The sequence below is a fragment of the Bradyrhizobium tropiciagri genome, from assembly GCF_001189845.1.
Classification (GTDB): domain Bacteria; phylum Pseudomonadota; class Alphaproteobacteria; order Rhizobiales; family Xanthobacteraceae; genus Bradyrhizobium; species Bradyrhizobium tropiciagri.
Map to the genome: position 1 here is coordinate 285987 of NZ_LFLZ01000001.1, position 105865 is coordinate 391851.

Genomic DNA, 105865 nt, shown 5'->3' on the forward strand with positions numbered 1-105865 from the left:
GAGCTGGCGGGCGAGGGCACTCTCGTTGCTTTTTTCGAAAAACAGACCGGCCTGATGTGCCGCACGACTACGAAGATCAGCAGCGTAGTCCGTCGCGCAAGCGGGTCCCCCGAGCACCTCAACGGCAGCTTGCCGATAAACTGCTTCAGATTTTATATCGAGGCGATCCAGGAGCTGACTGTAGTAGAACGACGCCGTTGCCTCATCGCCGTCAGTGAACCGTGCGTTGAAGGACGTCTCACGGTTGGTGCGGAGAATGCCGAGGTCGCGCAGCGCAAAGTTCTTGAGGTCGATCTCGGTCTTGCCGAAGTAGAGGTAGAGAAGGAATTCGATGGGGCGCGTTCCGTCGAGCGCGATGAATTTGTGCCCGCCGCAGTGCTGCGTAGCAACCGAAAAGGGAATTTGCGCGAGATAGTACTCGACGAATTTTGGCTTCGACCATGACTTCCGGACGTCTCCGCGTCCGGCCGCTTGCGCTCCTGTCATCAGGATATCCCTGGGAAGACAGGTAACGAACGTCGGGTAGTCGGATTCCGTGAGCGTGCGAGCGTGGCCGGCTGCCATCAATTCAGCGGCTGCAAGTTCAAGATCGGTGATCTCCGGATAACTGAAGAGCGATCGGTTGAAGATCGCGCCGCGCCTGTTCACCATTCGAATGAGCAGGCACCGCGCATCTCGCGAAAGGCTGCCGAAGCGCGTGATGAACGCGCGGTGCTCGTCGCCGAGGATCGAACCGTAGGTCTTTTGCACGAACTCCAGCATCTCGACGAAGTGGTCGAGATAGTAGTAAGCGGGCAGCATCGGCAGCTTCATCCGCGCTCGCTCCGCCGGGCGGACCCGTGTCTCGACAGGGTCTCGTGAGCCGCATGAGGTCCGGGCACAACGAAAAGTCCCCGGAGCGCTGAGGTGGCGGTTTTGGCAAGCCGACTCATGTTCCAGTTTTGTTCTTGTTGTCGCGATTTGTCAATAGCGCCGGCGGAAGGCGGCGCGCTCATTAGTGGTGATGACGGAAAATCGGGAAAGAGGGAGAGCCGTCGTGCATCTCAGCTCTGTGGTGGTGGTTCCGCCTCAGCCGTCTCGTCTTTCGCTGGAGGGGCATCGCTTGCCGTCAGAAGTCCAGCCTGGATCGCCCACTCCAGCATGCCTGTTGACTTCGCGACCTCGTTCTCCTCGTCGATCGACCAGAGTTGCAGGCGAGGGGGCGACGAGTAAGCGTAGTAGCCGCCTCCGTATTCGTTGTCGGAGTCCTTTGGAGGTTCGACGAAACCAAGCTTTGCGGATCTCGCCGAAAGATCGAGAAACTCCGGGCTGGTGAGAGCATCGATCTGCCGGATACGTCGTCGAATCCATACTGAAATGCTCCCTGTGAGACTCTCCATCTCCGCGGTGGGGTGCTCCAGATGCGCAAGCACCGCGGTGAGCTTTGATCGCTCGAGAAGTTGCTCATGAATTGCATCGACGAACTCGAGGCGTCGCTTTTCGCGGGCATTGAAGGCCTCCTCTCGTCTGCGGCGGTCTTCCGCTTCACGTCGCCGGCGCTCGCTCTCTTCGGCGGCTCGCCGGCGTTCCCTGAGCAGCGCTCCGTGTTCGGCAAGGCCAGCGACAATCTCGGGCAGCATGGCTTCGACTTTTTGCGTCTTGCCGTCTGACCAGGTGCGGCGAAGTCCTGACCACAAATTGGCTTGAATGACGATGGCCAGCCGGCCGGACGGAGAATGATCGTATTTCGGCCAGGGATCCCTCGAATTGCCCCAACGAAGACTATCTTCCTTCCGCTTCAGCTCGGCTGTAGTCGGTTCGTGCGGTGTCTTGCGCGGCCGCTCTTCAATTCCAAAGACGATCGACACGTCATCGATCGCGAGCTCGAGTGCGGTCTCACTGGCAGCGGGGCGAAATCCTTCGGTTTCGGCGAGGGCGAAAAGCCGGGCCAGAAGCTGAAGAGCCCGGTCGACTGAGCCAGGCGCGATCTTCAGCGAGACTATGCCGCGCCCCTGGGCGTTCGTGAAACCCTCCGCGTCGGGGCGGGCCCTGGAAATTGCCCGCCGCGTCGCTGCCAGGATAGGGGGCTCCTTCACCGCAGAGCCGGTCGCGCCTTCTGCAACAGCAGGTTCAGCCTTCATCAGCCTCTCCCGGGCTTCCGTCCCTGCCTTGCTCACCTGTTCCGGCAGGTCTGGTGCGCTGGCGCCCGAGATGCGCACCTGGTCAAGTCTTGCGTCGGTCAGCTTCGGCAAGGACACCCGGCGAACGGGTTTCTTATGCTCGAGCTTCGCCCAGTATCCTCGTTCGGGAGTAGGAATCTTGTGGCGGTTGCATGTCTTCTTGAGAGCAGTGCTGGTCACGCCATACTCGACGGATACCTTTGTCATCGGCCTTGACCAGACTTGTTCATATAGCTCTGCACGAGAAATCGTACGCACCCACACCTCATAAAGCCTGCGGAAATTACGCGCTGAGGATTAGCACAGCCCTTGTGACTGAGTACACCTTGACGGCGAGTAGCATTTGAATTTCAATCTGATAACAACTGGAGGGCAAATGATCAATTTGAAGCGCACTCTGGCAATTTCGGTCATCGCTGCGTTGCTGGCTGCGCTGATGTGTGCTTGTGCACCGGCCAATGCAGCCACTATCAGCGCTCCCGGATTTCATGTCTCGGCATACAACAAGAACAACAAGGTGGACGCGTACTGGCCGAGCGATCCGGTAAAGTGCGATCTGGTGCTTGATGGCGAAATCGTCGAGGGAGATGCCGCCTCGCTGAAGCGAGATTTTGAAAAAATTGTTGGCACGTTCAATTCGTTCAGCTTTTTTCTCTGCCTTCGCAGTGGCGGGGGAAGTACGAGCGAGGCTCTCAAAATTGCCGAGTTTGTCCTGGAAACTCAGCGTCCTTCGATAGCAACCGTTGTCGAGGATGGGCAGACTTGTGCTTCAGCTTGCGCGCTGGTCTTTCTGGCTGGGAATGCTCCCGCCAGGAAGGGCGCATGGCCGCAGCGATTCCTTCATCCTCGCGCCAGGCTTTTATTTCATTCCTCGCGCGTCAATCTGGACAAATATTCTGACGACGCATTGCTACTCTATTTAACGGCGGCCGCTTCCCAGAAGAACCTGAAAGAGACGGTGACCGGCCTTTACAAGAGCGGACTGCGAGACGTTCAATCAATTATGAGCACCTTTAAAAAGGAGGTCTATGAGACGGAAAATTTGAGCGGACCCTGGGTGCCACCAAGTCTGTTTCTCGAAATGTTTTCACAGGATCCCGAGGAGTGGGTTTGTGTGGATACCATTGACGCGATTGGTAGATGGAACATCCAGGCATTTGGATATTCGCCGCCAAAAGCGTTATCGAGCCAGAACTACTTGAACGTTTGCCATAGCGCGTACAATTGGCGGTTGGACAGATTTGTTGCAGACGACGATAGCAACGACAACGATGCTGGCAAGATCGCAGTCAAGACCGTCAAACCAAAAAAGCAAAAAAATCAGGATCCGGAATTTGACGTTCAGTATCGTCTGCCCTACCAGGCTCCGCTTCTGCCCTTGACCTGTTCGATCAAAGTCAGATACGGCGACAGTGGTGTACTCGATCAGGAGGCGGATTTAGAAGTATCATTTGAAGGCGGAACAGCGCTCGTCTCCAGGCTGAATTCTACCGCATTTTTCAGTGCAGAAAAACTTCTGTGGGACTTTGGAAACGAGGAGCCAGCCAAAGCCGATGCAGGCGCAGAGAAGTCCTTCGCGAGCTATCCGAACAGTCAGATGAATGGTTGCACGTTCAAAAACATCAAAGGCGTAGATGAAAAAGCCTGTCAGTCGGCATGTTCGCGGGACGCCATGTGTGCCGCCTATAGCCACAGCAAGCTGACATCGCTCTGCGAGCTTAAGCATACGCTCACCGCTCGGCGGCTTGATCCAACGCGGACTTCCGGAGTGCCGTCCGAGGTAAAGTCGATTGAATCCTCACGGGAAGTCCGGATGAAATTCAAAACCCTTGAAGATGGCAAGCGCCTGCGCGGCAGCGTAATCAGTTCGGTAAAGATCAATGACGATAGCGGAAACCAAGGTGAATTGTGTTCCAGCAGCTGCCAGCTTGATAGCTCCTGCCTTGCGGCCGATATCGAGTCGGGCTCCAGCCTTTGCCGGAAGTTGTCGTCCGTGGATGGACTGACAGCGGCGCCCGCCAACCAGGCAGTGGACACCTACGTCAAATCACAGCAATGATTTGATTGGCATCAGCTTCCTGAAAGGAGCGCGCCCTAAAGCAGGCAGATCGCGATGAGCGTACGGCGAAGCTACGGTCGCCAAGTCAGGGTGGTACTCAAGCTATCCACATTAGAGTAGGTTGCTACTGCGGCGATCACGACGACCATAGCCCCCTACAACTGGCCCGCCGCCCTTGGTCGAGTTTAGGGTCGGGAGAATTGATCGTCGGCAAGCCGGGCAGCTCCAGAGGTGTCGTTCGAGTAAACCGGACCGTCATCCTTAAGTCGGAACCTTGGCATCGCGTTCTCGATTGCGCTTTAGATATTTCCGAGATCGCGGAGCAGTCCTGCAGAAAATTATACATGTATCGCTAGAAATAGAATAAATGGCACCTATTGGGCCAATGCCCATGCGCCGCTGTCGAAAGTGACAAGTGTCCAGGTGCGCTCTTTATGCAAAGATCTAGCCACTGCAACCTCCGTTGCTTCGCGGAGCGCTTTCCGAAAGGAAATACTTCCTGGTTGCTCCTTCTGAAGTATCGAGGGAATCAATTGCTCGAGCATCCTGCCGGCATCGAGGGCATTTGGCCCCAGTTGATTGGGTAAAGTATGCTTCGCGAAGATCGTGAAAATGATATCCGGAGTTGCTGGAAAAATCGCATTTGCAGCATCCTGCGCGGGGATATCGACGACGTGGTCGGCGGCTGATCCATGTGTATGATAAATCAGGCCGTTATATCCAAGCTGGCGCAGCATTCGTTGTACGGTTACGGCAGAAGCGCCGGTTGCAGCGATGAGCAAAGCATCAGTCTCGGCATTGATAAACCTTCCGACGGGAATATCGACGGATGAACCGCCACGAGTGAAACGTTGCACCGCGCTTAGCTGAAGACCATACTTCACCTCAGCATCTTGAAGTGCATTAAGCCATAAATCTCCCCACGCATCAGAATAGCCCAGGAATCCGATGCGCTTAATCGCATGCGATTTCATGTGCTCAAACACTGCATCGGGCAGCGAATGCGGTGCATCAGAAGTAGTGGGTGAGTCGAAGCCTGCCGAAGTAACTGCGCCGATGACCAGATGGGCGACGTTATTCTCGCGAGCAACGCCGTCGATAGCGAGCCGCTCATTCGGCGATAATGAGCCTGATACAAGCGCATCCACATTATGCTCAGCAACAAGGCGCTTGGCCTGGATAGCAGCTTTCCCGGGATCGCCCTGATCGTCGTATCGAATCAAGGTGATTTTCTCGCCGCCTATCGTCTTGGGCCAGTCTTCGAGGCCGTATGTGGAGCTCCAGATCGCCGACGGACCCGTGGAAGACAAGATCACTCCAATCAATACGTCGCCTCGCGCCGGTGACGTTGCGACTGATGTCAAAGCCAGCAGCATGCCCATCCGGAAAACCAGACGTATTTTCTTTATCAGAAATATGTGGCTCACTGCTGCCGCTTCACTTCGCTATACCCGTAACCGGGGTGAACATCACTGATATCAGAAAACAACTGACATTGGCCGCTATCTCGAGATGCATTCTGCTCGAAATACGAATAGCCAAGACAGTCGTTATCGTAGTTGCATGCGCTTGCGCATTGATCCCGGGACGAGAGTGACAAGACTTGCCTCTGTTCACCAATGAGGTCTCGGCCAAAGTGCATTCCGCGCGGCTCCGGTAGCGGCGATGTGAGGACCAGGCCTCGTTTCGAGGTTGGAATGTCTGTTGAATTTGAAGCGCGGACACCGGTGCTCCAAAGCGGATCAATTCGGACCGCGGTCAACGTATGTTTCAGTTCGCAAATACGCTCAACTTTATTGAAGCTGTAGGCGGAACATTCAGAATTGGCCCCGCAGGCCTTCTCACAACTGTTTCTGTCGTACTTGCTTAGTCGGCTTAAGTTGCATCCCGACATTGCTTGATTTTGATAGATACGAAAATCAGCCATCGACGGCTCCCCCTTTGAACTGGGGGCAATGGGTAATGTGTCCAGCGCGTTCTGATCGGCGTCAAGATCCGACAAAACCGTATTCGGGGAAAAAAATGCACTCGCCGCCGCACTCTCGATGTTTGACACCCGACGATCCGACGAATCTGTGTAAAGGACTTTTGCCCGATCGTTTGCGGTCATCTCAACTACACATTGAGCGTAATTTCTTCCGATGACGGTGGCTCGAAAATCGAAGCCCTCAGACCAGACATTGCGATCCCCAATATTCTGATCGAGAGGAGGAAAGAAGACCGGTAACTCGTCCTCAAATGGACCTTTTGGTTGCAAGGCAGAACTGTCTTGTCGCCAATAGAACGTATTTTCGCAAACGTTGCGGAGCATTGGTTTGTTTACTTGCTTGGGAACAGAAATACCGAGGAGCTGGATATTCCATCGCCCGACCTGATCGACATTATCGATGCAAAGTAGCTCTGCTGGATCCTGTGCGAAAGACTCGAGGAAAAGGCTTGGCCTCACCCAGGGCGCGATCAGGTCGCCGCGCCTCGTTGGCGCACTATTAAACAGTTCGATTATTTGCCGAAAGTCCTCCAATCCTTCTCCGTATAACTGGTCCAGGTCCCGCTTCAAACGATCGCGGTCGAGATCGAAAAGGCGTTGCAAAACATCGGGGTCAAAAGAAAGGAAGGATGCATGAAGTATCAGTCTTCCTTGTGGGTGCAGGAAACGTGCTGGCGAAGTCAATGCGCTTCCGGCTAAAAAGATAAATGTGCAGGCTGATGCGCAGGTCGAGTGTGCGTCGACAATGGTTGCAATTACTGAGTCAAATCCGGCAGCGAAAGTGAGATTTCGTGTAGTATCGGGCCCTAGCCACCTAATGTAGCGCGCGATTGCCAATGCCTCCCTGACATCTCCACCCTTGCTATCGAGGCACACAAAAATAGTCCGTCCTCTGTGGTCTTGCTTCAACCTGCTGACTATCGTCGCAAATCTGTCCGCGTCACCTGGTCTGATCGCGCCGGTCAACTGAACGTCGCATTTGACCGGGCTCGATGGCACGGCATTCGAAGCAGTGCCGAACTCGGGATCTGGTCGATCCAAGGCAACAATCTCAGCACCCAGCGTCGCGGTAGTGAAGGTCGCAACTAGTCCTGCTGCTGCGACACCGCGCAACGTTGGGCGAACGAGCTTCAGCATCGATCGTTTGAGGCGTCCGGGCGATAAGAGCATCGTTGGATAATTCCCGACGCATTGGCTTCTGATGATGCAACTTGAATCTGAGGAAACGGTGAGAGACGCATGCGCTGGAAATGCATGCTTAAGTCGAGGCTGCCACCGACATATGCAGCCAGCTACTCCAATCGACGGATTTGACGTCCGTCACCGAAAATCAGGCGGCCGAGACTTGCGCCAAATCCTGACTGTGTTGAAGAATGTGGCAGCCATCCGGGGATCGGGGCTTGTTTGAGGTGGTTCGCTCGGAATGGGGTCACTGACTGTCATCGAACGAACTGCCCTGACTTTCGAGCCATGCTCTGATCGGAGGCGCGCCAAGCAGAACATAGATGCCGCCGGGACCGCATTTTCCGCTTGGGTCCACTGCGCGTGAGGTAATCCCCACCAGATAGAGCTTTGTATTCTGTGCGGATACGTAAACCGGTCCACCACTATCGCCTCCGCAGGTATCCCTGTTGAGCCTGCGGCAACCAGCTCGTATGGAGTTTTACATCTGAAAACCTGGCTGTCTGGAATGTTCAGCGCTGACGTTCCACCGCATTGATAGGACGCGATGACGATATTTACCTGATACTTGATGCCGATCACGCCGCCCGCGCCAGCGCTGTTGTTTTTTCCGAATCCTACGGCTCGTACTGAAGCTGAGTTTAGAACCATCGCCAGTCCACCGATTGCACGCGGGGGCGCGGTCGCGGGCTTCTCAAGCTTCATAAGAGCCAAGTCTCCCAGGCTGAGATCTTGTTTGATCTGCGCGCACCTTTGAGCTGCCTGATCCGGCGTCGCGCTGAAGAGTAATGATTTCTCTTTTACAATGTTTATTCGATCAGTCGGAGCAAACGCCGAAACACCGAAGACCACCTGGTCCATGACCCCGTCGCAATAGCAATGCGCGGCTGTGACAACAAGATCTGGTGATATCAGCGTTCCAGAACAGAGCTGGTTATTCCCGACGATGGCGACGCTATCCTGAAACAGATCCGTCGATGCAATCGGAACGCCCGTCCAGACGCGGCCATTATCGGTATCGAGCCCCGCTGGCGCAATGGGCGGAAGGGGCGCCGATCTTGCCTTGTCGACTACAAGCTCGTCGCTCGAAGAGAAAATCGAGCGGGGGAACAGAGAGGCTAGGCTAATATCGCCCCGATCGAGAATCTTCTTCACGTTCGTCCCGAAGGCGGAGGTGAACTCTACATCTCGTACCACATATCCCTTCTTGATCGCCTGAAGCTGTGCTTGGGGATCGAGCGATGGAGTTGAGGTGCCTTGTGCGTTGTTAGCAGTATTGGGCTGCAGCGTAGAGATGATTGAATTTGAAGAGGCTTTTGTAACTAGGTCCGTGACCACCGTTGCAAGGGGCACGTTTGACGAACTGGAGATCTGCTTGCTCAGATCAGAAGCTGTTTGCGAAAATGCCAGGTTCGTCTGAGCCAGAAGTCCTGTCCACCCAAGAAAAATTGCCAAAAGGGTGCGCATAAATAGTCTCCTCTCAAAGAAAGGGTCCCGCTGAGTTTTGCAACAAATCTTCCCGACGGCTAGTCCTGTCGTCGAATGCCCAGGTCGGGCAGCGACGTCGGCACAGGCGTCTCACAAGGTTTTCAGAAATTCGAGCAAAGCTCTTTTGTCCTCATCGCTCAAAGCCGTCCCATATTCATGGCCGCATCGGCTGTTTCCGGAATTGAGGTCCGCACAGTCCGTCAGGTGTCGTGCTTCACTCGACTGGGCCTGAGTCGTGGCAAGGCCAACGTTATTGATGTCGTATTCTGGTCCCACGCTGAACTGCGGGTTGCGCTGGGCGGATGGCTTGAGCAAGTCCGCAAGAGTAGCAACTGAGCCATTGTGCAGGTACGGCGCAGCGGCCCATATGCCCTGTAAAACTCGCGCTTCGTAAGCGCCCCTCGGCGGGATCGGGCTCGGGGCAGCGCGTTCTGTCCCTTGCTGCTTCGCCAGCTGCGATGCCTCAAACGTATTAGGCGTGTTAAAGGCTAAAGGCAGATCTTGTAGAGTCGGTGGCAGTTGCGTCACGCCTGACAGGTCCGCTGATCTAGCCGATCCAGGTTCGGAAAAAGCGGCTACACGGGCGTTCGTGGAAGCGCCGCCACCGGTCAATATGTGCTCCGCAATTGAGCCAATGACCGATGTTGCCAGAATATTGAGAGCCAGATCCTCTTCCTGCAACGGGCTGGTCGCCAGCGGGATGAATACGCCCTTCAGGACGCCCGATCGTGCCTTCCTGGATAGGATATCGTACTGGCGCGTGTCTGTGCCAGCCACTTTTATGGGAGTGCTCCACGTCTTGCGTCGTATGCCATCCGCGATTCCATGGCAGTCGGCGCATCCGCCTTCTGGAGTATGTCGTTCAAAGACCAGCTTTCCCTTGCCGGCAAGCTCGGCATCCACTTTCCACGGCCACCGCGGTGGACCGATCTTCCTGACAGTCTTCTCCAGCTCGGACAGCCCGTCAAAATTGGCGGAATTGTTATTGAGGAAATTGACTATCAGGAGTTCACGCTTCGGCTCAAACGTTGCGAACACGCCTAGCACTTCGCCCACATTTCGGGCCAATCCCAGCAGATCACTTCCGTTGCCGGCAAATCCAGCCCACTGAGTAAAGTCCTGTATCGGAGCGTTCCAGAGGAACGGGTATCTGACCGGCGCGTCTGCTCGCTTGATATTCTCCGGAATCATGAAATCAGGGGGAGGGCCGATATCAAGCCCTGACACACGGTTGAAAATCATCCCGACTGCATCAAGTCGACCGGTTCCCCAGGTGGTCGACGGCAATGCACCCGCTATCAGTGTGTGAAAGCGCCGATACCAGGCGTCGACCCGCAGTCGAAGTGCTGCAACATCGGGAGCAGCAGGGGCGGGAGATTGCAGGACAGCGGCTGCGAATGGCGCAAACGATGCGTCGCTGGCGACGACGGCGCCGACCGCCTTATCCAGATCGCTCAGGAAGGCATGGAAGTCCACGAGGGCCGGTCCGCCGTCAATGCGATAGGCTTTGCCGTCAACTTTGATCTGGCGCGTGTGACAGGCGGAGCAGGTCATTCCCACGGTCTGAAAGCCTTGCGGGCCGGAGGCGTGAAATCCCACGGGTAGACTGTCGGTATTGTCCTGGTTAGGCAGGTAGCCGTAACGGGACAGGCCATCGGCGAGGAATGGTTGGCCATTCTCTTGTTTAAGGGCCTGTAACCAGGACAACGCGATCAGCCGTGATCCCTGGTCGCGTGAATAGAAGTCGGTTCGCGCTGCCGTCGTCCAGCTCTGACCTTGATCGACATAGACAGGATTGGGATCAATCCCCTGGGCACTCGAATTTGTTGCTGCGAGAGCCGTCACGCCAACAATCAAAAGAATGCGAAGCATTATCTGTCCAATCGAGTTTGCAGTCTTGTCCTGTTGACCTGCGTTCGTGCAATGGTCCACGTCCTGAGCGAATACAGCGGCTTGTTTCTACCTAGTGGAGCTCAGGTCTGGCCGGCAAATGGTCTGGTTGAGCTTGCAGAGCTCGCGCTGTGAGTCGAACATCTGATTGGTTAGTTGCAGTTCGCGTTGCAGCGCAAGGACGCGCGTTTGAAGACTGCTGTCATCCGGCACAGCGGGCGCGGGCGTCGGCGCTCCAGTAAGGTCTGCGACCTTGCGCTGCAGGTCTGCGATCCGCAAATTGGCGAGCTGCAGCTTCTGGTCACGGTCACTCAGTCCCTGCTGCAGCTCGGCCATGCGCGCTGCCAGCTCCTTGATCTGTTGCTTCGCCTGGTCCAGCGAGGCTACTTCACCTGCAGACGTTCCCGGGCCAACCGCTGTGCCAGAGCTGGCGCAGTTGACATAGGATGACAGGTTCTTGAACGCGGCGAAGTTCACTTGGCCTGTTGTGCTGGTCTCGACGTTGGCACTTTTGAAGTCGGCAAGAACGTCGTTGCCGAGCTGAATGCCGCAGTCAAACTGCTTGCGGGTGACGACCGGTGTTCTGCCTGACTCCAGACGAAACATGGTGCGCGCTAGATTCCAGCGCACGTCCGCGCTGGACAGGTCGAGCAGATCGGTCTCGGTGATCGTCCGGCCAAAGAATTCGCTGGCAAAGTTGAGATAGGGGCTAAGATACGTCTCGCGGACGAAGTCTTCGCTGCGATCCGCTCCTGCAATCCCGCGCGCGACAGCGCTCATCGTCGGCTTGCCGCTTACGCCAAATCCGCGCGTCCCTAGATCAGGCCCGTTGACCGCACGCTGCGTCAGCCAGTACCACCACGCGCCAACGCCTGTTTCTGCCGTCTGGAAGGTGATAATCTGGTCCGCATTCTTGTCGGTCAGGATATCCTTGCGGACTCCCGGCCATTCGCGAATATAGCGCGGCATTTGCGCAAAGGAGAGGCCGCCTGGCACAGTGATTGCCGTAAAGTTACACGAACGCTCGCTCTTTGGAGGAATTTCCTTGCCACCGACAATGATGGGCTGTTGTCCGGCGGGTAGCGAAAATGGGCAGTTCACATCTACCGGAGGGAGATCGGGCTTGGTTGGCGTGTTCACAATCGCTGCGAAACGCAAAGTCTCGTGTCGCGATGATCCAGAGGGATTGCATCCTGAGTCAAGTGGCTGACGGTCGCCCTCGAGGATGATCTCGGAGTCGCTGAAGTTGACTTTGCCCGTCACGCCGAATTTGGGGTCACCGCAAGCCGAATTGAAGTTGATGGCTTGACCCGTCAAATCTCCGTTGGCGGCCAGTTTCCCCGTCACCAGAACAGGAGTTCTCTGGGCAGATTGTTGCAGTGATTGCTTTGGCCGAACATAGACGATCTCTGCGTTTTGCGTTGCCGCGTCCAGCGTCAGGCCCATCTCCGAGCAATTGTGGGTGTAGCGTGCCTTGAAGGAGCGATCCTTGGTGGCCGCAAGGGGAGCAGCCAAAGGCTCGCTACAGCCCGTGCCAGCACCGGACACGTTTCCGGGATCGACCTCCCGCTCTGGATCACGTAGCAGCACACCGCTTTCGACCATGTCGGGAAGTCGCCACTCGCGGCGATAGGCGGCTATCAGCGACGTATAAACCGGCATCTTCACCTTGGCGCGGAGATCCGGGTGTGTCGCCTTGCATTCGAAATGAAGATGGATCGAGGTCCCTCCGCCTGTCATCAGGTTGGAAACCTTGCCGATCACGTCGCCTTTCTTGACGGTTTGTCCCACTTTCAGAGCAGGTGCCGGACGCAGGTGCAGATAAACGCATTCGTTACCGTTGTTGTCCGCATCGCGGATATTGACTTCGGACGTACCGGTGCCGGAGACGAACGTTACGATGCCGTCGGCCCAGGCGACGATGTCAAAAACGGCGTTGCTGGGTGCGTTCGGGCGGATATCGACGCCCTGATGTCCGCGATGCGACGTATTGGGGCAGAGTGGCATGTCACCGCCGACATGCTTGGATTCGCAGAGAGTATCGGTCCAGGGATAGATGTAGAGCCGGGAATCGTTGGTCTCGAAGCCGCCTGGAATGAAAACTTGGCTGTTGGCAAAGGCACGAAGCGGCTTGCCATCGCCAGCCGCTTCCGGACCAACCCTGATAGGGAATTTCATCTGAGGAAAGAATGCGCGTCTGTCCTTGACACCAGCATCGCCCGCAAACGTCATGACGCCAGGGGAGTGGTAGGTGAAGTTCTCGTTCAACTGCTGGGCGCGCGCGAGTTGGGCCATATTGACGTAAGGTGCGGCTGTCGCGCAGAGAAGTGCGCAATAGAAGATCGACCGGAGCCGGCTCATTGTGGGCTCCCTCCGCGCAGGATCAGTCGCCCGGCGAGAGCGCAGCGCGCTGCGCGATTTCGGCAGAAGGTTTCCGCTTCCTCCGTGCAGCGCCCGACGATTTCGTATGGGATCCGGTTGAGGCTGAGCTGCATGTCGAAACGGCCTCGGGTGTCCGTCTCGGTGCTGTCGAGACCGCTCTGGTCGGAGCACTCGTCCGGTGTCCTGACATCTGTCGGAAAGTCCTGATCCGGCTTGGCTGACCTATCTCCACTGATGGAGATGACAACGCAGCCGTAATCGTAAGTGTCCGTGTACCAAAGTCCGCTGCCGTCGGTAACGGGTTTGGGCTCAGCCAAAGTTTTGGCACAGGACGGCCAGGCGGGAATCGATCCGGACAGTTCGCCGGAGCGGGCGCGCGATTGCTCGTTAGAAGTGGGTTGATCGATCCTTCCGCTCAGACCCCAGCGAGGGAGCGAAAGCGGCAACTCCGCATCCCGGCTTACACTCTCGCTGGATCTTGCCGAACGCTGAGACTCGAGGGCGTTTTTGGCTTTCGCCAGTTCAGGGCTGTTCCAGTCGGGGTCGAGCAAAACTCGTTCAGCGGCAAGGCCGGGTGAAAGTGTCAGTGCAAGCCCGAAACACAACCCGATAGAGTTGCGAAAAATTGCCATTCAAATGCTCCAGCCCTGAAAAAGCGACATCGGTAGAGGCGGTCAGAAGGCAAGACAATATCGTAACGGCTTAAGGAGACGTGCAACGGTTGGCCCAATCCTGAGCTCCGTTGTCATCGCTGCGTCGCAAAAATCTGATGCGAACTCACATCGCGCCAGCGGTCTCATTGGCGAACGGACGGGAGTTGGCAAATAGTTCGATCTTTGATTGAATATACCCGGGGGGAGCGAAATTGCAAACGATCACCTTGAGATTGTGACAATAATTGCGACCGTCGATTCATTGGGCAATTGATAATGGAGGTTGGAATGCCACGCGTAGCGAAACTCCTGCTCCTTGGAATTGCTGCGACCACGTTTTGCCGCTCGACGGCTGAAGCGCAGGATGCAGACAAGCCGAACAACTATGCCGCTTTCACTACGGCGCTGTCGGCGCTTGCCGTATCGAACCAGGACGCAATTCAGAACGAGCGCAACGCAGCGCGCCTCGAATTTGTAAGGCAGCAGGTCGCGAACAAGGTGTTGGCGGCGTTTCCGGCGGATTCCTCGAAAGCCCCTGTCACTGATCCCAACAATACATTGTCCATAGCTGGCGTTGTGGACGAGAGTTCCCTGCTATGCGGATTTCGCAGCGACAAGCAAGAGATCGTCAAGAGCATTTCCGGTCGGGACAGTACGGCGTCTATAACCGTCGATCACCTGACTACGCTGGCGCAGCAAAATTATCTGACCGCTGTTGCGGGCAAGCTCCAGGCGCTGGCTGCGCCCAGCAAGGCCGATGATATCTTTTCTGCTTTCAAGTCATTGTTCGCGACCTATCAAATCACGGTTTCGGCGCAGCCCAAAGTGGATGAAAAAGATCGCACAAATATAAGGAAGAGCTGCGAGGCGGATCTGAAAGAATTCGATGCCGCCTTCTTCGGCGCCAGAATTCCAGAGGCGCCATCCCCAGGGGGGCGATCAGCGTCCGCCGTCATCGGGGCGGACCAACTAAGTCTATTCGGACCGGTTGGCGCTTTTGCCGGTACGATCATGGGTATTATCCAGCCGGTCCTGGTAGATTTCGCTAATCTGGCTTCCGATTTCGAGAAGAAGAAGGCGATCAAAACTTTTCTCAGCGATACTTCCAATCAAGGCAAGCTTCGTGACTCCGGTCTTGGTCTCGGCCGCACGGGCTCTGATTACCTGTTTTCGAAGCGGCTATCGCTGGCAGGGACCTTTGCCGAGCAAATCGCGGTCTTAACCGGCGATTCCCTGGATCTGGGCTCGAAGCCGGTGCAAGCGGCCTGTCCTGCACCATATGACGCGATGTACCGTCGTGGCTCGGACGGTCTGCCAAGTGCCCAGTTCAGGCGTTGCTATCGTGCGGTGTGGAGCCATTTTGAAGACGGGATTACAGCAGCGCTCAAGACGGCGGCCGCGTATGACCAGCTCGCAGACGCCGGCGATACCTCGACCCAGCTGAACGGCTATAAGGCGCTCACAAATGACTTTTCGAAGGTCGCTGATGAGAGCGGCGCAGTCGACTTCTGGGATACCGTATCGAAGATGTTGACCTTTGCCGGCGCAGTCGAGACAGCAGTTTCGCAAGATAATCTGAAGAAATTGCAGCAATCGCTGGATGCGATCTCAAAGGGAAAATAGGGGCGGCCCCACGGGAGAAAAATCGGGCATCTTCCAGACGGAGAATGCGCCAGGACGAGCCGCTGACGGCGTTGTTGCCGTCGGCGAGCCGTCGGTTGAGGGTGGGAGGCATGCGATCGCGCTCCATCGCTACACGTGATCCGCAAACGTTTACAGCGCTGCCATGGCGAGCCAGTGTTTGGCCCACCTTGAGAGAACTCAAGCGGCTGCAAGCCTCCAGAGCCTTGACTCGACGTTCGTCCGTTTCATCATGCCGACAAAACATTCGTGATTTCAAAGTCATCTTGATCAGGGACGGGCAATGCAGAGACATTCCAGATTTCGATCGACAATCGAGATGTTGGCGTTGATCTGCATTCTTCTGGTCTGCGAAACCTGCAACGGGTTGGCTCAGGGTCTGGCCGTTGTTCCGACTCCAAACATTGGGCATAGCGGGGAAGTAGGACTGCTCGCGATATCGCTGGATGGCCGATATCTCGTCTCAAGTGATGAAGCCACAATAAGGCTCTGGCAGCTCTCTAGCGGTCGCCTCATTCGTACGCTCGCTCCTATTCCGGCGCCGCCACCTTCAAGGGATGCGCCCCGAGAGTCAGAAGAGGAGGAAGTGTCTGAAGCGGTTCAAACGTATGTCACGGACGTTGCGATTTCCCGAGATGGCAGAATTGTCATAGCGAGCGATAATATTGGACGCCTGCATCAGTGGGATGCGGTGACCGGTAAATTGCTCAAGACCGTCGATTATCAAGAATGGCTGTCATCGATCGCAATAACCCCGGACGGCAACACCGTGGTGTCGACGTGTGGGGTGCATTTGAAAGACAAGTGCGGCACCGTTGCGTGGGAGATTTCGACTCTCGAACAGCGCGCCACGAGAGAAGGCCAGGCCGATCGGATTATCATGAATGCGAGCGGCACGGAGGTGATTGTAACCAGCCAAGACAGTGCAGCGCTGTTGTCGCTACCGAGCCTCGAGATCAGGAAATCGTTGCCCACGGCAAAAGGAGCTCGTCTTGGGCGTATCAGCGATTCCGGAAGCGAAGTTGCTACGGCGCAATATTCGGATGGCGCGATCACGTGGCGTTTCACGGATCTTGGATCTGGTGGCGTGACGCGCGAGTTCAAGCTCTCCCGCGCTGAAGGATATCTGGATCAGTTGGCGCTTGGGTTTGGCTCGCGGCTCCTGGTCAAAAAGACCTCAGAGTCTGCTTCGGCGGATAGCGAATTCGTCGAAATATTGTCGCCGGGGCCAGGCGGCCTTGAGAAGGTGCGCCTTGAGAAGGACTTCCGGCCAGCCGCGGCCGTGTTCAGTAGCGATGGATCACTGGTAGTAACCTCAAGGGGTAATCTGATTGAGATTTGGGATACGCGAACGGGTGTCTTGCAGAAGACATTGATGGGTCCCCAGACTATCAAGGAAATTTCGCCGTCTGCCGACGGAAAGCGCCTCGTCGCTCTCGATGCGTTTGGCGCGGAATTCGTTTGGCAGCCATTTGAAGCCGAGTTGATCGAGATTCCCAAGCTCAATATCGGGGAAGCCGAGACCGCCGATAGTCGGCATGACGGAACAGTTCGGACGTCCCCTGCCGCGGGTGGGCTGACTGCCAAAGCTGCAAACGACGTGAGATCATCGATACCGAAAGGTTGGCGGCTCCCCGACGACAAGTTTGGGCCTCTGTCGAGCTTGCCGGCGGACTTGCTGGTGATAGTGAGAGACGACAAGCGTGAGTTCGGACTTTGGAACGCCGGGAAGGGTGCGTTCAAAAGCCGACTGAAGCTTCCCAAGGATGCGGGCTCCCCGAGTTTAATGGCTTCGTCGGAAGACGGTCGCTGGGCGATTCTGATGACAATATCCAGCTCTTCTTTGTTTTTGTGGAATCTCGACAAGAATGCAACGGAGCTTCGAATGTCGAGCATCCGCGGAAAGCCAATCGTTGATGCAGGCTTCTCTCCGGATAGCAAGTTTGTCGCAATAGTTGCCAGCAATTCAACATTGCGGCCAGAGGACGCCGGGGAGGGAGGCGTTGTTCAGATACGCCGTCTCAGCGACCAAAAAGTCATGAGGGAAATACGGATCAAGGACGGTCCGGGCCTGGAGTCCGCCGAGTTCTCACCGAACGGCAAATATCTGATCGTTCACACGGTACAGTTTGAGCGGTTCGGCCGTTACGTTTACAGGACGCTGGACTGGACCCAAGTTGACCAGGAAGAGCACATACATTGGGTTGAACGGAACGAAACGTTTTTTCTCAAGGACGAGCGAATTTTCGAGACTGAAGTCTCGGGAAATCAGCTTGCACGGTTCAGACTCAGGACGGGCTGGGGGGCGGGGAGTCAAAAGTTAGTAGATCAGGCGTTCGCCACCAGAGACTCCGTCCCCGGGTTACCTCCAAGCGCGTTTGACGCAAAGAGTGAGCGTATCGCTCTCGCGGATGGAGGCGAAGTTGTGATCATCCAGACTATCGACGGAGCGCTTACGCGCCTTGAGGGCGAGCATCTAGGCAATATTTCTGCGATCAAGTTCCTGCCCAATAACGATTGGCTGGCTACCGGAGGAAGCGACGGAACTGTACGGTTGTGGGACCTTCGCCGCAAAGCGCTAGCTGCAACGTTTGTTGCCAGCCGGGATGGGCAGTGGCTGGTATTTACACCCGCAGGATTTTTCGCCGGTTCCGACCGGCCTGGTCAGCTTATGTCGGTCGTACAAGGACAGGACGTATATTCCGTCGAGCAATTCTTCGGACCACTGTACCGCCCTGATCTCGTCAAGGAACAGCTGTCGGGCGACCTTATGGGACTGCACGCTGATGCAGCAAAAAAGCTGAATCTTTCGGCTGTTCTCGAAAAAGGCGCCGCTCCAACGCTCAGCTCCTGGACAAGAACAAAGCTGGTGATTCGATGATGCTCAAGGTCAGGATCGTGAACAACGGCGGAGGAGGTATCGGAAAGCGGCTGATCTGGCGCGTCAACGGCGCCGCCGCAGGACGAACCGAGCCGGATGAACTCGGAAGCCGTAGTGATCGCAACGCACCAGTAGAAGTGACAGAAGGATTGAAGCTGGACTTTGGCCGGAAGGGAGGCAACGTCATTACGGTTGTTGCGTTCAACGATAACGAAGACGCCCGACTTGCCCTGGCGAGCAGGCCTTTGGAGATCCGGATCAGCGAAGATGGGGTGTCGACGGCTGCCGCCCCGCAACCTCGCATGCATATCCTGGCCATCGGTGTGAACAGCTACGACACCCGCCTGAAACCAACTGACTACCCGACTCTGAACCCGCTCACGCTGGCGGTAGCAGATGTCCTTTCTCTAGAGCAAGCAATCGCCGACGTTAGCGCGAATGGTGGTTACGCTAGGGGCTTGAGCCTGGAGCGTACCGAAGCTGAAGCTACACGGGACAAGATCGCTAATGCATTCAATCAGCTTGCAGGTAGCGTCAATCCACAGGATGCGTTCGTTCTTCTGATCGCTGGTCACGGCCAGAGCGTCGACGGACGCTACTACTACTATCCGGTCACGACAAAGATCGGCGGTGGGCGGAATTATGAGACTGAGGGTATCCCCACGGAGACCTGGCAGACGTGGCTCGCCAAAGTTCGGGTCGACAAGAAGCTCGTGATTATCGACACCTGCAAGAGCAGCGACTTCCTGTCGCGAGGCGACGCCCAAGCGGAGACTGCTATCGACAGACTTCGTCAGGCTATAGGACGAAGCGTGTTTACCGCGGCCCGGGACTCTGCCCTTGAAAGCCGGTATTTGAACCACGGTATTCTCACCTATGCAATTCTGAAGGCGTTGTCCACGCCGCTACCAGACGGCAAGGACATCTATGTGTCCACCCTCAAGGATCGTATTCCTCCTGACGTTGAGAAGCTCAGCACGGATCTGGGGGAACCACCGCAAAAAACCCGCATACTCGTCGAAGACGACTTTCCGCTGGGACTTCCATTGGCGTCTGTTGCACCGCTGCCAATCAGCTCAGCCAAGACAATGCCAGGCGACTGGGTTTTGAGAGGGACGACTAAGGCACGAAGGCGCGCCACACCGGACGCCGAAGTCAACGAAACGCTCGACGAAGGGACGAGGGTAGCGATTTCCCAGTATCAGGGGGATTGGGCGCTGATTGTGCAGAAAGGTACGGAAGTCGGCTGGGTGCCGGTCGCGAGCTTACTCAAGATCAGAAACTAGTATCGGAATGAGGGCTGCAATGAATACTCCGGATATTTTTCGAGTTTCGTCCGTGGTTGTGGCCACGCTGGTCTTAGTCTCGTGGCCTTTCTCGGCAGTTTCCCAGACAGCTGACAAGGAGATCGAGAAGCGGACCGATCGGCGCATCGTTGGTGGAAAGGATACTTCCATCGATCTTCATCCGTTTCAGGTCGCCATTGCGCTCAAGGATGATGTCGCTCGTGGGGATAACGAAGTGTGGTGTGGCGGGTCGATCATTTCGGGTCGATGGGTTCTTTCGGCTGCGCATTGTTTTGTAAAGTCTGACCAGACGCAACGTCCGGACAACCAGATTCTCATCAAGATCGGTGCCACAAATATCGCCAAGGAAGGAAGCTGGCTTCCCATTGAGCGAGCAGTGGTTCATCGCTGCTACAAAAGAACCGGCGGTGAAGATCCCTATGATCTCGCGCTTGTAAAGCTGTCGGATGCCACGGACGAATCGCGCGTGATCCCACTGGCTGGTATCAGCACGCCCTTGCCCGCCGGAGACGATGTCGTTGTGACCGGCTGGGGACGGACAACCGAAACTGGTCAACTTTCAGAGATTTTGCAGGAAGTGACAGTCCAGCTCATTGATAACGAGACGTGCAACAAGAATGAGTCGTACGGAGGCAAAGTCACGACAGGTATGCTGTGTGCGGGGCGAGCCGGCGAGGGCAAAAGGGATTCCTGCAGTGGCGATAGCGGAGGCCCATTGGTCTTGGGTGGTGGAAGCAACAAGACTCTGGTGGGGGTCGTTTCCTGGGGGACGGGCTGCGCACGTGCCCTGAAATACGGTGTTTACACGCGTGTAGGCGTTTACCGTGACTGGATTTCGAGAGTGATGCAGGGTACCGTTCCGGAGTGCTCGGGCGAATAGACTTAGGTCGGGTTGTCTCGTTTGCACAGACCTCCAGACGCCTTCGTCAAGCCAATGCGACGCTCTCGGCCTCGCAAGCGTCGCCTTGAGTTTGATTTCGCGCGTGCAACGTAGCTTATCTCGATAGCTCTGCGTGGCCGAGCGGCTCTCAAACGGACTGCAGCAACAATCCCCAATTATACGGGTCATGGCGAACCGTGTATTGGTCTTGGCGACCAGGCGTTCGCGTTGAATTCGACTGCCTCACGTGAACGGAGGCAGCTTATCTGACTATCGCCTGATCGGCATGCCGCGCCGATGGCGGCGTATCTTTCGTATCTCAAGTTGGACCAGTATTTGCGTGCTCACGGCTACCGCGCCGCGAGCACGGCCAGTGCGAACGGTCAAAGCTGAACAATCCTTCGCCGTCGCATCGAGCATCGGAAACGCAACCGAACTGACGAAGGCGACGGCCGAACGGAGGTCGATTTTGCGAGTCCTATGAGGAGAGCCCGTTGATTGCAACGTCAAGTTGGTCTTGAATGTAGCTCGTTGTTCAGAGGATTAGAGGGGACATCCCATGGTCCGCAGCCTTGTTTATTTCATCGTATTCATAGTGAGCACAACCGGATTTCTCGCTACGCAGGCGAAAGCTACTCCCGCGGAGTGGACGGTAATGATTTTCATGAACGCAAAGAACAACCTTGAACCTGACGCCATCGAAAATTTCAATGAGATTGCGAGCCGGGGGAGCACACCTGACGTTAACGTCGTCGTCGAGATGGGGAGACCAGCCGTCAACATTACCGAGGCGGCCGAGAAGTGGTCGGGCGTGCTGCGATTTTACGTTAGGCAGAACCAGGAGCCCGTACCGTCGCAGGCCGTCGTAGATCTCCGCGGAAAGCCCGAATTGTCTGATCTCGGTTCGCCGCGCGCCCTCCAGGACTTTGTCGATTGGGCCGTGGAGACCTATCCCGCAAAGCGCTACATGTTGGTCATATGGAACCATGGACAGGGCTGGCGCTTCCAGTTGGCAGGCGATGCCGATGTTCGGGCTGCTTCGGCTTCCAGAAATCAGGCGGTCCCCGCGATGCCCGCCGCGGCCCTGCAGAAGGCGGCGGAGAACACTCCTCCTCTCGGTGGCTTCCGCGCGGTTTCATTCGATCAGGATACCGGCAACTTTCTCTTCAACAGCGATATCCAGTCCGTCACCGAGGTCCTGTCGTCGCGCCTCAGTCGGCCGATTGACGTGATCGGCTTCGACGCCTGCCTGATGTCGATGTTGGAGACCGCGTATGCATTCCAAAATTCATCGTCCGTGTTATTGGCCAGCGAAGAGCTGGAACCGGGTGCTGGTTGGGATTACGACTACTTCCTCAAAAGACTGAGCGCGAAGCCGTCAGCTACCGGACTCGAACTCTCCCAGATGGTCGTGGACGGTTATCGGGCTCGCTATGGCGATTCTCATTCGACCACCTTGTCCGTACTCGATCTATCGAAGGCCAACGCGACGGCGGCAGCGATATCGAAGTTCGCTGATGTCCTTCTCGCAAAGTACGACACGGAGAAATCCAACGTCGCGCAAGCGAGAGCGGGGATGAAAACGTACGGATCTGGGGCGGGCTTGAAGACGTCCGTCGACCTGATCGGCTTCGCACAGCGATACGCGGCGATAACCAACGACGAGGCGGCAAAGACGGCGGCTCAGGCAGTGGCGGCGAGTGCCTCAGAGAGCGTTCTGTACAATTACGCTTCTGCCCGAAGCAAGAGGGATACGATGTCGAACGGTGTTGCGATATACTTTCCTGCCTCGAACGCAGATTTTGAAGCGGATCCGTACCATGACGGTTATTTGAAAGAAAACACCGCTCACGTCGTCGATTTCGTGTCGAAGGAGCGGTGGGCCGACTTTCTGAAGCACAATCTTCAGTGATCGGAACGTCCGGCCTGCCGCGTCGTTTGATTGGCGCTGCCAATATCCTGCTCATAGGGCAACTGTTTCTGCTCTGGATGAGCGTTGAATGCAACGCTGTGCAGCGGGTTCCCATGGAGTTTCGGGGCGCCATATATGCGTTCGCTCAAAGTGTGGTCGATCGGTGGGCGCGCTCGCGACCGTCGACGTTCCTCGTCACCGTACAATCGGGGTCGAGCTATTACGGGCCCGTCTTCGTTAATATTACAAACTCGACGTTCAGCGGTGACGCCATATACCGAAATAATTGTGTCGCTACGCCGTTCGACAGCGTCATTGATTGTGATCTGAAACTGGTCGATGATCTGATCGACGAGTTCAAACTTGTGGAGCTATTCCAGAAAGACGCAAGAAATCGTAGAAACATGTACAGGAAGTATATTCTTTGTTGGATCCTGGCTCACGAGCTGGGTCACGTGATTCTGAAACACGGCGTTAGTGATTTCAGCGAGGACGTCGTCGGCGCACGGGTATTCGATTTCAAGCAGCAAAAGGACGAACTTGCGGCAGACGCAGCTGCAGTTTCGATTATCGGAAATCTTACCGAGGGATCGGTGTCGGCGTATCAAGCGATATTGGACATCACAAATTCGCTTCTCCGCAAAGCAATCTGTCCAGAGTCGTTCCCGAAGTTATGCTCGAAGATTCCGATCGGCGGCGTCGGGCTGTACTTCGACTATACGTCCGGTGCGAGCCACATAAAGATCCCGTTGTCGGGTAGCCATCCCGCATTCGTCGCCAGATTCTTGCGAATACTCTACTTGTCGGGTGTCGGCACTTCGGAAAATTCGATCAACTATCTGGCAAAGGAAGCAATTGACCAGCTCATGGTTGAGCGCGATGTGAACGATTGGGTGTCGCTGAGGAGCGCGCTCGAAGCGCGCTGACTTAGCTACGTCAATCGAACAGGCTGGAACGGGCCTCGGTCGGTTTCAATCATCCATTTCAGAAAGCCGAAATGCCCGGGGTATTGCTGATGTCCCGGATCGAGCCGGCGGAGCCTGGCTCGTCAGGTTTTGCAAACTGTCAACGTCGGCATTGGTAATGCATCGTGAGATCTGCATTGTGCGAGCCATGATGGAATCGGCGGAATCCGAATGTCCAAGGCCAATCCAGTGTCCCACTTCGTGAAGCATTATCTGCATCAGGTCCACGGAACGCGGCCCAATACCCACGCATGAGAAGATGTCGGTGCCTACGCAGAATCGGTAGTCCCGGCCGTTCAACTCGACGAGGGCTGCATCCTCTTCACACGCAATGATGTTCGCGCCTCGGCCGCACGCCGTTGGTCTATCTGTCGGCATCAAAAGGGTGATGCTGGTAAGCCGACCTTCCGGAGCTGATGTATCGAAGCACTTCAGGGCGACCTTGATCCGGTACAACTCGGGGGGCTCCTGGCCTGAGTTCATTGCGCAGACGGACAACCGCTTGTCTTCGGTTATAGGTGCGTCGCCGAAGAGCTCTACACCTCCCGCGGCAGTTGCTGCCCGTGACAGGAAACGATTGCCCTTCAAGCGGTCTAGCACATTCCCGGGGTGACCGGGGCCGACTACCGGGTTCGCGATATCCGATCTCAACCAATACTGAGGTCCGATCCGGATCACGGACATGGCGTCGTAATTGCACGTACGACAGTTCGCGAGCCAAATTCCGATTGCCGTGCGCAGGGATCGGAGGAGCAGAGTCGAGCCTTCCGCGCCTAAATCGTCGGGCAGGTCAATTGCCAACCCTGTGGCGATCGCAAACACGACCGAAGTGGACGATTGCTGTGCGACCGGTGCGCGAGCGGCTCCTCGATTCCAGGCTCTGCATTGATAGCAGTCGCTTGCTACTTGCCAGGCTAAGGAGTCGGGATCCAGACGCACCGGACCTGAGGCTTGCGGTTCGGAACCGGTCTCACGAAAGGCCGTCGCGTGGATTGAACTAAATGTCGGCTTACCATCTTCACCGATTGGCTCGATCTCGACTCGCCAGAGCGGGTGTATAACCCGATCCCAATCCGCCATAGCGGTGAGATATTCCTGATCCGAGACGGGCGGTAGTTCGAGGATGGACTCGCAGATACCCCGGAAGGCCAGGCCGCTTGGTTCTTTTGCGTAGATCCGTGCTCGGACTTTGACAGGGTGATCGGCCGCGACCTTTAGATACAGATATCGCCCAGCCGTTACGAACCAGAGCCACGGCGTGCCGGATCTGATGTTTTGATTGCTTGTTGCTCTTGCGATTTCGAGTGTGCTGCGTTCACGAATCGAGGTTGCGCTTGTTCCGCAGGGGTGAGAAGGCTCGCTGCCGTCGCCCGCAAACGGCCTGTCGGGCGGAAATGGGAGAACGGCCGTCAACCTCGGACCGCCGGGCACGAGGGGGGCTCGAATGTTGACGTCGATGACGTACGGAAATTCGCCCGTCGGTCCTCCCTCGGCACTGTCGTAGATCCGGACTCGCCAGATTGAAACGCCGCTTGCGGCGGCGGAACTTCGAACCGCAATCGGCTTGTCGGTGCTGATCCACTCGGTTCGACATCCATCCTGAAATTCGCCTGCACCGTCCCTCCGATCGATCTCTACGCGAGCTTGTCCCTTAAACTGCGCTAACGTTCTGTGCATCGTGACGTATAGCGGACCCGGGCCCTGAACTTGCACCTCTTGCGGCACGTTGGATCGCGCGGACTTCGCGACGAATGAGAGCATCGAACTTTTTGGAATGCCTCCAGCGATCTCGCATTGCGTTTCCGAGGCGGGTTCACCGAGTGCAGGTGCGTAGTCTGCGAATGTTGCTAGAACGATGAGCGCTATGGCAAGCGTAGATTGGCGTGATTGGGAAGATGTCTGGCGAAGCATGTCCTAACCCCAGAGGATACCCGGCCTTCATACCGCAAAAGATGCTCGTCAGGGAGCCATGGCTACGAACGATCGCTGGAATAGGTTGTTCTGCGGAGCAGATACTAGCTGACCGCTGGGCCTCGTGACGTGATGCGCGTAAATCAGACGTTGGCCGGAGACGAATGTTGCAGAATGGCCAATAGGCATTCTATCTCGATGGTCTCCGAAGCAACCGCATCTCCAATCTGCAAAGAGTTTTCTTTGAATCCAGGAACTGGTGAGTGGGGGTATACCGTCGAAAATTTGCCGTGCGCCGTGAGGAGTTGTTCTGACAAATCAATCGGAAACGGCGTCCTTAGGTGGGAGCGAATGCGCTCTGGCTCGACTGGTGACGAGCGATAGCCATATTGACAAAATCTCGTTTTGGTTGTCGAATGGGGAGCTACAATCAAAGATGGGGGGCGGCCGGACCGTCGCTGTCTTAGCATTCCGTCTATTGCCAATTCTTGTCGCGTTTAGTGACTGTGTTTTGCGAACTTGGATCGCGAAATCCAAAGTTTACGACGAGCCCAAATGTAGCAGCCATTTCGCTGCACTGGATGCCACCAGGATCGATGTAAAAAGACGGCTCCTGTTTGTTGGCCAATCGCGGTTGTCTTATTCCAGATGCTGCTCCGATCAGGCCGGGGAGCTTTTCGCAGATTACGCGCTCATTTTTGAGGGAAAATGTTGCAACGTGTCAGCTTCATACTGATCGGGGTCGCCTTCTTTGGATTCACGGGAATCGAGACGTCTGCCTCAGACAAATTCTCTTACCCGGAAACCAAGCGAGAGACGGTGACCGAAACGTATCATGGGGAGCTCGTTAGCGATCCTTATCGCTGGTTAGAGTGTTCATGCTCACAAGAACTGACGGACTGGCTCGATCGGCAGAATGCACTTACCGACGCGTATCTGGACCAGACGCCGCAATGGCGAGCAATCGCTGAGCAGCTCAAGGAGCTGACCAAAGTACGCTCCAAGGAATACGGTGCGCTCCGCCATGTAAGCGGACGGAGCTTTGTTCTTTACAAGGATCCTGCCGTGCACCAGGTCTCGGTTCTGGCCTACTTGCAAGGCGTCGACGTCGATACGATGAATGTGCTTGTGGATCCGCGCTGTGTGGGTGATGCAGACTGTGGGCGCAGCCAAACGATCGACTGGTTTGTCCCCTCACCGGATGGCAGAGAGGTTGCCGTCAGTATCTCAAGCAATGGCTCCGAGGATGGGACCTTGCACGTGTTCGACGTCGCGACTAGGGCTGAAGTCGATCGGCCTGTCGGACGTGTACAGTTTCCGACGGGAGGCGGGAGTCTCGCCTGGCAGAGAGACGGACGCGGATTCTGGTACACCCGGTATCCGGAAAACTCGCCATTTGGGATGCAGATATTTTATCACGCTCGAGGTACTGACCCGAAGGACGATGCTGTCGTACTTGGCCGTGATTTTCCCAGAATTGCTGAGATCAGGCTCGACAACGGTGACGGTGTTGCACCACTGGTCGTATCCGTGGCGAACGGCGATGGCGGTGAGCTCGAGCACTTTGTAATTCCTGAAGGTGGCACTCCAGTCCAAGTCACTCGCTTTGAAGATGAGGTCGGAGCGGTTGTTGGTTCACCAGATGGGGCGCTTCTCGCCATATCCTTTAAGGATGCACCACACGGCAAGCTCTTGCTCCTCGAAAGGGGCAAGCATTCGTTGGCTGATGCGCAGACGCTCGTTCCCGCAGGAGACCGGATCTTCCGTCGGCAGGATGAACGTGAGCCGCGCCCGCTGGTCATTACGGCCGAACGTATCTATGCCCAGGTCGTCAACGGCGGGCCGGTTGACGTCGCGGTGTTCGACCGCGCAGGTGAGTTCAAGCGTACATTGCCGGGACCAACGATTGCGGCGCTGGGCCCGGTCGTGTCGGTCGGAATCGGAAAGGTGGTCTATGGCGCCAGTACATTTCTCGATCCGTTTCGGTACATGCTTTTTGATGAAGCCACCGGTACCGCGTTGGAAACCGGACTAGCGTTGACTCGCGGATTCGATTTCTCCGACGCAGTGATCACGCGTGAGTTCGCTGTTGCATCCGATGGAACTCGCATACCGATGACCATCATCCGCCGTAACGATGTGAAACAGGACGGTACTGCGCCCCTGCTGGTGTGGGGTTATGGAGGCTATGGAAACATCCAGTCGCCGGTTGGTCTTGCGCCCGCCACTCGCATCTGGCTCGATGCCGGAGGGGTTTATGCTCTCGCCAATCTGCGTGGAGGAGGAGAATATGGTCCGCAATGGCACAAGGCCGGCTATCTGACACAAAAGCAGACGGTGTTCGACGATTTTACTGCGGTGGTGCGGCATTTGGTCGACTCGAAGTGGGGAGCGCCCAGTCGTGTCGCGCTACGCGGGGGAAGCAATGGAGGGCTGCTGATGGGGGCGATGATCGTCCAGCATCCAGAGCTCGCCCGTGCGGTCCTGTCAGAAGTTGGGGTATACGACACGCTGCGTGAGGAGGATTTCCCCAACGGAGCTTTCAACGTCACCGAGTTCGGAACGGTCAAAGATCCCGAGCAATTTCGGGCTCTATACGCCTACTCTCCCTACCATCACGTCGAGAGGGGCAAGGAATATCCAGCTGCCTTTTTGACAACCGACGCCGATGATAATCGGGTCAATCCCATGCAATCGCGCAAGATGGCCGCAGCTTTGCAGTGGGCGACCAATGGGACGAGACCCATCCTGCTGCACACCACTGCCGGAGTGGGGCATGGTATTGATATTCCCGTCGACGCCGGAATCGCGACCAAAGCGGCCACATATGCCTTCCTGTTCCGCGAACTCGGGATGTCGGTAGTTGTGCGGCCACACTAACCGATCAAATGATAGCAGGGCCGATATAGCCCTGCGCGGAAAAAAGGAATCGTCTGGCTCGGTAAAGCGATGATCAGTTCCCCCGACAAGCAGCCAGCCGGAGGACATGGAAGGTTACTCGGGCGACTTCTGCGAAGCGGTTATCGGTTGCGGGAGTGCGGGGTTGAAGCGTCTTTCTGATTTGCCGGCGCATCTGCAGACGTTGCTCGGGCAGGAAGTACGCAAGAGTGCACAGACTCCGCGAGGTACAGTTTCTCAATCAGTGGTTTCGATTGCAGCTTTCAAAATGCCACCAAGGGTGGCAAAGGACGACTTCACCCGTTACCGGAAGTCATGAACGCTGATGGTTATGACCCGAAATGTCGGTGATCGTCAGGACGAAAAGCGAATGTTCGTCGAACGCATCGATCGAGCGAACAGGCGGCTGGCAATTTTTGTCCATGGCTGGCGCGGCGGGCATCTGAGCACTTGGGGCGATCTGGCAAAGTACCTGGAACGGCATGCCGATGAGAAGCTTGTGCTTGAGGATTGGGACTACTTGTTTCTGGGTTATGAAACTTACTCTCTCGGAAGCCTGCTCGACATAGCGCGGATTGTCGCCGGCGAATGGATGCATGCCGCTGGAGGTCGGCCGCCCTTCAATCACGCGTACCAGACCCTAGCGCTGGTCGGCCATTCGCTGGGCACGCTCGGCATCCGACAACTGTTGTGCGCGGTTTCAGAACATCCCGAAGGCATGCTGCGCGCGCTGCGTTGCGCGCTTCTCTTCGGAAGTCCACTGAACGGAAGCCCGTTGGCCAGCTACGCGGCCGCGGCGCGGATTGCCGATGCGATCAAAGGACGCTGGGGCGCGCTGCTGCCGGGCAGCTACCAGATCAACGATGCGCTGCAGCCTGATGGTCAGATCCTTCGGATGCTTCAGGTTTGGAATGAGACTTTCCGGCTCAGCGCTTCTCACCGCGACCTGCGGGTCAAGGTCATTCTGGGCGCCGATGATCAGGTCGTGCACCAAGGGGGGCTCGCCCGATGGAGCGGAGACGTCCGGAGGGAAACCAGCCTTGATCACACGCGTCTCTGCAAGGTGAAGTACAATGGTACGAAGACGGTAGGCTTGATCCTCGACGAACTCGTGGGAGAATTGCGATGAGGCGGGGCGGGCGCGATGAGACTGCGCGGCGGGTTGCGTATTTAAAAGGTGGTCCTTGGGGGAGCCGTGGAGAAACAGCATGGAAGGAGATCGCGTGGAAGAGGGCGAACCCAACGATGGTCCCCTCCGACCGCGGTCTGAGCGTTGCCGCGACGTACAAAGGCAAGGACGCGGCCAAGCAGAGACGGTTGCGCCAGCTGCTTCGCGGGCACTGGGACCGGGAGACGACTGATCAGGAAGATATAGTCCGCGACTCCTTTGATGAAGCCCTGACCCGGTATCAGTTATATGAACTCGCTGTCGAAAACGGTTACATCCCGCTGACCGCGATCGAAAGGGAAGGACGCGAGGATCTAGCACGGCTGTTGTGGTCTGAGGCTGCGCGCCGCTATCTTCGCCTTTATCACTATGTCACGGTGGCGTTTCTGGCTAGCCGGCTTGAGCTCGACATCGGCTTTCCGTGCAGGCCGCCACCAGTGCGGGAAGGCAACCAGGCGCAGTTCGCTTTCTTTCTGTCGCAGCACCAGACTTGGTACCAGGACGTGCTGCTTGAGGGGTGGCTTGGCTTTCTTGACGACTACCAAGTGTTCAGTGGAAGGCGATCGGACAAAGAGATTTTTCAAGACTTCCTCAAGTCTGACACCGAGACGTTCGAAGACCAGTTTGTGCTGTGGCAATTGGTGGCTGGTGCTGAGCGTTTTCTGCTCGTTCTCTCTGATCTGTATACGACCTTGTCCCCATCGGAGCGACCTTCTTACGGTTCGTTCTATTTCTATTGGATGGCGCGATTTTACGGTTATCGCTCCACCGCGCGTGGTTTCAAGCGTGATAGACGCGAACCTGACTGGTCGCAAGTCCTGCTGGCAAGCAAGCGAATCAGAGCCCTCGCGCGGTCTACGCTGCCAACGCAGCGGGCCGAGAGGCGGTATTGGATGCTTCTGGCCAAACGGAATGCCGATTGCGAGAAATTCTGGGAAGCGACGCGGCAATTTCTCGACGAGCATCAGCCGCCTGTCGCGTCAACGACGCCATCGAGACGCAATCCGTCGAGTAGAGCGCGCCGCTGACACTACTCGTTTGGCGCTGGCTAGGAGCGGTCTGTGAGGGAGCTAACCGCCTATTGATGTGAGAATTTCTGATAGAACGGAATATGGGCGAAGAGCCCAGTAGATTTTGCTCGCAGGTGCCTGTTCAATCTCTAGGATCAACCATTGGACGAACTCTTCCCATGACGATGTATGGTCCCGGGGGGCCTGACCCCGAGATGCTGGAAATGCGTGCTCAGAGCCACGCCCAGCGCGCGGCAAGAAAGAAGCACGAGTTCGAGAAGCGAATTAGGGAGAACCCGAACAGGTTTTTCCTTGGTGACCTCCGAGCACTTTGGGTTCCGTTCCTTGCGGTTATCGTTTTGGCATCAGGCCTGTTGGCCGCGTCGATTTTATTGCCACCATATTTGATGGACTGGCTCGCGAATGCGCCCAACAAAACCAGATGGATTATCGTCGCCGCAATCTTTGTAGGTGGGTCGGCCTGGTACGTCCGCGAGCGGATCAAACTCAAAATTTATCCTGTGGCGGAGATCGCTTTTGGTATCACTCTATCGGTGCAAGGGGTTGTCCAGCAGAACCCGTCTGACAGCCATTTCACGCTGTTTGCCGCGCTGATCGCCTTTGTTGCGGGAGTTAGAATTATCATCGACGGATTTAAGCGCTTCGATGAGTTCAGGACCGGCTGGCTCTTCACTCCGAGTGGCCTAAGGTATCAATGGCGATCTGCCACACGATTTCTGCGGCAAATGCGCTATGACCAGTAGGCTTTTGCCTCGTTACACGTGGGCATCGCGCGCTTTGGCAGTGTTTCTGTTCATCCAGGAATTCTAAGCCATCGCCACGGAGGACGACTATGGCAAGGAGGTTAGCTCTTGCGGGTGGCGTCCCATCAACCTCACGCGGACATCGATAAATCCCCAGCGTAGCTTTCCCAAGCCAAAATCCATGTTGTTTCCGCGTTGGCAAAGGACAGGCATACGCACCGACTCGAGCGATTGCCCCCGATAGTTGCCGAACTCTCAAATTGTCAGAGCTGACGAAATTTTCCTGTGAATTCAAAAGCGTAAAATTTTGACGGGTCTACGATCGGGAGTTGACCGTCAGCGCTGATAATTTGTTTTTGTAGAACAACGCGGTAGGATCACGGGAGATGATTGAGTGGGAGTGACGTCGCCCTAGCGAAACGCAAATCGCACGATGAATTCTTGGAGCGTTGTCACGAAGACCAACTAGATCCGGAGAGGTCGGGCCGACGAAGCTATGGCATTTGGCGTATTTATTCATCGGTCGGACTCGATCTACGACGATAGTCCTGCGGAAAAGTATCAATTCCCCAGCCAGTATTTGCGCCGCGTTGAGGCCTGTGTCGGTGACTGGATTGTCTACTACGAACCAAGCAAAGTGGCCGAGACAAAGGGCTATTTTGCGATAGCCAAAGTTCGTCAAGTTATCCCCGATCCCAATATTTCCGGGATGTACCTCGCGCTGATCAAGCCAGGAACCTATCTCGACTTCGCAAACCCGGTTCCGTTCAACGGTGCAACGGGACCGGTGGAGCGAGGTGTCCTCAATGACCAGGGACGCATTTCCGGACGAGCACAATCGGCGGTTCGTCCACTCTCACCTGAAGACTTCGCCAGAATAGTCGAGTTGGGCTTCGAGGAAGATGTGCCTCTGTTGCCGCGTTCCGACAATGACGTGTCGTCGCTCGATATTGGAGAAGGCGAACAAGCGCCGTTCACGTATGACCAGCAACGGGACCGCGTAAGCGTTACAATGTCGAGGATTATGCGCGACCGGGTCTTTCGTCGCGTAGTTTTGCGCGCTTATGACGAACGGTGTGCGATCACCGGACTGAGACTGATCAATGGAAGAGGGCGCGCGGAAGTCGCTGCCGCACACATTCGGCCAGTGGAGGCAAGTGGGCCGGATATTGTTAGCAACGGGCTCGCGCTTTCAGGGACGGCGCATTGGATGTTTGATCGCGGCTTGATCAGCTTGGCTGACAATTTGGAGATATTGATCTCGCGGCAGACAAATGATCCGGAAGGGATACGATCGATAATCAACAAGTCCGGCCAAGCGCTGGCGCCCCAACGTGTGTCAGACCGTCCGCATCCGCATTTTCTAAGATGGCATCGCGAGCACTGCTTTAAGCAATGAGCTCGTGAAAACTTATCGGTAGTGCAGCAAGCGTAGCCCCGGATGAGCGCAGCGATATCCGGGGCTCTTCTCTCCGCACGTAGTGTGGTGTCCTGTATGTCGCTCATGCGAGGGTGAAACCAAGAGCAAAGCTCGGACGGCTCAGTCGCGAGAATGCGGTTTCATGCCCGCGCGCCGCTGAAGCGGGCAGGGCGGATCGGCCGAGGAGGCGTGATGCACCACATCGATCATCGAGCCATGGATGAGCTACGCCGGCAGCAGACCGGCGGCGCGATAGCTGTCGATCAAGGAGTCGTAGAGCGAAATATTCGAGCGGCTTCTGGCCATCAACTGCGCGCCGGCGACGGCAGCGAAGATGGCGCGGGCGCGCTGTTCGCTCTTTTTTGCACTGACCAGGCGCGCCGCCACCAGCAGCTTGCTCAGCCACGCCACGTTGACGTCGGCAAAGGTCTGGACCTCCTGCTTCACCGCGTCCGGCAGGTCGTCGACCTCAGCGGACATGAAGCTGCACAGGCACATGCGATTGTTGTTCTCGAGCGCCTTGCGAAACACCTCGGGATATCGACGCAGGCAGCGGACAGGATCCGCCGTTTCCGCCAGCATCGCCTCGAGCTGGGCGGCGGTGTCCACCCAGTAGCGCCGCGCGACGCTGCGCCGAGGTCGGCCTTGCTCGGGAAATGGTGATAGATGCTGGCGGCCTTGATCCCGACCTCGGCGGCGAGATCGCGGAAATTCAAGCCGCCATAACCGCGCGCCTGCGCGGTCCGCCTTGCTGCGGCCAAGATGGCCTCCCGAGCGCTTGAACTCACGTCGTCCTCTCACTGCTTCGTTATCTACCAAGTGACAGGTAGGGCTTGACCGGCCAGATGTGAAGTATTCATATCGGACCTACCAAGTGACAGGTAGACAGAATTGGAGTTATGATGAAGATCTACGATTGGCCGACCGGCCCATATCCGGCCCGCGTTCGCATCGCCCTGGCGGAGAAGAACCTGCGGTCGCAGGTGCAGTTCGTCCTGGTCGATCTCTACAAGGGCGAGCACAAGAAGCCCGAATTCCTGGCGAAGAACTACTCGGGCACGCTGCCGGTGCTCGAACTCGACGACGGCACCTTCATTGGCGAATGCACGGCCATTACCGAGTACCTTGATGGGCTCGATGGCGCGCCGACGTTGACCGGGAGGACGCCGCGCGAAAAGGGCGTGATCCACATGATGAGCAAGCGCGCCGAACTGGAACTGCTCGACCCCATCAGCGTCTATTTCCACCACGCCACCCCGGGTCTTGGGCCTCATGTCGAGATCTATCAGAATCCCGAATGGGGGCTCCGTCAGCGCGACAAGGCGCTGAAGGGGATGCACTACTTTGACGGCATTCTGAAAGGCCAGCCGTTCATCGCCGGCGAGGCGTTCACGATGGCCGATATCACCATCATCGGCGGCTTGATCTTCGCGGGACTTGTGAAGGTGCCGATGCCTGAGGACTGCGAAGCTCTTTCTGCATGGTACGCGAGGATGCAGGAGCGTCCCAGCGTCGAGAACCGGATCACGATGTCCGAACCGGCCGAGGCGTCTTGATCGAAATCGTCGTCTGCGAACAGTCGCTCTCGCGGGTCCACCGCGAGGGCGGATATGTATGCGGCGCGCCTGAGTTGCCCCCTGCGCAAATCAAATCCTGCTGCACGGCCTGCGACAAATCACCCCGACGGGCAACACAGCAAAACCTGTCAATCCAGCGATAAGAAAATATTCCGCTTGGTATCTGACCCAACTCAGATGTTCAATATGCGCGTCTCACCCGACACGAGGGGCGCTTCGCGGTCGTCACGAACGCGGGTCGAGATGCGGTGGACGCTGAGTGCGCGACTGACGAGTGCACGTGAGGCGGACGGCGAAGTCGTGTGGTCCTGACGCCCTAACGGCAGGTGTCTCTTCCGATTGCGCAGGTCGCGCGTTGCGAAGACGGTGACAAGCAAGCCAAGTCTCGCCGGGGAGAGCACGAAGTAAGCCGTAGCCCATCGCGCAGGGAAGGCCGGGTTGTTCCCGGTTACGCCTGTGGTCCTACCCCCCGAGCTCTCTACCCATTGCTCGGGGCCCATGGGTGCGATCGGCACCCGGTCTTCCCTGCGCCCTCCGTTAGAGAGGGTGAAGCCAACAGCAAAGCTCGGACGATGTTCGTCGCGAGAACGCCGTGTCATATCTGACGCTGTTTGAAACCGTTGAACCGAACTGCGCGCTGTTCATCCGGCGCGGGCAGGGCGTCTCGCCACTCTTCGAATGGCGCCCATACGCCGATCACTGCTCCTTCTTGAACAAGTCCTGGAAGATGAGGGGGCCCCAAACGCGGCCGCGTGCGTGCACCAGCGCGCCACCCTCGTTGAGCTTTCCGAGCTTGACGGGGGCGAACCCGAGTTGCTTGGCCAGGGCTGCCACGGGAGCGATCCCGTCCTCGTCGTCAGCAGACAGAAAGACGACCCTGTGGCCGCCTTCGACGATCGGATCGACAGCGAGCTTAGCCGCAATCAGGTGATTGAAGCCTTTCACGTAGCTGGCGCCGGCGAACGCCTTCGCGGCGAAGGCGGAGGACGGAAGACCGTCCAGCTCCTCAGGGGGAAGCAACGCGTTCATCGTGTCGATGACCGTCTTGCCTTGCCAGCTCGGCAGGGCCTTCGCAACCTCGCGATGCTCCTCGAACGGCACCGCCAGGATGATCGTGTCGGCCGCGAGTGCATCCCGCAGCGGCTTGGCGACGACATTGGGTCCGATCGCCCGGGCCTGCGGCGCCAGCGCCTCGGGTGGCCGGCGGCTTGCGACGGTCACGTCGATGTTCTTGCGGGCGAAGGCGTGGGCGAGGGCTTGGCCCACCTTGCCGAATCCTACAATCGCGTAGCTCATCATGCTTCTCCGATCCGTGTTGATCTTGACTGCCCACCTTCAGATGGCCGAGAAGCCGCCGTCGACAGACAGCTCCACGCCATTCACGAAGCTGGACTCGTCGGAAGCGAGAAACACCGCGGCCGCCGCAATTTCCTCAGGCTGACCCATCTTTCCCCGTGGGATCAGGGATTCGAACATCCGCTTCGCCTCCTCGGTGAGGACCTGGTCCTGCATTGGCGTCGCGATCGGCCCCGGGCTCAGCACGTTCACCCGGATATTCCTGCCCTTCAGCTCGTTGAGCCAGGTGCGTGCGAAGGAGCGCAACGCCGCCTTGCTCGCCGAATACACGCCGTAACCAGGAAAACCTTTCACCGAGGCGACGGACCCGGTCATGAAGATCGATCCGCCGTCGTTGAACAGCGGCAACGCCTTCTGGACCGTGAACAGCGTGCCGCGCGTATTCAGGCCGAAGGCCGCATCGAAATGCTGCTCGGTGATCTCGCCGAGTGGAACGGATTCGCCGATGCCGGCGCTCGCGTACAGGACGTCGATCTTGCCCTTGTCCCGCTTCACCGTATCGAACAGGCGGTCGAGGTCGTCGAGATTGGCCGCGTCGCCGCGCACGCCGGTCACGTTCCGGCCGATCAGCCTGACGGCCGCGTCGAGCGCCTGCTGCCTTCGGCCCGTGATGAAGACATGGGCACCTTCTTCAACGAACCGCTTGGCGCTCGCCAGCGCCATGCCGCTCGATCCACCCGTAATGACTGCAACCTTACCTTCAAGCTTTCCCATGATTTCTCCTTCAGGCTCTGCCTTCGTTCGGGGAGGGCCCCCGAGAACGCCAACATGGGTCCGCCGGAGTCGGGCGTTGAGTGCGAAAGCGCGCACAGCGGCGGTGCGAAATCGATCCGGCCGGACGACTGACGGCCTGCCGCCACGGATTCGTATCCGCCGCTCGGAATTGGGCTACGCGCGTCGGCATGGGCTATGATGGCCGCCCGTATTGCTGTTCGATGTGTTAGATGCGGGCTTCGGAAGGCGCACCATGCGGTGCCGGATTGCACCATGATCGACTGGGATGACGTTCGCTACTTTCTTGCCGTTGCGCGCCGAGGCTCGGTGCGGGCCGCCGCCGAGCGTCTCGGGGTCAATCACTCGACCGTGCTCCGGCGTATCGCCCAGCTCGAGGAACGCCTCGGAGCGCACATGTTCGAAAAGCTGCCTTCGGGCTACCGCCTGACGGCTGCGGGTGAGGAGGTCCTCGAACTCGCGGACCAGATGGAAGCGTCGTCGCACCAGCTGGAGACGCGCGTCTTCGGCCGCGACCAGGGCGTGCGCGGACTTCTGCGGGTGACGCTGGCACCGACCCTCGCGACCCACCTGCTGATGCCGGACTTCGCCGATTTCGCGCGTCTGCATCCGGACATCGAGATGGAAATCCTGTCGTCCGGCGAGCTGGCAAATCTGACCAATCGAGAGGCCGACGTTGCGATCCGTGTCGTCTACGACCGCAAGACGCTGCCGCTCAATCTTCACGGCCTGAAGGGGCCGGAGCTGTTCGGCGGCGTCTACATATCCCGCGATCGGCTGGCCGCGTGGCGTGCGGGCGCGCCCGATCCCGTCAGGTGGATCGTCATCAGCATGCATGGCGTCCCGGACTGGGCCAGCGACGGCGAGGTTCGCACCACCGGGGTTCCGTTCAGGACCACGGACGGCGAGGCGCAGATCGCTGCCGTCCGGCAAGGGCTCGGGATGACGACACTGCCATGCTTTGTCGGAGATGCCGACCCCCTATTGGTGAGGGTGCCGGGCGGCGACCTGCACATGCATGGAACGCTGTGGCTGCTCACGCAGGGGGAGACGCGCAAGACCAAGCGCGTGCGGCTCTTCACCGAGTTCGTATCGCGCAGGCTCGCCGCCTACGCGCCGCTTCTCGCGGGATTGTCCGCATCGCGCGACTGAGTTGCCTCGACGCTAATCGTAGAGCAAAGCATCGTCGTCCTGGCGGAAGCCAGGACCCATTACCCTAATGGACCCTAATGGCAATTGGGTATGCGACGCTGGGGCCATGATCCCATTCATCATCAAATTCGGTGGTTATGGGTCCTGGCTTTCGCCAGGACGACAGTGGCGTGCGTGGAGGCCGTGTTGCGACAAACCCAGTTCCCGCGAATTATTTTCGTCGGCCTGTCGGTTGCCGTCTTCGCCGCTCGTCCTCCGCGCAAACAAAGGAGACTGCACATGACCGATCTCGTCACATGCCTGTGGTTCGATCAGGGCCGCGCGCGCGAAGCGGCGGAGTTTTACGCCGCGACCTTTCCCGACAGCCATGTCGACGCGGGGCATGCATCGCCGATCCCGGGCATCGGCCAGGGCGACGAATTGACGGTCGAGTTCACCGTGCTCGGCCGCCGCTTCGTCGGGCTGAACGGCGGTTCCAACTACGTGCCGAACGAGGCGGTCAGTTTCATGGTGCTGACCGACAGCCAGGAGGAGACTGACCGCTACTGGAACGCGGTGACGTCCAACGGCGGCGCGGAACTGCCGTGCGGCTGGTGCCGGGATCGCTGGGGCTTCACCTGGCAGATCACGCCGCGGCGGCTGCTCGAGCTCGTCAACGCAACCGATCGCGCGACCGGCAGGCGCGCGATGGAGGCGATGATGACGATGAAGAAGATCGACATCGCCACGATCGAGCGGGCGGCCGCGGGGTAATCCGCGCACCGGAAATTGGCGCCGGCAGCGCTCGCGGCGACCATCACCCCGGCGCAAACGCGGGATGTGCGCCTTGCCGCCGCGTGATACGAAACTCGTATCACAGCCCTGGAGCTAATCTTGATGTCCGTCGCGACCGCCGCCAATCAACAACAAACTCCCTCCGCCGCCGAGAGCGATCCCGAGACGCTCGGCTGGATGCAGGGCTTTCCGCCGCCGCAGGACAAGACCATCACGTTCCAGGACGGCTCGTTCCGCAGCTTCCCCGAGCTGCGCTGGGCCTGGAGCAACATCCGCCAGCTGGTGCCGACGGTGAATGTCTGGCGCGGGGCAGGGCCGGCGTCGGTGCTGCCGCGCGAGGATCACGATATCGGCGCGTCCGCGTCGGTGACGATGGACGGCCGGCCGCAGACCTTCGCGCGCATGCTCGAGGACAGCTATGCCGATGGGATCGCCGTGCTGCACCGGGGCAAATTGATCTACGAGCGCTATTTCGGCGCACTCAAGCCGCACAAGCCGCATATCGCGATGTCGGTGACGAAATCGTTCACCGGCACGCTCGCCGGCATTCTGATCGCCGAGGGCAAGATCGATCCGCAGGCGCCGATCACGGACTATGTGCCGGAGCTGAAGCAAAGCGCATTCGGCGATGCCCGCGTGCACGAGGCGATGGATATGACCACCGGCCTCAAATACACCGAGGTCTACACCGACAGGAATTCCGATGTCTGGGGGCTGCGGCGCGCCAACGGCATGGCGCCGATCCCTCCGGGCTATGAAGGCGCCACCAACATCTTCGATTTCCTCTGCGCACAACAGAAACAGGGCGAGCACGGCAAGGCCTTCGCCTACAAGACCGTCAATTCGGACGTGCTGGCTTTCATCTGCCGGCGCGCCAGCGGCATGACGTTGTCGGATCTGCTCTCCGAGAAGATCTGGGCGCCGATGGGCGCGGAGGAGGACGCGCATTATCACGTCGACCGCATCGGCACCGAAAGCGGCGGCGGCGGGCTGTCGACGACGCTGCGCGATCTCGCCCGCTTCGGCGAGACCATCCGCAATCACGGCCGCTTCAACGGCCGCCAGATCGTGCCGTCGCAAGTGGTCGAGGACATCGCGCGCGGCGGCGATCCCGAAAAGTTCAAGCCGGCCGGCTACATCACGCTGCTAGGGGCATCCTACCGCAATCAGTGGTGGGTGACGCACAATGCGCACGGCGCCTTCATGGCGCGCGGCGTGCATGGCCAGGGCATCTACATCGATCCGAAGGCCGAGATGGTGATCGCGCGCTACGCCTCGCACCACGCCGCCGGTAATGCCGCCAACGATCCGGTGACGCTGCCGGCGTATATGGCGCTGGCCAAGGATTTGATGGCGGGAGGATAGCGACGTTCACTCGTGTAGGGTGGATTAGCCGGAGGCGTAGTCCACCGACTCATCTCGCCATTGATGATAGTTGCGGCGGGTTACGCTTCGCTAACCCGCCCTACAAACTACCGCGAGATCTTCTCGTATCGCTTGATCAGGCGCTCCCGCTTGAGGCGGGACAGCCGCCTGATCCAGAACACGCCGTCGAGCTGATCGATCTCGTGCTGATGGCATACGGCGCGCAGCCCGTCGGACTCTTCGGTCTGCATGTTGCCGTCGAGATCCTGGTAGCGGATGCGGACCCGCGCATGGCGCTCGACCTCGTCATTGACGCCCGGCATCGAGACGCTGCCCTCCTTGTGCAGGATCATGTCGTCCGAGGCGTAGATGATTTCCGGATTGACATAGGTCCGCGGCCCCTCGCGCGCGTCGAGCTCGAGCACCACGACGCGCAAGGAGACGCCGATATGCGGCGCGGTGATGCCGATGCCGGGCGCCGCATGCATGGTCTCGAGCAAGTCCGTTGCCAGCTCGCGCAGCGCGTCGTCGAACATGGTCACCGGCTCGGCCGGCAGCGCCAGCCGCGGATCGGGATAGCGGACGATGGGGCGAATGGTCATACGAGCGTCTTAGGCCAGCGTCGGACGTTGGACAACCCGCGCGCGGCGCGCCGCTCAGAGCCGCTTCTCGAAGAACAGATCAGGGTAGGGGTCGTCGTTGAAGCGCGGGATCTCGGTCCAGCCGCTTCTTCGGTAGAGCTGTCCGGCTTCCGCCAGCGCGCTGTTGGTGTCGAGCCGCAGCAGTGCGATGCCGAGGTCGCGCGCGGCGTGCTCGGCGGTGTCCATCAGGCGCCTGCCGAGACCGAGGCCGCGCGCGGCGGGTGCGACCCAGAGCCGCTTGATCTCCGCGAACTCGCGGCCGCCGCCCTTCAGCCCGACGCAGCCGAGCGGCAGTCCGTCCGACATCGCCACGATGAAGCTGCCGCGTGGACGAACCATGTCCTTGGCGTCGGGATCGCGCGACAGCTTGACGTCAAACCCCTGTTTGAAGCGCCGCGCCAGTTCGGCGTAATATTCGCCGAGGCAGTAGTGTGCCTCGTCGCTGCGCGGGTCGACCTCATGCAGCGCAGTGGCGTCACGTCCGAGCGCCGAGGCGATCAAGTCCATCGCCGCCAGCAGAGCCTCGCCTTGGCTGTGGTGGCTCAGAAAATCCTTCGCCTGGCGGTTGGAGATCGCCTCATAGGCGTTGAACTCACGTTTGCCTGCCGATGTCAGCTTTGCGATGCGGCGACGGGCGTCGTTCTCATGCGCGGTGGTCTCGATCAGTTCCTCGTCCTCGAGGCTGCGCAGCAGGCGGCTCATCAGGCCGGAATCGAGCCCGAGATAATCCCTGATCTCGCCGACGTCGGCGCGTCCGTGTCCGATCGCGTTCAACACGCGCGCCGCCCCGAGCGGCCGGCCGCGGCCGAGGAACGAGGTGTCGAGCGCGCCGACGGCGGAGGTCACGGCACGGTTGAAGCGGCGAACGCGGGAAACAGGGTCGAGCATATATCTGACTTTAGTCAGATATCGTTGCGGCGTCAATTGGTGCGCGAACGCAGGCGCACTCAATCTACGCCCGCGCCAGCACCAGCACATTGCCGGCCAGGATCGCGGCGACGCCGGCGAGCACCGGCCAGCCCAGCGCAAGGTGCTCGAACAGCGCCGACAGCACGAGGGCGACCAGCGGCACCAGTGCGAGCGTGTAGGCGGCGCGGCCGGGGCCGAGCCGGCGCACCAGCTCGAAATAGAGCATGAAGGTGATGCAGGACGCGGCGACCGCGAGGTAGAGGAAGCTCGCTGCGTAGGAGAGCGAGACGTCGGCCGCAAATGGCGTGCCCGTCGCGATCGCCCACAGCGCGCTCGCCGCGGCGCCGACAAAGGCTCCCCACGCCAGCACGGAGACCACCGGCAGTCCGGCGCGCTGGTTGCGCGCACCGACGGTCGTCCCGGCACCGGTCGCAATCGCCGCGATGAGCGCCCAGGCGAAACCCGCCAGCGACGCAGCGCCGTGCGCGCTGGAGCCTGGCAGGAAGATGATCGCGAGTCCGAGGATGCCGCACAGCGCGCCCCACACGAAGCTGGAGGAGATCGGGACGCCGAGCGCGGCGCGCGCGATCACGGCTGCGAACAGCGACGAGGTCGAGAGCACCAGTGCCGCAAGCCCGCTCGGCATCCGCGCGGTCGCTTCATAGAAGGCGATGAAGGCGATGGCGAAGAACAGCAGGCCCTGCAATGCGACGGCCGGCCGGTCCTTGTGTGGGATCGCGAGCGGCACGCCGCGCAGCCGGCCGTAGCCGAGCAGGATGAGGCCTGCCAGCACCATGCGCAGGGCCACCGACCACGGCGCCGGTGTGACACCCGCCTGCATCGCCGTTGCCAGCGCGCCGCCGCCCCACAGCAGTGCGGTCAGCGCGAACAATGCGGCGGTCATGGCGCGCCGGCATCCTCGAGCAGCGCGCGCCAGCCGCCGGTGTCGATCCGTGCGCTTTCTCCCTCGAGCCGGGTGAGGGCGGAATCGAGCGTCGTTCGCTCGCTCTCCGAGAGGCGGGCGAGCAGCCGCGTTTCGATCGCGCTGCCGAGTGCGGCGATCCGGCTGAAGGCGGTCCGGCCGCTGCGGGTGATGCTGACCGCGGCGAAGCGGCGATCGGATTTGCTGGCACGTCGCACGGCGAAGCCGAGCTCCGTGAGCTGGCCGATGCCGCGGCTGGTCGCGAACGGATCGAGTGCGCAGGCGCGGCCGATCTCGGAAGCATTGGCCGCGTCCCGTTCGGCGATGACGGCGAGGATGCGCCAGCCGGCCTGGCTCAGTCCGAATGTCTCGCCGTAGAAGCTCTCGAGCGGGCGGGCGACCTGGGCTGCGACCAGGAACAGGCGATAGGGCAGCCAGGCGCTCAGCTTCAGGCCATCGTCGGCAGCACGGGCGGTCTGTTTCATGGCACGAGGCTCGCACAGATAATTGCATAGTGCAAGTACTATGCAAAGAGATCGAACCCGTCACGGCGCATGCGCGAAAATCCCGACACACTTGTCACTCCCACCGGCCGTCGCCGCCGCGCCAGATTGCGGCATGGCCAATGACGAACGGCCGCCAGCAATGGAACTGCGCAGTGGTGCCGGAGTTCGTCCAATTCGAGAGATGGAGATCATCATGACCAAATCGGCTGAAAACGATCGCGGCGGACTGGCGGCAATGCAGACACCGCCTGTCGTGTCGCGGGAGGCGTGGGAGGCGGCGCGCCTAGAGATGCTAGTGAAGGAAAAGGCGCATGTGCGGGCGCGCGACGCGCTTGCGGCGGAGCGGCGGCGGATGCCCTGGATGGCGGTCGAGAAGCCGTATGTCTTCGAGGGACCGAACGGCAAGGTGAGCATGCTCGATCTGTTCGAAGGCCGCCGGCAACTGATCATCTACCGCGCGTTCTTCGAGCCAGGCGTGTTCGGCTGGCCGGACCACGGCTGCCGCGGCTGTTCGCTCGGCGCCGACCAGGTCAGCCATCTCTCGCATCTCAACCAGCGCGATACCACGCTGGCCTACGCCTCACGCGCGCCGCAGGCCGACATCGCGCGGCTGAAGGCGCGGATGGAATGGGAGATGCCGTGGTACACGATAACAGACAGTTTCGATGCAGACTTCGGCGTTGCCGAGTGGCACGGCCACAACGTCTTCATCCGTGACGGCGAACGGATCTTCCGCACCTATCTCGTCAACAGCCGCGGCGACGAATCGATGGGTACGGTGTGGAGCTATCTCGACATCACGCCGTTCGGCCGCCAGGAGCTCTGGGAGGATTCGCCGAAGGGCTATCCGCAGGGCCCGACCTACAAATGGTGGAATTGGCACGACAATTACGAGGTCGAGACCGCGCCGAACGCGAAGTGGGCAGCCGTGACCGATGCCGGCGAGGCTGCGTTCCGCAAGATCGCCGAGCAGGAACGCAAGGCGACTTGAGGGGTGGAGCAGGGAGGACGCATGGCGTCCTCCCTAGCGGCCATCGTTCTTTGCGGCAGAGAGCGCCTTCAGTGCAGACAAGGTCTGCCGCAGGCCGCGGTCGAGGCGCTTGTCGCGGCGGATCACGACCGCGAGGCGGCGATGCAGCTTTGGCGACAACGACCGGACAGCCAGGTCATGCTGCTTGGCCCTGGCCGGCACTGCCATGCCGGGCAGGATCGCGCAGCCGAGGCCGGCGCGCACCATCTCCTTGATCGCCTCGACGCTGCCGAGCGACATCAACGGCTTCAGCGACACGCCGCCGCGCGCCAGCCACTCGTCGGCGGTGCGCCTCGTGTTGCCGCCGGGCTCGAACAGCAGAACCGGCCTGGTCGCCAGCACCTCCGGCGTGATCCGCGCCGGCAGCTTCATCTCGCGCGGCGCGATCAGCACGAACTCGTCGTTCATGACCGGGGTGATCTCAAAGCTTCGTCCCGACACCGGCAGCGTGACCAGCGCGATGTCGATCGTGTTGTCCTCGACAGCTCGCGCGATCTCCGCCGTGTTGCCGGTCGTGACCGTGATCTCGAGCGAAGGCAGTGCGGCCCGCAACTCCCTCAGGATCGGCGGCAGCAGGAAGATGCAGGCGGTCGCCCCGGTGCCGAGCCGCACGCGGCCTGCCGTTCCCGTGGTCTGCTGCGCAACGGCGTCGACCGCCGACGTCACCGCCGCGTTGATCTGCTGCGCGTGCGAGAGCAAGGCGACGCCGGCGGCCGTCGGCCTCGCCCGTCGTCCGACCCGCTCGATCAAGGTCGCATTCAGGCTCTTTTCGAGCTGGCGCACCTGCAGGCTCACCGCTGGCTGCGTGAGCTGCAATCGCTCGGCCGCGGCGGAGAAGCTGCCGCTATCGATCACGGCGGCAAAGCTTTCGAGATAGTCGAGGTTGAGGTTCTTCATCAAAGTACCTCTTATGCTGCGCATAAGTTATCAAAGCTTCACTTATATAAGGCCGGAGCGCATAGTCCGGCAAGCGACGGCTTCGGCAGATCGGGAGCAGGCATTGTCTGGCCTCAAGCGCATTGGCGGCGTTATCGTCGAGCTGGGGCGTTATCTTGCGGTCTCGCCGCATTCGCGCATCCGCCGCTGGCAGGCGCTACGCGAGCTCGACGATCGTCTGCTGGCGGATGTCGGACTGTCGCGCAGCGATGTCGAGATGAGCCCATGGTGCGTGCAGAATGCGCCGATGCGCCGCCGAAGCACAGGCATGATGCCGCAGGACGAGAGTGGAAGGATGAGAGACAGCGAAGCCACAGTGATCCGCGACGCCACAGAGGTCGACATGGCGGAGGTGCAGCACATCTACGCCCATCACGTGCTCAACGGGCTGGCGACCTTCGAGGAGGTGCCGCCGACCGTGGACGAGATGCGCGGCCGCCGGAGCGCCGTGCTGGCGGCGGGGCTGCCGTATCTCGTGGCCGTGGTCGACGGACGGGTGGCCGGCTACTCCTATGCGACGGCGTACCGGCCGCGGCCGGCCTATCGCAACACCATTGAAGACTCGGTCTACGTGTCGGAAGCCCTGCGCGGCCGCCGCGTCGGGGCTGCGCTGCTGCAGGCGCTGATCGAACGATCGGAGACGGGGCCCTGGCGGCAAATGATCGCCGTGATCGGCAACAGCGGCAATGTCGGATCGATCGCACTGCACCGTCGCATGGGTTTCGAGATGGTCGGAACGCTGAGATCGGTCGGCTTCAAGCTCGGGCAATGGGTCGACACCGTGCTGATGCAGCGGCCGCTTGGGCCGGGCGCCTCCACGCTTCCCGCGGAGCGGGAATTGCTGCGGTGATCGCTCGACGCGTCGTGGCCGCCCTCGGGCTGGCTCAACTGATCTCGTGGGGCGCGACCTATTATCTGATCGGCGGCTTCGGCGAGCAGATATCAGCGGATCTCGGCTGGGGGCGCGACATCGTCTACGGCGGATTCGCCGCTGCGCTACTGGTAATGGGCGTGACGTCGCCCCTTGCGGGGAGGTGGGTGGACAGAAGCGGCGGCCGGCAGGTCATGGTCGCGGGCGCCGTGATCAACGCGCTCGGCTGCGCCGGTCTCGCGGTCTCGCATCAGATCGGTACGTACTTCGCATCGTGGATCGTTCTCGGGCTCGGCATGCGGTTGACGCTGTACGATGCGGCATTCGCCGCGCTGGCCCGGATCGGCGGACCGGAGGCGCGCCGCGCGATGTCCGGGATCACCCTGCTCGGCGGCCTGGCGGCAACCGTGTTCTGGCCGCTCGGCCATACGCTCTCGGAACAGTTCGGCTGGCGCATCGCGGTGCTGGTCTACGCCGGTCTCGCATTGCTGACGATCCCGCTGCACGTGCTGATCCCGACCAAGCGGTTTGCCGGCGTATCGAGCTCCGCGGCGCCGGCACATAAGCAACCACGCGCCGCCAGCCGCCGGCAGCTTGCGGCGGCGGGCGGGCTCTATGCCGTGATCATGACCGGCGCCAATTTCCTGAATGCCGGCATGTCCGCGCACATGATCGCGGTGCTCTCGGGCCTCGGGCTCACCGTCACGGTGGCCGTCTGGATCGCAACGCTCCGGGGCATTGGGCAATCCGCTGCGCGCCTTTGCGAAATCCTGTTCGGTGCACGGCTCGATCCGCTGGCGCTCAATCTGACGGCTTGCCTGATCATGCCGCTCTCCTTCATCGCCGGATTGTTCAGCGGGTCGTCGAAGGAGATGGCGATCGCCTTCGCGCTGCTCTACGGCGCCTGCAACGGCATTCTGACCATCACGAGGGGAACGCTGCCGCTGATCCTGTTCGATCATCGCAGCTACGGCACGCTGGTCGGCCGGCTCATCGTTCCGAGCTTCATCCTGCCGGCGGCAGCGCCCCTGGTCTATGCGATCGTGATCGACCGGTTCGGCGATGCGAGCGCGCTCTATCTCTCCACCGGCCTCGCCATCACGACGTTGCTCGCAGCCGCCATGCTGAAGGTGATGTTTCCCAGAACTTCTTGAGTTCGAGGACTCCCTGGGGCGAGCGGCACAGATTATCCTGTTTCAAAACCACATAAGGGAGGAAGAAGAACATGATGCCGTCGACCAAGACCCGCCTTGCTGCGTTGGCCCTTGCCGCGTTGCTGTCCTGTGCCGGAGCGGGACATGCGCGCGCCGAGCGGCCGGGCGACCGCACGGTTGCGCTGCTCAAGAAGCTGATCTCGTTCGATACTTCGAACGGCCCGGGCGATACGCGCGCGCTCGCCGAGTACCTGAAGTCGCAGTTCGCGCCGCTGGGCGCCGAGGTGGACATCTTCGTTGCCCCGAACGGCAAGGCCGCGCATTTCATCGCGCGGCTGCGCGGTGACGGCTCGAAGAAGCCGGTGCTGCTCGCCGCGCATGCCGACGTCGTTCCGGTCGAACGCGAGAAGTGGACCGTGGAGCCGTTCGCCGGCGTCGAGAAGGACGGTTTCGTCTACGGGCGGGGCGCGATGGATTTCAAGGGCGGGCTTGCCGTCTTCGCGAGCGCCGTGATGCGGCTGGCGGAAGAGAAGACGCCGCTGGCGCGCGATGTGATCTTCCTGGCCGAGGCCGACGAGGAGCAGGGGCAGTACAGCACGGTGTGGCTGGCGAAGGACCATTGGGACAAGATCGACGCGGAATTCGCGCTGAACGAAGGCGGCTACGTCCTGCAGGAACGCGACGGCAGGGTGCGCCAGATCAATGTCACGACGGCGGAAAAGCTCTCGGCGACCTTTGCCTTGAAGGCGACCGGTCCCTCCGGCCATTCCTCGCGGCCGTTCCCGGCGGGCGCGATGGCCAACGACCGCCTGATCGCGGCGCTGGCCAAGCTCGCGGCGCACGATCCGGCCGTCAAGCTGGTGCCGGCGACGGAGGCCTATTTCAAGGCGCTGCTGCCGATCAGTTCGGAGCAGACGGCAGCCGATATCAAGCAGCTGTTGGCCGCAAAGGAGCAGGGCGATCTCGAAGCAGCCGGAAAGAAGCTGGTTGCCGACAATCCCAAGGACAGCCTGCTGCTGCATGCTCTGCTGCGCGACACCATGGTGATCACGATGATCGACGCCGGCATCAAGCCCAACGTCATCCCCGGCGACGCCAAGGCGGTCGTGAACACGCGGCTGCTTCCGGGAACGACGACGGACCAGATGATCGCCGAGATCAAGCGCGTGGTCGGCGATCCCGGCATTGAAGTCAGCATCGTGACCTCGCTAACGCAGCAGGCGGCGCGGGACGCCTATCTGATGCGGAGCAAGATCCCGGCATCGCCGGTCGATACCGAGCTTTATGCCGCGCTGGATCGTAATGCCAAGCGGGTCTGGAAGGACGCGGTCCTGGTGCCGACCATGTTCGAGGCGGGGACCGACGCCACCGCCTGGCGCGAGCGCAATGTGCCCGTCTACGGCATCTATCCGTATCCGCTCGACGACGACATCCTGAGCCGGATGCATGGCAACGACGAAAGGATCGGCGTCGAGGCCGTCAAGCAGGGCGCGGAGTGGGTCTACAACACGCTTCGCGAGGTCGCCAAGAAGTAGCGATCAATTCGAGAGGTAGTTGCCGAGGAAGTCACGCTTGCCGAGCGGCACGCCGCGATGGCGCAGGATGGCGTAGGCGGTGGCGACGTGGAAGAACAGGCTCGGCAGCGCGAAGCCGTGGAGGTAGCGCGCTGCCGGCATTGGCGGGACACCGAAGGGCAGAGTGATGAGACGTTCCGCTGCCTGGTCGAATGCCCGAACCGGGACCGTGCCGATGTAGTCGAGCGTCCGCGAGATCCGGGCGTGGGCCTCGGCGAGACTTCGTTCATCGTCGGCAAAGGGCGGTGGCTCGAGACCGGCTAGCCGCCCGGCGGCGCCCTTGGCGTGATCGCTGGCCCGTTGCACCTGGCCGACCAGCGTCAGCATATCGGGCGCCAACCGCGCCGCGAGCATGGCGTCGGGATCGAGACCGCGTTCGCGAGCGTCGGCCTCGCCCTTGCGCAGGAGATCGGCGAGTGCGTCGAGCATCTGGCGAAATACCGGGACGGATGCATCGTAGAGCGGTGCGGTCATGGCATTCTCCTGATTTCAAGCAGCCGGCTCGCGCGGCAGCCACAGCGACAGCCAGCCGCCGAGCGCCAGCAGCGCGACGTTGCAGCCGAGCGCGATCGTGAAGGCGTGGGCGTAGTCGCCGGCCTGCGGATGCGTCCCGAGCAGGCTGTAGAAGACGCCGCCGATCACGGCGACGCCGAGTGCGGCGCCGATCTGGAAGGTCGAGATCATCATGCCCGACGCCAGCCCGGCATGGCGCGGATCGATGCTGCCGATCACGGCCTTGATGACCGACGGCATCACGGTGCCGAAGCCGAGCCCGCCGCAGATCAGGCCGAACTCCACACTCTGCGGAAGCACTCCGTCGACCGACAGCATCACGATGCCGAAGCCGATGACCTGGAGCGCGAAGCCAAGCGTCAGCGTGCGCGCGCCGAGCCATTGCATCACCAGCGACGACACCAGCGAACTCACGAAGAACCCCGTCGCAAAGGGCAGGGTGGCGAGGCCGGCCGCTAGCGGTGAAAAATGCAGCCCGCTTTGCAGGTAGACCGCAAAGGTCAGATAGAACGACGACAGCATGTAGAAGGCGAGCGCCATCACCAGCCCGATCACGAAGTCGCTGTTGCGCAGCAGATGCAGGGCAACCAGCGGATTGCCGCCACGTGCGGACAGCCGCGCCTCGAAGCGGACGAAGGCGGCGAGCATCAGCGGAGACGCCAGCAGCATCGCGATGATCCAGACCGGCCAGCCGGATTCGCGTCCTTCGATCAGCGGATAGACCAGAAAGCCGAGCGTGAGCGACAGCAGGACGACGCCACCGACATCGAGCCGTTGGGCATGCTCGGCACGCGAGTCGGTCAGGAACAGCAGACCGCCGATGAACGCGGCGAGGCCGATCGGCACGTTGATCAGGAAGATCGCCTGCCAGGCCAGTCCGAAGGGATGCGCCGAAACCAGCACGCCGCCCAACACCTGGCCGCAGATGTTGGCAAGACCGAACGTCGCGCCGTAGAAGCCGAGCGCGCGGCCCTGTTCGGCCGCGGGGAACAGCACGCGGATCGAGGCGAGCACCTGCGGCGCCATCACGGTGGCGGTGAGGCCTTGCAGGATCCGCCCGGCGACCAGCACGGTGGGCGACCATGCAATGCCGCACAGCATCGATGCGATCGTGAAGCCGGCAACGCCGGTCAGGAACATGCGCCGCCGGCCGAGCAGGTCGCCGAGCCGGCCGCCGGTGATCAGGAAGACCGCGTAGGTCGCGGCATAGGCCGAGATCACGAACTGCACCTCGCTCGCCGTCGCGCCGAGATCGTCGCGAATGGCGGGCAGCGCGAGGTTGACGACGTTGAAGTCGAGGATCGGCAGGAAGGCGCCCGTCAGCAGCACGGGCAGGGCCAGCCAGCGCCGCGGGTCGACCATTGCCGGCCGCGTGTCGTGCAATTGCAACGTCTCGGTGGTCTCGCTTGTCACCTTCCAACTCCTCTGCATCGTCGGCGCGACGCACCAACGTCCCGGAAGATGGCCTGTCTGTTTGTGATAAGGTATTATCCAGAGTCGCCAAGCGAGTTTGCAAAAATGCACAGCCCCCTCGACTGGAATGATCTCCGGCTCGTCCTCGCTGTCGCGCGAGAGGGCAGCCTCTCAGGCGCGGCGCGCAGGCTGGGCGTCACGCATTCGACGGTGTTTCGCCGTCTCGGCACGATCGAAACGGCGATCGGTACGCGGCTGTTCGAGCGCTTCCGCGACGGCTATGCGCAGACACCGGCCGGCGAGACCGCGGCCGCGTCGGCGGCCCGGCTCGAGGACGAGGTGCTCGCGCTCGAGCGCAAGCTGGCGGGACAGGATCTCAGGCCGTCGGGCCCGGTCCGGATCACGACCACGGACACGCTCGGCTCGGTGCTGGTGCGGCATCTGCCGGCGATGCGCGCTGCGCATCCGGAGATCCGGCCCGAGATCATCGTCTCGAATGCGATGGCCAACCTGACGCGCCGCGAGGCCGACATCGCGATTCGGCCGACGCCGGCGCCATCCGAACTGCTGGTCGGACGGCGCATCGCCGAGATTGCCCATGCGGTCTACGGATCGCGTGCCTATCTCGCCCGGCATGACGACAAGGATCTGTCCGCACACGACTGGATCGGGCTCGACGACGCGCTGGCGGGTACCGTGATCGCCGACTGGATGCGGAAGAACCTGCGTTCGGCGCGCGTTGCCTGCCGCGTCGATGCGCTTCCGGCGCTGCGCGACGCAGCGGCGGCTGGAATGGGTCTGGCTCTGCTTCCTTGCTATGTCGGTGATCTCGCACCCGCGCTGCGCCGCCTGACGCCGAAGCCGCTCGCTGAGCCGCGATCGTCGCTATGGCTATTGACGCATGACGATCTGAGGCGCACCGCGCGCATCCGCGCCACGCTGGATTTTCTGGCCGAGGTGCTTGGGTCGGAACGCGCGCTGTTCGAGGGAAGGCGCACCGACCGGGCGCGGCGTTAGCCGGTAGGCGATCTCGCGCGCGCCACTGATTGTTCAGGACCCGGCAGCGACAGCGATGGTTCGCGTGTTCCCCGCTGCGCCGCCTGCGCTCGTGGGCGGACGATGGTGCTCGCGAAAGGCGTTTGCCAACGTCTTCAACGCCGCGCGCGACCTCGCGTCTGACAACGTCGACAGCAGCATGATCTCGGATGGAGGCAGGGCGGGGAGGCCGAACTTCTCGGTCACCTCGATCGTGCCGGGCGGCGCCACCCGGCGTGAGAACACCGAGATCGCCAGGCCCGCCGAGACCGCATCGGCGACGGCAAAGGCGCCGCAACCGAGGAAGGTTTCCGTCCACGGCAGTGCTGCTGCGTCGAGCGCACGCGTCGCGGTGTTGAGGATGCCGCAGGCGGGTGACGATGCCGCCAATCGGAACGGCTCTCCGGGGCGATGGAGAAAGTCCGGCGTGGCAAACCAGCCGAAATGATCGGGGCCGAGAACGACGCCGTCGCGGCGATCGTCGTCCCGAAAAATAATCACGGTGTCGATCATCCCGCGATCGAAGGTGTCGAGCAGATCACGGGCATCGTCGAGCCGAACCTCGATCGTGAGCATGGGATCATGTGCATTGAGCCGGGCGAGCAGGGTGGGAAGTTCGGGGGCGCCGACGTGAGTGGCGATCCCGAGTGAAAAGCGGCGACGGGCTGACGACAGTCCGGCGACGGCGCGGTCATGCGCGGCGAGCAGTTCGCGCGCGGGAGCGAGGAACTCGGCACCCTGGGCCGACAGGCGCACCAGCCGCGGGGTTCGCTCGATCAGTCTGTGGCCGACCTGGCGCTCCAGCCGCTTCAGCTTGACGCTGATCGCGCCCTGCGTCGTGCCGAGCGCTTCGGCAGCGCGCGTAAAACTGCTGAGCTCGGCGATGGTCACGAAGGTCTTGACGGCGTCGATGTCGAGCGTGGTCATGTCAATCATCCGGAATTGTTGTCTCTGAAATATCTAGTCATCCAATTCACCAATGCTCAAGGCGTCACTAGCTTTACATGGTGAAGCGCCGCGGCCACCCGATTCCTGCCGCTGCTGCGTCAATACATCGTGAGTCGATCGACCGACGCTGCTGCCAGCACCCTGGCAACAGCGTGCGGTATGCCGTTGGCTTGCCACAACAAAAGGCCTGATCATGTCTACTGAACTGAGCCGCCGCGGCGCTGTCGTGCTGTCTGCCGTATGCCTTGCCTGCCTGATGTTCGGATTGGAGATCTCCAGCATCCCCTCGATTCTGCCGACGCTGGAGCGGGTGCTGCATGCCGACTTCAAGGCGCTGCAATGGATCATGAATGCCTACACCATCGCGGTGACCACGGTGCTGATGGCGATCGGGACGGTGGCGGACCGCTATGGGCGCAAGCGCATCTTCCTGGTCGCGATCGCAGCGTTCGGAATCACCTCGCTGATCTGCGGTGTCGCCTCGAGCGTCGAAATGCTGATCGTCGCCCGCTTCCTGCAGGGGCTCAGCGGTGGCGCGCTGCTGATCTGCCAGATCGCCGTGCTCTCGCACGAATTCCAGGGCGGCCGTGTACGCGCCGTCGCCTGGGGCTGGTGGGGTGTCATCTTCGGCATCGGTCTCGGCTTCGGGCCGATCATCGGTGGTGCCGTGGTCGCGGTGCTGAGCTGGCAATGGGTATTCCTCGTCCACGTGCTGTTCGCAGCCGTGGCGTTCGTGCTCACGATCGGCGGCGTGCATGAGTCGAAGGACCCGAAGGCCAGCAGCCTCGACATCGCCGGCATCGTGACGATGTCGCTCGCGGTGTTCTGCCTTGCGTTCTACATCACGCAGGGACCGGATCTCGGCTTCGCCAGCCCGAAGGCGCTCGCGATTCTCGGCGTCTCGGCGGTGAGCTTCGCAGCGTTCCTCGTCGCCGAGAGAATCAGCCGGCGGCCGATGTTCGACTTCTCTGTATTTCGGATCCCGGCGTTCTCCGGTTCGATCGTCGGCTCGGCGGCGATGAATCTCAGCTACTGGCCGTTCATGATCTATCTGCCGATCTGGTTTCACGCCGGCCTCGGCTATGACAGCGTGTCCGCTGGCCTTGCGCTGCTGGCCTACACGCTGCCGACGCTGGTGATGCCGCCGTTCGCCGAGCGGCTGTCGCTGCGCTACCAGCCGGGCCTGATCATCCCGGCGGGGCTGTTCACCATCGGCACCGGATTCATGCTGATGAAGTTCGGCAGCGCTGCCGCGCAGCCCGACTGGCTGACGATGCTGCCGGGCTGCCTGCTTGCCGGGATCGGCCTCGGCATCACCAATACGCCGGTCACCAACACGACGACCGGCTCGGTCTCGAGCGATCGCGCCGGCATGGCCTCCGGCGTCGACATGAGCGCGCGGATGGTCTCGCTGTCGGTCAACATCGCGCTGATGGGCTTCATCCTGGCGAGCGGTGTGCTCGCGCATCTGAAGGCGGTGCTGCCCGCGCTCGACGGCGCGCAACTCCTTGTCCTCGCCGAGCGGATCGCGTCCGGCGATGCCGCGTCCGCACCTGAGCTGACCGGCCCGGTCGTGCACCAGGCGCTCGCGAGCGGTTTTGGCTGGGTGATGCTTTATGGCGGTATCGGCGTCTGGATCATGGCCGCAATCAGCTTCCTGATCTTCAACGCACGAGCGGTGCGGCAGGCCGAAGCTCAGGGCACCAAGTGAATTGATGCCGCCGCGCTCGCCCCAGGATGAGAAGTGCGCAGGGGCGGGCGGGCGGCATCGGTCACTTCACGAGGGTCAGCAGCGGCTTGTCCTTCTCGACGATATAGGCCGCAAGCTCGCTGGCGGTGACGTTGCCGACATTCTTCGCCGCATGGATGGTGCCTGCGGGGATGAACAGCACATCGCCGGCTTTCAGCGTTGCCGGCGGTCTGCCCTCGACGTCGTATTCGAGCGTGCCTGATAGCACATATAAGATCTCTTCGCCGGGATGGGTGTGCTGGCCGAAGGCCTTGCCCGGTGCGATGTCGACACGCACCTGGACGGCTTCACGGCCGGGTGCGCTGAGGTCGTGGCGCTGCAGATCGGTTCGAGCGATGCCGGCCGGCTGCTGCGCCTGCGCGCTCGGGATCGTCAGGAGACTTGCAGCGAACAGGGCCGTCCTTGCGAGGAGACGCGTCGCCGTCATCAGCTTGCTGGTCATCTTGAACTCCTGGAGTTGTGCTGTCCGACCGCGAGCCGGCAAGCGGCCGGCCCGCGTCGGAGGTCATCATGTGATCGTCTCAGACCAGCGTGGTCGTGACGTCGATGTTGCCGTGAACCGCCTTGGAGTAGGGGCAGATGCCGTGCGCGGCTTCGATCAGCTCCTGCGCAACCTCGCGCTCGACGCCGGGAACGTGGACGTTGAGGCGCGCGCTCAGGAAGTAGGCGCTGCCGGCCTGGTTCAGGTCGATCTCGGCATCGACCTCGGGCTCGCTTGCGAGCTTGACCTTGCGCTGTCCGGCGGCGAGCTGGATTGCGCCGATGTAGCAGGCCGACCAGGCGGCGGCGAACAGGTTTTCGGCGGCCGGGTGCGGCTGCGGCAGCTTGACGTCGAGGAAGCCGTCGCGCGAGCGGGCGGCGCCGTTCGGGCCGGCGGTGACGTGGGTCTTTCCGGTGACGAGAACCTTTGCATTGGCGGTCATGGCGAACTCCTTTGGGTTGGATATAAATCGTGTCCGATATAATCGGATGCGAGTTGAAATAGATCTCGGGTTTGGCGATGTCAAGCACTTCCGATTTAATCGGATACGATTTATATTGGCCGAGACTTCACGAACTCCGGAGACGCCCGTGACCCGCACTCCCAAGGCCGACGCAAAGGGCCGAAAACTCTCGAATTTTCTGTGCTTTGCGGTCTATTCGGCCAATCTGGCCTTCGGCCGCGCCTACAAGCCGATCCTGGACGCGGTTGGCCTGACCTACACCCAGTACATTGCCATGATCGCGCTGTCGGAGGCCGACGATCAGACGGTCAGCGCGCTCGGCGAAAAGCTGTTCCTGGAATCCAACACGCTGACGCCGATCCTCAAGAAACTGGAGCAGAGCGGCTACATCAGCCGTACCCGCGATCCCGCCGACGAGCGGCAGGTGCGGGTGAGCCTGACTGCGGCCGGCCGGCGCCTGCTCGACAAGGAAATCAATGCGTCGCTGGTCGAAGCCACCGGGCTCGGCGACGAGTTTCCGATCGTGCAGAAAAGCGTGGTCAGGCTGCGTGACAATCTGCTGCATCACACGCGCGGCGATTCGAAGAAGGGCTGATCGTTCGGCAGCAGATTGTAACGCGCTGCATCCGCATGGCGGCCTTCCGCATTTTCGCCACCGCGCGACCGGCAACTCTCCTCCGCCTCGGATGACGCGGAGGAGAGTTCGAGTTGCGCAGGACGTTGCTACCCATCTGCGGGATGATCGCCACGATGAGCCACGCAGCGATCTTCGGCGTCGGCTTGATCTGGGCGTCGCCATTCGGGCCGCTGCGCTTCGACTACGCCGTGCCGATCACGAAGGGCAAATACGACATCGTGCAGGAATTCCGGTTCGGCGGCGGGACGTCGTTCTAGGAGGGCGACGGCGTCGCGTGATCAGGCCGTCGATGCGACCTCGCCGCCGAGCGTCGCCAGCACGAAATCGGCGCGCGCGGACGGCGAGCTCTTCGGCAGGATAGCGACGTCGTAGCCGAGCATGGGAAACGTCTGCATCAACCGGTGATATTCCGTCGTCGCTGCCTCGAAGCCGTGCCGGCGCTCGGAATCGGTGACGTAGATCTCAGGCCATGGCGGCGTCATGAAGACGCGTTTGTGGTAGCGATGCACGGAGCAGATCGCGCGCAGCACCGGCTCGCCCGTCAACGCCTCCAGTGCCGTCGCCGCGTCGACGAGGCCACGATCGAAGAACACCCATCCGGAATGGGTCTTTGCCAACGCCATATCCTTCAGCGCGACGTCGATGGCGCGCCGAAGGAAGGCCGCGGCATCGACCCAGGGCAGGGCCTTCCCACCGGATGTGATCTCATCGGCGATGATGCGGCGGCCGGGCTCTTCGACGACCGGATAGCCGCGTGCGTGCAGCTCGGCCAGCAGCGTCGATTTGCCGCCACCCGAACAGCCGGAGATCGGCACGAAGCGATTTTCCAGGAGATGTTCCTTTCACCATAATAGGACGTGAACCGGCATTCCATGGATGCGGGTGGCCGGAGAGGCGGGAAATGTCGGGGAAGGTGCCGCGGAGATGTCTCGACGCGCGAGGCGAGCATAGCCTCGAATGTGACACAAGCGCGGCGTGCTTGACGAATTGTTCAGCGCCGCGTCGATAATGTCCATTCACGCAGGCCTGCATCCTGCTTGAAGGGGACGACGCACATGGCCTTACGCTCGATCATCTGCATGACGCTCGCGCTGCTGTTCGGCGGCGCAGTGCTTCAGCCGTCGCGCGCGGCAGACGCCGGGGGACCTATTCGTATCGGCGCGGTGCTGCCGTTTTCCGGTGGCGTCGAGCTCTACGGCCGGCAGGCCAGGCTCGGGCTCGATCTCGCCGCGAAGGATATCAACGCGGCGGGCGGTATTCTCGGACGGCCTGTCGAGGTGATCTATGCCGATGACAAGACGCGGCCGGAGCCGGCCGCCGACGCGATGCGTTCGCTGGTCGAAAAGGATGGTGTGCTGGCCGTGGTCGGTCCGATCACCTCGCGCAACCTGAATGCACTGGTGCCGCTTGCCGAGAGCTCGAAGACGCCGCTGCTCTACGCCACCAATTACGAGGGCGGCAAATGCAGCCGCTATCTGTTTTCGTTCGGCGCGGTGCCGAACCAGGAGCTTGGCCAGCTGCTGCCCTACATGACGCAGAGCTTCGGCAACACTTATTTCCTGCTCGGCGCCGACCGGGTCTGGCCGCACCAGATGTTCGACATCGCGCAGCCCTTGATCGAGAAGCTTGGCGGCAGGGTGGTCGGGACGAAATACACGCTGGGGACGGAGACCGACTTCTCACCGCTGATCAAGGAGGTCGCGGCGAGCAAAGCCAAGGTGCTGCTGTTCGCGCTGAAGGGCGACGGGATGGACTTCATCCGCCAGGCCGACGATGCCGGTTTGCTGAAGGACATCACCGTCGCGTTCCTTGGATTGTCGGAGGTCGATCTCGGCATCTTCCGCGGCAAGGGCCAGAACATGGTGACGGTGGTGCCGGCGGTCGCGGCGAGCGACGACCCCTCGGTCAAGGCATTCGTCGCAAAGGCTCGCGCCGCCGCGGAGCCGGGCGTTGCCGTGTCGAACTATGTGATGACTCACTACAACACGTTGATCGCGCTGAAAGCCGCGGCCGAGAAGGCCGGCAAGCTCGACAAGGAGGCCATCATCGACGCAATGGCGGGCCTCACCATTCCGTCGCCGACCGGCCCAGTGACGCTCGGCCAGAATCATCACACGGCGATGAACATGTTCATCGCCGTGACGCAGGGGACGGAACTCGTCCAGGTCCGTGCGCTCGGCCAGATCACACCGCAGCCCGGATGCAGTCTGGCGGGCCGTTGACTGGAGGCCGGGGCGCGTACTGATAACCGCACGACCTGACGTTGGGGATATCGCCTCGTCACCCAAAATCGACACTGGCGGCTCGCTTCGATAGGCCACTCCGGCTCGCGCGCGACCAAACAATTCAGCCTTCCGCGCGCAGGGCCGCCTCGACGCGCTGGATCAGCCGCTCCCGCATCTCAGGCTTGGCCCCGCCGAGCAGAAGGAATACGCGGACGATCGGCAAATAGGGCTGCATCGACGTCGTCAGCGCCGCAGGGGTTGTGCCGGTCAGCCGCGCATACTCTGCCTGCAGAACCGAATTGACCGTGGCCCGCCCCGGATCGTCGGCGTGTTCCGGGTCAAGCTCGGCAATCAGGACATGGCACTGCGCAATCTCGTAGGCGGCGGGTGCACGAGCCGCGCCGATCCAGTCGATCAATCTCGGGCCCTGCGCCGTCATGATCACGTTGCCGGGGTGAAGATCGGAATGGCACAGCACGTCATCGGGTGCGAGGTGCTCGATCAGCGCGAGGACGCCGGTGGTGATGCGCTCCGGCAGCACGCTGCCGCCGAACCGCAACCTGGCGGCCATCGCCTCGCGCAGCGAAAGTGCGTCCGGCGGCGGTCGCGTCTTGTGAACGGCATGGCAGAGCGTCGCAAGAATTGCGCCCGCTTGTTCACGGGTGACGGCGCCAGTGCGCGTAGCCTGCAGCAGGGTCGGTCCATCGAACCGGGGCAGCACGATGCCGAAGCGCCCGTCCAGGGCGACTTCGCCGAGCACCTCCGGCGCCGGGCCGCCGGCGGCGAAGACCGCGCGAGTCATTCGCGTCTCGTGCTGGACCACCCATTGCGGGATACCTGGCTTGGACAGCTTGACGACCTGACCGGGCGCCCAGGCGTAGACGTCAGCGAAAAGCCCATCGCCGATCTTCTCTCCCAGCGATCCCTGCATCCCTGTTCTCCCGCGATAGAGGAAACACGGCGGCGAGCAAAAAGGAACCCCTCCCGTCGCGTGGGCGCCGGACACTGCCAGGCTCAAAAAAGTGTGAGCTTGAACGGCCTTCGGTGTCGGTTCCAGTCCGGTCCGTTCGTCTTCCATCCAGAACGAGCTGCATGGGAGTTCCGGAATGAGCAATTCGACCTATCGCTGGGTGATCGTCGCGGCCGGTGGCCTGCTCGGCTGCGTCGCGATTGGCGGCATGTTCTCGCTGCCGGTGTTCCTGCAGCCGATGGCGCGGGAGACCGGCTGGTCGGTGACCGGCATCTCCAGCGCCATGACGATCGGCTTCCTGGCGATGGCCTTCACCAGCATGATCTGGGGCACGTTGTCCGACCGCTTCGGGCCGCTCCCGGTGGTGCTGACCGGATCGATCGTGCTGGCGGCGAGCCTTGCGCTGGCAAGCCAGGCCCCATCGTTGCTGGCATTTCAGTTCATGTTCGGCGTGCTGGTCGGCGCCGCGACGGCTGCGATCTTCGCCCCGATGATGGCCTGCGTCACCGGCTGGTTCGATACCCATCGCAGCATCGCCGTCTCGCTGGTGTCGGCCGGCATGGGCATGGCGCCGATGACGATGTCGCCGCTGGCGGCCTGGCTGATTTCCCACCATGACTGGCGGACCGCGATGCTGATCGTCTCAAGCGTCGTCGGCGCGATCATGATCCCGGTCTCGTTCCTGGTGCGCCGCCCGCCTGCGCTAAGGGGTGACCACGCTGCAGCGGCGACCGCGAACGGGGAGCCGGCGATGTCGCTGGGGCAGGCGCTGCGCTCGCCGCAATTCATTATCCTGATCGCGACCAATTTCTTCTGCTGCGCCACCCATTCGGGCCCGATCATCCACACGGTGAGCTACGCCGTTACCTGCGGCATTCCGATGGTCGCTGCGGTGACGATTTACAGCGTGGAAGGGCTCGCCGGCATGGGCGGCCGCATCGCTTTCGGGCTGCTCGGCGACCGCTTCGGCGCCAAGCGCGTGCTGGTGCTGGGCCTGTTGGCGCAGGCATTCGGCGCGCTCGGCTACGTCTTCGTGCGTGAGCTTGCTGCATTCTACGCGGTCGCGGCGGTCTTCGGCTTCATCTATGCCGGCACCATGCCGCTGTATTCCGTGCTGATCCGCGAGAATTTCCCGTTGCGGATGATGGGCACCGTGATAGGTGGCACCGCCATGGCCGGCAGCCTCGGCATGGCGACCGGACCTCTGGCCGGCGGCCTGATCTACGATACCTTCGCGAGCTACACGTGGCTCTATGTCGGCTCCTGGGCCACAGGCCTCGGCGCGTTCCTGATCATGATGACGTTCCGGCCGATGGCGACGGCGCGGCCCACCGCGGTGCCGGCGCGGCGTGAGATTCGCAACCTGTCTCCTGATCCGACATATTATTCTTGTCGGATGCCGGCCGAAGGCGATCACGTTGTGGCATCATGGACAGTCATCGCAGTGCCCCTCCATGAGAGCCGACTATGCACTATGATCTGCAATGGTCTCCAGCCGAGAAGAAGATAGCGCGTGCGGCCTATGATTCAGCGGTGCAGTGCGCCCTGGCCAGGCTAATGGTCGAATTCAAGCGGCGGGCCAGCGCGGCGGCGACACCGTCGGACATGTGGGACGTTGGCGACTATCTGAGCCAACGAAAGCGGGACCTCGATCAGATGTTCGACTATCGGTACTCGCAGCTGCCTTTTGTTTTTGCGCGCTTCATTCGAGAAGGGTATCTCGACGAGACACAGCTCGCCGAGTTGTCGGACGAAAAGCGCCAGATCATTCGCTCTATTCTATCCCTTGCCAGCAAGTAGTCGCCATCACGCGCGGCTGCGCTTCGGCCGCCGGATGGCGCGCACCTTGTTGTTGGTCGAGCCGCTGCCGCAGAAGAACCGGTCCTTGCCGTCGGACTCGAGCCCGGAGACGAACGTGCCCTTCGGCATCTCCAACCGTTCCATGACTTCGCCGGTCTGCGGATCGATGCGCCTGACGTCGCTCTGGTCCTCTTCCCAGGTGCCGTGCCAGAGTTCGCCATCGACCCAGGAGACGCCGGTGACGAACCGGTTGCTTTCGATGGTACGAATGACCTTGCCGGTTTCCGGATCGACCTGCACGATGGTGCGATCGCGATACTGGCCGACCCACAGCGAGCCTTCCGCCCAGGCGAGGCCGGAGTCGCGGCCGCCGCCGGGCGAGGGGATCGTCGACACCACGCGTCCGCTGTTCGGCTCGATCTTCAGGATGCGGTCCTCGGCGATCTGGTAGAGGTGCTTGCCGTCGAAGGCGGTGCCGGCATGGGCCGCGATGTCGAGGGTGCGGGTGGTGATGCCGCTGTCGGGATCGAAGGCGACCAGCTGGCCGCCGGCCGCGAACCAGACCTGCTCGCCGTCGAAGCTGACGCCGCCGACGCTCTCGACGCCTTCGAAGGCATATTCCCGGATGATCTCGGCTTCGGACTTCTTCATGCAGCGCTCCAGGTTCCTGTTTGACGCGCTTTCTTCACGCGAACCGGTATCCACTTCGCTCGAAAACGCTCTGATTGCCGCCCGATGCTAGCCGTTCGGCAGCGGGGCAGGGAGTAACAACGTCGTCGTGAATCCCGGCACCGGAGGCGTCATCCAGCGCCGCGCCCGGGCGCGGCCGACCGATTGCACCTTGCCGGTGGCCGCCAGCGCATCGAGCGCGCGCTGCACGGTGCGCTGGCTTGCGCCGAGCGCGACCGACAGCGCCGAGCTCGACCAGGCCTCGCCGTCGGCGAGGAAGGCCAGCACCGCCGCGTGTTCTTCCTCGACCGGCAGCGCCAGCACGGTGACCTCGCGGCGGCCATGCGGCTCCAGCACGAAGCCGTCAGGCGTCGCGTTGAGATCGGCGAGCGGCTGCAAGGCCCGGCGCAGCCGCCCGATCTCGACCCGCAGCCGCGCGCGGTGCGATTCATCGGCGTGCTTGCCGCGAAAGGCGCGTGCGATCAGCGTGCCCCGCGACACGTCCTGCGGCCAGGCTTCCCCCAGCGCCCGGGCGAGCGCGAACAGCACCGGCCGCCGCGTCAGTGACACCGTGGTACGGGCGTCGCGCACGACATAGCGGCAGGCATCGACGACAAGTGCCTTCGACGCCATCAGCGCCTCGACCTCCTCGAGCAGCAGCGGCCGCTCGCTGCCGCGTGCGATTAGGCGTGCCGCGGGCGTCGCGAGCAGGTGAGCGGTACTCTCGACCTCGGCCGCAAGCGCGGCGATGCGGGCGCGCCGTGCTGCATCCCTTGCCCGTGCCAGCGCTTCGCGTGCCGGCTGCGTTCGCAGTCGCCGCATCGCGATCCCGGCGACGACCAGTTCATGGCCGACGCGCAGTGCCGGCGGAAAGGGCGCCGGATCGAGGCCATCCAGCATGCGCTCGGCCGCATCGAGGCTCCCGATCAAGAGCAGGCGGCGGATCTCGAGATAACCGGCGTGCGCGGCGTTGAGCGCATCGCCGCGCGCCGCGAGCGTTGCGCGCGCCGCGGCAAGGCTCTTGCTGGGAAAGGACAGGTCGCGCGACACCAGCGCGATCTCGGCCTCGGCCACCACGCAGCGCGCCCGCGCGATGGCTTCTCGCGGACCGAAGGCTCGGCCCGCGCGCCGCAATAGCTCCTTGGCCCGGGCGAAATCGCCGAGCCGGGCCATCGCGATGCCGCGCAGCGCCAGCGCCGGCGCATCGTCGCGCAGGGCCACCCGTTTCAGTGCGCCGAGGGGATCACCCGCCGCGAGCGCGCGCGCCGCAGCCGTAATCAGCGAGTCCATTCGAATCCCGACACACTTGTCACTCTCGCCCTCCGAGGCCCGGTCCTAACCTAGCACATGACGACATGGATCATCTCCAGTGAGATCGAATGATGACCGGAATCGAAACACAAGAGGATTGGTTGAAGGGCCGGTTTGGCGGCCGTGGTGCCATCGCCGCGCGCTGGCTGTCGCTGGCGGCGGCGCCGACCTTCGCTGTGATGGCGCTGGTGGCTGCGCTGGCGCCCGCCGACATGATCTGCGGCGCCATGCAGGGACCGTTGTCATTGCAGGGGATGGTCCCGATGTACGCGCTGATGAGCGCATTTCATTTGGCGCCGTGGTTGCGCCTGTTCCGATGACCGGCTCATGGCTCCGGCAGGGTAAAGACCGCGCAGGGCCGCACGATGCCGCGCAGCTCATGGGTGCCGAGCGCGACCAGCGGCGTCTCGGTCTCGGCGGCGAGCGCGCCCGAAACCAGAATGGTCTGCTCCAGCGGCTTGCACAAGCCTTCGAGCCGGCTGACCAGATTGACCGCGGCGCCGATCGCGGTGAAGTCGAGGCGATCGGCGGCGCCGATATTGCCCCAATGCACCTCGCCGAGATGCAGCGCCGCGCCGAACGCCAGCGGCGGCAAACCGCGGCTGCGCCGCTCGGCATCAAGATGCGCCATGCCGACGCGCGCCGCCGACACCGCGCGCAAGGCCGCCTCGCATGCGTTGCGCGCGTTCGTCGTGACCGGAAAGATCGCGAGCAGGCCGTCACCGATGAACTTCAGCACCTCGCCACCGAAAGCGTGGATCGCACCGGCGATGCGGTCGAACCAGGCATCGAGTGCTGCGATCACCTCGGCGGGCGGATGGCTTTCGGAGAGCGCGGTGAAGCCGCGCAGGTCGGCAAACAGCAGCGCCGCGCGGATGGTTTCGCCGGTGTTGCGCCGCAACGGCGCTGACAGGACGCGCGCTGCGCTGCGCCGGCCGAGATAGGCCTCCAGCGCAGCGGTCAATGTCGCGCGCGCGGCAAGTGTGGCAAGCGGCGCGGCCATGAAGCGCGCCGCCTCGCGCAATCGAACCGCCTCGGCAGGTGTGAAGGTGCGCGTCCCGATCCAGCCAAGGGTCGGGCCGTCCGGCCGCGTTCCAATCGTGTCCTCGTGGATCGGGCCGGGCGCGAGCGCGCCGAGCCAGCGCCGGCCGGCATCGCTGGACCCGACCAGTTCGGGCATTGCAAAGGGTTGTTCCGGCGCGAAGCCGAGCGCTTCGATGACCTCGCCATTCTCGGCACGCCACAGCCAGGTGCGCCTTGCGATCAGCGGGTGCGGAACTTCCAGCGTCAGGGCGCCACCGGCAAGCGGCAGGCCATCTGTGATAAGGTAGCTTCCGAGGTCCGCCAGCAACCGGTTGGCGCCCGCGGTCTCGGCCGCGGCGTCGACCAGCCAGCTCAGTGTCGAGGACAATTGCATCACTCCATCATGGGGTTGATGCGCCACCCTTGTCACGAATTATCCCCGAACACCCACCGGCAATGGAGAATGGATCGATGACTGAAGCCTTCATCGTTCAACGCGAGATCCAGATCGCAGCCCCGCCCGCCACCGTGTTTGCATTCCTGACCGATCCACAGAAGATCGTGAGCTGGATGGGGCTCGAGGCCGAAACCGAGCTGCATCCCGGCGGGCTCTATCTGCTCAAGGGCCTCGGTGATGATCGCGGCCGCGCCGCGCGCGGTGCGTTCCGCGAGGTCGTGCCGGTGCATCGTCTTGCCTACAGCTTCGGCTGGGAAGGTGGCGCCGAAGTGCCGCCGGGATCGAGCCTGATCGAGATCGACCTGATCGGCAAGGACAGCGGCACGCTGCTGCGAATGATCCACAGTGGCCTGCCGAATGCCGAGCAGTGCGCCAGCCATGCCAGGGGGTGGGCGCACTATATGGACCGGCTCTCGCTCGCGGCGGCCGGCCGCGATCCCGGGCCGGACCACGGTCCGGCCAACCGCAAGTGACATCGCGTCAGGTCGGCCATTTCGACCCGAGGATGATCGAGCAGAAATTTGTGCGCGTGTAGTTCATGTCCTTCAGCGCCAGCACGTCGGCCTTGACGTTGCCGAAGGTGGTCAGCGGCTTCTTGATGGTGCCGCTGGCGAAGTGATCGATGATGTTCTCCTTGAAGTTCGCTTCGCGCGGATGGTGCGCGCAGACATGGTCGCGGTGCTCGTGCGAGAAATCGTCATAGGCGATGCCGAGCACGTCCATCTCGACGCCGGCGGTGACCAGCGCGATGGTCGGACGCATGTGCTCGGGAATGCCGGGCGTGGTGTGCAGCGCGATTGACGCCCAGACGTCCTCGATGTCGCGCTCCGGCACGCCATAGCCTTTGAGGAAGTCGCGCGCGGCGTTGGCGCCGTCGACCTCGAAACGCAAATCGGGGCTCGCATGATCAGCGGTGAGGCCCATGTCGTGGAACATGGCGCCGATATAGAGCAGCTCGGGATCGAATTGCAGCTTGCGGCGGTTGCCGGTCAGCGCGCCCCAGAAGAACACGCGACGGCTGTGATTGTAGAGCAAATCGTCCTCGGTATCGCGCACCAGCTGGGTCGCGGCGCGCGCCATGGCGCTGTCGGGTACGCGGATGCCGGCGATGATCTCGGTCATTTCAAGACGCTCCTCGATATGGCAAGACGATGCCGTGGCGTGCGGACACGCGCGGCGCCGGCGCTCATCTCTGCGATGTGTTTCGGATCGCATGATCGTGTGATCCGTAGCGTCGTTGTCGCCCGGTTCGGTCCGATCCCGCAACGATCGCGCGCCGCCGGATCGGGCCAACAAGGCGTCGTTTCGCGCCAGCGGGGCGGGGAGAAGCTATGGCGGTTCAGAAGGTCGCGATCGCGATTCACGAAGGGGTTCAGGCGCTCGACGTCGCAGGCCCGGTCGACGTGTTCGCGGAGACCAACGGCTTTGTCGCTGGTGGCGATGGCTATGAGACCGTGCTGGTCGGCGCCAGCCGCGAACCGCTGCGCGCGTCAAACGGCATGAGGATCTCCGCCGACCTTAGTTTCGAAGAAGCAACGGAGAAGTTCGACATTCTGCTCGTCGCCGGTGGGCCCGAATTGCCCGACGCCGCGCCTGATCCTGATCTCACGCGTTGGCTGCGCGGAGCCCGAGCGCGCCGAACTCTATGGTTCGATCTGCACCGGCGCGTTTGCACTCGGCCACGCCGGGTTGCTCGACGGCCACAAGGTGACGACGCATTGGCAGAACGCGCAGCTTCTGGCGGCGTGCTTTCCGGCTGCCGAGGTGATCTTCGACCGGATCTATATTCGGGACGGCAGACTGATGACCTCCGCCGGCGTGACCGCGGGCATCGATCTCGGGCTCGCGCTGGTCGCCGAGCGTCATGGGCCGCAGGTCGCGGTCGCGGTGGCCAAGCGGCTGGTCGTGGTGGCGCAACGCCAGGGCGGGCAGTCGCAGTTCAGCCCCTATCTCACCGCGCCGGTCGACGAGGACTCGCCGATTGCGCGCGCCCAGGCGCATGTCATGCAGCATGTCGGCGAGCGCCACACGCTGCAATCGCTGGCCGATGCGATCGGCATGAGCGTGCGCAATTTCGGCCGTGCCTTCGCGCAGGAGACCGGCATCACGCCGCACGAATTCGTCGAGCGGGCGCGGGTCGACGCCGCACGCCGGCTGCTCGAGGGCTCGGACCGGGCGCTGAAGGCGGTTGCCTTCGACTGCGGCTTCGGTTCGGCGGACCGGATGCGCATCGTGTTCACCGAGCGGCTCGGCGTATCGCCTGCGCAGTACCGGTCGAGTTTTCGCAAATTGTGACGCCGTTCATGAAGCAGACGCGTGATCGGGGATAGGATCAACCTGCCCGAATTGTGCTCCAATCATGCAACGTTTCAGCGAGGCTGCCATGGACGCGCTCACGCTCTTCATCATCCGTCATGCCGAGAAACCAGGCGAGTCCTGGCCGGGACCCGGCTTCACCGTGGACGGTGTGTCCGATACCGAGTCGCTCGTGCTGCGCGGCTGGCAGCGCGCCGGCGCGTGGACCGCATTATTTGGCACCGATCTCACCGTCGGCGACTATGCCAAGCCCGATGCGATCTATGCCGCGACGCCAGGCACCACGCCTAATCAGCCGCCGTCGAGCCGTCCGGCCGAGACGATCTCGGCGCTGGCCGCGCGCCGCGAGCTGACACCCAACCAAAGCTTCGGCAAGGGTGACGAGCCGGCGTTGATGAAGGCCGTGCTGGCGCTGAAGGGCGTCGTGCTGCTGTGCTGGGAGCACAAGGCGATCATCTCCGATATCCTGCCGCTGATCCCGGTCAGCAAGGGCAAGCCGCCCACCAAATGGGAGGGCGACCGGTTCGACGTCGTGCTGCGCTTCGAGCGCGCCAAGGGCGACGACAAGTTCGCCTTCAAGGAGCTGTTTCCGAAATTGCTGTCCGGCGATTCCGACAAGCCGCTGGGCGGCTGAGAGCCTCTAAATCTATTCAGCCCGTCATTGCGAGGAGCGATAGCGACGAAGCAATCCATGCTTCCGCGTGTGCCGCGCGATGGATTGCTTCGCTTCGCTCGCAATGACGAGCATAAATCCGTCACCCCTCAGCCGCGCTGCGGCTCTGCCTGTCAATCGAGCCCGAGCGCCTTGCGCGATTTGCGCGCCAGTTTCGCGGCGATCAGTGCATGCGCCTGATCGAGATAGGCCTTGAGCTCGGCGTCGGGCAGGGCGTCGTTGTCAACCAGCTGCACCCATGTGGCGCGCGCCAGATAGGGTGCGGGCCGCGCCAGGCCCTGCTCGATCAAGAGCTGATAGGCCATATTCGAGGTCTTGAACATGAAGCCGCCGGTGCTCTCGATGTAGCCGCCGGCCAGCGCGAACATCTTGCCGCCGACCTTGAACACCGACGTGCCCTCCCATTGCACCACCTTGGTGGCGGCGGGCAGACGCAGGCAATGGGCTTCGAAGGATTTGGGGCGCATGTGTCGGAAGGGCTGTGAGGGCTCAAAGCCATAAGCCAGCCGCGCGACGGTCGACAAGCCCGGTGAGGGCGGCGGTGCCGGGCTGGCTCCGGTCCCGCTGCCTCACGAAAACGTGGGTTGCCGCTGTTTCATCTGTAGATATATCGTAAGATATGTTTTCAGTAAGGAATCAGAAAATGAGACGATCGATGTTTCGCGACCGGGACCACGAGGGCTTCGGATTTGGCTTCTTCATGTCCCGACACGGCAGGGGCGGCCATCGCTTCGGCCGCGGCGGCCATGGCTTCTTCGGGCGAGGTGGCGGCGGCGACTTTCCGGGATCGCGGCGGCTGTCGTCGCAGGACCTGCAACTCGTGATCCTGGCGCTGCTCGGCGAGCAGCCGGCGCACGGCTACGAGTTGATCAAGAAGATCGAGGAGCGGTCGGACGGCTTCTACAGCCCGAGCCCGGGCGTGATCTATCCGGCGCTGACCTTCCTCGAGGACACCGGGCACGCCAGCGTCACCCAGGACGCGGCGCGCAAGCTCTACAGCATCACCGAGCAGGGCAAGGCGCATCTCGCCGAGAACCGCGCCACCGCCGACACCATTCTCGAAGCGCTGTCGCGGATCGGCCGCCGCATGGAGGATGTGCGCGAAGCCTTCGCCGGCGTCAGCGATCTCGATGGCGGAGCGTCCGACGATGTGCACCGCGCCCGTCACGCGCTGAAGAGCGCGCTGCGCCAGAAGCGCGGCTGCGATGCCGCCGAGGCGCGCCGCATCGCGAAAATCCTCGACCGCGCTGCCGCTGAAATCCTGCAGCAATGACGATAGTCGCAGGCAAGGAGTAACGCTGCCGCTCAAGGGCGGCAGCGAGCTCTGCCTGAAAGTGGCGCGAGGTTCGGTTCCGCACGCAGATATCACCTCGCGCTGGCGTGATTGTCAGCCGCAACGACCTCACGGCCTGCTGGATTTTGCCGGCGCTTCTTGCTCTGCTCTCAGAAAACAGGGAGCGAAGCGCCGCATGTCTGAAGTCCCGCCTATTCATCCACTCGATCGCCCGATCTGGAGCGCGCTGACCACACGACAGCGCGACCTTGCCGAAGTCAGCACCAATGCCCGGCGCTTTCCGGTCGCGATCGCACCCTTCGCGGACATGGCCGACATGTCGCCAGAGAGCTTTGCTGCGCTCGGCGCGCTGCTGTCGGGCCCGGAGATTGCGGTGCTGTTCACGCCTGATCCGGTCGCCGTGCCGCCGGAGTTCAAGGTGCTGCTGGCCGAGACCGGCGAGCAGATGATCGGCACGCCGGCGGACTTTTCTCTGCCCGACGTCGAGATCGCCAGGCTCGGCGTAGCCGACGTTCCGGCGATGATGGCGCTGACGGAACTGACCAAGCCTGGACCGTTCAGCGCGCGGACCCATGAGCTCGGCAACTTCTTCGGCATTCGCGTTGGCGGCGAGCTGGTCGCGATGACCGGGGAGCGGATGAAGCCGGGGAATTATACCGAGATGACCGCCGTCTGCGTGCATCCGGATCACCGCGGCCGCGGCTACGCGCAGGCGCTGCTATCGGCGGTCGGCCGCCAGATCGTGGCGCGCGGCGAAATTCCGTTCCTGCACGTCTTCACCGGCAACGTCTCGGCGATCGCGCTCTATCGCCGCCAGGGCATGGAAATCCGCCGCCGTCTGCACATCACGGTGGTGCAGAAGCAGGGGTAGGCCGCGGCTGAAGGGGAATACAGAGATAGATGGGACTGGCGTTGCGCTCGTTGAGAGCACTCTGTTGCCGGTGAGATGCACCAAGCGCCTCTCACATTGCACTCGTCCCGGAGTTAGGCAATTCTTGGAGCGAGCCTTACGGAGGGACAAGCGATGCGATCGCGCTGGTTGGAGCTTATCGCATTCCTGCTGGTGATTTTCGTCGAGGAGCCGGCCATGGCCGAAAATCTAACCGTTAGCGAAGAAACGGGATCTGAGATCGCCACCCTTGTGGCCGCTCAGGCTGCCGCTTGGGATAAGGGCAATGCGGAGGCGTTCTGTGATCGCGCGCTGCCCGATATTTCATTCACCAACATCTTTGGTATGTTCTCAGTCGGCAAAGCGCCATTTGTCGCCAACATGAGCGAATATTCTCGACCATTTACAAGGGTAGTAGCAATCGTCTGCAGATCGAGCACATCGCGTTGGTCAAGCCAGACGTTGCAATCGTCGATATCTTGACGGTCGTGACGGGCGTTCAGCGTCCGCCCCCCGGCGTTACGTTTATCGACGGTGCGTTACACTCGCGGCTGCAACAAGTTTTGGTGCGGCGGGCGGACGGCTGGTGGGTCGCGTCCTTTCACAATGTCGCCGTGAACCCGGCTTACCCACCCAAACCGTGACGAGGGTGCGTTCACCCAGATCGGCGAGCGCGCAGTGTCGCTCATTAGCCCTTCGCGACCTCTCGCGTCGCCGCACGAATCTGGTCGCTGCAAGCGTACAGCGTACGTAGGCTTCGTTGCCCGATGCCGCGGCATCGCTCGGGCTGTCGGAGCGGACGGTCGAGAACCATTTGCGGCGTGCGCGGCTCAGGCTCGGCGTCGCGACGACGGCGCAAGCCATCAGGCTCGCGATCCGCAGCGGCGGGATCGAGGATTGAAGAGTGGGCGGACGATCGCTCGCTCGTCCGTCGCACCAAAAAAGAAAGGCCCGGGCGCATGCGCGTCCGGGCCCATTGTTGTCGAGCAGGCGTCAGTGCATCGTCTGTTCCGACGCTGCGATCCAGGCGATGACGGCCTCGGAGAAGCCGTCGACCCGGGTCCACGGGCCGTGTCCGACGCCGTGCTGGTAGGACGCCACGTTGACCATGTAGCCACGTCCCTTCGGGGCGGGCACCTGGTCGTGGCTCTGCTCGTCGGTTAAGACGATCAGGCGATCGCCCTTGCGGTCGATCTGCGTCACCGCCTTGCCGAGATACGTCCCGCCATGCGGCTGCGCGCCGATGATCGCATCGCGCAGCGCGAAGCCGCGGCGCGGCGGCAGCTTCACGACCTCATTGCTGAACGTGAAGATCTCCACCTCGTCGCAGACTCGCGGGCGAGAATCGCAAGCCCGCAGGCCGCCTCCGCCCGCGTCATCTCGGATTGGGCCGAGAGCGGCGAGAACATCGATCCCGACACGTCGATCAGGAGCCGCGTGCGGCCGTCGAGCCGCGCGTAGTCCTTGACCGACTTCAGCATCGCTGCCTCGAGCTCCGGCTCGAAGTCCGGCGCATAGCGCGCCGCCGTGATGAAGCGGTAGGGCAGGATGCGGTCGGTCCGCATCGCGTCGATCGCCTCCGCGATGGTCCGGCGCGGCACCTCCGCCTTCTGCATCAGGCGCAGGTTGCGGAGCAGCGCCAGCCCGCCGAGCCGGTTCTCGGCGATCAGCCGCTCGAAGGTCTCACGCTTGTCCTTGCCGGACGACAGCGAAACCTCCCAGGTGTCGGGCGAGGCCAGCTCGCCGTCGACGAGCTGCTTCCACACCTTCTCCTGCGCGGTGTCCTTCGGCTTGGCGTGGACCAGGAACAGCACGTCCTTGATCCGCACCGCGCCGTCGCGATCGTACTTCGCGAGCTGGTAGGCGTCGAACTTGGTCAGCGCCCGCGCCAGGCCCTTCTTGATCTGCGCCGAGACGGGCTGACGCTTGCGCTGCTGCTGAGGGCCGAGCGCATCCGCCCAATAGATCGCAAGCAGCTCGGTCATCTCGTCCGGCCGCTGGATCACCCGCGCCAGCGTATCGGCGACGAGGGCGCGATGGGCCGGATGCCGCGCCATCTCGCGAACCACGAGCAGCGGCGCGTGCCGCAGCTTCATGGTCTCGCGCGCAGCGATGGCGAGTTCGGCCGTGCGCTCGGGCGCGACCAGCGGCACCAGCGCCTTGATGCGATCGGCGATCGCAACCCCGTCCTCGTAGAACTGGCTCTCCCACAGGAGGCAGTTCAGCAGCGCGCGCCGCAATTCCATCTCGGGCGTGAAGCGCTTGCCGCGCGCACCCTCACGGGTGAAGGCGCGCATGATCTTGTTGATCGTGGCCATGATGGCCTCCTTTCTGGGTGAGTATGGATTGGAAGGTGGTGCCGGGGAACTCGCGAGGCTGGACCGCCCACCGAAGGGCTTACGTGCTCTACCACTGAGCTACGAACTTTCGTTCGGGAGGATTCGAACCTCCGACACCGAAGTAACAGCGCTCTTCACCACCGGCATTGACGGACCACGACCCGGGAACAGGCGATTGCTGAGACCACGGCCAGCCAAGGCCGGCCGGGTAGCGCTCTATCCGCTGAGCTACCGGTGCACATGACACCGGGCGGGATTCGAACCCGCGACCTCTCGTTTCAGAGACGATGTAACAGCGATCTTCACCACGGGGCGTGGAAGGGGTCGGCGGGGAACAAGCGATGCTGTTGCTGCCCTTGCGGGCGAACCGCCTTTCGGCGTGCGGGCCTCGAACCCGCTCGGCGCCGTAGCGCCTTACCACGAAGTAACAGACATCTTCACCACCGCCTGACCGACGCAACTGCGCCGGCCGTTGATAGGTACGCTGGGGAACTGGCGATATCGGTGTCAGTGACGACAACACAGCCGCTCGCCTTGCGGACGAGAGACTGCGCCGGGCCGCACGCGGACCTTTGCCAAGCCACATCCCGGTGCGTGTGTCACAGGCGGGATTCGAACCCGCTCTTTCCGGTGGAGCGAAGTATCCGACATCTTCACCACCAGCGTCGGTTGAGCCGCGGTGATGCGGCAAACCGTTTTGAAAAAGTTTCGTCGCGGCACAGTCGACGCGCCGCATATTGCGAACTCCTCGGAGTTCGCTCTGCCATCGGTATCCGGCTCATCGCCTCGTTCCCTCCGGCAGGCCCCGCGCGCTTGGGCACGCGCGTCTCCGCGCGAGCCCCGGGATCCGGGTCTCCCGTTCCGGCTTGCGCCGGGCAGTTCAGGTGAGCCTTGCTGCGGACAACAAAAAACCCTCCGGAGCAGCTGGCTCGGGAGGGTCCACATTGATTGCGGACTGTCGACCTCGCGCTATGCGAGGTCGCTCCCATGAGCCGGGCACACGCTGTCGATCGGCCGCAGGCCGTTCGACAGTTGGCGGAATCTTTCAAATCCGTAGTGCATCATCTGGCTCATGTTTGATCGCGAGCGATGGTGCTCGCGAAGGTTGCGGGACATACGCCTCGTCGATGTCGATGTCAACAATCGAAATGATAGCGACAGAAGAATTCAGCGCCGCTTGTGCGTCTTCGTCTTGCTCGCCGGCTTGCTGCCGTGCGCAGCGATCCGCGTCAGCGCATCTGCGAACGCGTGTGCAGCGGGGCCGAGCGGCTCGTCGAGCCGGTGCGCGAGATAGGCCTCCATCGCAAGCGCGGCGTTGCGACCAAGTGCGCCGGTCTCGATCCGCACCAGGCGGCGTTCGTTCAAGTCGCGCGCCACTTGCCACAGCGGCAGCCGGCCCCAGCCGAGCCCGGCCAGGATCATGGCGTGCTTGGTGTCCTGATTGCTGACCCGGCAGATTTGCGGCGAGAGCACGCCGAAGTTGCGGCCTTCCGACAGCGGCGTCGGGTCCGACAGCACGATCTGCAGATGATCGGCGAGGTCGGCGACGCTCTTGCGGCCACGGCGCGCGAGCGGATGGCTTGCGGAGGCGACGGCGATGATCTGCACGGAGCAGATCGCGTCGAGCGCGAGGCGGGGGTCGCGGAAATCTTCGCCGACGGTGACGGCGAGCGCGCTGCGCCGCTCGGTGAGGGCTGCGATCGGACCGCCCATCGGTTCGACCGCGAGCCGCACGCTGACGGATGGATAGGCCGTGCGCATCTCCGTCAGCGCTGCGCCGACGGCGGCGATTGGAAACAGCGTGTCGACGACGAGTGCGAGTTCCGACTCCACCCCGTCGCCAAGGCCGTGGGCCCGCGCCCGCATCGCATCGACGCGGAGCAGGAGGTCGCGCGCATTGCCGAGCAGCGCCTTGCCTTCGGCCGTCAGCGCCGGGCGATGGCTGGAGCGGTCGAACAGCGCGAGGCGAGCTCGGCCTCGAGGTTGGCGATGGCGTGGCTGACCGCGGACTGCACCCGCGCCAGCCTGGTCGCGGCGGCGCGAAAGCTGCCGCTGTCGGCGATGGCGACGAAGACGCGGATCTGATCGAGCGTGAGGTTATCGAGCATGATCTATGAGATCGATCGACTGGATGCAAAACATATCACTCCTTTCGATGGCCTGGAAACGCTATTTGTGATGACTTGAGCCTGGGACGGAGTGCACGCATGACGATCGAGACGGCCGTGGCGCCGCAGAGCGATGCCAAGCGATGGGCGACGGTCGCCATCGTGATGGGCTGCGGGATCGGTGCCGCATTGCAGGTCGGCAAGGTGCCGATCGCCGCGGCGATGCTGCAGCAAAACCTCGGCATCGACCTCGCCGCGGTCGGAACGGTCGCCGGCATCTTCGCGGTGCTGGGGCTCGTCGGCAGCGTGCCGGCCGGCGTCGTGATCGCCGCGGTCGGCGCGCGCAGGGTGTTGCTGTGCGGCCTTGCGGCCATCACGCTCGGCGCGGCGTCGGGCGCGCTCGCGCCGTCACTTGCGGTGTTGCTGGCATCGCGGCTGCTGGAAGGGCTCGGCTTCCTGCTGGTGATGGTGGCCGCGCCCGCATTGCTCGATCGTGTCGTGGATGTCAGCGCGCGCAACGTCACCATGGCGGTGTGGAGCTGCGTGATGCCGTTCGGGATCGCGCTGGCGCTGCTGGCCGGCCCGATGTTCGACGGCTGGCGCGCGATCTGGTGGGCCAGCGCCGGCTTTGCCGCCGTGCTGTTCGTCCTCGCCGGCATCACCGTGCCTGAGGTGGCATCGCGGACTGGCGCGGCGCGCAGCGGGCTGATGCAGGAAGCCATTGCGCTGGCGCAGCGGCGCACTCCGGCGCTTCTCATGGTGCTGTTTGCGCTATACAGCCTGATGTTCTTTGCGCTGTTCAGCTTCCTGCCGATCCTGTTGACCGAGCGGCTCGGCGTCTCCGGTCAAGCCGCAGGCGGTCTCAGTTCTCTGGCGGCGGCGGCCAACGTGGTCGGCAATCTTGCTGCCGGCAATCTGCTGGCGCGCGGCGTCAACCGCAATGTGCTGATCGCCGTGGCGGCATTGGTCATGGGCGTCTCTGCACTCGGGATCTTCCTGCCGTTGCTCGGCGGGTGGGGCTCATTTTGGCTGTGCCTGCTGTTCTCGGCTGTCGGCGGCCTGATCCCGGCGACGCTGCTCGCAACCGCACCGGCGGCGGCGCGTTCGGCGGCGATGGTGCCGGTCATGATGGGGCTGTTGATGACCGGCAGCAATTTCGGCCAGGTCTGCGGACCGATCGCGGTCGGCGCCGTCGTCTCGGCCTGGGGCTGGGGCGCGGCCAGCGTCATGGTGGCTGCTGCGGCGATCCTTGCCGGTCTCGCGGCATGGCTGCTCGCGCGCGGCGATCACAGCGCCGTAAGCGAGGCTACGGACCCGGCTTGACGGCGCGGACGCAGAGGGCGAAGGAGTGATCAGTCTCTCACGCCAACGACAACAGGAAAGTTTCATGACACGCGTGCGCTGTATCACCGAAATGGGCATGGGCGTCGACGTGCACGGCCGCGACGCCACCAAGGCCGCCAAGCGGGCAGTGTCGGATGCGATCCGTCATTCCAGCCTCGGCTTCTTCCGCATGCTCGGCAAGACCGCCAACGACATGTTCGTCGACGTCACGATCGCCGTGCCTAATCCCGAAGATGTCGATACCGAAGCCGTCGCCAAGGAACTGCCCTATGGCACCAAGACCGTGAAGGCGATCGCGGGCGGGCTCGAGATTCCGTCCGATCTCGGCAACGATCCGATCCTGATCGCGAACGCCGCCGTCATCGTCAGCTTCGACGACGGGAGATGATCATGGTCGAGCGGACCATTGCCCCGCGTCGTCCTGGCTTTCGCTGGGACGACCGAGGTGGTCAATCGCCGCCTTTGAAATAGTCCGGCTTGCCGGTGGTCCAGGTCTCGCCCCAATGCTGGCCACCGCCGTCGACGGTCAGCGTCTCGCCGGTGATGAACTTGCCCGAGGGCGCGGCGAGATAGACGGCGGCTTCCGCGATGTCCCAGGGCGTGCCAGGGCGCATCATCGGGTTCGAGCGCGGATAGGCGGCGCGCGCCGCCTCGCTGTAGACGTTCCAGCCCTCGGTCTCGATCGCGCCGGGGGCGATGCAATTGATGCGGATGTTCAGCGGCGCCCATTCGACCGCGAGCGCGCGCGACAGGCCGATCACACCGGAGCGCGCCGCGATCGTGTGCGCGATGCCATAGAGGCCGTGGGTCGTGACCACGACGACATTGACGATGCTGCCTTGATGTTTGCGGTCGCGCCAGCGTTGTGCCGCGGCCTGCATCATGTACCAGGTGCCGTTGAGGTTGGTGTTGATGACCGCGTTCCAGCCCTTGATCGAGAAATTGATGGCGGCCTGCGGGAACTGGCCGCCGGCGCTGTTGACGAGATGATCGACGCGGCCATGGGCAGCCCACAATGCATCGAACATCGCATTGACCGCGTCGGCATCCTTGATGTCGGCGACGTGCGCGGATGCCTGAAGCCCGCGATGGCCGAGATGATCGACCAGCGCATCGAGCTTGTCGGCATTGCGGCCGACCACGACGACGTGGGCGCCGAGCCGGGCGAACAGCCATGCGATAGCGCGGCCGATGCCGCCGGCGCCGCCGGACACCACGACCACCTGACCGGCCAGCGCATCGGCCGCGAACACGGTCGGATGTGTCGCGAGTTCGTCGTCGGAAAGGCCGAGCGTTGCACTCGTCTGTTGATCGTGCTGTTGATCGTCCATGGCCGGTTGCAGACCTTGCGGCTTTCAATGAGCTCCGTACATTAGCCGTCCAACAATAACCATGCAAAGAATGCCGACATGACCGACCTCACAGCCTTTCCCATCACGAAGCGCTGGCCCGCCCAGCATCCGGATCGCCTGCAACTCTATTCGCTGCCGACGCCGAACGGCGTGAAGGTCTCGATCATGCTCGAGGAGATCGAACTGCCCTACGAGGTGCATCTCGTCGACTTCAACAAGGACGACCAGAAGACACCGGAGTTCCTGTCGCTGAACCCGAACGGCAAGATCCCGGCGATCCTCGATCCGAACGGCCCCGGCGGCAAGCCGCTGCCGCTGTTCGAGTCCGGCGCCATCCTGCAATATCTCGCCGAGAAGACCGGCAAGCTGCTGCCGGCGGACGCCGCACGCCGCTATCAGGCGATCCAGTGGGTGCATTTCCAGATCGGCGGCATCGGGCCGATGTTCGGCCAGGTCGGCTTCTTCCACAAATTCGCCGGCAAGGACTATGAGGACAAGCGGCCGTTGCAGCGCTACGTCGCGGAGTCCGCGCGCCTGCTTGGCGTAATGGAGACGCATCTCGCCGGGCGGCAGTGGTTCATGGACGATGAGTACACCATCGCCGACATCTCGATGCTCGGCTGGGTGCGCAATCTGATCGGCTTCTATGGCGCGCGCGAGCTCATCGAATTCGACCGGTTCAAGAACGTCGCCGCCTGGCTCGAGCGCGGTCTGAAGCGGCCGGCTGTGGAACGCGGGTTGAATATTCCGAAGCGTCCCTGAGCAGGCTACTTCAGCAACTCATAGAGGACGGGATTGTCGGCGCAGGCGGCAAGCCGCATTCGAGCAGGGGCGAGGCCACGTTCAGCGCCGTCAGCCCGATCACCAGCCACACCGCTCCTTGCGCGAACTTGCCGGGCGCAGTGACTTGTGCTGTGCGGTGGTCGAACTGGCGGTCGAACAGCAGCGTGGCCGCGAGCAGGACGATCGCCGCGATGAATCCGATCAGCGCCCACGTATAATAATGATAGCCGAGCAGCGCCGAGCCGTAGCCGGCATCGCCGGGGAGGATGTGCAGCAGCACCTGCCGGGTCGAGACCGAGGCGCCGAGAACAGCCGTCAGCAGCGACAGGGCATAATGGCTCGGACGCGGTCCGAAGCGGATGTTCAGGATCGGCCCGATCGCCAACAGGGCGAAAAGGATGCGCTGCAACAAACACAGCGGGCAGGGCAGCTCGTGCAGCAGCAGCTGCGCGGCAAAAGCTGCGGCCAGCAGCAGCGCGAGGCCATAAAGCGCGAGGGCATTCAGGGTCACGGCCTGGGTGTCGGTCATCGCTGGCCTCAGAACGACAAAGTGAGACGGTCGGTGGCGTGGTGCAGCAAGGTCGCGACGCAGGCGACCAGGATCACGGCGAACAAGCCGATCGCCAGGGGACGCGGACCACGCCAGGCCACCAGCATGGCGATGGTGATGGCGAGAAACAGTGCGGTGAATTCCATCCTCAGCCTCCGGGTGCGGGCCGGCCGCAGTCTATGACAGATTCGTGTGTGCTCGCGGCGACGCGAATGGGCATTGTCGCTTGCGCGCGGCTCCGCCAAGATGGCATCACCAGTTGAGTTCACTTCCAGCCCGGGGCACCTCATGACCACAGACGCGATCAAGCCCGCCGTCCATCACAAACATCAGCCCTGGTACAAGATCCTCTATATCCAGGTGCTGATCGCGATTGTCGCGGGCGTCTTGATCGGATACTTCTACCCCGGTCTGGGCAAGGAGTTGAAGCCGCTCGGCGACGGCTTCATCGCGCTGATCAAGATGATGATCGCGCCGGTGATCTTCTGCACCGTGGTGCACGGCATCTCCTCGATGGGCGATCTCAAGCGCGTCGGCCGGGTCGGTCTGAAGGCGCTGATCTATTTCGAGGCGGTGTCGACGGTCGCGCTCGCGGTCGGCCTCTTGATCGGCGAGCTGCTGCAGCCCGGCCGCGGCTTCAACATCGATCCCGCCACGATCGATCCGAAGTCCGTGTCCACTTACGTCACCCAGGCGAAGGAGCAGGGCATCGTCGCGCATCTGATGGCGATCATCCCCGACTCGTTCTTCGGCGCGCTCGCGCGCGGCGACCTCTTGCAGGTGCTGCTGATCTCGATCCTGTCGGGCTTTGCCATCGCCTTGATGGGCAAGCCCGGCGAGCCGATCGCCGAGGCGATCGACAAGGCGTCGAAGATGTTCTTCGGCATCATCCGCATGATCGTCCGCGTGGCGCCGCTCGGCGCGTTCGGCGCGATGGCCTTCACGGTCGGCGCCTACGGCCTCGGCTCGCTGGTCAACCTAGCGGCGCTGATCGCCACCTTCTACCTCACCAGCATCCTGTTCGTGCTGATCGTGCTCGGCGCGATTGCGCGGCTGGCGGGTTTCTCGATCATCCGCTTCATCGCCTATATCAAGGACGAGCTCCTGATCGTGCTCGGCACCTCGTCGTCGGAAACGGTGCTGCCGCAGATGATCCAGAAGATGGAGCATCTCGGCGCCTCGCGCTCGGTGGTCGGCCTCGTGGTGCCGACCGGCTACAGCTTCAATCTCGACGGCACCAACATCTACATGACGCTGGCGACGTTGTTCCTGGCGCAGGCCACCAACACGCATCTGACGATCTGGCAGGAGCTCGGCATCCTCGGCATCGCATGATCACCTCGAAGGGCGCCTCCGGCGTCACCGGCGCCGGCTTCATCACGCTCGCCGCGACGCTGTCGATCGTGCCCGATATTCCGATCCAGTCGATCGCCATCCTGGTCGGCATCGACAAGTTCATGAGTGAGTGCCGCGCGCTGACCAACCTGATCGGCAACGGCGTCGCCTGCGTCGTGATCAGCCTCTCCGAAGGCGAGCTCGACAAGGACGCGCTACACGAGACCATGGCGCATCCGCTCGAGCTCGGCGAGGCGCTGGAGCCGGGCGGGAGCGGCTAGGGCAATATGAGGTAAGGGGGCCGTTGCAGGGCGGGCGCTGCCAAAATATCGAAAACAACCCCATGCAAAGCGGCCCGGCGGCGGCCCGCGTTCGACCAGGCAACTTGACACGTCGGGCAATTCAGGGGTATTTTCTAATATTCCGAAATTGTGCGGTGTCCCTTCGCCCCGCCGCGCCCACATCGCTGGCGAGCCTGTCGACCAGTTTGGTGAAGAAGATGCTCCTGGATATCGGTCTTCGCGGCGGGGCCCTCGCTTTGCTGGTGCTGCTCGCGCTCGACGCCCTCCTGCAGTTGCGCAACAGTCGGCTCGGTCGCATAACCCTTGTTTTCGACCTGTGCGGAATTGCGTTTCTCATTGAGACAGCTCCACAATTTCGCGACAGCCAGGCGGTGTGGATCCTCTTCCTCCGGCTGGCGAGCAATATGGCGGCGGCCGTCTTTGTGCTCTGGAGCGAGGAGGTATTCGACGACACGGCGAGGCCGCCATGGATTGGTTGGACTGCGGTGGGTGTGATGGCGTTGCTTGCGATCTGGTCCGTGGTCACCGATTCTTCATGGGCCTGGCTCGCAACCCATGTCTGCGCTGTGTTGCTTGTGGTGATCGCGATCGGTCGCGTTCTGCTGGGCCGAGCCAACGACCTGGTCGAGCTGCGGCGCCGGGATCGGATCGTGTTCGCATGGGGTTTGGGCCTCGCGATCGTGGGCTGCACGCTGATCGGGTCGAGCAATCTCGCGATGACGCCCGCGCTTCCCGGTGTGCTGGGCATCGCGCTTGCGGCTGCCTTGTTCCGCTTGCATAGGGCAAGCCCGATCTCCGCGGTCGCCGCAGCGCCACCGGCATCGGGCCCGGCCTCATCAACATCCGAAATGACCGAGGCGGAAGCGGCCCTCTATCGGCGTTTGCAGACAGTGATGGAGGTGGAGCGGGCCTACCGCGACGGCAGCATGACCATCGCCAGCCTGGCCAAGCGGCTCGACACGCCGGAGTACCGCGTACGCCAGCTCATCAATCAGCGGCTCGGCTATGGCAACTTCGCCCGCTTCGTCAACTCCTACCGGCTGGCGGAGGCGCGCTCGGCCCTGGCCGATGCCGGCCAGGCGCGTGTCCCGATCCTGACGATTGCACTGGATGCCGGTTTCGAGTCGATCGGCCCGTTCAATCGGGCGTTCAAAGCGGTGACCGGAGAAACGCCGAGCACATTCCGCAAACGGACCCTGGCCGGGCCGGTGTGACGCACCGATTGTCGCAAACGGCCAGGCTTTGCGGGTTTCGGCGACCCAAAGTGCGACTTTCGGCGCGACCGGCTCGGTCTTGGCCACCATGTTCGGCGTCCAGCATTGGAGACGCACATGGCACAGCCCGTTCGACCGACGACCCACAGGCTCCTCTATATCGACAATCTGCGCTGGTCGGCGATCAGCATGGTGGTGGTCATGCATGCCGCCGTCACCTACTCGCCGTTTGGAAGCTGGTACTATCGCGAACATCCGCCGTTGGGCCTGGGCACCCGGGTGGCCTTTGCAGCCTATCAGGCGCTTCAGCACGCAGTCTCGATGGGGCTGCTGTTCGGCATCGCCGGATACTTTGCCGCCGGCATGGTCGCCCGCCGCGGCGTCGCTGGCTTCTTGAAGGAACGGCTGTACCGGCTCGGCGTACCCCTGCTTCTTTATATCGGGCTGATCGGACCTCTGACGGAGTACTACGTGGCGGGATCATGGTGGTCGCAGCCGCGCCGGAGTTTCACCGAGGACTGGTTGCACCACGCCTCCAACGGCCAACTTCTTGATGGGTCCGGCCCGCTCTGGTTCTGCCTTGTGCTGTTGCTGTTTTCCGGCTGCTTTGCCTTGCTCTGTAGATTCCGGCCGATCGGCCAGCCCTCCGCCCGGCCGGTACCGAGCCCCGCCGCCGTGCTCGGCTTTGTCCTGGCGATGAGCGCCGTGACGTTCGCGGCGGGGCTGCTGGCGCCGGATGGCCGCACCATCCTCAACATCGCCATTCACGACGCGCCGCAGTACCCCTTCATGTTCGCCGCCGGGGTCGCAGCGTGGCGTGGCGATTGGTTGCGACAGATTTCGAGCGGCGCGGGACGGCGCTGGCTGGTCTACGGGCTGGCGGGGAGCATCGCGCTGTGGGCAGCGATCGTCGTGTTCGGGGGAGCTCTCGAAGGTCGGCTGGCCGACTACGGCGGCGGTTGGCACTGGCAGGCGGCAGGCATGGACTTTTGGCGGTCGGCAACGTGCGCCTCGCTCAGCCTGGGGTTGGTGGTGCTGAATCGTGACCTGTTCGACTGGCAGGGTCCGGTGACGAGGTTTCTCAGCCGGAATGCCTTCGGCGTTTACGTCCTGCACGCCCCCGTGCTCATCGCGGTGACCCGCGCAATGCATGATTGGTCCGTTGCCCCGCAATGGAAATTCCTGTTGGCAAGCCTCACCGGCGTGGTCGCCAGCTTTCTGGTCGTCGGATTGCTGGCTCGGCGCGTTCCAGGGCTGCGCGCAGTCCTGTGAACGTGGGGTCTGTGGGGCAAACGGCTGCCGGCGACGCGCGACGTCGCGGAGTAAGGACTCTTATTCCCAAAGCGCTGTCAAAAAAGATTGATGGGCGAAATCGCTCGCAGCCAAGCCGAATGCTAGACGATCGGTCTAATTCATGGCACCTCGGAAAAGCGCGGTGAAATCAGCTTTGGTTGGGGCTCGCTCGCTACCGAGCGGTGACCGGTTGATGAGGGAATCTTCAACAAACAACGTCCGCCCATACCTTGACGGTCGGGTGGATTCCAGCATGAGAGGTCACGCATGTTTCGCAATATCGCGCTTGGAATGACGATCACTCTCGCAATGGCTCTAACCGCGCCGGTGGCCATTGCGCAGCAAAAGCACCACGTCAGCTATGATACGCCGGCAACTCAGACGGTATACACCCAACAACACGTCATCGACGTCGGCGACACTCCGGGACATCAAGCTCGGCTCTTCGAAATTCGGCGGACCTATGGTGACGATGCCCCCCTCATCAACGGATCGAGGTTGAAGGAGCAGTGGACACGCGGCATGTCGGACTACATCGACAACAACGGTCCGGCTCTCATCTACAACGTTTGGATACTGGAGAGCGGGGAGAAGTTCTTTGTCAGGACATCTCTGGTCGCTCAAAGCAGTGGAGATGGGAAGCTTACGAACATGACATCGGGCGTCATTACAGGTGGCACGGGTAGCCTCGCCAGAATGCGCGGCATCATCAGCAGTCATGGCCCGTCCGAGCCGAACGCCGGCGTCAATGCCAATCAGACGGACATCGACTATTGGATGGAGTGAGAAGGCCTTCGCGATAGGCGATGGACCGGTGAAAAAGTTGCCGGTCCATCATGTCCGTTCTGATACGGCGTGTCGTGATCAAAGAATGCTCGAAACCAGCCGCTATCCCTTATGGAAAATTCCCATGCCGCACCGTCGAAACGGGCGAATTGTGATGTCCTTGTTTTTCTTGTTCAGCCTGATCTCGACGGCGCGGCCGGTGAGCGCAGAAGTTACCCGGATCGAGTTCACGTCGAAGCAGCCTTACGGCACATTTCGCGCCGGCGACTATGTGATCTGGCAGGGCAAGATCCGCGGCGACCTATCGCCGCAAGAGGCCATCCCTGGGATCGACAAGGCGCCGCGCAATGAACGCGGGCGCGTCGATTACGCGGCGAAGATCATTCTCATGATGCCGGCGGCTCCGCGCGGGGAAAACGGCGCGTTGCTGGTGGACCTACCCAACCGCGGGCAAGTCTGGGCCGAGGCGATCTACAACTCGCCACGCGACGTGCGGTTTCTCCCGGGCACGCTGGAGCAGGGCACCGGCTTTCTTCAGGACTATGGTTTCGCGGTTGCGGAGGTTTTTTGGGAGCTTGGACAGGGGGCGGAGCTGCCTTCGTTCGCTGACGCCGATGGCAAGACACGCTTCGTCGAGGGAGTGGGCTTTGCCATCGTCCGCGATGCCGCGGATTTCTTCGCGCATGCAGCTTCTGACAAGGGTGGAACGCCCAACCCGCTCAAGGGAGCGATCAACCGCGTGCTCGCGAGCGGCAGGTCCCAGGATGGACGATTCCTGAAGACCTTTCTCCTGGACGGCTTCAACATGATGGGCAACCGGCGCGTCTTCGACGGAATGCATGTGTTCGTCTCGGCCGCTGGCCTTCTTCCGATCCTGCAGACGGGCCTTGGACCAATGTCGAGCGCCGAGGGGGCTCCCACATTCGACAACCCGGATTTTCCCGGCGTGAATGACGGACCGCTCACGATCGGGGAGATCACGGCCAAGGTCGAGGCGCGCGGCGAGGTGCCTCCGAGGATGATGCTCGTGAACTCCACCACGGACTACTATTCGCTGCGCGCTTCGCTTGGCCGCACGGGCGCGTCCGGAACCGCGGATCAGCCACTGCCCGCCAATGTGCGGATGTACGATATCGCGGGAGGCCCGCATGTACCCTCCCCCAGGGCACCGGCCTGCAAACTGACGCCGGGCCGCCTCGATTGGTCGCCGCTGTCGCGGGCCCTGCTGCTGCACCTTGATGCCTGGGTAAGCCGCGGTACCATGCCGCCTGCCAGCGAACTGATGTCGCTTGAAGCCGCGGGCGGCGAGCCACCTGCGCTACGTGCCCCGACCAGGCTTTCCGCCGCAGTGATACAAGTGCCGAAGCGCGATCAGGACGGCAATGCGCTCGGCGGCGTGCGGCTGCCGGATGTCGCGGTGCCGACTGGCACCAATGGCGCCCAGAACCAGCCGCAGACATTCACCTGCATGCTGATCGGGTCCTTCTCGCCATTCGCAGCGACGAAAGCGGAACGAGAGCGTACCGGTGACGCCCGCCCGTCGATCGAAGAGCGCTATCACGGCCGCGACGATTACGTGAACCGGATCCGGATCGCCGCCCAGGATCTGATAGCGCGTGGGTTTCTGCTGCCGGAAGACGCGGCAGTGATCGTTCAGGAAGCCGCGTCGACTAACCTGTTCGCGCCCGCACCAACGAATGCCGAGCCACGTTGAGTGAGCCAAGCCGGAGCCTGGGCCTGCCACCGAACTAGTGGATGGAGTGAGAGGGTCTCCGCCACTTGCAGAACGCCGCATCACGGGCAGTTTGCTTCTGCTAGACGATCGGTCTATCACGATCTGCATGAGCAGGACGCTGCCTCGCCGCCGTCGCGGGCGACCTCCCAAGGAGCTTGCCGGCACCAGCGCGACCCGTGACGCGCTGGTCCGTGCAGGTGTCGTTATGCTGACGGAGAAGGGCTATTCCGCGACGGGGATCGAGGAAGTCTTGCGGAGCGTCGACGTGCCAAAGGGGTCATTCTACCACTACTTTCCGAGCAAAGAGGCATTTGGAGCGGAGCTGATCGACAGCTACGCTGGCTACTTTTCGCGCAAGCTCGACAGCTTCTTCTTGAACGAGCAGCATCCCCCGCTCGAAAGGCTCAGAGGTTTTACCGACGATGCTACGTCCGCCATGAAGCGCTACCGTTATGCGCGAGGCTGTTTGGTGGGCAATCTTGGGCAGGAGATGAGCGTACTTCCACAATCATTTCGCCAGCAGCTGTTCGATGTGTTCATCGACTGGCAGCAGCGCACTGCCAAGTGCTTGAGAGCTGCCCAGGCTACTGGTGCGATCTCTTCCAACCAAGATTGCGACTGGCTTGCCGAGTTCTTCTGGATCGGTTGGGAGGGCGCGGTTCTTCGCGCCAAACTCGAACGCCGTTCCGAACCGCTTCATTCCTTCTCGAAGGGCTTTTTCAGGCTCCTCGGTGAATGAGTCGTTTTTCGTGTAGATGGCCGCAGGCAAAATCCACCACACTATCTCCGTGCCATCATTTCAACCGGCTTTGATCAGCCGCGAGAGCCTGCCGATCTAGAACATCCCGTTGAGCTGATCGATCTCATGCTCGTGGCAAACGGCGCTCAGGTTGTCGAATTCTTGACTTTGCAAGCGCATCCCCGAGCTGATCGTCGCGTCCTCAAAGCGGCTTCAGTCCGGGACGCCGGCCGCCTTCAGGGTTTCACGATAAGTCGCGGACATCGATTCCACCGGGAACGGAATTCGCGAAAGGAATCCGGAGACCGTGAACGCCGGGTCGACCTTGAGCAGCTCGCGCGCGATCTGGGTCGCGCGCTCGCGTTCGCCGGTCTTCACCAGCGCCACGATCAAGACGCGCAGGGCGACTGCGAAGCGGCGGTTCTGCGCCAGCGCCTTGTCGGCCCACATCACCGCCTCAGCAAAGTTCTGGTCAAGCACCGCGCAGATCGCCAGCGCCGCGGAGGCGAACCAGCCGCGCGGGTCGCGCGGGTTGAGCCGCTGTGCGCGCTCGATCATGGCGCGGCCGGCCGTCTGGTTGCCGCGCATCGCCTCGATCCAGCCGCCGAGCACCAGCGCCATCGCCGAGTTCGGGTTGATCGCAAGCGAGCGCTCGAACAATTCGCGCGCGGGCTCGATCTCGTCGGCCATGTTCCAGATCGCGAACGCCGCCATCCACAGCACCTGCGGATCACCGGGCGTAAGCTCCACCGCGCGCCAGGCCTGCGCGACTGCGCGCTCCCGGTAGGCGTCATCAGGCTTCAGCCAGCCCTGGACATGGCGCATCGCATGGCAATAGGCCGATGCAGCAAGCGCCGGCGCGTAATTGGGATCGAGCGCCAGCGCCTGGTCGAGACAATCGAGCGCGGCTTCCATGCTCTCGGGCGTGAACTCGTAGCGCAGACTGTAGGCGCGCAGCAGCAGATCGTAGGCGTCGAGCTTGTCGGGCGGCGCTGCACGCACCCGCTCGGCTTCGGCGACCAGCATCGTCGGCTCGATCGCGCCGACGACATTCTCGGTGATGCGGTCCTGCAGGTCGAACACGTCGGTCGCGGCGCCGTCGAAGCGGTCGGCCCACAGATGCGCGCCGGAGACGGCGTCGATCAACTGTCCTGTGATGCGTAGCCGGTCGCCGCCGCGGCGGACGCTGCCCTCGAGCACGTAGCCGACGCCGAGCTCGCGCCCGACCTGGCGGATATCCACCGCCTTGCCCTTGTAGGTGAAGGCCGAGTTGCGCGCGATCACGGTGAGGCGGCTGCAACGGGAGAGCGCGGTGGTGATGTCCTCGGCGATTCCGTCGGCGAAATAATCCTGCTCGGGGTCGCCGCTCATGTTGGTGAAGGGCAGCACCGCGATCGACGGGCCCTCGCTCGGCCGTGGCGGGGCGGCGTTATTGGCAACCGGACGAGCGGGCGCGGTGTCCTCCCTGACATCGCCGACAAAGCGGAGACCTTTGCGGGGCAGGGTGCGGATCAGCCGCTGCTCCTCGCCATTGTCGCCGATTGCGGTCCGCGCGGCATTGACCCGGCTGCTCAGCGTCGCCTCCGAGACGATCCGCCCATGCCAGACCGCGGCCAGCACGTCGTCGCGGCTGACGACGCGGTCGCGGGCACGGATCAGGAATTCGAGGAGGTCGAAGACCTGCGGCTCGACGGCCACCAGGGCATCGCCACGGCGCAGCTCCCGGCGCTCGGAATCGAGGGTCAAGTCGTTGAAATGGTAGGTCAAATCGAAGAGTCCGGCGGCCGGCGGCTGAGTCCGCGGCGGAACCTAGCACAGGCGGGGCGGAGCCAAAATCAAGACAGCATGAAAGGAAAATCAATGCGATCTGAAAGCGTGCTGTCATGGACCTTGGCATAGTTGGCGGGAACCACACGCAGGAGATCGCCATGTCCCAATCCATCAATCCGCAACGCCGCCGTTTCCTTGGGATCGCAGGTGGGATCCTCGCCGCTTCCAGGCTCGGTTTCATTGGATCTGCCAGCGCGCAGCCCAAGTCGGCAGCGCCCGCGGTCAAGGTCGGCGCGCGCACCTCGATCGGTCCGGTGAAGCAGATCAATGCCGGCGTGCTCGATACCGGCTATGTCGAGATGGGCCCGGCCTCAGGTCCTGCGGTGATCCTGCTGCACGGCTGGCCCTATGACATCCACAGCTATGCCGACGTCGCGCCGGCGCTGGCGGAAGCCGGTTACCGCGTGATCGTGCCGCATCTGCGCGGCTATGGCACCACGCGCTTCCTCTCCAGCGACACGATGCGCAGCGGCCAGCCGGTCGCGGTCGCCGCCGACATCATCGCGCTGATGGACGCCCTGAAGATCGAGAAGGCCGTGCTCGGCGGCTACGATTGGGGCGCGCGCACCGCCAACATCATGGCGGTGCTCTGGCCCGAACGCTGCAAGGCGATGGTGTCGGTCAGCGGTTACCTGATCGGCAGCCAGGCGGCCGGCAAGGTGCCGCTGCCGCCGAAGGCCGAGCTGCAATGGTGGTACCAGTTCTATTTCGCGACCGAGCGCGGCCGCGACGGCTATGCCAAGAACCGGCACGACTTCAACAAGCTGATCTGGCAGCTCGCCTCGCCGCAGTGGCAGTTCGACGACGCCACCTATGACCGCAGCGCTGTTGCCTTCGAGAACCCCGACCATGTCGATATCGTGATCCACAATTACCGCTGGCGGCTCGGCGTTGCCGAGGGCGAGGCGAAGTACGACGCGTTCGAGAAGACGCTGGCGCAGGCGCCCGTCATCGCGATCCCGACCATCACGATGGAGGGCGACGCCAACGGCGCGCCGCATCCGGAGCCTGCAGCCTACGCCAAGAAGTTCTCCGGGCATTACGAGCATCGCCAGTTGCCCGGCGGCATTGGCCACAATTTGCCGCAGGAAGCGCCGCAGGCCTTCGTCCAGGCCATCATCGACGTCAGCAAGGCCTGAGCGAGAGCGGACCGCAGACCATGAGACAGGTTGTGAAATGGGCAGCTGCCGCGATTGCGGCAGCCTGCATCAGCGCGTCATTGCCGTTTGCCGTCGGGCATGCCGATGACAATGCACCGGCATCGCCGATCTTCGGCGTGAAGATTCCCGATGGTTATCGCGACTGGAAGCTGATCGCGGTCGGCGAGGAGACCGGGCTCGACGAGCTGCGCAGCGTGCTCGGTAACGCGACCGCCGTGAAGGCGTATCAGGACGGCGCCGCGCGCTTCCCCGACGGCACCGTGCTGGTGAAGCTGGCCTGGAAACGCAAGCCGGTTGCGGGCCTCAACGGCGCCTTCATCACGGGGCCGGCGACCACTGTCCAGGTCATGGTCAAGGACAGCGCCAAATATGCCGCGACCGGCGGCTGGGGCTTTGGCCGCTTCATCGACGGCAAGCCGGTCGATGCCGCCCAGCACGAGACGTGCTTTGCCTGCCACGAGGCCTACGCCAGCGACCAGGATTTCGTCTTCACGCACTACGCGCGCTGAACGCCCACAATATCGGTGTGGAGACCTGATGGCTCCGATCTGGCGCTGCGATTGCTGCGAGGCTAATTTCCCCGCAGCAATCGCATGTGGGGAACGGCTTTGACCATCACCATCTACGGCATCAAGAACTGCGATACCATGAAGAAGGCGCGCGCCTGGCTCGACGATCACGGCGTCGCCTACGACTTCCACGACTACAAGACCGCTGGCATCGCCAAGGACAAGCTCAAGCAGTGGAGCGAGGAGGTCGGCTGGGAGACGCTGCTCAACCGCGCCGGCACCACCTTCAAGAAGCTGCCCGATGCCGACAAGGAAGGTCTGAACGAGCGCAAGGCGCTGGCGCTGATGGCCGAGCAGCCGTCGATGATCAAGCGGCCCGTGCTCGATCTCGGGCCGAAGCGCGTCGTCGGCTTCAAGCCGGATATCTATGCCAAGGAAGTGCCGGCGAAGGCGCGCAAGAAGGGCTGACGCGTTCGGCGCGAGCCAGGACGTGGACTCATAAACGCCAGCGGGCCGATGTCCGCTTGCGCAGAACAAGCTGATATCGCGATTCACGTTGAAATCGGTCGAAAATGACCCATAGCGGCCCGCTTGATTTAAAGACCAGTTGGTCTATATTTCTTCGATGAGCAACCGAACCTCTGTGCCGTTGCCCCGCGGTCGCCCGCGGAGTTTCGATGAGGACGCTGCCGTCGAACGCGCGATGGGCGTGTTCTGGTCGCGCGGCTATCATGCCACGGCGCTGCCAGATCTGCTTCGTGCGACGAAGCTCTCGCGTGGCAGCCTTTACGCTGCTTTCGGCGACAAGCATTCGCTCTTCCTGCGCGCGCTCGATCGTTACATCGATGATGCCGTGACACGGTTGAATATCGAGCTTGACCCTCGCAAGGACCCGGTAGATGGCCTGCGGGCCTACCTTGCTGGATATGTTGACCGCACGAGCGGTGCCCATGGTCGACGCGGATGTCTGGTGATCGCCACGGCCATGGAACTGGCCGGGCGTGACGCTGACGTCAATCGTCGCATCGCGAACTTCTTCAAAGTCATGGAGGCGCGGGTGGCGGATGCGCTTTCCCGTGCGAAGACAGCGGGCAAGTTAGCCGATGGTGTCGATCCTGCAAATGCTGCCCGCATTCTCGTCTGTTTCGTCGAGGGGCTGCGAGTCATCAGCAAAACGGCGTCCACGGGAGCCATAACGCACGCCGCCGCGGACGCTCTGCTCGATCGTTTCATCAGGTAACCAAGTCCAGGGCCCGTTCTCACAATCGGCTTGTCAATATCTGGACCGATCGGTCGTTTAAAGGAGAATACGATGTCTGCGATCCAGATGGTTTGCGCGGTGGCCGTTCCCTTGCTCTGGGGTTATCAGTTCGTGATCATCAAAATGGGCATTACGGAGTTTCCGCCGTTCTTTTTCCTGGCGCTGCGTTTCTTGGCCACTGCGCTTCTGCTTATTCCGCTGGTCAAAAAGCCGACGCGTGAACAGTTGCGTCCGATCGCAGCTATCTCGTTTTTTCTTGGTGGGTTGAACTTCGGGCTCTTCTACGTGGGTCTTGGGCTCGGCTCGGGAAGCATGACGGCTGTTGCATATTTACTCTCCACGCCCTTCACGGTCCTGTTGGCCTGGCCGCTGCTGGCGGAGAGGCCGTCTCTCACCACTCTCTCCGGGGTGGTGCTTGCATTCGCCGGCGTCCTTGTGCTGAGAGCGGAGCCCGGCCTGTCGGCAAACGGGTTGCCACTGCTGCTGGTGGTCGGAGCCGCCTTCGCATTCGCGGTGTCCAACGTCCTGACCAAACGCTACGGTCCTTTTGACCCCTTGATGTTGATGGGTTGGTCGTCCCTGTTCACGGTGCCGCAGGTCATGTTGATGTCGCTGCTCCTTGAATATGGACAACTGGCGAGCCTCGTTGCTGCGGATGAACGGGGGTGGCTGGCGCTCGCCTACACAATTTTCATCGGAGGAATTGTCGGATTTGGCCTTTGGTTCTGGCTGATCGCTCGCTGCTCGATGGCGCGCGTCGCCCCCTTCGGTCTGCTCCTGCCGGTGTTCGCCTTGATGTCGAGCGCATTGTTCCTTGGCGAGCCGATGACTCCGAAGCTGATTGTTGGTGCGCTGCTGGCGATCTCTGGTGTTGCCTTGACACAGTTTGGACCGAGCGCTCGAACGGCTTGAGCGCGAAAGTTGCGTCGTGGTGAGTTTCCGCTCCTTGCCAAAACCGACATGCCGTGGTCACCCGGCGATGTGCGGTTTTAGGGGGTGGGGCCGACATGGCGGATTTATTAGTACGCGCCCTAGCTCAGTTCGACCGTATCCTGGCTCGCCGCATGATCCATTGGGACGAACCTGCGGTCGATCACCGCGCGCATCGTGACCACCGGGACGGCCCTGGCCTTCACGCCCATCAGATTGTGCAGCCGGAAGCCGCCCTCGATGCTGATCGCCTTGTAGGAGCCCACGATGTGCTCGACGCGGTTGCCGCGTCCGAACGGCAGCAGCAGGCGTTCATAGGAGACATCCTTGCCGTCGGCGTCCGTGACCTCCGCAACGGTGTAGGTCGGACGCTTGCGCACGAGGCAGGCGCGATACGAGAGGATGACGCCGGCATAGCGTTCCGGGCCGATCGCATCATCGAGATAGCGGTTGGCGCGCAGCCGCGGGTCGACATGCTCGTTGCCGTAAGCCGTGGTCAGCCGTGCGCCTTCCTGCGTGATCAGGAAGCGCGCGTCTTCGCCTCCGCCGACCACGTCAAAGCCCATCATGTCGGCGCGCTCGTCGGCGCTGCCTTCGGTGTGGAAATCGCACAGCAGGGGAACAGTGTCAGGCGTGCGCAGCGCGCGCAGCCAGGCGTTCAGCAGCACCCGCTGCGTGATCGATTTGACCACCGATGGATCGGCACTCTTGAATGGCATCGCTAGCCGAAGTGAGGGATGGTTTGGCCGCGGGCACAAAGCCGCAGCCACGTGTTCAGGACATCATGGTGCCGGATCGATCTGACGACCGAGGAATTGGCGCTTTCGAAATACAAGGCTCTAGCCGTTCATCATGCAATGGCCGGGAGTTTCGGCGAGAGGCGGAAATATTCTATGAAAGGGAATGTCCGGAGCAAAACAGCCTTAATGGCGACTTTCCGAGGCGCAAAGCGCGTTCAAATACCATTCGACTAAGGATCAACCGGAACCGGTCGTCTCGATACTGCACCGCACAGCTTTCCACCTTGCGTAACTGCCGCAGATGACGGCATATTCCGGCCCGGAGGCGACAGGCCCCCGGACGGTTTCCAAGACGTACGGACAACCTGTCGAACATGAAAAAAGCTGGCCACGCGGGCGAGGGGCTTCGCGGCGATGGCGTATGGGGGAATCTATTTGGCCGATGAGTTCATCCTCGAAACCAGCGGATTGACCAAGGAATTCGCGGGTTTCTTCGCCGTTCGCGACGTCGCGCTCAAGGTGCGTCGCGGCAGTATCCATGCGTTGATCGGGCCGAACGGCGCCGGCAAGACCACCTGTTTCAATCTGCTGACCAAATTCCTGAAGCCGACGGGCGGGCAGATTCGCTACAAGGGCCAGGACATCACCGCGATGCCGCCGGCCGACGTGGCGCGGCTCGGGCTGGTCCGCTCGTTCCAGATTTCGGCGGTATTTCCGCATCTGACCGCGCTCGAGAACGTGCGCGTCGCGCTGCAGCGCCAGCACGGCTCGTCATTCGATTTCTGGCGTTCGAAGAGCGTGCTCGACCGCTTCAATCCGCGCGCCCATGAACTTCTGAACGACGTCGGCTTGAGCGAGTTCGCCAACACGCCGGCGGTCGAGATGCCGTACGGCCGCAAGCGCGCACTTGAAATTGCAACGACGCTCGCGCTCGACCCCGAGATGATGCTGCTCGACGAACCGATGGCCGGCATGGGCCACGAGGACATCGACAAGATCGCGGCGCTGATCAAGCGGATCTCCGCCAAATACACCATCCTGATGGTCGAGCATAACCTCTCGGTGGTGGCCAACCTCTCCGACATCATCACCGTGCTGACGCGCGGGCAGGTGCTGGCCGAGGGCAATTACGCCGACCTCTCCAAGGACGAGCGCGTGAAGGAAGCCTATCTGGGAGCGGGGCATGGCTGAGGCAAAACTGGCGGAGAGGCCCGTGGCTGCGGCCGGCGCCGAGGTGCTGACGGTCAACGATCTGCAGGCCTGGTACGGCGAATCGCACATTCTTCACGGCATCAATTTCAACGTCAGGGCAGGCGAGGTGGTGACGCTGCTCGGCCGCAACGGCGCCGGCAAGACCACGACGCTGAAGTCGATCATGGGCGTGATCGGCAAGCGCTCCGGCTCGATCCGCTTCGACAACAAGGAGATCATCCGCGCCACCTCCGACCGCATCGCGCGGCTCGGCATCGCATTCTGCCCCGAGGAGCGCGGCATCTTCTCCAGTCTCGACGTACGCGAGAATCTGCTGCTGCCGCCGGTGGTGCGACCGGGCGGCCTGCCGCTCGACCAGATCTTCACGCTGTTTCCGAACCTGAAGGAGCGTCTCACCAGCCAGGGCACGAAGCTCTCGGGCGGCGAGCAGCAGATGCTGGCGATTGCGCGCATCCTGCGCACCGGTGCGCGCTTTTTGATGCTGGACGAGCCGACCGAAGGGTTGGCGCCGGTCATCATCCAGCAGATCGGGCACACCATTGCGCGCCTGAAGTCGCAGGGCTTCACGATCCTGTTGGTCGAACAGAATTTCCGTTTCGCCTCGACCGTTGCCGACCGCTACTACATCGTCGAGCACGGCAAGGTGATCGACGGCTTCGCGAATTCCGAGCTGTCGGCCAACATGGACAAGCTTCATACCTATCTCGGCGTCTGATTTCGCCCGAGCCAGAAAATTTAAAGACTGAGGGAATCCCCATGAAGAACACGATTTCTGCGCTTCTGCTCGGCACCGCGATCGCGCTCAGCGTCGCGAGCATTGCCTCCGCCGACGACAAGGTCGTCAAGATCGGCGTGTTGTCGGATCAGTCCGGCCTCTACGCGGACCTCGCGGGTCCCGGCTCGACGCTGGCGGCCCAGATGGCGATCGAGGATTCCGGCCTCAAGGCCAAGGGCTGGACCATCGACCTGATCTCCGGCGATCACCAGAACAAGCCCGATATCGGCACCACCATTGCCCGCCAGTGGTTCGACGTCGACAAGGTCGACACCGTCGTCGACGTGCCGAATTCCGGCGTCGCGCTCGCGGTCAACAACGTCGTCAAGGAGAAGAACGGCGTCTACATCAATTCGGGCGCTGCGACCTCGGACCTCACCAACGCGCAGTGCTCGCCGAACACCGTGCACTGGACTTACGACACCTATATGCTCGCGCACGCCACCGGCCAGGCGCTGGTGAAGGCGGGCGGGGACACCTGGTTCTTCCTGACTGCAGACTACGCGTTCGGCGCGGCGCTGGAGCGTGATACCACCGCGGTTGTCACCGCCAATGGCGGCAAGGTGGTCGGCGGCGTCAAGCATCCGCTCAACACCGCGGACTTCTCCTCGTTCCTCCTGCAGGCGCAGGCCTCCAAGGCCAAGATCATCGGCCTTGCCAATGCCGGCGGCGACACCACCAACTCGATCAAGCAGGCGGCCGAGTTCGGCATCGTCAAGGGCGGCCAGAAGCTCGCCGCGCTCTTGCTGTTCCTCACCGACGTCAAGGCGATCGGCCTCGAGACCGCGCAGGGCCTGAACTTCACCGAGACGTTCTACTGGGACCTCAACGACAACACCCGGGCGTTCTCGAAGCGCTTCTCGGCGCGGATGAAGAACAGCGCGCCCCCGACCATGGTGCAGGCCGGCGTCTATGCGGGGCTGATGCATTACTTCAAGGCGCTGGAAGCGCTCGGCGGCAATCCGCATGACGGCGCCAAGGTGGTCGCGAAGATGAAGACGATCCCGACCGACGATCCGCTGTTCGGCAAGGGCGAGGTCGAGGCCAACGGCCGCGTCACGCACGACGCCTATCTGTTCGAGGTGAAGAAGCCCTCGGAGTCCAAGGGACCGTGGGACTTCTACAAGCTGGTCGGCACCGTGCCGGGGAACCAGGCCTTCACGCCGCTCGACAAGAGCACCTGCGCGCTTCTGAAGAAGTGACGATCATGCCCGCCGCCGCGCGCGTGGCCGGCGGGCTTCATCTATCCAGCGAAAGCTCATTCGATGCAGGCTCTCTACGCACAGCTTCTGGTGGGACTGATCAACGGCTCGTTCTACGCGCTGCTCAGTCTGGGGCTCGCCGTCATCTTCGGCATGCTCAACATCATCAATTTCGCGCACGGCGCGCTCTACATGATGGGCGCCTTCGTGGCGTATTTCCTGCTCAATCTGGGCGGCATCAACTACTGGTGGGCGCTGCTCATCGCACCTGTCATCGTCGGCATCTTCGGCATGATCCTCGAACGGACCATGCTGCAATGGCTGGCCGGGCTCGACCATCTCTACGGACTGCTGCTGACGTTCGGCATCGCGCTGATCGTGCAGGGCGTGTTCCAGAACTATTTCGGCTCCTCCGGCCTGCCTTACTCAATCCCGGATCAGCTCAAGGGCGGCGTCAACCTTGGCTTCATGTTCCTGCCGATCTATCGCGGCTGGGTCGTGATCTTCTCGCTGGTGGTGTGCCTTGCCACCTGGTTCCTGATCGAGAAGACGCAGCTCGGCGCTTACTTGCGCGCCGCCACCGAGAATCCGACGCTGGTACGCGCCTTCGGCATCAACGTGCCGCGCATGATCACGCTGACCTACGGGCTCGGCGTCGGCCTTGCCGCGCTTGCCGGCGTGCTGTCGGCGCCGATCAACCAGGTCCGCCCGCTGATGGGCGCCGATCTCATCATCGTGGTGTTCGCGGTGGTCGTGATCGGCGGCATGGGCTCGATCATGGGCTCGATCATCACCGGCTTCGCGCTCGGCGTGATCGAGGGACTGACCAAGTATTTTTATCCCGAAGCCTCCAACACCGTGGTGTTTGTCCTGATGGTGGTGGTGTTGCTGGTGAAGCCAACGGGACTGACGGGACGGGCGGCCTGATATGTCAGCATTGACCGACGATACACTTCCGATGACGCCGCGCGCGATGCGCGACGAGATGATCGTATTCGCCGTGATGGCGGCGCTGCTGGCGGTGGTGCCGTTCACGGGGATCTATCCGTTCTTCGTGATGCAGGCGCTGTGCTTTGCGCTGCTCGCCTGCGCCTTCAACCTGCTGATCGGCTATGGCGGCCTGCTGTCGTTCGGCCACGCCATGTTCCTCGGCACCGCCGGCTACGTTTCGGCGCATGCGCTGAAGGTGTGGGGGCTGCCGCCGGAGCTCGGCATCGTGGTCGGCACCGCCGCGGCGGCCCTGCTCGGCCTCGCCACCGGCTACATCTCGATCAAGCGGCAGGGCATCTACTTCTCGATGATCACGCTGGCGCTGTCGCAGCTGCTCTACTTCCTCTATCTGCAGGCGCCGTTCACCCACGGCGAAGACGGCATCCAGGGCATCCCGCAGGGCCATCTGTTCGGGATCTTCGATCTCTCGAAACCGTTGGTGCTCTATTACGTCGTGCTGGCCGGCTTCCTCGCCGGCTTCCTCTTGATCTACCGCACCATCAACTCGCCGTTCGGCGAGGTACTGAAGTCGATCCGCGAGAACGAGCCGCGCGCGATCTCGCTCGGCTACAAGACCGACCAATACAAGCTGCTGGCCTTCATCCTGTCGGGCACGCTGGCGGGCTTTGCCGGCTCGCTCAAGGTGTTCGTGGCGCAGAACGCTTCGCTGACCGACGTGCACTGGTCGATGTCCGGTGAGATCGTGCTGATGACGCTGGTCGGCGGCCTCGGCACCATCTTCGGCCCGGTGGTCGGCGCATTCGTGATCATCGCCATGCAGCAGTATCTCGCTGGTTTCGGCCAGTGGGTGACGGTGATCCAGGGCGTGATCTTCGTGTCCTGCGTGCTGCTGTTCCGGCGCGGCCTGGTGGGTGAGCTGGCTCACCTGCTGCGGCGGTCGCTGTAGGGCAGGGGCCCCGCGGCTTGTCTCCGACATAGCAGTGGATGACCGCCCGTTCGGGCGGCCAAGCTGCTGCGCATTCAGCGCAATTTGTTCTATGACAGTTTTGTGATGGTCGCTAAAAGGGCCGTCCCGAAACGATGGAACTGAGACATGCTGCGCTGGTTTCGCGCCTTTCTGCCCAAGGAAGAGCGATTTTTCGACCTGTTCGCCCGCCACGCCCAGACTTCCGTGCAGTGCGCGAAGGCCTTGCAGGACATGCTGAGGGGGGGCGAGGAGACCCCGGTCTTCTGCCAGCGCGTCAATCAGTTCGAGAACGACGCCGATAGCGTCACCCGCGAGGTGCTGACCGCGGTTCGCCGCACCTTCATCACTCCGTTCGACCGCGGCGACATCAAGAACCTGATCACCGCGATGGACGACGCGGTCGACCAGATGCAAGCGACCGCAAAGGCGGTGATGCTGTTCGAGGTGCGCGAGTTCGAGCCGCCGATGCGCGAGATGGGTGGCCTGATCGTCGAATGCGCCAATCTGGTCGGCCGCGCGCTGCCCCTGCTGCAGGCGATCGGCCAGAACGTCTCGATGCTGACCCAGATCACCGAAGAGCTGACCAAGCTCGAGGGCCGGGTCGACGATCTCCAGGACATCGGGCTCAAGGAGCTGTTCCTGAAGCATCGCGACGCCAACACGATGGACTTCATCGTCGGCGCGGAGATCTACGATCACCTCGAGAAAGTGGCCGACCGTTTCGACGACGTCGCCAACGAGATCAACTCGATCGTGATCGAGCAGGTATGAGCATGATTCGGAAAAGTGTGCAGCGGTTTTCCCTGCGACAAACGCGAAGCGTTTGCGCGGAGATCATGCTCAAAGAACAACAATAGAGCGGGGCCATCACGTGGACGCCGCGCTGGGCCTTCCGGTTCTTACCATCCTGATCGCGGTCGCGCTGCTGTTCGACTTCCTGAACGGCCTGCATGATGCCGCCAACTCGATCGCGACCATCGTCTCGACCCGCGTGCTGCGGCCGCAATACGCGGTGTTCTGGGCGGCTTTCTTCAACTTCGTCGCCTTCGCGGTGTTCGGCCTGCATGTTGCCAACACGATCGGCACCGGGATCATCGATCCGTCGGTGGTGGATGCGACCGTGATCTTCGCCGCGCTGGTCGGCGCGATCGCCTGGAACGTGATCACCTGGGCGCTGGGCATTCCCTCGTCGAGCTCGCACGCCCTGATCGGCGGCCTGGTCGGCGCCGGCATGGCGAAGGCAGGCATTTCGGCTGCGGTGTGGAGCGGGCTCACCAAGACCTTGCTCGCGATCGTGCTGTCGCCGCTGGTCGGCTTTCTCTTGGCGCTGGTGCTGGTTGCGATCGTGTCCTGGCTCTCAGTGCGCTCGACGCCATTCGCGGTCGATCGCGCCTTCCGCATCCTGCAATTCGCCTCGGCGTCGCTCTATTCGCTCGGCCATGGCGGCAATGATGCGCAGAAGACCATGGGCATCATCGGCGTGCTGCTCTACTCGCAGGGCCATCTCGGCGACACCTTCGAGATCCCGTTCTGGGTCGTGCTGGCCTGCCAGAGCGCGATGGCGCTGGGCACGCTGATGGGGGGCTGGCGGATCGTCCGCACCATGGGACTGCGGATCACCAAGCTGACGCCGATGCAGGGGTTCTGCGCCGAGACCGGCGGCGCCGTGACGCTGTTCTTGGCGACCTATCTCGGAGTTCCCGTATCGACCACCCATACCATCACCGGCGCCATCGTCGGCGTCGGCGCCGCGCGGCGGCTCTCCGCCGTGCGCTGGAACGTGGCGAGCTCGATCGTCTATGCCTGGGTGATCACGATCCCGGCGTCGGCCGCGGTCGCCGCCGCGACCTATTGGGTTGTGCAGATTCTTAAGTAGCGTTTTCGAGCGAAGTGGGAGCCGGTTCGCGGCAAGAAAACGCGTCCCAAAAAGGAGTAATCAGCCGACGAGCTTCAGCCCGACGATGCCGGACACGATCAGCCCGATGCTGGCAAGCCGCATCGCGGTCGCCGGTTCGCCGAGCAGGATGATGCCGAGCGCCGCGGTGCCGACCGCGCCGATCCCGGTCCAGACCGCGTAGGCGGTTCCAATCGGCAGCGTCTTCAGCGCCAGGCCGAGCAGGATGATGCTGCCGGCCATTGCGGCGAGCGTCAGCACCGACGGCACCAGCCGCGAGAAGCCCTCGGTGTATTTCAGCCCGATCGCCCAGCCGATCTCGAGCAGGCCAGCGGTGAACAGAATGGCCCAAGCCATCACGAACCCTCCAGATAAGGCAGGGTCGTCCCCGCGGGTGGTATGGTGAGAAGAAGGTCGTCCCTCGCGTCCCCATATGGGGATGGTGCGGCCACGCCGCATTGCGACAAATCGCCCTTGATTGCGCCCGTTTTCCCTGCCAAATGCCCCGCCATGTCCGACATCTCAGTTTCAGCCGAATCGCCGTCCCGCTCGCCGCTTTCCGAGGAAGTGGCGCGCCGGCGCACCTTTGCGATCATCTCGCACCCGGACGCCGGCAAGACCACGCTGACGGAAAAGCTGCTGCTGTTCGGCGGCGCCATCAATCTCGCGGGCCAGGTCAAGGCCAAGGGCGAGCGGCGCAACACGCGTTCGGACTGGATGAAGATCGAGCGCGAGCGTGGCATCTCGGTCGTGACCTCGGTGATGACCTTCGAGTTCAACGAGCTCGTGTTCAACCTGCTGGACACGCCGGGCCACGAGGACTTCTCGGAAGACACCTATCGCACGCTGACCGCGGTCGACTCCGCCGTCATGGTGATCGACGCCGCCAAGGGCATCGAGGCGCGCACCCGAAAACTGTTCGAGGTGTGCCGGCTGCGCGACATCCCGATCATCACCTTCATCAACAAGATGGATCGCGAGAGCCGCGATACGTTTGAGCTTCTGGACGAGATCGAGAAGACGCTGGCGCTCGACACCACGCCGATGACCTGGCCGGTCGGCCGCGGCCGCGACTTCCTCGGCACCTATGACGTCGTCAATGGCGGCGTGCGGCTGCTCGAGGGCGGCGGCGCCAAGACCGGCGCCACCGAGCAGATCGACATCGCCGATCTCGGCAGGCGCAACCCCAATCTCGACGTCGCCGAGGTCAAGGACGAGCTCGCGCTGGCGTCGGAAGCCTGCAAGCCGTTCGAGCTCGCGGCGTTCCGCGAGGGCCATCTGACGCCGGTCTATTTCGGCAGCGCGCTGCGCAATTTCGGCGTCGGCGACTTGCTCGAAGGTCTCGGCAAGTTCGCGCCGGCGCCGCGCGCGCAGGATTCCGATCTGCGCAAGGTCGAAGCGGCGGAGCCGCGGATGAGCGCGTTCGTGTTCAAGATCCAGGCCAACATGGATCCGAACCATCGCGACCGCATCGCCTTCGCCCGGCTGTGCTCGGGCAAGCTCAGCCGCGGTATGAAGGCCAAGCTGGTGCGCACCGGCAAGAACATGAGCCTGTCGAGCCCGCAATTCTTCTTCGCGCAGGACCGCTCGGTGGCCGACGAGGCCTTTGCCGGCGACGTTGTCGGCATTCCCAATCACGGCACCTTGCGGATCGGCGATACGCTCACCGAGGGTGAGGATCTGACCTTCGTCGGCGTGCCGAGCTTTGCGCCGGAAATCGTCCGCCGCGTTCGCCTCACCGATGCGATGAAGGCGAAGAAGCTCAAGGAAGCCTTGCAGCAGATGTCGGAGGAGGGCGTCGTGCAGGTGTTCCGCCCGCGCGACGGCGCACCGGCGCTGGTCGGCGTGGTCGGCCCGCTGCAGCTCGACGTGCTGAAGGCGCGGCTCGACGCTGAATACTCGCTGCCGGTCGAGTTCGAGGTCTCTGAATTCTCGCTGGCGCGCTGGATCTCTTCCGACGATCGCAAGGCGCTCGACGCTTTCATCGCCGCCAACAATTCCGGCATCGCCGACGACGTCGACGGCGATCCGGTGTTCATGGCCAAGAACGAGTTCTATCTCGGCTACACCCGCGAGCGCGCCGAGGGCATCACCTTCTCCAACGTCAAGGACGTCAAGAAGAAGGCGTAGTTGCCACATACTCAGTGTCGTCCCCCGGCTCGACCGGGGGACCCAGTACGCCGCGGCTTATCCGCTAATCACCGCTGTCTCTGGAATACTGGATCGTCCGGTCGAGCCGGGCCGATGACAGCGGGGGCGTGGCGAGAAAAGCGCGAGGACGTGAACCGGCCCCGCTTGCTCCGCTCCGGCCGCGGTACCATTTTCCCCGGAGCGCATCCCGGGTCCAACCGCATGTTCCGACGCGTTGCCATCTGCCTCGCTTTTGCCGTGCTGGCCATCGGCCTTGCCGGCAGCGCCTTTGCGCGGCAGCGGCACCAGACGAACCCGGTGCCGTTCGCACACACGCCCTGCAGCGTGCTCGACAACGGGCCCTGCATCCCGTCCTACTGCAGTGTGCTCAATCACGGGCCGTGCCTGCCCGAAATCGATTATCCGTACGGCGAAAATCTCCAGCTTACGATCCTGACCGTGCCGCCCGAGGGGCAGGCCGAGAAGTATCGCAAGCCGGATCATGATCTCGATACCATCGGCGATTTGTTCGCGGCGCTGCGAGCCTGCTGGGCGCCGCCGCCGCCCGACGATGCGCGCGAGGGCATGCAGATGTCGGTGCGCTTCAGCTTCAAGCGATCAGGCGAGATGATCGGCACGCCGCGCCTGACGTTTTCGACGCGGGGCATCCCGGCCGATACCCGCACCACCTACCTCAACGCGATCAATGCCTCGCTCGATGCCTGCCTGCCGCTGAAATTCACCGGTGGGTTGGGCGGCGCGCTCGCCGGCCGCCCGATCATGATCCGCTATGTCGACAACCGCGAATTGGCCAAGCCGGCGGGTAATCCATGATCCGCCACCCGGCGTGACGGATTGCGTCCCGCCCGGCGAAGATGTTACGCGAAGGCATTAGTCGATCAGGGGAGGAACATCGTGGGACTGCTCGTCATGATCCTGGGTCTCGTGCTGTTCCTCGGCATCCACGTGCTGAGCAGCCTGCGCGACCTGCGCGGTAGTATCGTCAATGCGATGGGCGAGGGCGCCTACAAGGGCGTCTATTCGCTGGTGTCGTTCGCCGGCCTCGGTCTGATCATCTGGGGTTTCGGCCACTACCGCGCGACCGGATGGATCGACGTCTGGACGCCGCCGACCGCGTTCAAGCACGTCGCGGTGGCCTTGATGCTGCCCGCCGTCATCCTCGTCGTCGCCTCCTATATCCGCGGCCGGATCTACACCACGCTGAAGCACCCGATGCTGGCGGGCGTGAAGCTGTGGGCGTTCGCGCATCTGCTTGCCAATGGCGACCTCGGTTCGATCATCCTGTTCGGCTCGTTTCTCGGCTGGGCGGTCTATGACCGCATCTCGCTGAAGCGCCGCGCGGATGCAGGCGCGCCGCCGATCCCGGTGGGCGGCCCGACCAACGACCTGATCGCGATCGCGGTCGGTGTCATCGCATATCTGGCGCTGGCGTTTGCGTTCCACCCGGTCGTGATCGGCGTGCCTGTCATGGGAGCCTGACAATGTCTGTTCAATCCACCATCAAGCGCAAGACCGCGCCCGATCTGCGCGCCCGCAAGAACGGCGAACCGATCGTGATGCTGACGTCCTATCACGCGCACACCGCCGCGCTGGTCGACAAGCATTGCGACGCCATCCTGGTCGGCGATTCCCTCGGCAACGTCATGCACGGCTTCGAGACCACGGTGCCGGTCACTCTCGACATGATGATCCTGCAGGGCCGCGCTGTCATGCGCGGCTCGCAGGCTGCGCTCGTCGTGGTGGACATGCCGTTCGGCTCCTATGAAGGCTCGAAGGAGCAGGCGTTTCAGTCCGCGGTGCGGATCATGAAGGAAACGCTGTGCGGCGCGGTCAAGCTCGAGGGCGGCGCGCGGATGGCCGAGACGGTCGCGTTCCTGTCCGAGCGCGGCATTCCCGTGATGGGCCATATCGGCCTGACGCCGCAGTCGATCAACACGCTCGGCTCGTTCCGCGCGCAGGGCCGCGAGGAAGACAGCTGGGCGCCGATCGAGAACGACGCCAGGGCGATCGCGGAAGCCGGCGCCTTCTCGATCGTGGTCGAGGCGGTCGCCGAGCCCTTGGCGCGCAAGATCACGCAATCGATCGGTGTCCCCACCATCGGCATCGGCGCAAGTGCTGCCTGCGACGGCCAGGTGCTGGTGCTGGAGGACATGCTCGGCCTGTCGCCGCGCGCGCCGAAATTCGTGCGCCGCTATGGCAATCTCGGACCGATGATCGAGGAGGCGGTCGCGGGCTATGCGCGCGACGTGAAGAGCCGCGCCTTCCCGGGGCCGGAGCACGTCTACGGCATGAAGAAGAGCTGACGAGGCGCGCATGGACTGGTCGCAACACGCACTTCCGCCGATGCGGCTCGAGCCCAGGTTCGGCGACCGCGTCGTGCCGGCCTTCCCGGAGCGGCCGGCCAGCCTGTGGGCGATGATCGCGGACGCGGTCGCGCGGAACGGCGACGGCGAGGCGCTGGTCTGCGGCGCGACGCGCCTGACGTGGCGCGAGGTCGCCGAGCAATCGGCCAGGGTCGCGGCGGGCTTTGCCCGGCTCGGCCTCGTGCCCGGTGACCGTGTCGCCATCCTGCTCGGCAACCGCATCGAATTCGTGCTGACGATGTTCGCCGCCGCCCATGCCGGGCTGGTGACGGTGCTGCTCTCGACCCGCCAGCAGAAGCCCGAGATCGCTTATGTGCTGAACGATTGCGGCGCGAAATGTCTGGTCCACGAGGCCACGCTTGCCGATCGCATCCCCGACGCCGCCGATATTCCAGGCCTTGCGCATCGTGTTTCGGTGAGCGACGACAGCACGTCGCAATTCATCGCGTTGCGGGACAATGCTCCGGCCCAGGCGCCGGCGGAGGTGAGGGAAGAGGACACCGCGATGATCCTCTACACCTCGGGCACCACGGGCCGGCCGAAGGGCGCGATGCTCGCCCATTGCAACATCATCCACTCCTCGATGGTGTTCACCTCGTGCCTGAAGCTGACGCAAGGCGATCGCTCGATCGCGGCGGTGCCACTCGCGCATGTCACCGGCGCGGTCGCCAACATCACGACGATGGCGCGTTGCGCCGGCGCGCTGATCATCATGCCGGAGTTCAAGGCGGCTGAGTATCTGAAGGTCGCGGCGCGCGAGCGCGTCACCTACACGGTGATGGTGCCGGCGATGTACAATCTCTGCCTGATGCAGCCGGATTTCGACAGCTACGATCTGTCGAGCTGGCGCATCGGCGGTTTCGGCGGCGCGCCGATGCCGGTTGCGACCATCGAGAAGCTCGACGCCAAGATCCCCGGACTGAAGCTCGCCAATTGCTACGGCGCGACCGAGACCTCGTCGCCCTCGACCCTGATGCCGGGCGAACTCACCGCAACCCATATCGACAGCGTCGGCCTGCCGTGTCCCGGCGCCGAGATCGTCGTGATGGGCGCCGACGGCCGCGAGGTGCCGCGCGGCGAGATCGGCGAACTCTGGATCTGCAGCGCCTCCGTCATCAAGGGCTACTGGAATAATCCGAAGGCGACCCAAGAGAGCTTCACCGCCGGGTTCTGGCACTCCGGCGATCTCGGTTCGATCGACGCCGACAATTTCGTTCGCGTGTTCGATCGCCAGAAGGACATGATCAACCGCGGCGGCCTGAAGATCTATTCCGCCGAGGTCGAGTCGGTGCTGGCCGGCCACCCGGCCGTGGTCGAGAGCGCGATCATCGCAAAGCCGTGCCCGGTGCTCGGCGAGCGCGTGCACGCCGTGATCGTGACCCGCAATGACGTCAACGCGGAGAGCCTGCGCGCCTGGTGCGCCGAGCGGCTGTCGGACTACAAGGTGCCGGAGACGATGGCGCTGACCTCAGAGCCCTTGCCACGCAACGCCAATGGCAAGGTGATCAAGCGCCAGCTCAGGGAGAGCCTGACTGCGGCAGGAGCGTGAACTGGGGAGCCCACGCAGTCCCGCCGTGGCCGCGACAAACTTCCCCGGTTAACGCTTTGATCCGCCTCGCTTTGCCTTGCCTCCGCCACACCGTTAGGGTAACGCCGCCGCGGTGTGGGGATCGGGTAGGGGCCAGGCTCCACCCAGATTCGCGGTCCCGAGGGGATGGGATAGCTTTAAGTGTCTGAATTATTTGACGAAGTAGACGAGGAAGTCCGTCGCGATCAGCTCAAGAAGCTGTGGGACAAGTACTCGATCTTTATCATCGCGCTGGCGGTCCTGGTGATCGCCGGCGTCGGTGGCTGGCGCGGCTACCAATATCTCGAGGCCAAGAAGGCCGCCGAGGCCGGTGCGGCGTTCGACCGCGCCATCGAGCTGTCGGACCAGAGCAAGCACGCCGAGGCCGAGGCCGCCTTTGCCGATTTGATCACCAAGGCGCCGTCCGGGTACCGCAACCTGGCGCGGCTGCGCATGGCTGCCGAGGTCGCGACCCGCGATCAGCCGGCCGCCGCGAAGCTCTATGACGAGATCGCAGCCGACCGCAGCGTCGGCGGTCCCGAGCAGGATCTGGCGCGGATCCGCGCCGCGCAGCTCGTGATGGACACCACGACCTATCCGAACATGCTGCAACGGCTCGAGGCGACGGCAACGTCGAAGGATTCGACGTTCCGTCATTCCGCGCGCGAGTTGCTGGCGCTGTCGGCGTGGCACGCCAACGATGCCACCGCCGCGCGCAAGTGGCTCGACCAGATTGCCAATGACGGCGAGACGCCGCCGAGCATGCGCTCGCGCGCCGAAGCGCTGCAGGCCCTGTTGCCGCCGGTCGCGAAAAGCTGAGCTGGCGCGAAACCCGAGTTTGAGTGAGAGATCGACCATGCGCCGCTCGCAACGCCTGATCGCAGCCGCAGTTCTGACCGCGCTATGCAGCGCGCTGGCAGGCTGCGGCGGTGGCGGCATGGCCAATTTCGACCCCAGCGATTTGCTCGACTTCCTCGACACCAAGAAGAAGCTGCAGGGCGACCGCAAGCCGGTCTTCCCCGAAGGCGTGCCCGGCCTCGAGCAGGGCGTGCCGAAGGAATTGTACAAGGGCTCGCAGCAGGAGCAGCTCGACCAGCAGAACGCTGCGGCCGCGGCCGCCGCCCAGCCGGCTCCGCCACCGGAGCCGCCGAAGGGCGCCAAGAAGCACGCCAAGCGCACCGCTCCATCAGCGGATCAGGCAGCAGCGCCCGACGCCGCGACCGAGGAGGGCGCCCCTGCCGCGGTGCCGCCGGATCCGAAGCCGAAGAAGATCGTCCGCCGCCGCACCACGGCACCGCCGGCCGACGACCAGCAGGCGCAGCCTGCGGCACCGGCCCAGCAGCAGACCCAGACCACGCAACAATCCGGCGGCGCGTTCCCCGCGCCGCTACCGAGCGGCGGATTTAGCCGCTAGTCACAAGCAGGATTCCACCTCGCCCCGCCTGTGGGGAGAGGTCGAATTCAAGCACAGCTTGAATTCCGGGTGAGGGGGAGTCTCCACGAACTCACGATTTGCGGTGTTCGCGGAGACAGCCCCTCACCCCAACCTC

General features: G+C 62.4%; 96 protein-coding genes, 1 tRNA gene and 5 pseudogenes (1 of these 102 running past the window's edge). 63 read left to right on the forward strand and 39 right to left on the reverse strand.

Features of this window, described 5'->3' with window-relative positions:
• Together AKN84_RS01335 and AKN84_RS01340 are read right to left on the reverse strand one after the other, a co-directional pair.
• On the reverse strand, positions 1-813 hold the 5' portion of the coding sequence (locus AKN84_RS01335; protein ID WP_050418974.1) for a 3'-5' exonuclease. 1344 nt of this gene lie to the left of the window's left edge; the window shows 813 of its 2157 coding nt (coding positions 1-813); it begins with the start codon at positions 811-813; its stop codon lies beyond the left edge, outside the window.
• Positions 814-1043: 230 nt separating this feature from the next.
• Positions 1044-2366 (reverse strand): hypothetical protein, encoded by a 1323-nt coding sequence (locus AKN84_RS01340; protein ID WP_050418975.1) that lies wholly within the window; start codon positions 2364-2366, stop codon positions 1044-1046.
• Positions 2367-2535: 169 nt separating this feature from the next.
• Between AKN84_RS01340 and AKN84_RS01345 the strand changes: the two genes are divergently transcribed.
• The gene (locus AKN84_RS01345; protein ID WP_050418976.1) at positions 2536-4218 is read left to right on the forward strand and encodes a PAN domain-containing protein; all 1683 of its coding nucleotides are present in this window, start codon (positions 2536-2538) and stop codon (positions 4216-4218) included.
• A gap of 374 nt (positions 4219-4592) precedes the next feature.
• Here AKN84_RS01345 and AKN84_RS01350 read toward each other — a convergent pair whose 3' ends face one another.
• The 6 genes from AKN84_RS01350 to AKN84_RS44410 form a co-directional block, all read right to left on the reverse strand.
• The gene (locus tag AKN84_RS01350) at positions 4593-5600 is read right to left on the reverse strand and encodes an ABC transporter substrate-binding protein (protein ID WP_050418977.1); all 1008 of its coding nucleotides are present in this window, start codon (positions 5598-5600) and stop codon (positions 4593-4595) included.
• A 41-nt stretch (positions 5601-5641) separates the two neighbouring features.
• Positions 5642-7342: a PAN domain-containing protein gene (locus AKN84_RS44405; RefSeq protein WP_162240836.1), complete on the reverse strand. Its 1701-nt coding sequence runs from the start codon at positions 7340-7342 to the stop codon at positions 5642-5644.
• Between the two features lie 183 nt (positions 7343-7525).
• The gene (locus AKN84_RS48460; RefSeq protein ID WP_050418978.1) at positions 7526-8854 is read right to left on the reverse strand and encodes a trypsin-like serine protease; all 1329 of its coding nucleotides are present in this window, start codon (positions 8852-8854) and stop codon (positions 7526-7528) included.
• A gap of 111 nt (positions 8855-8965) precedes the next feature.
• The gene (locus AKN84_RS01360; RefSeq protein WP_050418979.1) at positions 8966-10747 is read right to left on the reverse strand and encodes a di-heme-cytochrome C peroxidase; all 1782 of its coding nucleotides are present in this window, start codon (positions 10745-10747) and stop codon (positions 8966-8968) included.
• An 87-nt stretch (positions 10748-10834) separates the two neighbouring features.
• Entirely contained in the window at positions 10835-13126 is a 2292-nt protein-coding gene (locus AKN84_RS01365) for a M23 family metallopeptidase (protein ID WP_050418980.1), read from the reverse strand.
• On the reverse strand, positions 13123-13779 hold the full coding sequence (locus tag AKN84_RS44410) for a hypothetical protein (protein WP_128970311.1): 657 nt from the start codon (positions 13777-13779) through the stop codon (positions 13123-13125). The genes AKN84_RS01365 and AKN84_RS44410 overlap by 4 nt, the downstream gene beginning before the upstream one ends.
• Before the next feature lie 309 nt (positions 13780-14088).
• Between AKN84_RS44410 and AKN84_RS01375 the strand changes: the two genes are divergently transcribed.
• The 6 genes from AKN84_RS01375 to AKN84_RS01400 all read left to right on the forward strand — a co-directional run bounded on the left by AKN84_RS01375 (position 14089) and on the right by AKN84_RS01400 (position 23347).
• Positions 14089-15423 carry a hypothetical protein gene (locus AKN84_RS01375; RefSeq protein WP_128970312.1) on the forward strand — a complete coding sequence of 445 codons (1335 nt, stop codon included), beginning with the start codon at positions 14089-14091 and terminating at the stop codon, positions 15421-15423.
• A 337-nt stretch (positions 15424-15760) separates the two neighbouring features.
• Positions 15761-18322 carry a WD40 repeat domain-containing protein gene (locus AKN84_RS01380; RefSeq protein WP_050418983.1) on the forward strand — a complete coding sequence of 854 codons (2562 nt, stop codon included), beginning with the start codon at positions 15761-15763 and terminating at the stop codon, positions 18320-18322.
• A complete protein-coding gene (locus tag AKN84_RS01385; protein ID WP_050418984.1) occupies positions 18319-19608 on the forward strand; it encodes a caspase family protein in 1290 nt (429 codons plus the stop codon). Before AKN84_RS01380 ends, AKN84_RS01385 begins: the two co-directional genes overlap by 4 nt.
• A 19-nt stretch (positions 19609-19627) precedes the next feature.
• Positions 19628-20509, forward strand: a complete 882-nt coding sequence (locus AKN84_RS01390) for a serine protease (protein ID WP_157863231.1) — start codon at positions 19628-19630, stop codon at positions 20507-20509.
• 559 nt (positions 20510-21068) lie between these two features.
• Complete coding sequence (locus AKN84_RS01395) at positions 21069-22421, forward strand: clostripain-related cysteine peptidase (RefSeq protein ID WP_050418986.1); 1353 nt, start codon at positions 21069-21071, stop codon at positions 22419-22421.
• The gene (locus tag AKN84_RS01400; RefSeq protein WP_157863232.1) at positions 22418-23347 is read left to right on the forward strand and encodes a M48 family metalloprotease; all 930 of its coding nucleotides are present in this window, start codon (positions 22418-22420) and stop codon (positions 23345-23347) included. Before AKN84_RS01395 ends, AKN84_RS01400 begins: the two co-directional genes overlap by 4 nt.
• 45 nt (positions 23348-23392) lie before the next feature.
• Here AKN84_RS01400 and AKN84_RS01405 read toward each other — a convergent pair whose 3' ends face one another.
• Entirely contained in the window at positions 23393-25297 is a 1905-nt protein-coding gene (locus AKN84_RS01405) for a matrixin family metalloprotease (protein ID WP_128970315.1), read from the reverse strand.
• A 708-nt stretch (positions 25298-26005) separates the two neighbouring features.
• Here AKN84_RS01405 and AKN84_RS01410 point away from each other — a divergent pair.
• From AKN84_RS01410 to AKN84_RS01430, 5 genes are all read left to right on the forward strand, one after another.
• Positions 26006-28177: a prolyl oligopeptidase family serine peptidase gene (locus tag AKN84_RS01410; RefSeq protein ID WP_128970316.1), complete on the forward strand. Its 2172-nt coding sequence runs from the start codon at positions 26006-26008 to the stop codon at positions 28175-28177.
• 388 nt (positions 28178-28565) lie between these two features.
• Positions 28566-29324: an esterase/lipase family protein gene (locus AKN84_RS01415; protein ID WP_050418989.1), complete on the forward strand. Its 759-nt coding sequence runs from the start codon at positions 28566-28568 to the stop codon at positions 29322-29324.
• Between the two features lie 116 nt (positions 29325-29440).
• Entirely contained in the window at positions 29441-30391 is a 951-nt protein-coding gene (locus AKN84_RS01420) for a hypothetical protein (RefSeq protein ID WP_050418990.1), read from the forward strand.
• A 161-nt stretch (positions 30392-30552) separates the two neighbouring features.
• On the forward strand, positions 30553-31137 hold the full coding sequence (locus tag AKN84_RS01425) for a hypothetical protein (protein ID WP_050418991.1): 585 nt from the start codon (positions 30553-30555) through the stop codon (positions 31135-31137).
• A gap of 496 nt (positions 31138-31633) precedes the next feature.
• Positions 31634-32536: an HNH endonuclease gene (locus AKN84_RS01430; protein ID WP_050418992.1), complete on the forward strand. Its 903-nt coding sequence runs from the start codon at positions 31634-31636 to the stop codon at positions 32534-32536.
• Positions 32537-32782: 246 nt separating this feature from the next.
• Here the strand turns inward: AKN84_RS01430 and AKN84_RS01435 are convergent.
• Positions 32783-33345, reverse strand: a pseudogene (locus tag AKN84_RS01435) (TetR/AcrR family transcriptional regulator).
• 114 nt (positions 33346-33459) lie between these two features.
• Between AKN84_RS01435 and AKN84_RS01440 the strand changes: the two are divergent.
• Positions 33460-34113, forward strand: a complete 654-nt coding sequence (locus tag AKN84_RS01440) for a glutathione S-transferase (protein WP_050419075.1) — start codon at positions 33460-33462, stop codon at positions 34111-34113.
• Positions 34114-34830: 717 nt separating this feature from the next.
• On the opposite strand, the gene AKN84_RS01445 is transcribed toward AKN84_RS01440, so the two are convergent.
• Together AKN84_RS01445 and AKN84_RS01450 are read right to left on the reverse strand one after the other, a co-directional pair.
• Positions 34831-35430, reverse strand: coding sequence for an NADPH-dependent F420 reductase (locus AKN84_RS01445; protein ID WP_050419076.1), 600 nt, complete (start codon positions 35428-35430; stop codon positions 34831-34833).
• A 39-nt stretch (positions 35431-35469) separates the two neighbouring features.
• The gene (locus tag AKN84_RS01450; RefSeq protein WP_050418993.1) at positions 35470-36204 is read right to left on the reverse strand and encodes an SDR family NAD(P)-dependent oxidoreductase; all 735 of its coding nucleotides are present in this window, start codon (positions 36202-36204) and stop codon (positions 35470-35472) included.
• A gap of 273 nt (positions 36205-36477) precedes the next feature.
• Between AKN84_RS01450 and AKN84_RS01455 the strand changes: the two genes are divergently transcribed.
• The 3 genes from AKN84_RS01455 to AKN84_RS01465 all read left to right on the forward strand — a co-directional run bounded on the left by AKN84_RS01455 (position 36478) and on the right by AKN84_RS01465 (position 39513).
• Entirely contained in the window at positions 36478-37374 is an 897-nt protein-coding gene (locus AKN84_RS01455; RefSeq protein ID WP_050418994.1) for a LysR family transcriptional regulator, read from the forward strand.
• A gap of 279 nt (positions 37375-37653) precedes the next feature.
• On the forward strand, positions 37654-38127 hold the full coding sequence (locus AKN84_RS01460; RefSeq protein WP_050418995.1) for a VOC family protein: 474 nt from the start codon (positions 37654-37656) through the stop codon (positions 38125-38127).
• A 123-nt stretch (positions 38128-38250) separates the two neighbouring features.
• Positions 38251-39513: a serine hydrolase domain-containing protein gene (locus AKN84_RS01465; RefSeq protein ID WP_050418996.1), complete on the forward strand. Its 1263-nt coding sequence runs from the start codon at positions 38251-38253 to the stop codon at positions 39511-39513.
• Positions 39514-39620: 107 nt separating this feature from the next.
• Here the strand turns inward: AKN84_RS01465 and AKN84_RS01470 are convergent, their stop codons facing one another.
• From AKN84_RS01470 to AKN84_RS01485, 4 genes are all read right to left on the reverse strand, one after another.
• Positions 39621-40115, reverse strand: a complete 495-nt coding sequence (locus AKN84_RS01470; protein WP_050418997.1) for a peptide deformylase — start codon at positions 40113-40115, stop codon at positions 39621-39623.
• Positions 40116-40169: 54 nt separating this feature from the next.
• Entirely contained in the window at positions 40170-41042 is an 873-nt protein-coding gene (locus AKN84_RS01475) for a bifunctional helix-turn-helix transcriptional regulator/GNAT family N-acetyltransferase (RefSeq protein ID WP_050418998.1), read from the reverse strand.
• A gap of 64 nt (positions 41043-41106) precedes the next feature.
• Entirely contained in the window at positions 41107-41967 is an 861-nt protein-coding gene (locus tag AKN84_RS01480) for a DMT family transporter (protein ID WP_050418999.1), read from the reverse strand.
• Positions 41964-42470: a MarR family winged helix-turn-helix transcriptional regulator gene (locus AKN84_RS01485; RefSeq protein ID WP_050419000.1), complete on the reverse strand. Its 507-nt coding sequence runs from the start codon at positions 42468-42470 to the stop codon at positions 41964-41966. Before AKN84_RS01485 ends, AKN84_RS01480 begins: the two co-directional genes overlap by 4 nt.
• A 214-nt stretch (positions 42471-42684) precedes the next feature.
• Between AKN84_RS01485 and AKN84_RS01490 the strand changes: the two genes are divergently transcribed.
• The gene (locus AKN84_RS01490; protein WP_128970318.1) at positions 42685-43482 is read left to right on the forward strand and encodes a DUF899 domain-containing protein; all 798 of its coding nucleotides are present in this window, start codon (positions 42685-42687) and stop codon (positions 43480-43482) included.
• Between the two features lie 33 nt (positions 43483-43515).
• On the opposite strand, the gene AKN84_RS01495 is transcribed toward AKN84_RS01490, so the two are convergent.
• Positions 43516-44418, reverse strand: coding sequence for a LysR family transcriptional regulator (locus tag AKN84_RS01495; RefSeq protein WP_050419001.1), 903 nt, complete (start codon positions 44416-44418; stop codon positions 43516-43518).
• 103 nt (positions 44419-44521) lie between these two features.
• Here AKN84_RS01495 and AKN84_RS01500 point away from each other — a divergent pair, with 103 nt between their 5' ends.
• The 3 genes from AKN84_RS01500 (at position 44522) to AKN84_RS01510 (ending at position 48017) form a co-directional block, all read left to right on the forward strand.
• Positions 44522-45307, forward strand: a complete 786-nt coding sequence (locus tag AKN84_RS01500) for a GNAT family N-acetyltransferase (RefSeq protein WP_128970319.1) — start codon at positions 44522-44524, stop codon at positions 45305-45307.
• The gene (locus AKN84_RS01505; RefSeq protein ID WP_050419002.1) at positions 45304-46482 is read left to right on the forward strand and encodes an MFS transporter; all 1179 of its coding nucleotides are present in this window, start codon (positions 45304-45306) and stop codon (positions 46480-46482) included. Before AKN84_RS01500 ends, AKN84_RS01505 begins: the two co-directional genes overlap by 4 nt.
• Positions 46483-46553: 71 nt before the next feature.
• The gene (locus AKN84_RS01510; RefSeq protein ID WP_050419003.1) at positions 46554-48017 is read left to right on the forward strand and encodes a M20/M25/M40 family metallo-hydrolase; all 1464 of its coding nucleotides are present in this window, start codon (positions 46554-46556) and stop codon (positions 48015-48017) included.
• A 3-nt stretch (positions 48018-48020) separates the two neighbouring features.
• Here AKN84_RS01510 and AKN84_RS01515 read toward each other — a convergent pair whose 3' ends face one another.
• Both AKN84_RS01515 and AKN84_RS01520 read right to left on the reverse strand, forming a co-directional pair.
• Positions 48021-48530, reverse strand: coding sequence for a DUF1993 domain-containing protein (locus AKN84_RS01515; RefSeq protein WP_050419004.1), 510 nt, complete (start codon positions 48528-48530; stop codon positions 48021-48023).
• 15 nt (positions 48531-48545) lie between these two features.
• Entirely contained in the window at positions 48546-49982 is a 1437-nt protein-coding gene (locus AKN84_RS01520; RefSeq protein WP_244484874.1) for an MFS transporter, read from the reverse strand.
• A gap of 105 nt (positions 49983-50087) precedes the next feature.
• Between AKN84_RS01520 and AKN84_RS01525 the strand changes: the two genes are divergently transcribed.
• Positions 50088-50999: a LysR family transcriptional regulator gene (locus tag AKN84_RS01525; RefSeq protein WP_050419006.1), complete on the forward strand. Its 912-nt coding sequence runs from the start codon at positions 50088-50090 to the stop codon at positions 50997-50999.
• A gap of 33 nt (positions 51000-51032) precedes the next feature.
• On the opposite strand, the gene AKN84_RS01530 is transcribed toward AKN84_RS01525, so the two are convergent.
• Positions 51033-51944, reverse strand: a complete 912-nt coding sequence (locus AKN84_RS01530; protein ID WP_050419079.1) for a LysR family transcriptional regulator — start codon at positions 51942-51944, stop codon at positions 51033-51035.
• A gap of 214 nt (positions 51945-52158) precedes the next feature.
• Between AKN84_RS01530 and AKN84_RS01535 the strand changes: the two genes are divergently transcribed.
• Entirely contained in the window at positions 52159-53676 is a 1518-nt protein-coding gene (locus AKN84_RS01535) for an MFS transporter (protein ID WP_050419007.1), read from the forward strand.
• 61 nt (positions 53677-53737) lie between these two features.
• Here the strand turns inward: AKN84_RS01535 and AKN84_RS01540 are convergent, their stop codons facing one another.
• Both AKN84_RS01540 and AKN84_RS01545 read right to left on the reverse strand, forming a co-directional pair.
• Positions 53738-54142 (reverse strand): cupin domain-containing protein, encoded by a 405-nt coding sequence (locus tag AKN84_RS01540; protein WP_202814655.1) that lies wholly within the window; start codon positions 54140-54142, stop codon positions 53738-53740.
• A gap of 94 nt (positions 54143-54236) precedes the next feature.
• Positions 54237-54638 (reverse strand): Ohr family peroxiredoxin, encoded by a 402-nt coding sequence (locus AKN84_RS01545; protein ID WP_050419009.1) that lies wholly within the window; start codon positions 54636-54638, stop codon positions 54237-54239.
• A 148-nt stretch (positions 54639-54786) separates the two neighbouring features.
• On the opposite strand from AKN84_RS01545, the gene AKN84_RS01550 reads away from it, so the two are divergent.
• Complete coding sequence (locus AKN84_RS01550) at positions 54787-55254, forward strand: MarR family winged helix-turn-helix transcriptional regulator (protein ID WP_050419010.1); 468 nt, start codon at positions 54787-54789, stop codon at positions 55252-55254.
• Between the two features lie 176 nt (positions 55255-55430).
• Positions 55431-55553: pseudogene (locus AKN84_RS44415) on the forward strand (BamA/TamA family outer membrane protein); the annotation flags it as partial.
• Between the two features lie 21 nt (positions 55554-55574).
• Here AKN84_RS44415 and AKN84_RS01555 read toward each other — a convergent pair.
• Positions 55575-56111, reverse strand: coding sequence for an AAA family ATPase (locus AKN84_RS01555; RefSeq protein WP_244484876.1), 537 nt, complete (start codon positions 56109-56111; stop codon positions 55575-55577).
• 240 nt (positions 56112-56351) lie between these two features.
• On the opposite strand from AKN84_RS01555, the gene AKN84_RS01560 reads away from it, so the two are divergent.
• The gene (locus tag AKN84_RS01560) at positions 56352-57518 is read left to right on the forward strand and encodes a substrate-binding protein (protein ID WP_050419012.1); all 1167 of its coding nucleotides are present in this window, start codon (positions 56352-56354) and stop codon (positions 57516-57518) included.
• Positions 57519-57642: 124 nt separating this feature from the next.
• Here AKN84_RS01560 and AKN84_RS01565 read toward each other — a convergent pair whose 3' ends face one another.
• Complete coding sequence (locus AKN84_RS01565) at positions 57643-58452, reverse strand: aminoglycoside phosphotransferase family protein (protein ID WP_050419013.1); 810 nt, start codon at positions 58450-58452, stop codon at positions 57643-57645.
• Positions 58453-58627: 175 nt separating this feature from the next.
• Between AKN84_RS01565 and AKN84_RS01570 the strand changes: the two genes are divergently transcribed.
• Together AKN84_RS01570 and AKN84_RS01575 are read left to right on the forward strand one after the other, a co-directional pair.
• Positions 58628-60001, forward strand: coding sequence for an MFS transporter (locus tag AKN84_RS01570; RefSeq protein ID WP_244484877.1), 1374 nt, complete (start codon positions 58628-58630; stop codon positions 59999-60001).
• Positions 59959-60291, forward strand: a complete 333-nt coding sequence (locus AKN84_RS01575; RefSeq protein ID WP_050419080.1) for a hypothetical protein — start codon at positions 59959-59961, stop codon at positions 60289-60291. The genes AKN84_RS01570 and AKN84_RS01575 overlap by 43 nt, the downstream gene beginning before the upstream one ends.
• 6 nt (positions 60292-60297) lie before the next feature.
• Here the strand turns inward: AKN84_RS01575 and AKN84_RS01580 are convergent, their stop codons facing one another.
• Positions 60298-60942, reverse strand: a complete 645-nt coding sequence (locus AKN84_RS01580; RefSeq protein WP_050419014.1) for a Vgb family protein — start codon at positions 60940-60942, stop codon at positions 60298-60300.
• 87 nt (positions 60943-61029) lie between these two features.
• Positions 61030-62250, reverse strand: a complete 1221-nt coding sequence (locus tag AKN84_RS01585; RefSeq protein ID WP_050419015.1) for a DNA-binding protein — start codon at positions 62248-62250, stop codon at positions 61030-61032.
• 92 nt (positions 62251-62342) lie between these two features.
• Here AKN84_RS01585 and AKN84_RS01590 point away from each other — a divergent pair, with 92 nt between their 5' ends.
• Positions 62343-62591, forward strand: a complete 249-nt coding sequence (locus tag AKN84_RS01590; protein WP_244484878.1) for a hypothetical protein — start codon at positions 62343-62345, stop codon at positions 62589-62591.
• 5 nt (positions 62592-62596) lie between these two features.
• Here AKN84_RS01590 and AKN84_RS01595 read toward each other — a convergent pair whose 3' ends face one another.
• Positions 62597-63688: an adenylate/guanylate cyclase domain-containing protein gene (locus tag AKN84_RS01595; protein WP_050419016.1), complete on the reverse strand. Its 1092-nt coding sequence runs from the start codon at positions 63686-63688 to the stop codon at positions 62597-62599.
• 77 nt (positions 63689-63765) lie between these two features.
• Between AKN84_RS01595 and AKN84_RS01600 the strand changes: the two genes are divergently transcribed.
• Positions 63766-64224, forward strand: a complete 459-nt coding sequence (locus AKN84_RS01600) for an SRPBCC family protein (RefSeq protein WP_050419082.1) — start codon at positions 63766-63768, stop codon at positions 64222-64224.
• Between the two features lie 7 nt (positions 64225-64231).
• Here the strand turns inward: AKN84_RS01600 and AKN84_RS01605 are convergent, their stop codons facing one another.
• Positions 64232-64873 carry an HD domain-containing protein gene (locus AKN84_RS01605; protein ID WP_050419017.1) on the reverse strand — a complete coding sequence of 214 codons (642 nt, stop codon included), beginning with the start codon at positions 64871-64873 and terminating at the stop codon, positions 64232-64234.
• A gap of 209 nt (positions 64874-65082) precedes the next feature.
• Here AKN84_RS01605 and AKN84_RS01610 point away from each other — a divergent pair.
• Both AKN84_RS01610 and AKN84_RS01615 read left to right on the forward strand, forming a co-directional pair.
• Positions 65083-66046: pseudogene (locus AKN84_RS01610) on the forward strand (GlxA family transcriptional regulator).
• Between the two features lie 88 nt (positions 66047-66134).
• Positions 66135-66701, forward strand: coding sequence for a hypothetical protein (locus AKN84_RS01615; RefSeq protein ID WP_050419018.1), 567 nt, complete (start codon positions 66135-66137; stop codon positions 66699-66701).
• Between the two features lie 152 nt (positions 66702-66853).
• Here AKN84_RS01615 and AKN84_RS01620 read toward each other — a convergent pair whose 3' ends face one another.
• Complete coding sequence (locus AKN84_RS01620) at positions 66854-67207, reverse strand: MmcQ/YjbR family DNA-binding protein (RefSeq protein ID WP_050419019.1); 354 nt, start codon at positions 67205-67207, stop codon at positions 66854-66856.
• A gap of 188 nt (positions 67208-67395) precedes the next feature.
• Here AKN84_RS01620 and AKN84_RS01625 point away from each other — a divergent pair, with 188 nt between their 5' ends.
• The 4 genes from AKN84_RS01625 (at position 67396) to AKN84_RS44420 (ending at position 69824) form a co-directional block, all read left to right on the forward strand.
• The gene (locus AKN84_RS01625) at positions 67396-68013 is read left to right on the forward strand and encodes a PadR family transcriptional regulator (RefSeq protein WP_050419020.1); all 618 of its coding nucleotides are present in this window, start codon (positions 67396-67398) and stop codon (positions 68011-68013) included.
• A 196-nt stretch (positions 68014-68209) separates the two neighbouring features.
• A complete protein-coding gene (locus AKN84_RS01630) occupies positions 68210-68905 on the forward strand; it encodes a GNAT family N-acetyltransferase (RefSeq protein WP_050419021.1) in 696 nt (231 codons plus the stop codon).
• A gap of 153 nt (positions 68906-69058) precedes the next feature.
• The gene (locus tag AKN84_RS01635) at positions 69059-69406 is read left to right on the forward strand and encodes a hypothetical protein (RefSeq protein WP_050419022.1); all 348 of its coding nucleotides are present in this window, start codon (positions 69059-69061) and stop codon (positions 69404-69406) included.
• Positions 69407-69683: 277 nt separating this feature from the next.
• Positions 69684-69824, forward strand: a complete 141-nt coding sequence (locus AKN84_RS44420) for a LuxR C-terminal-related transcriptional regulator (RefSeq protein ID WP_244484879.1) — start codon at positions 69684-69686, stop codon at positions 69822-69824.
• A 92-nt stretch (positions 69825-69916) separates the two neighbouring features.
• Here the strand turns inward: AKN84_RS44420 and AKN84_RS48685 are convergent, their stop codons facing one another.
• From AKN84_RS48685 to AKN84_RS01650, 4 genes and pseudogenes are all read right to left on the reverse strand, one after another.
• Positions 69917-70243: a hypothetical protein gene (locus AKN84_RS48685; protein WP_244484880.1), complete on the reverse strand. Its 327-nt coding sequence runs from the start codon at positions 70241-70243 to the stop codon at positions 69917-69919.
• Entirely contained in the window at positions 70210-71241 is a 1032-nt protein-coding gene (locus tag AKN84_RS01640; RefSeq protein ID WP_244484881.1) for a TROVE domain-containing protein, read from the reverse strand. The genes AKN84_RS48685 and AKN84_RS01640 overlap by 34 nt, the downstream gene beginning before the upstream one ends.
• A 108-nt stretch (positions 71242-71349) precedes the next feature.
• Positions 71350-71497 (reverse strand) — tRNA-OTHER (locus tag AKN84_RS47135).
• A gap of 932 nt (positions 71498-72429) precedes the next feature.
• Positions 72430-73370 (reverse strand): annotated as a pseudogene (locus AKN84_RS01650) (LysR family transcriptional regulator).
• 99 nt (positions 73371-73469) lie between these two features.
• Between AKN84_RS01650 and AKN84_RS01655 the strand changes: the two are divergent.
• Both AKN84_RS01655 and AKN84_RS01660 read left to right on the forward strand, forming a co-directional pair.
• Positions 73470-74693: an MFS transporter gene (locus AKN84_RS01655; RefSeq protein ID WP_050419023.1), complete on the forward strand. Its 1224-nt coding sequence runs from the start codon at positions 73470-73472 to the stop codon at positions 74691-74693.
• A gap of 64 nt (positions 74694-74757) precedes the next feature.
• A complete protein-coding gene (locus tag AKN84_RS01660; RefSeq protein ID WP_050419024.1) occupies positions 74758-75102 on the forward strand; it encodes a Lin0512 family protein in 345 nt (114 codons plus the stop codon).
• Positions 75103-75163: 61 nt separating this feature from the next.
• Here the strand turns inward: AKN84_RS01660 and AKN84_RS01665 are convergent, their stop codons facing one another.
• The gene (locus AKN84_RS01665) at positions 75164-76045 is read right to left on the reverse strand and encodes an SDR family oxidoreductase (protein WP_050419025.1); all 882 of its coding nucleotides are present in this window, start codon (positions 76043-76045) and stop codon (positions 75164-75166) included.
• Positions 76046-76123: 78 nt separating this feature from the next.
• Here AKN84_RS01665 and AKN84_RS01670 point away from each other — a divergent pair, with 78 nt between their 5' ends.
• A complete protein-coding gene (locus AKN84_RS01670; RefSeq protein WP_050419026.1) occupies positions 76124-76828 on the forward strand; it encodes a glutathione S-transferase family protein in 705 nt (234 codons plus the stop codon).
• A gap of 10 nt (positions 76829-76838) precedes the next feature.
• On the opposite strand, the gene AKN84_RS01675 is transcribed toward AKN84_RS01670, so the two are convergent.
• Positions 76839-77378 carry a disulfide bond formation protein B gene (locus tag AKN84_RS01675; protein WP_244484882.1) on the reverse strand — a complete coding sequence of 180 codons (540 nt, stop codon included), beginning with the start codon at positions 77376-77378 and terminating at the stop codon, positions 76839-76841.
• A gap of 8 nt (positions 77379-77386) precedes the next feature.
• Positions 77387-77545 (reverse strand): DUF5993 family protein, encoded by a 159-nt coding sequence (locus AKN84_RS47940; RefSeq protein WP_021080068.1) that lies wholly within the window; start codon positions 77543-77545, stop codon positions 77387-77389.
• A gap of 142 nt (positions 77546-77687) precedes the next feature.
• Here AKN84_RS47940 and AKN84_RS01680 point away from each other — a divergent pair.
• The 6 genes and pseudogenes from AKN84_RS01680 to acuR all read left to right on the forward strand — a co-directional run bounded on the left by AKN84_RS01680 (position 77688) and on the right by acuR (position 84803).
• A pseudogene (locus AKN84_RS01680) lies at positions 77688-79015 on the forward strand (dicarboxylate/amino acid:cation symporter).
• 218 nt (positions 79016-79233) lie between these two features.
• Complete coding sequence (locus tag AKN84_RS01685) at positions 79234-80250, forward strand: AraC family transcriptional regulator (protein ID WP_244484889.1); 1017 nt, start codon at positions 79234-79236, stop codon at positions 80248-80250.
• Between the two features lie 117 nt (positions 80251-80367).
• Positions 80368-81522, forward strand: coding sequence for an acyltransferase family protein (locus tag AKN84_RS01690; RefSeq protein WP_050419028.1), 1155 nt, complete (start codon positions 80368-80370; stop codon positions 81520-81522).
• A gap of 288 nt (positions 81523-81810) precedes the next feature.
• Positions 81811-82329: a hypothetical protein gene (locus AKN84_RS01695; RefSeq protein ID WP_050419029.1), complete on the forward strand. Its 519-nt coding sequence runs from the start codon at positions 81811-81813 to the stop codon at positions 82327-82329.
• An 85-nt stretch (positions 82330-82414) separates the two neighbouring features.
• Positions 82415-84043 carry an alpha/beta hydrolase domain-containing protein gene (locus AKN84_RS01700; protein ID WP_128970322.1) on the forward strand — a complete coding sequence of 543 codons (1629 nt, stop codon included), beginning with the start codon at positions 82415-82417 and terminating at the stop codon, positions 84041-84043.
• 127 nt (positions 84044-84170) lie between these two features.
• Positions 84171-84803, forward strand: a complete 633-nt coding sequence (gene acuR, locus AKN84_RS01705) for an acrylate utilization transcriptional regulator AcuR (protein WP_050419031.1) — start codon at positions 84171-84173, stop codon at positions 84801-84803.
• Between the two features lie 213 nt (positions 84804-85016).
• On the opposite strand, the gene AKN84_RS01710 is transcribed toward acuR, so the two are convergent.
• Positions 85017-86570, reverse strand: coding sequence for a winged helix-turn-helix domain-containing protein (locus AKN84_RS01710; RefSeq protein WP_050419032.1), 1554 nt, complete (start codon positions 86568-86570; stop codon positions 85017-85019).
• Positions 86571-86731: 161 nt separating this feature from the next.
• Here AKN84_RS01710 and AKN84_RS01715 point away from each other — a divergent pair, with 161 nt between their 5' ends.
• The 5 genes from AKN84_RS01715 to AKN84_RS01735 all read left to right on the forward strand — a co-directional run bounded on the left by AKN84_RS01715 (position 86732) and on the right by AKN84_RS01735 (position 90475).
• Positions 86732-87772: an alpha/beta fold hydrolase gene (locus tag AKN84_RS01715; RefSeq protein ID WP_050419083.1), complete on the forward strand. Its 1041-nt coding sequence runs from the start codon at positions 86732-86734 to the stop codon at positions 87770-87772.
• A 20-nt stretch (positions 87773-87792) separates the two neighbouring features.
• Positions 87793-88302, forward strand: coding sequence for a cytochrome P460 family protein (locus AKN84_RS01720; RefSeq protein ID WP_050419033.1), 510 nt, complete (start codon positions 87793-87795; stop codon positions 88300-88302).
• Between the two features lie 99 nt (positions 88303-88401).
• Complete coding sequence (locus AKN84_RS01725) at positions 88402-88770, forward strand: ArsC family reductase (RefSeq protein WP_128970323.1); 369 nt, start codon at positions 88402-88404, stop codon at positions 88768-88770.
• Positions 88771-89005: 235 nt separating this feature from the next.
• Positions 89006-89542 carry a TetR/AcrR family transcriptional regulator gene (locus tag AKN84_RS01730; protein ID WP_430649874.1) on the forward strand — a complete coding sequence of 179 codons (537 nt, stop codon included), beginning with the start codon at positions 89006-89008 and terminating at the stop codon, positions 89540-89542.
• A 72-nt stretch (positions 89543-89614) separates the two neighbouring features.
• Positions 89615-90475, forward strand: a complete 861-nt coding sequence (locus tag AKN84_RS01735; RefSeq protein ID WP_050419036.1) for a DMT family transporter — start codon at positions 89615-89617, stop codon at positions 90473-90475.
• A 119-nt stretch (positions 90476-90594) separates the two neighbouring features.
• On the opposite strand, the gene AKN84_RS47675 is transcribed toward AKN84_RS01735, so the two are convergent.
• Positions 90595-91212, reverse strand: coding sequence for a hypothetical protein (locus AKN84_RS47675; RefSeq protein WP_050419037.1), 618 nt, complete (start codon positions 91210-91212; stop codon positions 90595-90597).
• Positions 91213-91668: 456 nt separating this feature from the next.
• Here AKN84_RS47675 and AKN84_RS01745 point away from each other — a divergent pair, with 456 nt between their 5' ends.
• The 7 genes from AKN84_RS01745 (at position 91669) to AKN84_RS01775 (ending at position 98216) form a co-directional block, all read left to right on the forward strand.
• Positions 91669-92424 carry an ABC transporter ATP-binding protein gene (locus AKN84_RS01745; protein WP_050419084.1) on the forward strand — a complete coding sequence of 252 codons (756 nt, stop codon included), beginning with the start codon at positions 91669-91671 and terminating at the stop codon, positions 92422-92424.
• The gene (locus tag AKN84_RS01750; RefSeq protein ID WP_050419038.1) at positions 92417-93160 is read left to right on the forward strand and encodes an ABC transporter ATP-binding protein; all 744 of its coding nucleotides are present in this window, start codon (positions 92417-92419) and stop codon (positions 93158-93160) included. Before AKN84_RS01745 ends, AKN84_RS01750 begins: the two co-directional genes overlap by 8 nt.
• Before the next feature lie 41 nt (positions 93161-93201).
• Entirely contained in the window at positions 93202-94422 is a 1221-nt protein-coding gene (locus tag AKN84_RS01755; protein WP_050419039.1) for an ABC transporter substrate-binding protein, read from the forward strand.
• Positions 94423-94485: 63 nt separating this feature from the next.
• The gene (locus AKN84_RS01760) at positions 94486-95349 is read left to right on the forward strand and encodes a branched-chain amino acid ABC transporter permease (protein ID WP_050406473.1); all 864 of its coding nucleotides are present in this window, start codon (positions 94486-94488) and stop codon (positions 95347-95349) included.
• Position 95350: 1 nt separating this feature from the next.
• Complete coding sequence (locus AKN84_RS01765) at positions 95351-96319, forward strand: branched-chain amino acid ABC transporter permease (protein WP_050419040.1); 969 nt, start codon at positions 95351-95353, stop codon at positions 96317-96319.
• A gap of 147 nt (positions 96320-96466) precedes the next feature.
• Positions 96467-97111 (forward strand): DUF47 domain-containing protein, encoded by a 645-nt coding sequence (locus AKN84_RS01770; RefSeq protein WP_050419041.1) that lies wholly within the window; start codon positions 96467-96469, stop codon positions 97109-97111.
• 100 nt (positions 97112-97211) lie between these two features.
• Positions 97212-98216 (forward strand): inorganic phosphate transporter, encoded by a 1005-nt coding sequence (locus AKN84_RS01775; RefSeq protein ID WP_050419042.1) that lies wholly within the window; start codon positions 97212-97214, stop codon positions 98214-98216.
• A gap of 60 nt (positions 98217-98276) precedes the next feature.
• Here the strand turns inward: AKN84_RS01775 and sugE are convergent, their stop codons facing one another.
• Positions 98277-98591, reverse strand: a complete 315-nt coding sequence (gene sugE / locus AKN84_RS01780) for a quaternary ammonium compound efflux SMR transporter SugE (RefSeq protein ID WP_050419043.1) — start codon at positions 98589-98591, stop codon at positions 98277-98279.
• A gap of 153 nt (positions 98592-98744) precedes the next feature.
• Here sugE and AKN84_RS01785 point away from each other — a divergent pair, with 153 nt between their 5' ends.
• The 7 genes from AKN84_RS01785 to AKN84_RS01815 all read left to right on the forward strand — a co-directional run bounded on the left by AKN84_RS01785 (position 98745) and on the right by AKN84_RS01815 (position 105729).
• Positions 98745-100364, forward strand: coding sequence for a peptide chain release factor 3 (locus tag AKN84_RS01785; RefSeq protein WP_050419044.1), 1620 nt, complete (start codon positions 98745-98747; stop codon positions 100362-100364).
• Positions 100365-100586: 222 nt separating this feature from the next.
• On the forward strand, positions 100587-101198 hold the full coding sequence (locus AKN84_RS01790; RefSeq protein ID WP_050419045.1) for a hypothetical protein: 612 nt from the start codon (positions 100587-100589) through the stop codon (positions 101196-101198).
• Between the two features lie 81 nt (positions 101199-101279).
• Entirely contained in the window at positions 101280-101864 is a 585-nt protein-coding gene (locus tag AKN84_RS01795) for an NnrU family protein (RefSeq protein ID WP_050419046.1), read from the forward strand.
• A gap of 2 nt (positions 101865-101866) precedes the next feature.
• Positions 101867-102688, forward strand: a complete 822-nt coding sequence (gene panB / locus AKN84_RS01800) for a 3-methyl-2-oxobutanoate hydroxymethyltransferase (RefSeq protein WP_050419047.1) — start codon at positions 101867-101869, stop codon at positions 102686-102688.
• 10 nt (positions 102689-102698) lie between these two features.
• Positions 102699-104297 (forward strand): class I adenylate-forming enzyme family protein, encoded by a 1599-nt coding sequence (locus tag AKN84_RS01805; protein WP_050419048.1) that lies wholly within the window; start codon positions 102699-102701, stop codon positions 104295-104297.
• A 180-nt stretch (positions 104298-104477) separates the two neighbouring features.
• The gene (locus AKN84_RS01810) at positions 104478-105134 is read left to right on the forward strand and encodes a tetratricopeptide repeat protein (protein ID WP_050419049.1); all 657 of its coding nucleotides are present in this window, start codon (positions 104478-104480) and stop codon (positions 105132-105134) included.
• Between the two features lie 37 nt (positions 105135-105171).
• Positions 105172-105729: a hypothetical protein gene (locus AKN84_RS01815; RefSeq protein WP_050419050.1), complete on the forward strand. Its 558-nt coding sequence runs from the start codon at positions 105172-105174 to the stop codon at positions 105727-105729.
• Positions 105730-105865: the final 136 nt, after the last annotated feature.

Excerpts from the sequence above, each read along its gene's own strand:
- AKN84_RS01390 (WP_157863231.1), top strand. The coding sequence starts at position 19,628 with ATGAATACTCCGGATATTTTTCGAGTTTCGTCCGTGGTTGTGGCCACG.
- AKN84_RS01455 (WP_050418994.1), top strand. The coding sequence starts at position 36,478 with ATGATCGACTGGGATGACGTTCGCTACTTTCTTGCCGTTGCGCGCCGA.
- AKN84_RS01460 (WP_050418995.1), top strand. The coding sequence starts at position 37,654 with ATGACCGATCTCGTCACATGCCTGTGGTTCGATCAGGGCCGCGCGCGC.
- AKN84_RS01475 (WP_050418998.1), bottom strand. The coding sequence starts at position 41,042 with ATGCTCGACCCTGTTTCCCGCGTTCGCCGCTTCAACCGTGCCGTGACC.
- AKN84_RS44410 (WP_128970311.1), bottom strand. The coding sequence starts at position 13,779 with ATGGCAATTTTTCGCAACTCTATCGGGTTGTGTTTCGGGCTTGCACTG.
- AKN84_RS01350 (WP_050418977.1), bottom strand. The coding sequence starts at position 5,600 with ATGGGCATGCTGCTGGCTTTGACATCAGTCGCAACGTCACCGGCGCGA.
- AKN84_RS01495 (WP_050419001.1), bottom strand. The coding sequence starts at position 44,418 with ATGAAGAACCTCAACCTCGACTATCTCGAAAGCTTTGCCGCCGTGATC.
- AKN84_RS01470 (WP_050418997.1), bottom strand. The coding sequence starts at position 40,115 with ATGACCATTCGCCCCATCGTCCGCTATCCCGATCCGCGGCTGGCGCTG.
- panB (WP_050419047.1), top strand. The coding sequence starts at position 101,867 with ATGTCTGTTCAATCCACCATCAAGCGCAAGACCGCGCCCGATCTGCGC.
- AKN84_RS01560 (WP_050419012.1), top strand. The coding sequence starts at position 56,352 with ATGGCCTTACGCTCGATCATCTGCATGACGCTCGCGCTGCTGTTCGGC.
- AKN84_RS01425 (WP_050418991.1), top strand. The coding sequence starts at position 30,553 with ATGACGATGTATGGTCCCGGGGGGCCTGACCCCGAGATGCTGGAAATG.
- AKN84_RS01575 (WP_050419080.1), top strand. The coding sequence starts at position 59,959 with ATGCACTATGATCTGCAATGGTCTCCAGCCGAGAAGAAGATAGCGCGT.
- AKN84_RS01790 (WP_050419045.1), top strand. The coding sequence starts at position 100,587 with ATGTTCCGACGCGTTGCCATCTGCCTCGCTTTTGCCGTGCTGGCCATC.
- AKN84_RS01405 (WP_128970315.1), bottom strand. The coding sequence starts at position 25,297 with ATGCTTCGCCAGACATCTTCCCAATCACGCCAATCTACGCTTGCCATA.
- AKN84_RS01580 (WP_050419014.1), bottom strand. The coding sequence starts at position 60,942 with ATGAAGAAGTCCGAAGCCGAGATCATCCGGGAATATGCCTTCGAAGGC.
- AKN84_RS01565 (WP_050419013.1), bottom strand. The coding sequence starts at position 58,452 with ATGCAGGGATCGCTGGGAGAGAAGATCGGCGATGGGCTTTTCGCTGAC.
- AKN84_RS01635 (WP_050419022.1), top strand. The coding sequence starts at position 69,059 with ATGCGATCGCGCTGGTTGGAGCTTATCGCATTCCTGCTGGTGATTTTC.
- AKN84_RS01375 (WP_128970312.1), top strand. The coding sequence starts at position 14,089 with ATGCCACGCGTAGCGAAACTCCTGCTCCTTGGAATTGCTGCGACCACG.
- AKN84_RS01525 (WP_050419006.1), top strand. The coding sequence starts at position 50,088 with ATGCACAGCCCCCTCGACTGGAATGATCTCCGGCTCGTCCTCGCTGTC.
- AKN84_RS01440 (WP_050419075.1), top strand. The coding sequence starts at position 33,460 with ATGAAGATCTACGATTGGCCGACCGGCCCATATCCGGCCCGCGTTCGC.
- AKN84_RS01735 (WP_050419036.1), top strand. The coding sequence starts at position 89,615 with ATGTCTGCGATCCAGATGGTTTGCGCGGTGGCCGTTCCCTTGCTCTGG.
- AKN84_RS01450 (WP_050418993.1), bottom strand. The coding sequence starts at position 36,204 with ATGGGAAAGCTTGAAGGTAAGGTTGCAGTCATTACGGGTGGATCGAGC.
- AKN84_RS01620 (WP_050419019.1), bottom strand. The coding sequence starts at position 67,207 with ATGCGCCCCAAATCCTTCGAAGCCCATTGCCTGCGTCTGCCCGCCGCC.
- AKN84_RS01595 (WP_050419016.1), bottom strand. The coding sequence starts at position 63,688 with ATGCAATTGTCCTCGACACTGAGCTGGCTGGTCGACGCCGCGGCCGAG.
- AKN84_RS01570 (WP_244484877.1), top strand. The coding sequence starts at position 58,628 with ATGAGCAATTCGACCTATCGCTGGGTGATCGTCGCGGCCGGTGGCCTG.
- AKN84_RS01535 (WP_050419007.1), top strand. The coding sequence starts at position 52,159 with ATGTCTACTGAACTGAGCCGCCGCGGCGCTGTCGTGCTGTCTGCCGTA.
- AKN84_RS01750 (WP_050419038.1), top strand. The coding sequence starts at position 92,417 with ATGGCTGAGGCAAAACTGGCGGAGAGGCCCGTGGCTGCGGCCGGCGCC.
- AKN84_RS01665 (WP_050419025.1), bottom strand. The coding sequence starts at position 76,045 with ATGGACGATCAACAGCACGATCAACAGACGAGTGCAACGCTCGGCCTT.
- AKN84_RS01600 (WP_050419082.1), top strand. The coding sequence starts at position 63,766 with ATGACTGAAGCCTTCATCGTTCAACGCGAGATCCAGATCGCAGCCCCG.
- AKN84_RS01385 (WP_050418984.1), top strand. The coding sequence starts at position 18,319 with ATGATGCTCAAGGTCAGGATCGTGAACAACGGCGGAGGAGGTATCGGA.
- AKN84_RS44405 (WP_162240836.1), bottom strand. The coding sequence starts at position 7,342 with ATGCTGAAGCTCGTTCGCCCAACGTTGCGCGGTGTCGCAGCAGCAGGA.
- AKN84_RS01675 (WP_244484882.1), bottom strand. The coding sequence starts at position 77,378 with ATGACCGACACCCAGGCCGTGACCCTGAATGCCCTCGCGCTTTATGGC.
- AKN84_RS01345 (WP_050418976.1), top strand. The coding sequence starts at position 2,536 with ATGATCAATTTGAAGCGCACTCTGGCAATTTCGGTCATCGCTGCGTTG.
- AKN84_RS01625 (WP_050419020.1), top strand. The coding sequence starts at position 67,396 with ATGTTTCGCGACCGGGACCACGAGGGCTTCGGATTTGGCTTCTTCATG.
- sugE (WP_050419043.1), bottom strand. The coding sequence starts at position 98,591 with ATGGCTTGGGCCATTCTGTTCACCGCTGGCCTGCTCGAGATCGGCTGG.
- AKN84_RS01365 (WP_050418980.1), bottom strand. The coding sequence starts at position 13,126 with ATGAGCCGGCTCCGGTCGATCTTCTATTGCGCACTTCTCTGCGCGACA.
- AKN84_RS01685 (WP_244484889.1), top strand. The coding sequence starts at position 79,234 with ATGCTCCTGGATATCGGTCTTCGCGGCGGGGCCCTCGCTTTGCTGGTG.
- AKN84_RS48460 (WP_050418978.1), bottom strand. The coding sequence starts at position 8,854 with ATGCGCACCCTTTTGGCAATTTTTCTTGGGTGGACAGGACTTCTGGCT.
- AKN84_RS01770 (WP_050419041.1), top strand. The coding sequence starts at position 96,467 with ATGCTGCGCTGGTTTCGCGCCTTTCTGCCCAAGGAAGAGCGATTTTTC.
- AKN84_RS01485 (WP_050419000.1), bottom strand. The coding sequence starts at position 42,470 with ATGAAACAGACCGCCCGTGCTGCCGACGATGGCCTGAAGCTGAGCGCC.
- AKN84_RS01695 (WP_050419029.1), top strand. The coding sequence starts at position 81,811 with ATGTTTCGCAATATCGCGCTTGGAATGACGATCACTCTCGCAATGGCT.
- AKN84_RS01815 (WP_050419050.1), top strand. The coding sequence starts at position 105,172 with ATGCGCCGCTCGCAACGCCTGATCGCAGCCGCAGTTCTGACCGCGCTA.
- AKN84_RS01655 (WP_050419023.1), top strand. The coding sequence starts at position 73,470 with ATGACGATCGAGACGGCCGTGGCGCCGCAGAGCGATGCCAAGCGATGG.
- AKN84_RS01585 (WP_050419015.1), bottom strand. The coding sequence starts at position 62,250 with ATGGACTCGCTGATTACGGCTGCGGCGCGCGCGCTCGCGGCGGGTGAT.
- AKN84_RS01480 (WP_050418999.1), bottom strand. The coding sequence starts at position 41,967 with ATGACCGCCGCATTGTTCGCGCTGACCGCACTGCTGTGGGGCGGCGGC.
- AKN84_RS01420 (WP_050418990.1), top strand. The coding sequence starts at position 29,441 with ATGGTCCCCTCCGACCGCGGTCTGAGCGTTGCCGCGACGTACAAAGGC.
- AKN84_RS01765 (WP_050419040.1), top strand. The coding sequence starts at position 95,351 with ATGTCAGCATTGACCGACGATACACTTCCGATGACGCCGCGCGCGATG.
- AKN84_RS01510 (WP_050419003.1), top strand. The coding sequence starts at position 46,554 with ATGATGCCGTCGACCAAGACCCGCCTTGCTGCGTTGGCCCTTGCCGCG.
- AKN84_RS01670 (WP_050419026.1), top strand. The coding sequence starts at position 76,124 with ATGACCGACCTCACAGCCTTTCCCATCACGAAGCGCTGGCCCGCCCAG.
- AKN84_RS47675 (WP_050419037.1), bottom strand. The coding sequence starts at position 91,212 with ATGCCATTCAAGAGTGCCGATCCATCGGTGGTCAAATCGATCACGCAG.
- AKN84_RS01410 (WP_128970316.1), top strand. The coding sequence starts at position 26,006 with ATGTTGCAACGTGTCAGCTTCATACTGATCGGGGTCGCCTTCTTTGGA.
- AKN84_RS01630 (WP_050419021.1), top strand. The coding sequence starts at position 68,210 with ATGTCTGAAGTCCCGCCTATTCATCCACTCGATCGCCCGATCTGGAGC.
- AKN84_RS01545 (WP_050419009.1), bottom strand. The coding sequence starts at position 54,638 with ATGACCGCCAATGCAAAGGTTCTCGTCACCGGAAAGACCCACGTCACC.
- AKN84_RS01640 (WP_244484881.1), bottom strand. The coding sequence starts at position 71,241 with ATGGCCACGATCAACAAGATCATGCGCGCCTTCACCCGTGAGGGTGCG.
- AKN84_RS01395 (WP_050418986.1), top strand. The coding sequence starts at position 21,069 with ATGGTCCGCAGCCTTGTTTATTTCATCGTATTCATAGTGAGCACAACC.
- AKN84_RS01590 (WP_244484878.1), top strand. The coding sequence starts at position 62,343 with ATGACCGGAATCGAAACACAAGAGGATTGGTTGAAGGGCCGGTTTGGC.
- AKN84_RS01605 (WP_050419017.1), bottom strand. The coding sequence starts at position 64,873 with ATGACCGAGATCATCGCCGGCATCCGCGTACCCGACAGCGCCATGGCG.
- AKN84_RS01465 (WP_050418996.1), top strand. The coding sequence starts at position 38,251 with ATGTCCGTCGCGACCGCCGCCAATCAACAACAAACTCCCTCCGCCGCC.
- AKN84_RS01340 (WP_050418975.1), bottom strand. The coding sequence starts at position 2,366 with ATGACAAAGGTATCCGTCGAGTATGGCGTGACCAGCACTGCTCTCAAG.
- AKN84_RS01730 (WP_430649874.1), top strand. The coding sequence starts at position 89,006 with ATGGGCGTGTTCTGGTCGCGCGGCTATCATGCCACGGCGCTGCCAGAT.
- AKN84_RS01515 (WP_050419004.1), bottom strand. The coding sequence starts at position 48,530 with ATGACCGCACCGCTCTACGATGCATCCGTCCCGGTATTTCGCCAGATG.
- AKN84_RS47940 (WP_021080068.1), bottom strand. The coding sequence starts at position 77,545 with ATGGAATTCACCGCACTGTTTCTCGCCATCACCATCGCCATGCTGGTG.
- AKN84_RS01380 (WP_050418983.1), top strand. The coding sequence starts at position 15,761 with ATGTTGGCGTTGATCTGCATTCTTCTGGTCTGCGAAACCTGCAACGGG.
- AKN84_RS01690 (WP_050419028.1), top strand. The coding sequence starts at position 80,368 with ATGGCACAGCCCGTTCGACCGACGACCCACAGGCTCCTCTATATCGAC.
- AKN84_RS01805 (WP_050419048.1), top strand. The coding sequence starts at position 102,699 with ATGGACTGGTCGCAACACGCACTTCCGCCGATGCGGCTCGAGCCCAGG.
- AKN84_RS01760 (WP_050406473.1), top strand. The coding sequence starts at position 94,486 with ATGCAGGCTCTCTACGCACAGCTTCTGGTGGGACTGATCAACGGCTCG.
- AKN84_RS01415 (WP_050418989.1), top strand. The coding sequence starts at position 28,566 with ATGTTCGTCGAACGCATCGATCGAGCGAACAGGCGGCTGGCAATTTTT.
- AKN84_RS01615 (WP_050419018.1), top strand. The coding sequence starts at position 66,135 with ATGGACGCGCTCACGCTCTTCATCATCCGTCATGCCGAGAAACCAGGC.
- AKN84_RS01360 (WP_050418979.1), bottom strand. The coding sequence starts at position 10,747 with ATGCTTCGCATTCTTTTGATTGTTGGCGTGACGGCTCTCGCAGCAACA.
- AKN84_RS01755 (WP_050419039.1), top strand. The coding sequence starts at position 93,202 with ATGAAGAACACGATTTCTGCGCTTCTGCTCGGCACCGCGATCGCGCTC.
- acuR (WP_050419031.1), top strand. The coding sequence starts at position 84,171 with ATGAGCAGGACGCTGCCTCGCCGCCGTCGCGGGCGACCTCCCAAGGAG.
- AKN84_RS01445 (WP_050419076.1), bottom strand. The coding sequence starts at position 35,430 with ATGAGCTACGCGATTGTAGGATTCGGCAAGGTGGGCCAAGCCCTCGCC.
- AKN84_RS01720 (WP_050419033.1), top strand. The coding sequence starts at position 87,793 with ATGAGACAGGTTGTGAAATGGGCAGCTGCCGCGATTGCGGCAGCCTGC.
- AKN84_RS01715 (WP_050419083.1), top strand. The coding sequence starts at position 86,732 with ATGTCCCAATCCATCAATCCGCAACGCCGCCGTTTCCTTGGGATCGCA.
- AKN84_RS01660 (WP_050419024.1), top strand. The coding sequence starts at position 74,758 with ATGACACGCGTGCGCTGTATCACCGAAATGGGCATGGGCGTCGACGTG.
- AKN84_RS01530 (WP_050419079.1), bottom strand. The coding sequence starts at position 51,944 with ATGACCACGCTCGACATCGACGCCGTCAAGACCTTCGTGACCATCGCC.
- AKN84_RS01430 (WP_050418992.1), top strand. The coding sequence starts at position 31,634 with ATGGCATTTGGCGTATTTATTCATCGGTCGGACTCGATCTACGACGAT.
- AKN84_RS01490 (WP_128970318.1), top strand. The coding sequence starts at position 42,685 with ATGACCAAATCGGCTGAAAACGATCGCGGCGGACTGGCGGCAATGCAG.
- AKN84_RS01700 (WP_128970322.1), top strand. The coding sequence starts at position 82,415 with ATGCTCGAAACCAGCCGCTATCCCTTATGGAAAATTCCCATGCCGCAC.
- AKN84_RS01540 (WP_202814655.1), bottom strand. The coding sequence starts at position 54,142 with ATGACGGCGACGCGTCTCCTCGCAAGGACGGCCCTGTTCGCTGCAAGT.
- AKN84_RS01785 (WP_050419044.1), top strand. The coding sequence starts at position 98,745 with ATGTCCGACATCTCAGTTTCAGCCGAATCGCCGTCCCGCTCGCCGCTT.